The organism is Prevotella sp. P2-180, from assembly GCF_002251435.1.
GTDB lineage: Bacteria > Bacteroidota > Bacteroidia > Bacteroidales > Bacteroidaceae > Prevotella.
Map to the genome: position 1 here is coordinate 1 of NZ_NPJI01000013.1, position 115,343 is coordinate 115,343.

The following is a 115,343-nucleotide window of genomic DNA, read 5'->3' on the forward strand; positions in this document are numbered from 1 at the left end:
TCTTTACGCCCCTTGCCTTGGAAGACGAACAGCTTCTTGCGGTCAAAGCAGATGTCGTCCCATCTGAGGCGGCATGCCTCGCCGACCCTGAGGGCGCAGTCGTAGATGATGGCAAGCAGGGTTTTGTCGTACAGGGAGCAGTTGCGGAGAAGGCGGGCAATCTGCTCTTGGGAGAGCACTCGCGGCAGCCTCTTCGGCTTGCGCACTGGAGGGAGTACGAGTCCTCCAGGTTGCTTAAGCCCCATCACCTTGTAGTAGGCCTGCAGTCCGAAAATCATGTGCTTGAAGAAGGACAGGCTGCAACGGTTTTTGTCCAGGAGTGTCGACAGATAGTAGTCGATGTCCGTCTGTGTGAACTCATCCGGCAACTTTTTGAAAAACAACACTGCCTGAGCAATTTTCAGGCGATAGTCATAGATACTGCCGTCTGCATACTGTGCCAGACGCAGTTTCTTAGTAAAAAGCGAAATGCGGTCCCTGAATTTAGGTACAGCCGCGATCGCCTTGTCCAATGTCGTATTGGGCATGGTAATTTGTGGTGGAGGGGATTAATGACGGGGTGGTTAAGGGAAAAAAGACCCGTCATCTCCCTTCACCTTTTAGAGAAACGTAAAAAAAGTGTGAAATATTGTAGTGGAAGGTTATAAGCCGCAGGACTTTAGCTTTTTTCACCGCAGTGAAAAATTAGTACAACTGGATGTTATTGATATTGATACATTTCAGCACATTCTTTACAGATAATAAAATCCTCCCGAAATCCATGTGACATTTGACACTTGGGGTTATTGGATGGTGTTGAGAGAAGCCACATAATTGTAAATAATCTGAGAAATGTTTGGAGGAATGGAAAATAGTTTGTATATTTGCGGAAAAATAAGAGGGTTATAGGGCCAGGTACATTGGTTCACTCTTTCAGACCGATAATACCTGTCCCTATGTTTTCGAAAAATGTACTCCTTTCAGAGGTTCTATTTCTCAAGTACGCCAAGCACTTGCCCAATATACATAATATCGGTTGCGGGCATGGTGGCAAGTCGTGAGCGTATGAGGGTAGAGGCAGCTTGTTTCGTTGCCTTGTCTGCATCCTTCAGTGCATCGCTCAAACCATAATAAACGTATAAACTGTTATTGCCGCACTTTTCTCCGGCATTCTTCTTTACGGCTTCAAGATAATTGTTGAGGTTTCCGGTGGCGTATGCATCGAGAACATCTATCATACCTTCATATTCCGGATCCTTGGCAAAATCGAAGGTCAAAAACTGTTGGCGGAAGGTGGTGTAGGCTGACTTGTCGAATGGTTTGGAGAACGACACATCGGCGAGCAACTCACCAGTGTAAATTCTCTTCAGGATAGAATCAGCCTCAGCCTTGTCTGAAGAATTCACTTTATCCTTATTCGCAAACAGATACTGTATTTTCAAGTCTGCTGTTTCCTCGCAGCAATCGGAATAGAGGAAAAAATTGTCGCTTGACAGTTTGTCCTTGTCAGAGAGAGAGTTGAAATAATCGTTCACCACAGCGTCGCGCTTCTGTTTCTTTGCCTCGCGGTCTCTGCGTGAGTTGTACATGTCTGCATTGAGCATGGCCATGTAAGCCTTTATGAGGCGTGGCGTTCTTTCACCATTCTCATATCGTGACTTGATTTTCTCTGGCGTGAGGTTGACATCGCTCAAACGGTCCATGTCTGCTATAAAGGCATCAGCCGACGAACCGCCTTCTTTTCTGTTTATCTCGTTGCCGTCGGCATCAAAGATGACGAAAGTGGGGTAGGCCTTGACTTGTGATTTCTTCACGAGTTCGAGCTCTTCCTTCTCAGCATCGTATTTTACGCAAACGAAGCGCTCGTTCATAAAGTCGCCCACTTTCTTTTGCGGGAAGATGTCGCGTGCCATCATTTTGCATGGTCCGCACCAAGAGGTGTAGAAATCTACGAACACGAGTTTTTTCTCAGCCTTAGCTGCCTTCAGCGCGTCGGCGAAGGAGATGTGGCGGAAGTTTGTCTGTGCCATGACGCTCATTGAGAGCAACATCATGGCAATAATTGATAATGTTTTTTTCATTTGTTGAGTTATTAATGTTTATCTATTTTTTCGAGTTTTGATATTTCACCTGCACAAATGTAGATGGGGCGGATGGGAAGTTCCGGGAGTATGGAGCGCAGGAAACGTGATGCTGCATTGCGCTGACTTTCGGTTGCTTCGGCATATTTGTCGGAGAAGTTCTCTAAGAACGACGTTAACTGGTCGTCGGGCAGACGCTTATAGTTTTTCTTACAGAAGGCAAGATACTTGTCAAGGTCGCCCTTGGCATACTCTTCTACGAGGGCGTAGGCCGTGTCGTACTTTTTGTCTGTATTGTATCCACCGTCGGCTATGGCGGTTTTTTGTGCGTTGAATGAGGCGGCGTCATATTTCTTCTCGCCACTTAGGTACATCTTGACGTTGTTGTTATAAACAAGGCCTATTACGCTGTCAGCCTTGTGTTTGAATTCTGGAAGGAATTTAGAGCGGTTTTCAACCATAAATCCGAACTGTCGGCTGTCGATGTTTTTGGCGTAATACTCAAAGATGAAAGAGTTTTCGGCGGCAAGTCGCTTTTCGTCGGAGAGTGAGGAGAAGTAGCTGTCAATCATGGTGTCGCGAAAGTTTTTCAGCGAGTCTCGCTCTGGGCTCTGATACATTGTACGCATGTCGTCGTCGATGATGAAAGCGAGTCCCTTTATGACTTTCGGCGTGCGTTCTCCGTCAGCATAGCGTTTGCGGAGAATGGCTGGAGAATTTTCTGGGTCGACACATTGTTGCAGTTTTTCTACAAATTTTGGCCCTTCATAATAGCCAAGTACGCGATTGAGTTCTTTCTTGTCTGCAGTGGCAACGATGAATGTGGGATATGCCTTCACGTCGAATAGCTTTGCCACATCGAGCCCCTCACCTTTTTCAGCGTCGAACTTCACGCAAACGAATGTCTTGTTCATGTAGTCGCCCACAAGTTTCTGTGGGAATGTCTGGTTTGCCATCATCTTGCATGGTCCGCACCAGGAAGTGTAGACATCGATGAAGATGAGTTTACCTTCAGCCTTGGCAGCCTTTGCCGCTTCGTCAAGACTGATGTGACGGAAGTCGGTCTGTGCGCCAGCCGCCACAACTGCCATCAGCATGATGGCAATAGAAAAAAACTTTTTCATAGTTATTGTTATTATTGAGTTAATTTATATTATACTCTACCAGTCGATGTTTCCTCCGCTCCACGAGTTGCGCGACTTGTATTTACGGAAGGTGTATGTGAAGTTGAGACTCACGAAGCGGCCGTAGTTAGTTTGCATACTGGTGCGGGTGAAGTTCTGTTCGGTGTATACCATACGGCTGTTGAACGAGTTGAGAAGGTCGTAGGCCGTGACGCTCAGTTCGGCTCTCTTCTCCTTAAGGAATCTCACGCCGAAGTAGATGTTCAGTATGTTTTCCTCCTCTGTGGATTCCGACATACGATTGTGCTGCATGGTGTACTGGTATTTCGCCTTCAGAAACAAGTGCCTTGTAATGTCTGTTTCTGCCCGTGCTATCACATTGAGCGTGTTGATGCGGTTTGTCACGTCGCTTTTCTGGTTGCTTGTGTGCGAGGTGTTAAATACCGTGGTAAGGTTCACTCGTGTGCGTGGTATCAGGCTTGTTCCCAATACGATGTTGCCGCCAAAGGCCGTAGTGATCGACTTGTCCAACTGGTCGTTGTAGTAGAACGGGAATGAGGAACGGGAAGCGGTTAGTACCATCGACGCTGATGAGCGTAGTGCCGATAATGGCATTATGATATTGGCGAACAGGTTCTGTCGGTTGCCGTCGTTTACGTTTTCGAAACTGCTTATCGTGCTGCCTTGACGTGCCTTATAGTCGATGTCGGGCAGATAGGTGTCGGCAGTGTAGTATGTTTCCTTGCTCACTATGCTGTTGCGATACCATTCGGCAGTGGCGTTCACCATAACCATTCCTCCATGGCTGTTGAGCGAAATGTTGTTCAGGGTCGTTATCGAGTGTGTGGTCTGTGGGCGCAGCATCGGGTTGCCGATGGTGAGCCAGTAGGGGTTGGTGTCGTCGAGCTGATAGCGCAGCTGTATGATGTCGGGCGTGGTGCCACTTATGTTGTAGGCAATGGAAAACGACGTCATCGGACTGCTTTTCGGCGACCAGGACATGTTCAGGCTTATGTCGGGCATGTTAAACCTGTATGAACTCTTTTCAGTGGCAAGGCGGTTGTCGTCGTCCACTATGGTGTGTCTCATGCCGAGCGTGGCAGAGAGGAATGGTCTGCCAATGGGCGTTTCTATCTGTAGCGCAGGGTTGTGTGTCTGGGTAAGTGCCACATAGTGGTATGTGTTCACATTATCTGCCTCGCCCGTTAGCGTGTTCCATGCCGTTTGGCTGAGGTGCTGTCGGCTGTTGTTGTACTTGTAGCTGAGGAAGCATTTTTGTAACTTTTTGAAGTCGCTGTAACCCACCGATGCCGCCAGTGCTATATTGTGGTTGCGGTCGAATCCGTTTATATCCACCAGTTCGTTAACTGTCATTGTCGTGCCCTGTGTGGATGTGCTGTCGGCGTGTTGTCGGCTTTTGTCGTCGTTGCCTCTTGTAAAGTTTGCCGAAAGGGAGTATTTCAGTTTGCCGATGGTTTGGAATAAGGATATTGCCGCATTAGTATTGTCACCTGTGGCGTTAGATGTGTTCACAGTCGTGCCCCTTACGCTTGCCAGGTTGCTGTTGTCGGTTATGTGTTGTGCCGATGTGTTATTGTTGTCGGCAAACTGCTGTGACACCGATGTGTTAATATGCGCTTTCGCTCCGAGGGCAAACGATGCCGATGTACTGAAGGTGTGTCGGCTGTCGGTGCCGATGGTTTTGTTTGTCTGGTTGTTTGTTCTCCATTTCATGTTGTCAAACGGAGAGTATTCCGTGTCGCTTTGCGTAAGCGCGTCGGTTTCCTTTCTTGTCCACTGGTATCCGATGTTTATTTTCTTCAGACCTTTTTTCCTTTTGTTCCAGTTGCGGTCGAATCCGACTCCGGCGCAAGAGTTTTTGCTGTACGACGGGTTAACGTCTTCTATTTGTAGAAACCTCAGGTCGCTTGTCGAAGCCACGTTTTCGTTGTTGTGCATGAGTTTAGCCGAGTAGTGCAGTTCTTCCGAGAAGAAGTTCATGACCCCCCCGGCAGCATATCTTGTGTTATGCTGTCCCGGTATTTTGTCTCCTAATGTCTTTCCGCCAGCCGCCAGCACTTTAGCGTCCATAGAGTTCACCATTTTATTGGCTGTGATGATGTTCAGGGCCCATGCTCCACGACGTTTTTGCGGTTCGTCTTCCTTTTCTTTTTTGTCCTCAAAAGCCTGTATTCTCACCACGTTGTCTGCCTCCACGTGGTCGAGAGCCGTGGTGGGTTGGTCACCGAATATCTTCTTACCGTCCACGTATGTGTTTTCCACCTTGTTTCCATAGATGGATATTGAGTTTCCGTTTATCTCCACACCAGGCATCTGCATCAGAATTTCCCTTGCCATGTCTCCCTGCAGCTTGTTCACCGCCTCTGGGTTGAATTGTATGGTGTCTCCCTTATACACCACTGCCCTCACCTTTCCTTTCACTTTCAGTGCGGGTAGTGTGTATTCCCTTCGTTCAAGTCTTATGGTCTTTTGGTATATTCTGTCATTGCTCATCATTATGGTGTCGTATACGGTCTCAAAGTTTTTTGCCGTGGCTTCGATGTTGTATACTCCAGAGTAGAGGTAGTTTGAGAATAGCGCCTTGTTGCCTATGATGGTGTCGGGCAGCAATGCCGTATTGCCGAAATACACTGCCACCTTCACGTTCTCCACCTTCACTCCCTTTGGTCCGAGTACGTTCACCGTAAGTTTATAATCTTTTGCTGTCGCCTTTGTCAGCGACAGCAAAAGAATAATTGTCAATGTCAGAACTTGCTTCATCGTTGGTTTTATTGTTTCTTTACGACCACAACGTTTACTTCATTGCTATTGTTTCCTCCTATGGAGCTTATCGCTTCTTTTTTCTTATCCTTTATGTATTCAAACTCCTTTTGTTTGTCGAAAATAGTTTTCTTTCCGCCGTCTTTAAGATAGATGTCCATAAATTTGTCCTCATAATCACCCATTGGTATAATATGTATCACCTGTGTTTCATATTTGTCAGAAGATGTGATTATGAATTGGTTTTCCTTTGGAAGATGAAATGTGTATTTATCTCCTTTTATTGATACAGCTTTTATAGTATCTGAGGAACTCTGTAGCATACTATATATAAAAACTTTCGAAGTATCGTTCTTCGGCCTGTGCAGTTTCACTTCAACATTCCAATACTTGTCAGCAGCCTGCATCATGCAGGTAAAGGCTGCAAGAATTATTGAAAAGATAATTCTTTTGTTCATACTTTATCTTTTTAGTGATTAATTATTGTTGCAAAATTACATTTTTATTGCTAATATTCTTCTATATATTCTGTTAAACTTTGCTATTGGAGGGAGGAGAGGCTGGGGTGCGGAGAGACTCCGCACCCCCTATAAGGGTTGTTTCAGCCTTCAATCATATCTCTACCCTCTTAAATCAACCTTCTTAATCGTCGAGGAGAGGAGTGATGTCGGGATAGGTGATTTCAGGGTCGGCATAGTCTACCTTGCGGAGCTTGCCCTTGCCCGAAATGGTTTTAACGGGCTGGCCTACAGGCTCTCCACCCACCATCTCATACATATAGACCTTGTAGGTATCGCCCGACTGGGTGCCTATGAAGAGATAGTCCCATGTGTCGCCTGCGTTGAACCAGCGGTTGGCGATGTAGGTGATTTGCTCGTTGGCAGGAATGCCTTGCAATGGCAGTTCACGTTCTGGGTTGACTCCTCCGAGGTCGTAGGCATAGAGGCGGTTGTTGTCGATGCAGTACATAATGGTGGCCTGCTGTCCGTTGACTGCAATCAGGTTGGCATTAGCTGCGTGCAAGGCAGGGTCAATGTCTCTCACTTCCGTAAGGATAGCTCCACCATATCCCACCGAGAAGAAGTAGAGTTGTCGGTTGCCGGTGGCTGGGTCTTTCATCAGGAAGCAGCAGGTCTCTCCTCCAGCATAGCTTGCCAATGCCTTGATGCATTCAAGGTTGTAGGAACCGAGCGGCATATAGTTTTCGTCGGTGGTTGGGTAGTAGGAACCGTTGTAGTCGACGAAAGAGAACATTTTTGTTGTCTCGTTCCAGTATACCATGCTGTGCGTAGTGGATGGAGCCGTGGCTATGTGAATGCTTGAGCCGGTGTCGCCGAATGTTCCGAAGGCACCGATGCTTGGCATGATGGAGTAGTTGTATGTACTGTACACTCCGTCGCCTGCGAAGTAGTATATAGACCAGTCGCCATAGACGGTGCGGTATGGCTTGCGGTCGGTCTTGTTGTCGTAGGTGCAGTTGGTCTCGTCCTTGATGGGAGTCATATCAAGAATTCTGTACCATTTCACCTTGTCGCTCTCAGTGGTGATGCTAAGACAAGTTCCGCCTGCGTTTTCTCCGTCGTCAGGGTTGACATAGCATAGATATGGAATGATGTCCAGTGCCCTCGGCTTTCCTTTCAATGCTCCGGTAGAGCGTGTGGCGAGCAAGTCGGCGTATAGAGTGTTTTCAGAAGTGCTGTAGAGGTCGACGTCTGTGTTTCCCTCAGAGTTTTCCTTCAGCACATAGAATCCTTTTGAGAGAATGGAAGCCGATGTCACCTCGAAGATGTCGCTTCTCTGGCTGTAGCCTGTGCTTTTTGAGGCCACCTCGTAGTAGAACGAGTATTTACCGTCGAGAAGTTTCACTTCCATGTCGAGATTGCGGTCTGTGGAAACCACTTCAGCCGTGTCCTTTCCAGCCATGTTGCCCTTGTTGGGGTTATACATATACCAGCGGTATTCGAGGTCGCTTTCTGGGAATGTGGAGTTGACGGTAGGATTGATTTGCAGGTGTTTGCCGGCAAATGATATCACGTCGTATTTGCTGTCTATGCCGTTGATGACGATACTGGTATGGTCGATGCCATAGGTTGACTCGTCGTCGGTACAAGATTGCATGGCCACGAGTGCAGCCATAGCCAGCGCAATAGAATATATTGTCTTTTTCATACGATTCAATTCTTTTTATGATTACTGTTATCTGTTGGAAAAATAACGAAATTATACGCCTATCTGGAAGTAGACGACATCGCCGTTGGCCTCACAGAGCGGACCTTCGCCTCTTGCCTCGCGTTCAGCGTTCTCTTTGTCGAGCTCGCTTTGGAATAAACTGGAGAGGTAGAACATGTAGTTTTGGTCGGCTATAGATGATTTGTCGAAATTGTTTTTGCTTATGTACTCTTCGTCCCACAGCTCGCCGCTTACCTTCATCATAAACTTGTGTTTCTCAGTTCCGTATTGTCCGAACATCCAGTTCATCAACCCTCCCCAGTTGGCAGGCTTGACGAGCATGTCGGTTATGGTCACATACTTGTAGAGGTAGTCGTGGTATCCCACCTTAAACTCGTCGTTGTCCTTGATAGTGAACTTGAGGTTGTAGATTTTGTCGGACTCGGAGTCGTGGCGTAACACCACTACCGGGAAGTATGCACCCACGGAGTCGGCCTTTATTACATAGTACTTTTGCAGGTCGGCATTGTCAAAAGCCACATAGTGCTTTCCGGGCTCGGCATCGTTGTCGCCAGTCATCACCTGTTGCAGTTCAAACTGCCTGTCGTGGTCTGCCAGGAATCCCATTGTAGTGACACGCATCCAGATGGTGTCCTGCGGCACTTCGTTGTGGTAGACGAAACAATAGCTCGTAAGCGTGTCGCCCGTTGACTCATTATAGAAGTTAAGACGGGCAGTCGGGTCATTATATACAGGCAGGTCTTGCTCGCACGATGTACAGAACAATGCTACTGCTGCCATTATGGAATATATGTATTTTTTCATTGTCGTATAGTTTTTTATATATGATGGTGCTATCATTTATGCTATTTTCCTGCGGGGTTGAACTCCGAGCTTGGCAGAGGTATGATATACTGTTCCTCACCCATATTCTCATAAGAGAATAGCATCGACTTGACGGCAAGTCGCTTGTAGCAGTAGAACATCTGTCCTTCGGCATAGAAGTCGAGTCGATACTCGTTTATCACTTTGTCGAGAAGATCCACCTCTGACTCAATGTCGGTAGTGATGTTCACGTTGCGTGCTGCCATAAAGGTCTTGTAGAGGCTGTTGGCCTCAGCCAGGTTGGTTGTTGTCTCCATGGCTATGAGATACATCTCCGACAGTCTCAGCAGCGGCATTGTCGTAACCTTGAAATACTTCTTTATCGTCGGGTATTTCGAGCCTGTCGACGACTTTGTGGTGCGCTCCCAAAGATTAAGGTATCTCACGTCGCTTGTGGTGTTGGCTCCGGCGAAGAGTTTCTTCTCGAAGTTGCTGCTGGTGAGATAGAGATGTTTGTCGGTATTGACGTTTCTTTCGGGATCGCCTCCAATAAGGTCGATGCTGTAGTCGAGGAGGTCAACGTTGTAGAGTTGCATCAGACACTCGCTTGGTGTGGAATATTTTTTATTTTCGTAATCAGACTTGCTTGATAGGCTCACCACGCTCTTTCCCTTGATTTGTGCGTTGATTACTGCCATAGCCTCGTTGTATGCCTTTGCCTTGTCGCCAATGTAGAGATACACTCTTGCCTTCAGCGCACGCACAGCCCAGTAGTTGAAACGGTAGCGGCGGTTAAGCAGGAAGTCATCGTCGGGCAGTTGGTCGGCCAATTTGGAGTCGGCCCCTGCCAGTTCGTCATAAGAGAATTCCATCACAGGGTCGCTCGTCTTCAGTTTTTCCTCTGCAATGTCGAGGTCGGCGAGCACCTTGGCAGCAAACTGCTCAAAGCTGTAGTATGGCGGCTGCGTATTGATGTCGTTGCTCTCAGAGTAGGGTAGTTCGACAGTCTTTGTCGCATTTTGTGGCATCTGTCCGAAAAGTCTGAGCACGTCGAAATGGCAGAAAGCCCTGACAGCCCTTGCCTCGCCCTCAATAATGTTCCGCTGATTTTCCGCAGGTATTGAAGCGGGGTTGGCAGTGATGTGGTTGATAATGCCGTTGGCCTGTACAATGACGTTGTATAAACCTCCGTAGATGGTCTTTATGTCGTTTCTTGCATACTCGTCCTCATAGTCGTGTATGTGGAGGTCGTAGAGTGCTGGGGTATACGACTTTGAAGGCTGGTTCCACAGGTTTGCAAGGCATTCCACGTCAGAAATGGTGAGCTTTTCGCCATAGAGGTCTCTGCTTGTCATGGCTGAGTAGCATCCTGCCAAGGCCTCCTTATAGCCTTTGTATGACGAGAACAGGTCGTCTTCCCTGACCTCTGTCTCTGGTTTTACGTCGAGCCACTCGTTGCATGAAGAGAGTGAGAGCATCGACAGTCCGATGAATATATATGATCTAATCTTGTTCATTGCCATTTTGCTTTATATGTTAATGATGTAGCGTATAGTTAACTTTCTTAGAATGTGAATGTCACGCTTCCTTGAATGTTACGTGCGTATGGATAGTTGGTGCCTCGCTCGTATTTTACCGACGACCAGTAGAAGAGGTCGTTGATGTTCATGGCGAAGAGTATCGACTCCAGTCCGCTGTTTCTTTGTAGCCAGTCGTTGTTCCAGCGATACTGCAGGCTTACCGACTGTAGTGTGAGCACGCGGTCGTCAAACACGTAGCGTGATGTTGCCCTTGTGTCGTTGTATGTGAATCCGCGGAAGAAGGTGTTGTCGCCCGGGTTCATCCATCTGTCGCTGAGCACTCGTTTGTCGACGTTGGTTTTGGCTATGCGTCCTGATGATACTTCCACCCTGTCGCGAAGTGTAGAGTTATACATCTTTCCGCCCCAATGGTATCCGAACGATACGTTGAGTGTGAAATTGTTCCACATCACCATAGTGCGGAAGTTTCCGCGATAAAGTGGCTGGCTGCTGCCGAGGAACACCTTGTCGGCGGCATTCCATGTGCTTGTCACGTTTCCTTCGCGGTCAAGGAATATTTCCTTACCTGTGCTGGGGTCGATGCCAAGGCTCTGCACTGCATAGATGGAGTTGAGCGGATAGCCCTCGTAGAAGAGGTTTGATACTTCCACGTTCTGTTCGAGATATTTATCGTTCTGGGCCTTGATAGCGTCGGAAAGGCGGGTTATCTTGTTTTTGTCGTAAACTATTTGTGCTCCCACCATCCAGTTGAACTTGCGCTTATAGTCGCGTATGATATATGCGTTGACGCTTGCCTCGAAACCGTGGTTGCTCATCTCTCCAATGTTTGCCACATAAGAGGCGAAACCTACAGAGAGAGGAAGGTCCATGGCAGAGAGGAGGTCAGTAGTCTTCTTTGTATAATAGTCGAACTCACCGGTGATGCGGTTGTTGAAGAGGCCGAACTCGATACCGATGTTCAGTTCATTAGTCTTCTGCCATGTGAGGTCTGGGTTTCCGAGTCCCATCATCGAAGCCGAAGTCCATCCGAGGTATCTGCTTCCTGATGCATAATTGTAAGAGGTGTTGATACTTTCCGTGGTGATATCCTGCGAACCGGTGATACCGTAAGAACCGCGAAGGCGCAGAGTGTTGATGGGCTCTATGGCCTTTAGCCATTTCTCGTTGTGCATGTTCCAGCCAAGTCCCACGCTCCAGAAAGGTGCGAAGCGATCGTTGCTACCGAACTTCGAGCTTCCGTCGATACGGTAGCTGAGGTCGACGTAGTAGCGGTTGTCGTAGGTGTAGTTTACGTTGCCTGTAACACCCACGAGACGTGTTACGTCCTTACTTCCAGTAGGTGCAGAAGCGTGCTCATACTGTGTGGCATTGCCCAGGAAGCTCATGTCCTCGTTAGTAAAGCCTTCTGCCACAAAGGTATAGTTTGTATAGTTCTCTTCCGAGAGCGACCAGTCAAGACCGGCATAAATCTGGTGTTTCTTCGCAAAGGTCTTGTTGTAGCTCAATGTAGCGTTGGCGCTGAAGAGGTCGGTGCGGCCAGTGCCGTAAGTGTATCGTCCCTTGCGAAGGAGGCCTTCGGTGGTGTTGTATGAGCTGCTTGCGAATGTGGAATGTTCTGCAGGCAGAAACAGGTCGCTTGTGGAACGTGTAGTCTGATAGCCTATTTTGCCGCGGAAGCGCAGTCCGTCGATTATCATCCACTCTACGGAGAAGTTGTCGAGGAAGTTGATGTATTCGTTCTTGTTGAAGGTGTTGAGCGTCGCGTCATACAGCGGATTACCCACCTCGTCGGTTCCAAAGAAGTTGGAGAAGGTTTTTACGACATTGCCGTTTTCATCATAGGGGTTGTTGTACGGCTGCTGGTCTACATAGTCTTGGAAAGAGCCATATTCGCTTTCCTTCGACTTGTTGGACGTAAAACTGGTATAGTTGCGGAAGATAAGGTTCTTCACTGAGTACATGAGGGTGATGTCGCCGTTCACTGTCTTTCGGCTACTGCCCTTCATGGCACCCTCTATGTCGTTATATCCGAGCGAAGTGGCCCATCGGAACTCGTTGGCACCACCGTCGAGTTGGATGTTGTAGCGCTGGCCTACACCCGTTCGCACCGGCTTGTGTATCCAGTCGATGTCTGTTCCGTCGAGCACAGCTTTCAGTCGTCTACTGTATAGGTTGTTGTATTTCCACTGGTTTATAGGTTCATATTCATCAGTGTAGAGTCCCACTTGTTTTTCAAGTTGCAGTTTCTCGGCAGCGTTGAGCAAGTCGTAAGAGCTGAGGTCGGGCACCTGAAGGTCGATACCAGCCTTAGCAGTCACGCGTAGTTTTCCCTCTTTCGGGGTTTTAGTCACTACCACGATTACACCGTTGGCACCACGTGAACCATAGATGGCAGTGGCTGCAGCGTCTTTCAGGATGTTGATGCTCTCAATCTGCTCGTCGTTGTAGTCCATGAGCTTAGTGAGTGAGATTTCAAATCCGTCCAATATAATAAGAGGTGTATTAACAGTCTGTTGTGCGTTGCTATTGAATTCCTCCACGCTCATAGGCAGCGACGACGAACCGCGGATATTCATGTTAGGCAGAACGTTGGGGTTGCTTCCTGCGAGGTTGTTGACAGGAAAATTGATTGAAGCGTCGATGTTTTTCAGAGTTTGAAGCAAGTTTGAGCCCTTGAAGGTCTGCAACTGCTCACTGTCGATGGTAGTAAGCGCTCCCGTATAGCTGTCCTTTGCCTTTCGGAAGATACCGGTCACCACCACTTCGCCGAGTTTACCAGACTCTTCCTGCATTACGATGCGCATGATTTTTCCGGAGTTTTTGCTGCTGAGTGTCACAGTCTGCGATTCCATACCAATGTAGGAGAACATGAGTTGTGCCGACTGTCCTTTTGAAATCATGATACGGAACTTTCCGTCTACGTCGGTAAGGCAGATGGTCTGTCCGTCGCCAGATTTTACCGACACGCCTGGAAGCGGTTGTCCATCGGTGTCAACCACCACACCCTCGGCATGATACATGTTTTCAGCCATTTTGGCGAGTTCGGCTCTGAACACAGTGATTCGTCCGTTATGGACATTGAATGTCAGAGGCTTTCCGTCGAGTACGGTTTTCACAGCCTCGTTGGCATCAACGTTTTTCAATGCCTTCGTCACGTTGTATTTCTCCACGTCTTCGTAGGCGAATGTAACGTTGACACCTGATTTTTTACTGATTGTCTTCAGGGCTGTGGCAAGCTTTTCGTTTTTGAACGTGACGCTGAACCGTTTGCCCGTTTGTGCTGATACCATTGAAGTTATCAGCAGCAGACCTACCAAGATTATGGCTGTCCGCCTGCATCTTTCTTTTGTCATACGTTTGTTATGTTTAATAAAATTTTATAAAGAATTCCTTTATAGTTCTACGAAGCAACAAAGGAATCGGGTATGGTAAAAGAAAGAAAAATGTGTCTTTTTTGTAATAAATGACGAAAAAATGCTTTATTTGATAATAATTTGATTGTTTTCGAAGCTCAATTTCGCCTTTTTCATCATATTCAGCGACTCTATCAGGTCGCCAATGTCGTCGCTGCGGTCGGCAGTGAGAAACAGGCGGGTTTTTGCTTTTGCGGGGTTGTCGAACACCACGCTGACGTTATACCATTGTCCGAGTTCCTTGGCTATGTCGAGCAGTGTGGAGTTGTCGAAATAGAATTTGTCTTCAGTCCATGCGGTATACATATAGGTGTCTACATCAGTTACTGTGAGCGTCTCGTTGTTTAGTACAGCATGCTGTCCGGGTTTGAGTTTTGTGGGTGTAATGCCACTGCTGGCAGGTCTTACCTCTACGCTTCCCTCGACGAGCGTGACGGCAGGGGAGTTGAACTTGTTAGCCTTCACGTTGAATTCAGTACCAGTCACCTTGGTTGTCATGCCGTTGGCTTCCACTATGAAAGGCATGAGCGCATTGTGGCTTACCTTGAAATAGGCCTCGCCCTTCACTTCCACCTTTCGCTCACCTCCTGTGAAGGTGCTTGGGAAGCGCAGTTGTGAGCATGCGTTGAGCATCACGGTTGTGCCGTCGGGCAGTTCCACTTCGGCTGTGGTCTGTGCAGGAGTCTTTACGGTGTGATATACTACGGTGTTGTTGGCTACGGGTTTAGAGTAATCTATCAGATTGTGGTCGTTTACGGTTGTAGTCTTGCCATTGGTGTCGATGAGTATTTTGCTTGGGATGTTGTCCATGGCCTCATAGGCAGTGATATGTGCAGTATGGTGGTCGGACATCTCAGTTGCACGGCGGTTGCCCACGACAAACAACAGCACCACTGCCGCTGCTGCGGTTAGCAATGCCACGATGATGCCGCGGCTTTCGGTGTTATGTTCCAAGCCGTGTTTTGCCTTGAAGGCAGCGAGTTGTGCCTCCACGTCAGGTTTTGAATAATTCCGGCGGTTGAAATAGTCGGTAAGGAGCACTTCTTCGTGTTCTAAACCTTCCATCTGGTCGGATGAAGTTAAATCATATCTATCGTTGTCAGTCCCTTCCATATATTATGTGTATAAAAAATTATCGGTAGTATTTCAATAGTTATACGTTAGTTCATTCCATTTGGGTATGTTTTTGAGCGTTAAAAACTTCTCTTAACATTTTCAGTGCTCCTGAGATATGTTTTTTAACAGTATTGGGGCTTATATTCATCATTTGCGCCACTTCAGCATATTTTTTCTTTTCAATGTAGCACATGCGTAATATTTCGTCCTTGGGTGGTTTTAGGCTGTTGAGCATTTGTTCTACAAGTCGGTCTTTTTCCAGTTCTACTGAGTAGTCGGAGTAGAATTCCGTGGCATGTCGGATATATTCTTCGCTGTATTGTCTGTGGAGTTTGTCGCGTCGCATGTGGTCGATGGCGCGGTTGTGTACCGCAGACATGAGATATGTTCCAACGCTATTGGTGTCGATTGTGTCAATGTTTTTCCAAACGTTGAGGAATATGTCGTCGATGATGTCGCGGCAGTCGTCTTCGTCTGCCAATAATGAGAGCGCAAAATAATAGAGGCGGCTATAGTGGTCGCCATAAATTTTTTCGAATTTTATCCTGTTAGCTCTCTCTCTAAACATTTGTTTTGCTTAATTTCGCAGAAAAGTACAATATTCACTGCTATTTTTTGTCATTGCTTACCAAGTTCCAGATTATGCCGCCTCGCTGTCCGCAGACATAGTCAGTCACAGGCATTCCCGGATGGTAAAGGTTGTTAAGGTAGAGCTCTTGTTTGTCCACAAACTGACTACATTGGAATGTATCGTTTTTTGAAAGCTTGCTGTTCACAGACTCCACTACCCTGAAAGTCGATTGTCCCTGATATTCCACGGTGACCACTCTGTCAGGTTTCCATACCAGCTTCACCAAGTCTCCAAATACGAGAGCATCACTCATCAGCTTACGGTGAATGATACGAAAGCTCACGTTAGAATCATTCATACCCCCTTTCACGAAATTGTCCCAACTGGCATATCCCACCATTTGTGCCAATGTGTCTAAGGTATACTTGCTCTGTTTGCTTTCCGTGTCCACATATCCCCATACTCTCTTAAGGGTGCTTGCCGATAGCGATTCACCGGTAAAACCCTCCACTTGTTTCGACAAAAAGTTGAAGTCTCGTGGTGTTTTAATACTTTTTCCCGCCACAATTTCCACTTTTTCTTTTAGTCGTTGTATGTCTTCGTCTCGATATTCCATTTATTTTATTTGTTACTTCAGAAAAATCCGCTGCAAAGTTATTAATTTTTTTCCTCTTATTCACGTTTTTCCCAAATTATTTTCACAAAGATATGCTATTTTGGCGTTTTAAGTAGACTTACACCGACTTTGGTATAGAGTCACAACGGAGGCAGAGTGGAGGCAGAGCCTACTTATGGTAGGGTTTTGAGGGCGTTTTTTCACAGTTTTTGTGTTGAAACAAGGGTGTTTTTCCTTCCTTGTCTGATATGAATCCAGTAATAAACCCCGTCTTCCTCCACTATTTCCCTCTATCTTGTCCAGTAGTGGTAAATAAATGATTTTGTCTATAATTTTTACTTATTTTCATTTCCCGCTCTGTGAATCACAGGGAGTGAATCACAGGGACAAGTTCATCGACCCGAAAGAGTGAACCAATGTACCTGACCCTATGCCCCATTTCTATATATTTGAAAAAACAATGCTTTTAAAGCTAAAAATTTGCGTATTTCAGAAAAATCATGTATTTTTGCAGCAAAATTCAATTAAAAACGCAATTCCGGAAGACGGATTCTGCATGGAGTGTGGAGCTAAATTATAATATGGTGGTATGAGTGTTAATTATATTGCAAAATGGTCTTGGAGAGACCGTAATAGATTGTTTTGAATCGATGAAATCAAATGAAATCAGTTTATACAAAGTATCCAGTAAAGGTAAGTATGGCTATATAGACAAGACTGGCCGTTTAGTTATCCTTTGCAAGTATGATCTTGCCTCTAATTTCCACGAAGGTTTGGCTATAGTTGAAAAGTCTCGTAAATGCGGCTATATCGACAAGACTGGTCGTGAGATTGTTCCGTGCAAGTATGATGATGCCTGTGATTTCAGCGAAGGTCTGGCTATGGTTGAGAAGAATGACAAACGAGGCTATATCGACAAAACTGGCCGTGAAGTTATTCCTTGCAAGTATGATGATGCTTTTGATTTCCACGAAGGTCTGGCAATAGTTGAGAAGAATGGCAAACGAGGCTACATAGACAAGACTGGTCGTGAAGTTATTCCTTGCAAGTATGCTGATGCTTGGGATTTCCAAGAAGGTCTGGCTTTAGTTGTAAAGAATGGTAAACGAGTCTATATAGACAAGACTGGTCGTGAAGTGGCACCATTTATATATGACGACAAACTTTGGTAATAGTATCATCACCTTCATCAAAAAGCCATCCTGACCTCAATGGGGTTGGGATGGCTTTTGTTCGTCTTTTCTGGGTAGCTCACTTTGCAACAATAGAAAGATGTTAAAAAACATTATTTTAATACCTTTTCATTGAAATTTTTGTTATTAATGTCTATATTTATATAGTGCCCTAAGCAGTGATTGGGCAATGGCATTATGGCGAAGAAAGTTAGCGAGAAACCTGTTGAATAGATACTATTTAACAAGAGAAAACGCAAAATATTCGTGATATTTAACATTTATGTTATACTTGAATCAATTTGAATCATTTTGCTTTAGAAAAATATTCCTAATTTTGCCGAAGAAATTGTGGATAGTTCCGTTATTGACGGATTTGTCTTACATAAAATGCCTGAAACACTATATAAATAACTATCGAAACGTTAATAAATAATGAATAATAATGCAAAACTCACTATTACAAAATAGCCAACCCTCATCTATGCATGATACCGTCTATGAAGGTCATACTAGTATTGGCTCTTGTAGATGGGAGAATGGCCGGAAGGTGTTTGTAAAAAAGTTGAAAAGCTGTTGTGCCAGTGATAGCCGCTATCAAGATTCCTTACGAAAGGAATTTGAAGTGGGCAGCAGGCTCGATTGTCCATATATTGTGAATTACCTTCGTATGGAAGATAATTGCATCGTTGAAGAGTTTATTGATGGGATGACGCTTGACAAGTTTGTAAAACTCAATCCAGGATATCTTCGTAAAGAAGAAAACTTGCAGAGATTGGTCATGCAATTGCTTGAAGGATTGCAATATCTGCACAAGCGACAGATACTCCACCTCGATCTAAAACCAACCAACTTGATGGTTACCCGCATAGGAAACTATTTGAAAATTATCGACCTAGGCTTTTCTTATTCAGATTCTTATGTATTGTCTCTTGGTGGAACAAAGGGCTTTTCCGCACCTGAGCAGATGATAGAGGGGGGAGGAGAAAAACTGAATGTTACGACTGACATCTATGCTGTAGGTCGTATTTTACAGTTCATAGACTCAGTGATAGGATTGCCCAATAATTATAGACATATAGCAGAGAAGTGTTGCAAGGATAATCCATCAGAACGCTTCTTGTCCACAGACGATGTTATGCGTGCTATTAAAACAAATAATAAAAAAAGAGTATTTCTGATATCAATGATAGCGACCTTGTCGGTAATGGCATTGATGATTCCAGTTTCTTATAAATTATTACAGAAGAATAAATATAAAAGCACTAAAAGTTAATTATTTTTTTAAGATAAACCTAATGCCGCCATTCTGTCCTCCCACATAACTCATAGGAGCATGACCTTCGCGCAATAGGTCTGAGCAGAATAAAGGTTGGCCCTCAACCAACTTTTGGCAGTGGAACGTATCACCTTTTCGAAGCTTACTGTTTTCATTGTTTATAACACGAAAAACATCCGCACCTTCATGAACAACAACAACGCGTCGGTTAGGCATCCATGTTACAATAACCTCTTGTCCACATTCCAAAGCATCTGAATTCACTGTCTTTACATCGAGGAGAAAGTTACTAACGTTTATTTTCATGTCTTCAGGAAGTTGGGAGACTGACTTTTCATATTGATCCCAATCACTATAGCCCAAGAGCATGCATAATACGTCGAGTGTATGCCTCGATACCGACACATCTGCCTCTTGATAGCCCCAGAAACGGCGCAAGGTAGTTGGCGAGAGCATCTGTCTCGTCTGTATAAAAACCGTTTCGGCCAACATGTCGAAATGCCGGCGCATCTTTATCTCCTTGCCTATATATTTCTCGATCTGGCTTCGTAGGCTACGGTAAAGTTCCTCTGTTCTCTCGGATGTCATATATTCTTTCTCTTTGTCGTTTTAATACTCCAAATAGTAGTTTCGCTTGCAAAGATACGCTTTTTTTTGTATTTTTCTATCAAATCCACCACACTTTTTTTGTCACACATCAGCAAAGGAACAAAATGGAACACCATTATATCGTGAGAAAAATGTAACTTTGCCCCGTCGTTGATTATTGTTTGGCATCATTGCCAGAAATGCGATACAACTGCAAGTTTTAACAAGAGAATGCCGAGTCGCTTTAAAGGAAGTAGGCAAAACAAAATATTTGTATTTTTATGAAATTATTTCATGGTGTTTTAGGAATAGCTTTTATTATTTTGGCTACAGTCGTTTCAGGTTGTTCTTCTGAACAATCCTACAATACCGATCAATGTATATATATTACTTTGGCATATGTGGCTGCATCAGATGAAGATTTCAACGATAAAGAAAAAGACTATTTAAACGATTTTGTTGAACGTAGCGGATTGAGTCAAGAGCAAATTGAAGAAGTTATGTCAAATGTCTCAGATTCAGGCATAAACCTCCCACTTCTTGATGAAGACGACCAAGTTGAGCGTTTCGAAAAAGAATTGGATGGCATTGTTAAAGCAGACGGTGTCGTTAATGACAAAGAAAAGGTGTTTTTTGAGTTGAATGCGGAAATGTTTCAAATTGATAAAGAAACGGCTTCTGAAAAATTGAAGTAAAATGAATGCAAGATGATGATTCACACTACTTATTGTTTTTGACAAATCATTATGAAACGAATATTTTATCTACTGGTATTGCTTGTAGTAAGCAATAGAATATATGCGCAGTTTGCAGGTTTTGACGAATCGGTGTACAATGGAATTTTCGGTGAAGTTACATCGAGTATTTCCAAGTATAAACTCAATGCGCGAAAACCTTATATTGTTAAGGCAGGCAATACTTTAATATATTATTCGGAAAAGAAAAGGTCGTGCGGACTGAATTTAAAGAATCAGAACTATTCTGAAAAGCATAAGTGGCTTTTGGATGGACCTCAAGACTATTTCTCATTGCAAATAACCGCAACACAATTGATTGTGCATCACAGACAGGAAGCCCAGGCTGCTTGTAAACGTAATGCAAAGGGCAAACCATTGGCTCCTGAAGGATTTAAGACGTTCATAAATAAAAAAGGTGTTTCAAGAAAGGCTATTCTTCCTTCTTTCCTGGAAAACGCACTCGTATGTAATACTATGACATACAGTAACATACTAGTTTTTCAAACTCCAAGAAAAGAAAAACGAGTAGGAAAGGTTATAGTCACAAGCCCAGACTATCTTGAAAAGAATGCTATTCAGACTGGCAAGACGCTATTTGCACAGTCGGGTAATTCTGCGAGCGGAAACTCCGCAGCAGATACTTTTGCTCCATGGAGAGTGATAAAGGACGACAAAATAGTCATTTCATTGGACGCTATGGCGAAAGCTAACAAAATCTCAAAAAATGAATTACTTTGGATATTGTACTATACTGATTTTACCGATAATCAATCAGACATATTCAAAGGACTTGTATTTTCAAAAGAAGACAATGATGCGCTAAAATATATGCTTAGCCAGACTTTTGGCTTAAAGAAGAAGACAGCGGAAGGCCAGGCTTATGCATCAAGGAAAACAGGTATCATCAAAAAGAACAAAGAAGAAAAGGAAAGAAGGTATAAAGAAAAATGCCAGAAGAAACTGGATGAAATTGATCTTTTGGCTTCAAAACTTGAAAAAGACCCGTATAAAGACTATAAAAACTATGAAGATGCTAAAGCTATTGAGCATTGTATTGACAATTTAAATAAAATAGAAAAGGCATTAGGAAGTAACGACACAACTAATTTATTGAGAAAGCGACTGAATATAGTGGGGTTTACTATTGGTTTCAAGTATAACGAAAAAGAATTATTCAGTTCATCAGTGATTGATTATGCAAAGAATGAAGTTGCACGTTTCAATTACGATTCACTGGAAACGGTTAAAGACTTTATAAGGATACTCAATATTATTGGTAACTATGCATATATGAAAAAAGACAAGGACGCACAATCATATATATTGTCTTATATAGAATATGCATATGAAAACCAAGATCCAACAGAAGAAATAGTTCCAATGTTGGTAAAATACGGCAAATGTATTATGAGTCAGAATAGGTCATCTTCAAAGGATGACATACGGCTTGTGAAAAGCTATGTGGAAGAACTTGAACCTATATCCGAGACAAAGGACAACGTGAGGATGTATAATCTTTTGGTAGATATGTATCGTTGGAACAAAAAAGAAAACCAGGCACAGAAAATCATAAAAACCAAGCTCTCTATCTACGATCCTGACGGAAGTATAAGAAAAGAAATACGACAGGAAGAGGAAATGGAGAAAAAAATGACAATACAAGTACCAAAACAAGTGACGAATAATGTCAAGAATGAAGGCAAGAAAAAGCCATCATTTCATTTTGAATTAATGAAATAACAAATAATAATCAAAAACAAATATTATTATGGACAAATCAATAAGTTGTAACTCCAACCATATTTTAGTGGGAATCGGAGGAACGGGAGGAAAAATACTAAAAGCATTCAAAATGAGGGTTTTTGAAGAGTTTCCAGAAGAAGAGAAACGCTCAAAATTGCCCGTAGCCTTGCTTTACATCGATTCAACAGAAAAAGACTTAATGTCGAAGGACGGTAAGCCCAAAGATGATTTCCGTGTCATGGGACAGGATGCCTCATTTACACGTAATGAGTTTTTCAATATCAAGGCTGTTGATGTAGAGAGTATTCTTGACCATATTGACAATTATCCCCATGTGAAAGGTATTGTTGACAATGTCAAAGCAGTAAGATCCGCAATAGGGTCTTTAGGCGAAGCTGCAGGACAGAAACGCAGGGCAGGACGCTTGTTGTTTGCCGCCAATTCTATTGGATACGTAAATAGCCTTAGAAATGCATTTTCACGATGTGAAGCCATTTCGAGCATGGATGACACAAAGACTTGTATTCATATTTTTGCAGGATTGAGTGGAGGAACTGGCTCAGGTTCAATAGTTGACGCAGTTGTACAGGCAAGGAAAACTTTCCCAAATGCCGATATTTTGGTTTATGCCATGATTCCAGAGATGAATCTTCCGAAGCCAAACATGGACCAAGGAAGATATTATCAAAACGGATATGCTGCATTGAACGAGCTGAATGGTTTGCAGGCTGGACGATGGTTCCCGCAGGATGTGACTGGAGAAGGTGAGGCTCATCTTTACAACGACAGGGTAAAGGGTGTTGCCAATGGATTGACATTGTATAGCAACGTTAATGAAAACGGCATTGTGATAAATTCCCTGGAGGAATTGCCCAAAATTGTAAGCGACTTTATTTATTCACGCATATTTCTCATCAATCAAGATCCAAATACCAACGATATACTTAGAGCTTTTACCTTTGAGAATATTGATGACTTTGCACTTGAACTTGATGAGACTGCCGAACCCGACTCTGATGGTAGCATAAGGGCTGCAAGAACCAAGAAGATTAATTCTTTTGGAATAAAGCGCGTTATGTATCCTGAATTACGTATATTAAAGCACATTACATATACAATAGGCGAAAGCATTCTTTTCCAGTTTAAGTATAATAATTGGCGTGAGAATCAGGGATATGTTGATGAAGAGTGCAACAAAGACTATCGCACATTATATCTTAATCCAGATAATTTGGTTAAATGGAAGTTAGATAATGCCCATCTGACGTTAGAAAAGAAGGTGCTTAAAACAGATTCCGATTATCCAACGTTCAAAGATTATTGGCACGACAAGGCAATTGGTTATTTCGAAGAAGCTAAGAAAAACAAGAATCCACTCAATGAGCTTGACAGCATTATGGGTGAATTTTATGACAAGCACTTTAGGGAGGAAGGTGTAGAAAGTTACTACATGGGTAAGTCAAGAGTCATACCTGATATTTCTCGGGAAATACGCCACAATGTAGAGATTGAGCTTTTTGGAAAATGGAAAAATGGAGAGATTTCCATTGTTGAGCTTCAGAAAGTGTCGAAAGTTATTCTTGAGAAAATAGCAGACATACGTGCTGATCTAGAAACTGTGATTGCAGAAAAGAAAGATGCTTTTGAAAGGACAGACTATGACCGTTCGGCAAATGTTACCGAGTGGAGCAGACTTGGTATCTTCCAAAGAATGGTGGGTGCTGGCGCACGCCGTTATAGTGAACACCAGGAGATATTGACCGACTTTTATGTATTAAAGACAGAGTGTATTGCACTGGATTTCGCAAGGAAATTAGTTGCGAAACTGAATGTCGAATTCGGAAAGATGAATGAGGACATTTCTGCATTCGGACAGAAAATCAACGATGCCATAGAAGAGACAGAACGTCTGATTGCTGGTCAACGCAAAGTGAACAAAGGACTCGAGGATATGCGTGGAGCCATTATTGAAGTATGTGAGGAGGAAAGGATGGTTGAGTTTGAATTTGAATTAAAGACCGACAAAATAGAAATGCCTAATATTGCAAGACAGATTAGGGAGTTAATTTTGCCAGAGAGTGAATTCATCAATTTTGGACGCCTTGCTAACGAAATAGACAATGATAATATTAAAGATGCTTTTGATATCAGATTGTCTGAGATTGTCAAGATAAAACACGACGAAAAGGCTGACAGTGAGAAAAAGGTATTAGGACTGAACATTCTCACCCAACTGCAACAGAAACTCCGTACAGATGAAGATATTAAGGCTTTTGCAAAACAAATAGTCGATCAAAGTGGAGTATATCTAAAACTAAACAATGATCAGATGAGACTCCATCTGAGAAACAATGAGAATGAAAAGAGTCCTACTAATCCAGCTAGTATTAACCAAAAAATATTGTTCGTTTCTATACCGTCGCCTGAAGACAATGAAGGGTTGAAAAGATTTGCAGACAAACTTGTGCGAGCATTCAATGAATCCATAAATCAAAGTATGGCAAGAACAACGATTACGATCAGCCAGAAAAGCCCGTGCAAAAATGAACTGTCAATAACAACAATTACATATTGTTTCCCGATGCGTGCCATAGATTGGCTTCAGACTTATAAAGACAGATATGAACGATTTTTGAAAACCGGAAATGCAGCAACCGATCTTAGTAATGCAATATTGTTGCACTCGGAGAAAGATGGCAGCCAACTGCCTTCATTGTTCCCCGTCTTTGAAAAGAAAGAAGAGAAGCCTGCTGTAAAACCAATATCAACGGCATCGCCAGTAGCTCCACCTCCAGCATCGCCAGTAGCTCCGCCACCGGTATTGCCATCAACACCTCCGTCAGAACCCGAAATAAAGCTTTTCATTGCTGTAAACGGTCAACAATATGGTCCATATAATAATGAAGTGTGCAAGCAGTTGGTTACCAATGGACAGTTAACACCAAGCAGCATGGTATGGATGGAAGGTATGCCACAATGGACTCCTGCAGGACAGGTCAGCACAATACAATTTTTGTTTGCTCCTCCTGCTACGTCATCAATGCCACCAATGCCGCCAATAGGATCAGTACCTCCTCCTGTAATGTAACAATTAATTATTAACAAATAAAACAAATAAAAAATATGGTAAGAAGCAGAGAACATGTAAGGTACAGATATGGTATTTGCCTTAACGAAAAATGTTCAAAGTCAAGAGATAAGGTAGTGCAGAAAGTTTCAGCCAGAGGAGATTTAATCTGCGACGAGTGTCAAAAGCCTCTTCGTGAGTGTCCTCCTCCTTCCTCTGGTCCAAACAAACGATTGATAGGTATCGTATGCGGAGTATTGGTTTTGGCAGCAGTAGTTGTTGGAGGCATATTCTTGTTTGGTGGTAAAACAGAACCCAGTCAAGAATCAACAGCCATGATTGACAGCATCAATGCTCAAAGAGAGCGAGATAGCCTGCAGCGTGTGGCAGACTCTTTGGCTCAACTTGAAAATGAGAAGAACGCAAAGAAGAAAGAGTCTAAGTCAAAGGCAAGAAAAGCGCAACAGTCGGTGTCTAACAGGAAAGACCTCGGATATGCAGTATTCGTAGGAACTGTAAAAAACGGACAACTCGATGATGTCAATGGCCGCCTGACGTTCAAGTCTTCGCACATAATTGACAGCCGCGATCCAAAAGGCCGAGTAGCTGAACCAGGTGACTACGTTATAGGAGAGTTCTCCGAAGGACATCTCGTGCAAGGAATCTGGTACGATAGCAATAATGTTGTAAAGGGTAGTATAATAATAGGAAAGTAAATGAGAAGGTTAACGGCACTCTTTGCATGTCTAATAATGTGGAGTGTAGGAATCAATATTTACGGACAACAAAAATTGTTTAGCAAGCAAGTCCGCATGGAGGCAAACAAACCAATGAACCAGGTTATGGACTTCTTGGAGAATTATTTTGTTGGACTAAAGAATGTCAAAGGGACAACCGTTACGGACAAGATGGCTGACGATAAAGTCCACTTCCGTAAAGGTAGTCTTTCTGACTACTACAACTTGTGCGAAAGAGTGCCGTTTTCCATAAATCTTGTTGATAAGCATTATGAAGTAAGCTGGTACAAGGAAGATGCTCCTTATATTACAGTTGTGTTCCCTGCACAATGCGACCTTATTATGGGCAAATCGCAAAAAGAGATACAAAACGAGTTTCGTTCTGCTATTGTTAGTGCCAACCATAGTGATTTCAGGTTGACGATTAATCCGAAATATCTTGAAATGTATGACGATACAATTTGGATTTCTAAGCGGGAACATTATGAATTGGAGAGTCTTAATGACGCTTCATACTTTATAAGGAGTAACGGAGATACAGGTTTTAGCCCACTATTTGACAACCTCCACAAATCATTATCTGCCGCTAATCTGTTTCAAGGTATGATAGACAAAGTGGACAGAAAGATGTATGTGGAGCAGTCGGTATATGGGATGACGTCAGTGAAATACACAATAAAGCTAAGTCAATGGCTTGACTATTGCAAGGAACAGAATCTGAAAGTGTATTTTGCAGTGGAGGAAGAACGTGAGGACGGATTGATGGTAATGGTGATAGCTCAAAGTAGTGAACTTTGTTACAATCATTTATTGTCTGTAATACTGGCGGATGACTTTATCGGGAATCCCAATTCAGTGATTAAGGTTAAACTTACTCCATATATACCTACTCACAATATTAAAAACTTATTTCAGAAGGAATCACGTAAAAGCAGAAAAAAAATATGGTAAACAAAATGTTATTGACTGCTCTGTTCTCCTTGTCGGGCGAAGGCATTGGTTTGGCTCAGTCCAATAAGACAGTGGAGGACATTAATAAGGTGAAATGCGACACTTGCTATATATATGCAGAAACGACTATGAAAAGTGTCGATGAGGCTTTCGTAGGTGCAAAGTCTATTCTTGAAGTCAAGGTTGCTGATTGGGTAAAAGCTCAAGGCATAAAGGGAGTCGATATCTGCATCGCCAAGGCAAAAGAACATCTTTTTGAGATACAGACGCGACGTGGGGATTACTATAGGGCATTCGTTTATGTTAACAAAAAAGAGATTATGCCTGTTGACAATAAAAATGAAATTGTCATTTTGGATGTAAAAAAGCAGAAAACCTCCAAGAATACGTCAAACGCCATAATATCCGAGGACGATAGAGTAGGGATAAAACCAACTGTTGAATTAACTCCAGATGAAAAGAATATGGTATCAATAAATCGTTTTGCAGATGTCGAACCATACTTGTCGGAACTCAAACAAACTGGTAAACTTGAATCATACGGCAAATACAAGACGATGCCCACTACAGGACTTGTGTATTGTCTTGTATATAACCAGGATGGAAAAGTTGTTGCCCAGTTAAGAAGGGATGGCAATACTTTTTTCAACCTTAAGACTCAGGCAACAGAAATGATTAGTGATTACAAAAACTGCGGTGCGATTTGGCTTCGCTTAAAATGATTAAAAATATGAAGAAGTTATCGTTCATTATTATCTTATTGAGTCTATGGACTCTTTTCTCTAATGCTTCAATAAAAGTCACTATCACTGATGGCATTGATGATGACGCGGTGAAGCAACGGATGGAACAACATTTGTCTACAATGTTAACAGAAATCAATTCTGCCCAATCAGGAAAAAGAAACCTGAATTTTGCAACAATTGATGTTAATACTAATGTGCAAAAATCTATGGCAATGTTGTGGGAAAACTCACCATTCATGTGTACTGACGATATGATAGCTGAACATTGTATTACAACAGGAACAGGTTATCAGATCAGAAATATTCCTCTGATGATGAAACCAACAGGAGATAGGGCGTTTAACGAAGACGAATATCAAGAGGCTGTAGTAAGTTTTGATAGTCAGGGCAATGTTGAGAGTTTCTACCTCTCAATAAGCATGAATCTTTATATGAATGTCATAAAAAGCAATTTGGAATTGACAGACCTACGTCGTCGCCAACTCATTCTTGATTATGTGGAGCAGTTCAGAACTGCTTACAATCAGAAAGACCTTCCTTTCCTCAAGCAAGTGTTCAGCGACGATGCTCTCATCATAACAGGAAAGGTAATAACCCAGAGGCATGCAGAGGGTTTCACTTCACAGAAGATAACCTACAACAAGCAAACCAAGCAGCAATATCTGGATAACCTTCGCCGTGTGTTCAATACCACCCAATATATCAAAGTGACATTTGACGATATTGAAGTGAAACGTCATCCTGTTAATCCTAACTTCTATGGTGTAACTTTGCATCAGGGCTATACGAGTAACCGTTATCACGACGATGGATACTTGTTCCTCTTATGGGACTTTAACGATGAGTCAGCACCTCAAATTCATGTCCGTACATGGCAGCCTGACAAAATTAACGGTAAGGACTTACCTAAGGAGGAAATATTTACTTTGAGTGATTTTGACATTTAATACTATTAATCAATAATAATATAATTATAGTTATGCGTAAGATATTGTTCTTAATAATGTTTTGGTCAACTATCGTAGTGTCAGCTCAAGACATAACGATCAGCCGAATGGAAGCTTTGCAGTCTACAAAAGCTCAAGTAGATGCCAGAAAAGACAAAAACGGAAAGAAATGTGCCATCGTCTTGGTTGATGTCGTGGGCATCGATAAGTTGCAGTTTAAGGAAGCATTTGGCGATGTAAACTATTTGCTTAATGAATATACCGTATATTTAAAGGAAGGTACAAAACAGCTTACCATCATCAATGGTAAAAATAAAGTACTTGCCAACTTCGACGATTTCGATATTGCCATTGAATCCGGTACAACCTATAAACTGATTCTTGAAACATCAAACAAATTACGTTCCGCATGTTTTTACTTAAAGCCAAAGGATGCAGACTTGGTGTTCAATAACAAGAAGGTGACGAAAAATGAGAATGGTATTTATGTCATCAACGACAAAATGGGCAAATACGACTATTCTGTTACAGCTAAAGGATATGAAACCGTAAACGGGCAGGTGGAATTGACAGAAGGAGAACTCGTGGTAACAAAGGATATTGAACTGGAAGAAAAAAAATATCCTATAAGTATTATCTGTTCTCATCCGAAAGCTAACTTATTTATCGACGATATCCCTCTTGGTACAGTTGAAAGCCAAAACAACATTATGCTTACTGAGGGCAAACATGTTATTCGTGTAACAAACAAGGAATGTAAAGACTATGAAAGTAACTATACTGTCAAGGCTTCTGGCAACACTCCCATAAAAGTGACGTTAACAGAATATAAGAAAAAAATAGTTTATCACAAAAATGAACGTACAAAAACTACTGGTAATTTCCGTTCTCACATAGATGTTAATGTGTCAGGAAATTATTTCTTAGATGAAAAAAGCACAATATGGAAGGCCAACCTTGAATATCACCAGTATTTAGGCATTTTTGCATTTAAGGAAGGAATAGGTGCTGGTGTATTGGATCCTTCAGATAAGCAACATAAAGAATTGGACAAGTATGCAGAAGTGACAAATTGTACTCATAAAACCATATTTGCTATGGATCTTCCTTTACAGGCTGGTTTGGCTCTGCCTCTTAGCCGTTATAATACAAGCAGCGTTCTTTTGTTGGCTGGTCTATATGGAGCATACTATAACATTGGACACTCTGCCGATAAGATGGAGGACAACAAGGCGGTAAACTCAGATTCGTTTGATTTCGGATTAAGGGCCAACGTACAATTCTACATTAATAGATTCTCTCTCTCATTTGAGTGGAACAACAGTTTGTCTAAATATAAGTTGGGGACAAACATCGGAGTTTCGTTAGGATACAGGTTTTATTAATTTGACAGATTTATGATGAAATCATTTTTTCCTTTTCTTGCGTGTTTCTTGTCTTTGACTATTTTCTCTTCAAGGGAAATGTTGGCTCAGGAAATCAAGGTGAAAAGTTGTACAATAGTGCAATCTGACAATACGGCAACAGAAAACGCCAGATATGACATTAACAATGATATGTGTGCCTTGATAAAAGTAGTGACCAACGACATAGAAGGTCTTGTATTCAATAATACTAATCAATATATCGGTGACATTGCCTGCCACAAAGGTATATATTACGTTTATGTGTCTCCAGGTATGTACATGTTATCATTCTCTCATCCGGATTTTCAACCAGGCACGATTAACCTTGCCAATTTTGGTTATAAGAAGAAAACTATAGGTGGAAAGACTTATCAAGTGGAACTTGAGGCGCAAAAACCATTGAACAACATGAAAAGTGTTGCTTTTAAGGTGTCACCTGTTGTTGACAATAGTTTTGTAATATTTGAAGGTAACAAGAAAGCAGTAGAAGGCAGCGGTCTGGTGGAATTCTTTTGTAAGGAAGGAACGTATGGATATCGAATTCAAGCAGAGAATTACGAGACTGTATTTGGAAAGGTAACTATATCCGACAAGAATATTGAACCAATCTCCATAGCTTTACAACCACTTAGGGAACCGGTAAAAATATCTTGCAATGTTCCTGACGCAGAAGTGGTGGTTGACAATATTAATTATGGAGTAGTAGGCATCAAGCAGATTCCTAGGGGAAAACACAATATTAGAATAACGGCTAATGGATATTTTGACATCAACGACAATATTGATGTAACAGGCAGTAGTTTGTCTCTTGACTATAAAATGAGAAAGAACAAAAATAGGGTTGTTAATATCCACGCCGTTGATGTGCAAATATTTTGCGAATCAAAATATTTGTATCGAAACAATATGAAGTTACCTGGATGGGAGAACGGCAAAACCATAAAGATGATGCCATATACCGAATGCAAGCTAAGTGACGACAAAGGCAAGAGTGCTCTGCTCAAAGTGGGTGACAAGTCTATTTCCATTAAACTTGCTGATGGAAAAATCACTTATTTAAATAAACAGAATATTTCTAACTAAATAAAAGTGACAATGAAAAGAATAGTATTCTTGCTGATTATTGTCTGCTCTATGTTTTCTTCTTGCGACAAACAAAAGGCTGCAATAGATGATTTAGTGGATTTTTCAGAAGAACTGACAGAAAACTCTTCTGAATACTCTAAGGAGGAATGGGAAAAGGCAATAGCGGAATATCAGAAAATTGTAGATAAGATTGACCAATATGAATATTCAGACGAAGAGTTAAAGAAAATCGGAAAATATAAGACTCGATGTTTGAAATATTTGACAAAAAGTACTATTAAACAAGTATCTGACCATGTTCATAAGGTAACGAAGCAATTGGAAGGAGCATTAGAAGAATTTGGAGTATATGATTCCGATGTTGACTCAGATTAGTTTGACGATGAATAGTTTCATTGATTTTATAATCATGTTTCGCATGTGCTCAACCTTGTGGAGTTAATGGGGTAAAAGACAATAATGTTTATATATACTCATTAAAGAAAGATTAAAGATATGGAAAGAACTCATAGTGACATTAATTAATTCGCCTATGGGTTGTGGATTGACAAAAGGTGATATTATTTCACTATGTAGTGTATTAATGATTACCGGATTAAGGCCATATAGCAGAGGTAACCTTTTTGCCAATTGGACAGCCGACGATGTGGCTGGAACTATTTGCTCAAATCGATGTGGATGTAAGAACTGTTAGAGGCGGCTATAAACGATAGAGTAAAGTTTCTACGAAATATGTAATATATAATGAAGTAAAAAATAAAGCATTTTATTATGCATATTCTATTGTGTTATTCTAAAACCACGGCACTGGATCTGAAGATGTGGATTCACATGATGGCTGGGGAGCATAAGCTTGAAGTGAGGGAAGTGGCGTGCGAGAGTGAGGAGTTTGAAAAGGTGCTGAGTGATGAGGCGGCTGATGAGTCGCTGGCGGCTATCATAGGGATGGACAATGCAGGAAAGGCTGTGTTGGAGGTGCATGATGTGCCGAAATTGCTGATCAATCCTGTGTTGTCGTTCAGCAGTGAAGAGGAAGAGAAGCGGGTGTTGGGCTCTGCCACACGCTTCGATCGAGACAACACGTGGGGCATATTCAACTGCGAAGGCGACAATGAGATGTATTACGAGAAGATGCATTCGTATAGCACTAACCTCACTCTGCAATTCGGCAACCATTTCAATACGGCAAATGCCGAACTGATGGCTGAGGGATTTTTCTCGGATGTGGAGGATTATGGAACAAAGAGATAGCCGAATCGCTTGAAAGGACGTAGGCATTCACTTAAACAACAATATATTATGCCAGCATTTATCATTACAGCCAAGTCTGACCGCTGTGGACGTAAAATCAAAAAAGGACAGACATTCCAGATAGTGACCAACTACGAGAACATCTGCACGGCTGCCATAGCCGACGGACTGGAGGCGCAACTCGGCAAATGGGCTAGGGAAGCTTCGCATATAGATTATTGGATAGTAAGGAAAATGTGATAAAAAATAATGGGAGTGACGGCGGAACCAAATAACTGTTATTTGAAAAGATCGTCTATTGTCAGGCGGCCTTGAATGGAAGACAGATGTTTGCCAAATTTTATTCCCTCAAATCACTGAAGACTTCTTTGAAAAAAAATAATCTTAAAAGAAAATATTTATGAAAGTATTTGATTTGACGCGCGGCAAGTATCCTCAGTTGTATTATGGGAACGATATAATTTCCCAATATGAGGATCAGTTTAAAATGACTATACATGCAAGCTATTCGTTCCAGCGAAAGTTCCCAAAGCGAGGATGCCTGCATGATGTTGAGGCTTTAATAGATACTATTCCAATTTTCCTCGTAGAAACGTCTATGACAAATGAATATGTTGCTGTACCAGGATTGCAATGTTCAATTCTGGTGCCAGAAGACCAGTACTATGTACCTACGGAATATTCGGAATTCGACATTGATGAATGGGTCAATACAAAGGAAAGCGAAAAGGAAGATGACCCGCGTGAGAGACAACCTCAAAGCCTCAGCATTCTCGATTTGCTTGGAGTATATATCTTTACAAATGATGATGATCTCATTCCAAGAAAAATATTTGTCTGGATGGACAAAATTATGGATTATGCCAAAGATCACACAAAAAAAGGAACTAAACAAATTGGTAGTAATGCTGCAACCCTGTTTGATTTCGTCGTTTTCCATGAGATAGGACATGCATTGATGGACGTAGAACTCTATGGAATTCATCCATCTCCCCATTTTTCGTATAGTAGCGACTATGTATACAGATTCATTGAAGAGGCTTATGCCAATGGCATAGCGTTATCCATAGTATACGACAATCTCAAATCTCAAGAACAGGACTTTATCAAGGACTTTGTGTTGAGTCAAGGTGCGGGATATGCTCGTGGATGGGATTTACGAGATTATCACTTAGAAATAGACCAATGGTTAAGCATCAAAGTCCTTTTCAACTATGATATTGCATGCTTAATAATAGATTGTTGGAAGAATAATCATCAAGAGCTCGTTCCTGAATGTGTACAATCTGTAGGTCATAATGATTGGTTAGCGCTTAAAGACCGACATGACAAATGGGGAATAATAGAGTTGCCTAGTCAGAAAGATATTATTGGTTTCAAGAAATATGATTCATTCTGGTCTTTCGATGAAAATGGATTATGTATGGTTCGGCTTGACCAACAAAAGGGTTACCTGTATGGCTGTGTCAACGAGCAAGGAGTGGAACAGATTCCTGTAGAATATGATCATCTTTATTCGTTTGAAAATGGCATTACGATTGCAAAGAAGGATGGTAGATATGGTGCTATAGATTTGAACAATAACACCGTCATCCCATTCAATCTTCCCTATGAAGACATCCGGGGGTTCCGTAATGGACGTGCCAGTGTAAAGGATAAGAATGAAAAATGGGGCGTGATTGACACTAACGGGAAACTCATAGTCCCATGTGAGAATAACAACATCGTTTTGTAAAACCACCCCCAAAAACGAAACAATAATAGGGATGCGACTGTGAAAGCAAAAACGCCGCATGTGACTACAGAAAATAATAATATAGCGCTCGTCAAAATAATTGGCGAGCGCACATATTGGATTCATTATTATATTGTTCTAATCAAAGTTCCATTATCTTTACGGAGTTCAGTTTTTCCTTTGTTTGTATTGCTATGTCATTACCAGCCCAATACGCATTCGTTGCATCGCCATTACCAATGGTGCGGACAAGTGTTCCGTTTTCTTTTCGAATTTCCACTTTTCCATTGACTGTCTTAATAATATTCATATTAATATTAATATATATTATAATCCATGCCTACGTCCTTTCAAGCGATTCGGCTATCCCTTTGTTTCATAATCCTCCACATCGGAGAAAAATCCCTCAGCCATCAGTTCTGTATTTGCCGTATTGAAATGGTTGCCGAATTGCAGAGTATACTACTACCGCTTTTCAGACCAGCGATATTAGTTTCTTAGGCAAAACTTACATGCATTCCGCAGGTAGAACAATAGGCAATGGGGAGCCTGAGTCCCTTTCCTTGGGTTGAAACGAATGGGGCTCGATGCCCCGTTCGTTTCATGGAGCAACAGTGTAGTGTGTCACCATCGTCCATTCCTTGGGTGCTGCAAAGGTAATCATTCTTTTGAAATCTCGACGATAAGGTGTTTTACCTCATCATGGGGCAGACCTGTTGCTATGGCAATAATATCTACAGATGCGCCGGATGCCAACAACCTCTTGATTGTGGCATTCTTTTCTTGAACTTCCCCTTCCACGCGACCTTCCCTCCTCGCCGTGTCAATGGAATTCTTGATGTCGCGGTAGGCCTTTAGGCTGTCCTCGTACTCGCGTAGCTCATCGGGAGTGAACGTGGCTATCTCTGCTTCCTTAAACAGACGGTCGAACACCTTGTCGCGCAACGCCTTGGGTCGGCTCTCCAACTTGTAAAGGTTCTTCAACACGAAGAGCCACTTGTCGTAGAGCGTCTCCAACTCGTCCTCCTCCTTCTTAAACTTGGCAATCTCAACGTATATGAAGTCAAGCTTCTTGTAGAACACCTTGTTGGTCTTGATGTCGCAGAGTTTCACGGTGTGGGTTATCTCCTTCTTGTCGAAAGCCTCCTCCTTCATGTCGAAGTTCAACAGCGCCACGGTATATACGCGGGAGAGTTTGAAGTCCCAGTCGGCGCTTTTCTTGGCTTGCTCGCGGATGGGGAACGTGGAATAAAACAGGGAGCGGTCCTTGAAGAAGTCCTGATAGGCATTCTGCATCTCGACGATGAACTTCTCGCCATCCTCGCCCTCGCAATACACGTCGAAGATGGCCTTGCGCGCCGAGGCGTTGTCGCCGAAATGCTCGGTGTTAAGATACTTCACGTCCTTAATAACCTCTTTGCCGGCGAAGAGACTATTAAGGAAATTTATCAGCAAGTCCTTGTTGGGGGCAGTGCCGAATATGCGCTTGAAGCCGAAGTCGGTAAGCAGGCTGATGTATCTTTCTTCTATTCCATTCATACCACAAATATATTTTTTCTGCAAAAATACAACTTTTATATTAAATCAGCAAATAAATCATCGGAATTTTTGCAGATTAAGATTTATTTATTTCTTTATGCAGATGTCGTTTCCTGCCCTCCATGTTGTTGTGCTTGAAGAATCATAGAGACAGGTTCATCGACCATAAAGAGTCAATGTACCTGGCCCTATGAACCCTGGCGGTCTTACATAAAGTAAGAGCATACAACGGCGGGCGTTCGGCATTTTTCCTTGAGATAGTGGCCAGTGATGCTTTCCTTGCATCCGCTAACCGTTTCCGGTGTCCCCTGTCCCGGTCCTATAATTTTTCTTCTCATAACTCTGTATTTTAGATGGATAGATTGGGATTCATGATAAATCTAAAACGTAACCTTAACTATCGTTTATCGAGAAAGCTCACAACGAATATTGGAACATTGAGCAAAACAAGGTGAAAATAGACAATTTGTAAAATATATTGTTTTCGGTGCCGATTTTGGGCAGATTTTTATGATTTTAGATCCCGATTTTGGGTTTCGATGCCGATTTTGGGCAAATTTCTCTATTTTTCGATACGGATTTTGGGAATTATTTGTATCTTTGTCACCAAAATCAGAGCTTATGGAATATTTCAAGAGACATATTGACGAGAAACTCCGCGAATGGAAAGAAGACCCTCGTCGCAAACCATTGCTGATACGTGGTGCGCGCCAAGTGGGCAAATCCACTGCTGTAAGAGAATTAGGAAAGACTTTCAAGTACTTCCTGGAGATTAATCTGGAGAAACAACCGGATTTCAGAAAGCTGTTTCCTGAGAATATCGACGTGAGAAGAACATGCGAAAACCTCAGTGGAATAACGGGTATTCCGATTGTACCTGGAGAGACATTGTTGTTTATTGATGAGATACAGACATCGAAGGAGGCAATAATGTCACTCAGATATTTCAAGGAGGATTATACTGAACTGCATGTCATAGCAGCCGGTTCCTTGTTGGAATTCGCACTTGAGGAACTGCCCTCCTTCGGTGTGGGCAGAATACGTTCTTTATATATGTATCCCTTCTCGTTTGACGAGTTTATGATGGCGCAAGGGTTAGACATAACCGTTGATTACAAGCGAAAGGCAACTGCGAGCAGTCCATTGGCAGAACTAGCTCATAAAGAGCTTGTCAGCCAGTTGCGCACGTTCTATTTGGTAGGAGGAATGCCTGCCGCCGTAAGTGAGTGGATTGAGACGAGGAGCTATATCGAGGTGTCTCACGTACACAATGACATCATCGATACATACAACGACGATTTCTCGAAATACAAAAAAAGGTTTTCGCCAGTGTTGCTCCGTCAGGTGCTCCGCTCGGTCGCGTTGCAGGCGGGAAACAAGTTCGTGTGCTCAGAGGTGTCAAATGACATCAAGTCAACCGCGATTCGTGAGGCATTGCATCTTCTGACACTTGCCGGACTTGTGGTTCCGGTGGTACATTCCAACGCCAATGGAGTGCCTCTTGGAGCTGAGGAAGACCGGCGTTATACAAAATATCTGTTTTTTGACATCGGAGTGATGCAGACGTTGCTTGGTATGACGGCTGCAGAGGTATTGGCATCGACGGATATGGATTTGGTGAACAAGGGCGGAATGTCGGAAATGTTTGCCGGCTTGGAATTTGTCAAATATCAGGACTGCCATATAAAGCCAGAGATGCATTATTGGCAAAACTCCAGCAAGAGCAGCCAGGCTGAGGTGGATTATGTCATTGCTCATCGTGGCATGGTGCTGCCTGTGGAGATTAAGGCCAGCAGACAGGGTAGCATGCAGAGTCTGTGGATCTTTATGCGCCAACACAATTTGCATGATGCCATCCGCAGTTCGCTTGAGCCTTTCGGCGAATTTGTCTATTACGACCCAAAAGCTGGCGACGCCGAGCGTCATGTGGACATTATCCCGCTATATGCCCTGAGTAATATTGCAGTTCCTTAGCTATTATGTTATTCAACTTTCGTATATAGATTACTGTCTACTTGAACAGGTCTTCTATATATAGGCAGAAAAGCCGAAATATGCAAGCTTTTTGTACTAAATCTCACTTTTTTCATGCGATTTAGTACAAAAAGGTGGCATAAACGGGATTGGCGGTGGAACCAAAAAACTGTTATTTGAAAAGATCGTCTATTGTCAGGCGTCCTTGAATGGAAGACAGATATTTGCCAGGTTTTATTCCGCTGGAGGTAATCAGTGTAAGACGAAGGGTCTTTGTGGTCTTGGTAACATCTCTGAAGAGGTCGCGTCGTTCATTAAGATATTCCACATAGTCCTTTTTGAGTTCATAGTCGCGATCACAATATTTCATTTCACACAAGTCGATGCACTTGTCGCTACGGTCTATTACCAAGTCAATCTGCGCCCTATGGTCTGTCGAGCGATAATACCACGAGCATACATCGGAGGCTATGCCCGATATTCCTAATGCCTGCTTGATTTTGCTTATATGCAATATACAGACCTGCTCGAATGCATATCCCGACCAAGCATTGCGCTGTCCAGAACCAATATTGCTCCATGCATATTCGTCTTGTCCGTTGTGGTTTTTCACAAAACGAAGATAGAACAGGGTGTACATGTCGGTAAGCTGATATATAGGGTCGTTGCACTTTTTTCCAAAAGCCTGATAGCGACGCAGGAAATCACATCTCACAAGATTGTCAAGAGCTTCGCTGAGGTTGCCATTGTCGGCAATCTTTAACGTCTTGACTATATCCTGGCGGCTAAGACCCATGAGCGATGTTGAAAGCAGCTCTACAATACGTCTATAAAGTGTAGCCTCATTAAAAAGGGACTTAAACAGGAATGAATACTCCGACCTCAATACCGCATCGCCACTAAAGAAGAGCTCGTCAACATTCTGAGTAAGAGAGAGTCCGGGACGAAGCAACGACAGATAGAAGGGCGTACCACCAAGTATCATATATGCATCGAGCACTTCATGGCGACTCCAATCAATATTGAGCGACTTGAGGTATTGTTCTGTTTCCAACAGTGTGAAAGGCATAAGGTGCAATGGGCGAGTGACGCGGTTATGAAGGCCGCCCTTGTCGCCAAGCAGTTTGTTGGTCATCCATGTGGTGGCACTTCCGCATACTATGAGTTTTACCTTTGGGCGATTGGATGCCCACCCATTCCAGAAAAGGTCGAGTGCACGTAGGAAGCCAGACTTAGGGGTGTCAAACCATGGCAGTTCGTCGATAAAGATGAGAAACCTGTCTTTCTCCGGTAACGACTCTATAAGGTCCTGCAACAGAGCGAATGCCTCATTCCAATCCTTTGGTTTGTTATGTCTTGTACCGCTGTATTTAGCCAGTTGGTTCTGCCAATGCTTCAGTTGTTCTGAACGACTCTCCTGATATACTCCCGTGGCATAGAAGTCAAATTGCTCGTCAAAATACTGCTTGACAAGATATGTCTTGCCAATTCTTCTCCTGCCATAGACTGCTACAAATTCAGCCTTTGGTGAGTCATAGCACATCTGGAGGATGTCTTGCTCGTGCTTTCTTCCTACTATTGAATCACAATACTTCATATACTCAGGTATTCATTATATAAACTTGGTGCAAAGATACATGTTTTTTTCGAAAAAGTGGCGATTGTATGGCGAAAAGTCGAAAAAAAAGTCACTTCCCGCCATGCTATCTCTGCTTTTGGGCAAATATCTCTGATTTTCGATACGGATTTTGGGAATTATTTGTATCTTTGTCCCCATACTTGCAAAGTATACTCGTATTGCGTTTTCTGCGTAACATCGTGTTACGTTACGCATGAGTATTTTGAAAGCTCATGAAGGAGGTTATTGAAATTATCAAAATGCTTTTGAAGAAACTTTTTTGGTTAATTCCGATAACCTTTGGTGATTGAAAAATTAGGTTTACCTTTGTGTCCGAGATGAAAGAAAAGGTACTGAATCTCAGTCCAGACAATGTCAAGGACATGCAGACTGAGTCTCCTGCAAAGGAGTCGAAAGAGACGGTTGCAGACCGCATTCCAAAACTGCCAAAGAATGTGCATTGGGCGGTGAAGGCTATAGTGGAGCCTTTCCCTGAGGACCGTAAGGAGGTGATGTCGCTCATGGCGCTTCCTTTCCTCGGTATGTTGGGTGGCAACGCCCGATTCCTCTACCGCAACCAGGAGGTGCATCATTTGGGGTTTGAGTGTTGCCTCGTAGGTGAACAGTCTATCGGCAAGAGTGCGCTGACGCGAATGCAGAACGTGCTAATCTCGAAGGTGATAGAGGTGGACAACGAGACACGCCGTAAGAGCGATGAGTATGCCGACGAGTGCATTGCCGCAGGAGATGGCAAAGATAAGCCTAAGGATCCTCATTATGGTACGCGCATAATGATGCCCAGCACTACCAAGGCGCAGTTCTACCAGAACATCAAGAATCTCAATGGAAAACGTGCCATTATCGTGTGTCCGGAGATTGACTCGCTTCACGTGCCTAACAACTGGAGCCGCGACGGAGGGGCCAACGAGCGTCTGATGTTTGATACTGAGGTGGGAGGCCAGGACACGAAGAGTCATGCCGGAACGAGCGCCCGGGTGCCTGTAGCGGTGAACCTTGTCACGAGCGGAACGCCTAAGGCAGTGAAAAACCACTACAGGAATGCTGAGGACGGTCTTGTGACGCGAGTGGGCTTCTGCTCTTTTCCTCAGGATATGAACGAGGAGGCAGAGGAGCGTCCTCGCTCGAAGAAGAACCTGGAGACCATTCTGAGTATACAGGAAATTCTTCTTTCTGAGAAAGAGGGTGATGTCATCAACATTCCGCAGCTTAAGAAGCAACAGCTGGAATGGTGTGCCCGACAGAAGACGGTGAGCGACGCATCGGGCAACCAGAGCATCAGCACCTTCCGCAAGCGTGCTGCCGTGATGGGCTTCCGTGCCGGATGTGTGCTATATTTGCTTGATGGCAGGAAACTGACACGCAAGGCGCTGGAGTTTGCCATTTGGGTGAGCGAGTATGTGCTGTATTTCCAACTGAAGTACTTCGGCGAACAGATGAACGAGAGCATTGAAGAGAATGCAATGATGATGCAAGTGCCTGTATTTGCCCGTAATGCCAATGCGTGGGTGTTCTGTAAGTTGCCCGGGATGTTCTGCTACGGCAACGTGGAGGAAGCCTACACACAGATTGGAATGAAGGCAACAGGCTACCGCATGGTGGTGTCGCGATGGATAAGGAACGGCTGGGTGGAGAAGGTTGACAAGGAACACTTCCGAAAGACGGCGACTGGTATCCAGATCTGCAACAAGATGGGCAGGGAGGCTTCGTAGGTGGAGTGATGTTTTTCCGTAACGTAACGTTATGTTACGCAAAAAATGCAGTTCCTCAGGAGGTGATTTTTGTTCCGTAGTTATGTAGCAAAATTTCCCTAACTGCGTAGCAATTATCGCCTCTTGGGACTCATCTATGAAGACTCGGACTATTAACAATAGATAACAGTGAAATCACATAAATGACCATATATTATGCATTATAAAAACAACAAATCAGACAACTCGGCGTCAGCATGCCAAGACGCTTTGAAGACAAATAACGCTCGCCGCCGCATGAGACAGCAGCTATTGCGCATGGGGTGGACGAAACAAAGATGCCCCTATCCGGTCAACGGCACGTTGAATCTGATGGCAAGGTACCACTCCCCACACATCTACAACAATACTTTTTGGTTTGAAAGCTGCCTGAAGAAACTCAATCCAAAGGGTGAGGTGTATTACGCGCTGGAGATGCGTTGCGCGGATTTAGAGCACCTCACGTGGCGTTGTGATTTGGAAAACCCAAACAACCGTCATCCGCTCGACACCCTCGACGCCTTTTATATACTCCGCGGATATATGCTCGAGGGCTTGCCTTGGGATTATTGTACAGGTAGGGAAGAGGATCGTGGCATCATCAAGATTATCGACTGGGAGCATCCTGAAAACAACACTTTCGAGTTTGTGGAGAATTGGCAAGGAGCTATCAACGATGGCTTTGGCTGGGACTTCATCCTGCTGGTCAATGCCATTCCCCTATGCGGCATAGTTGTTGAAGATACCCTTCAGGCTGCCTACGATATGGCCCAATACCAGCTGGACAACGACTACCAGTTTCCCGTCTATTGCCATCTGCTTGTCATTTCCGACGGAAACAGTATGATGGTTGGAGACCCTTGGATGGAGTTGGACAAGTTTACGGCAATAGGCACACTGAAAGAAGCGCTCCGACCCGTCGACTTCCTCATAAACCGCATCAAGACAATTCCAGAATAACTTTAGCTATGGACGCACAACTTGAAAATATACAAATACTTATAAGCATCAATCGTAAGGCTCTGAGAGAGTTGGCTAAGGTGGCGGAAACCACCTCAGCCGACTATTTGCATATCGACACAGCCATGAAGCTGATAGGCGACCAGTTCCACTTCCTGCTGCAGCAGAAGGAGGAGCTGATGGCTAAAGCTGAGGAGGTGGTGCTGGATGAACAGGAACCGCAAGGCATGGAGCAAGGACCGCAGGCCGCCGCTCCAACCCAGAAGCGTGGACGAGGTGCTGAAAAGAAGTATTACCTTAGGGACGAAACCCTCAAACCGGCTTTTCTCGCCCAACTCAAGCGCATCTTCCAGCGACACTACACCGCGGCTAAGACCTTCACACTCCCTGACGGCACTGAAGCCAAAGCCCCCGACTTCCTTGCATGCCTGTATGACATAGGCATAAAAAACGGCATCGCCTATCCTAAGGCCCCGGTTTACGACATGAGCTGCCTGTTGAAGGAAGCGGCCTGTGATTGTCCCAATGCGAAAAATTTCACTACCGCCTACAACACCTTGCAGACAACTGTAAGAAAGTGGAGACTCTTCACCGGTAATGAAGCCAGCTACTACTGCGTCAACGTCCGCTTCCATCTACTCAAGCCGCAAGATGTGCCATCTGAATATAAGGATGAATACCGCCGCGTGCTTCACATCTACTCTCAGGTAGAGCAGATATACAAAGAAACAAAAAACGTAACGTAACGTAACATCGCAAAAAAAAGTAATTCTTGATACTTTTTCAACCGCTATTCACCCTTTGAATAGGCTGAAATTGACGCTGCCGTAGGAGCGGTGTTCTACGAAATTGGGATGCGAGGTGAAGTCGTAATCCTTGCCGTGCTCGAACACAAAGATGCCTCCGGGGGCTATCATGCCCCGGTTGATGATTAGGTCGGGAAGGGTGGGGAGCTCTTTTAGCGAGTATGGTGGGTCGGCAAAAATGAAATCATACTGCTCGCGACATGTCTTGATGAAACGGAATACGTCGCCGCGAATGGCAATACAATTGTCGACGCCGAGTTTTGACAGACATTGCTTGATGAAGGCATGATGGTCGCGGTCGGCCTCTACGCTCACTACTTGCTGGCATCCTCGCGACAGGAGTTCGAGGGAGATGCTGCCTGTGCCTGAAAAGAGATCAAGGGCTCTTGCTCCATCGAAGTCTATATAGGCGTTAAGCACGTTGAAGATGTTTTCCTTGGCAAAGTCGGTAGTGGGACGTGCCTTGAACGTGCGTGGCACATCGAAATGGCGTCCTTTGTATTGTCCGGTGATTATTCTCATTTTTTTTGGTGTTAAGGGTTTTTCTTTCTACCTTCCCTTGATGAAATATGTCATCATGTCGTAGGGGAGGGAGGGGTTTTGGGCTATGGGGGAGCGGTTGAAGTCTGTGACGGGATTTATGAAATACACGTTTTTTATGTATCCTTTTAGTTCGGTTTCCAACCATTGCTGTTCCGGCACTTCACCTACCAAATGAAATTCGTCCTTCTGCTCGTCCATCGACTGCTGTTTCCATACGTTGAGTATGAAGTAGAGGGCGTCGTGGGAATTGTCGAGGGTGAAGGTGTTGCAGAATTTGAAGCGATTCTGTCCGTAGCCGAATATCTCCATGCTTTGGTCGTGGAAATAGGCGTAGAGCTTCCTTTTGCCGCCAGAGAAACTCCTTTTGAACAAGTAGTGCCACACTGGGGTGGAGGCGTTGAAGAAGGTGGCGGAAGGATAGCGGTCGGAGATGACCGTATGGATGTCTTTGGGTATTGAATAGAGTACTGCCACGTTGATGTCGCCAATGATGTCGTCTTTGACAATAGAGTTGCCGGTGTCTGGATAGCAATGGGTGTAGAGTAGGGTGGAGTCTGACTCCTTGTAGACATCAAGCGGCACTACAAGTTGTGGGGTGTCGACCATGACCATCACCTTCGTATAGTCACGGGAGAAGATTTCGAGGGTCTTCATGGCTTCACGGAGGTTGGCCGTGATGGACATGGTGCCCTTTATGGTGTATGGCGTGTAGGCCAAGGGCACCGACAGGTCGTCGATGTCTTGTACTGCCATTGCCAGCGAGTGGCGGCTGATTCTGATAACGAGACGTTTCCTTGTGGAATTTTCGTGGCTTGTTGTTGTCATGAATTAATTTAATTGATGAGACCTAACTCGAACTGAAACACCCATTTGATGAAGCGTCTTGCACTTTCTTTGTCGTGCTTTATCAGGTTGCTGATTATTGTATCTATTTTTAGCTCGCGTTTGGGGTGAGACTTGGAGAAGTATTTGTCGGCATAGCACACTATTATTTCCTCTATGGTTTCGGGACAATAGTCTGCCTCTGGCATGGGCAGATGTTGCAATCGAATCTGTTCGGCTGTGATGCCGGTGCCTGTATGCCGTTCGCACACCCTTGCCAGCTCCGGCAGCCCTTCATTGCGCAGTATTTGCCCTCCGAGGATGCCGTGGAGGATGTATGGTTCGGTGCCGTGACAGTGGATTTCAGGTGCCGAAGTCATGAAGATGCCAATGTCGTGAAGCATGGCGGCATCATGAACGAACTGTGCGTCTGCACCCAGTTCCGGGTGCCGACGCACTATTTCGAGAGCTTTTTCCGCAACGTCGGAGCTATGCTTTAACAAAAGTCTCCTAAGCGGGTTGTTTTTAGGATAATACTTAAAGATGATTTCTTCTGTATTCATGAAAATAAATGTGGGTTACTGCTTTTCTGAACGTTCTATCCAGGCGAGGGTGTCGCCACGTCTTACCTTGCCGCCTTGTTTTACAGTCACGTCAACCAGTTTGCCTCCTAATGCGGCTGGTATTGGCACTATCTCGCCCCATGGCGCCTGTATATAGCAGAAGGTGTCGCCTTCCTTATACTGCTGGCCTATGAACGGCTCAAGACACTTGTTGACTCCCTCGCCGGCAAACTGGTAATAGACCTGTCCTGCCACTGGCGTGATGAGTGCGTCGGCCTTTGCGTGCTTGAAGGCAGCGAGCTGCTCGGGCGTGAGCTGCGCGCCCAGCTTGGCGTCCTTTGCCTTCTGCAGGTCGGCAAGGAAGTTTTTCTTTGCCTGTCCGCTCTTGTAGTTACGATACTGTTCGGGGTGCATTGCCAGTTCGAAGAGTTCCTCGTCGTCCTTTCCTGTATCCCAACCGTTGTCTGCCATTTCCTTGCGGAAGCTGTCGAGGGCGTTGGGTATGAGGGTGTGAGGGTCGTCGGAGGTGAACTGTCGTCCTTGCTTTTCCGCGAGGGCAACCAGTTCCGGGTCGATGTCGCCAGGCACCTTTCCGCTCTTTCCGAGTATCATGCCCCACATGGAGTCGTCCATCATGACGAAGCGTCCCTTGCCCTGCTCGATGGTGAGAAGGTTCATGAGCGCGATGTTCTTGACATACTGCGAGAAAGGAGTGACGAGTGGTGGATAACCGACGCGAGGCCATACATAAGCCACTTCATCAAATAGTTTCACGAGCATCTCGTCGATGTCGAATTCCTTCAGGCCCTTTGTCTTGCGCAGTTTGTTGATGACAGCATGTATGCCGCCGAGGTCGCTCATCATCGAGCCCATCATGCCGCCGGGGAGTCCGCATCCGAGCAGTAGCGACGACATGTGCTTGTTTTGTGGATTGATGAAGTATCCGAGCCATTCGTCGATAAACTCCTGTGTGAGTGAGCGTGCCTGCATATATGCGTTCATATTGATGTCAGGAACGTCGAATCCCTCGTTTTTGAGCATGCTCTGTACTGAGATGATGTCGGGATGTACCTTACCCCAGCTCAGAGGCTCGATGGCGGTGTCGATGATGTCGGCACCATTGTTGCACACCTCGAGAATGGAAGCCATGGAGAGTCCGGGTCCGGAGTGGCCGTGATACTGTATGATGATGTCGGGATGATTGGCCTTGATCATTCCTGTGAGTTTGCCGAGCATTGCAGGCTGTCCTATACCTGCCATGTCCTTAAGGCATATCTCCTTTGCCCCAGCCTCTATCAGCTTGTCGGCTATTGCGCTATAGTATTCAGCGGTATGAATGGGCGAGGTTGTGATGCAGAGAGTGGCCTGTGGTGTCATACCTGCCTCGGAAGCCCATTTTATGCTAGGGATGATGTTTCTTACATCGTTGAGTCCACAGAAGATACGAGGTATGTCCACACCTTGTGCATGCTTCACCTTGTACATGAGCTGTCGCACATCGTCGGGTACGGGATACATTCTGAGGGCGTTGAGTCCACGGTCGAGCATGTGTGTCTTAATGCCGACCTCGTTGAAAGGCTTACAGAAAGCTCTCACAGCATCGTTAGGGTTTTCACCAGCCAAGAGGTTCACCTGCTCGAAAGCTCCTCCATTAGTCTCCACTCGCGCAAAGCAGCCCATTTCGATAATGACCGGCGCAATACGCTCAAGCTGATCCTTTCGTGGCTGAAACTTTCCTGAAGACTGCCACATGTCTCGATAGACAAGACTAAATTGGATTTTCTTTTTCATCGTAATCTTTCATTAAAGTGTTAATGTTTGCAATCACGCTGCAAAAATAATGAATATTCTTTCATGCGCCAAATAGTTTTGGACTTTTTTTCTTTTGATTCGCTTTTTTTCACAAACGCATGTCTCACATAGTGAGAAAACATCAATAACACATATTATAATAAGGACATGAGGCGCAATTTTTCTTGTCAGACAATGGCTGGAAGGGCTGCTCGGGGTCGAACATGGCGGTGAGCAGCATGTCGAGATTTTTCCTGAAGTCTTGTTCCACAGTCTTCACGTCTGTTATCGGGTGCTTGTCGAGACACAGCACCGGCGACGATGTCTGGTTATGCTGCACAAACTGCAGGGCTGGGGCTACGGGCAGACCGCTGGGATTGAGTGTGGCAGAATGGCGCACTATATTGGAATAGGCTATGGCCTGGAGGTAGTAGTCGGCATGGTTGGCGACGGAGAGGCCTGTAAATATGTCGTCGACGGTTTTGAACTTGCTGCTGTCGACACGGCTTCCGCCTGTCTTGTAGTCTACCACTCGCATAGTCTTGCACCCGTTGGCCTCCACGATGTCTATGCGGTCGACAAAACCGCCCAGGGTGGAAAGGAAATACTCGCCGCTATTGCCCATGCGCACCTTTATGTCCTCCTTGACAGGTTGCTCAAGGCTTACCAGCGTGAATGGTGCCAGACTGAGGTCGCTATTGAGAAGCTGTTTCAGATAGCGGGTGATGACCTTGATGTTGATGAGTTGCAAACCATTGTATTCCGGACGTGAGGAACGGTTTTGCTTGAGATTGTATACCACCTCGTCGAGGTATTTTTCCACCACACCTGTAAGATAGTCATCGGCATGAAGTATGCGCTTGATAGATTCCTTTGTCACGACTGATGTCTTGCTGTCTTTCATGCGCAGGTACACTTCTTCGGCTGACTTGTGGAAGATGTTGCCGAAGGCGATGGAGTCGACGGTGTCGTTGTCTGACTCGTCGTTGTCCATCAGGCCGAGCACGTATTTGTAGTAGAAGCGCAGCTGGCAGCGGAAGAAGGTGTTGATGGATGTAGGGGTAAGCAGGGAATGTTGTGTGTCTCTTCGATATTTACGGTCGAAACGAAGGTGAAGGCGCTGCATGACCTCTGGCGTCTTTTCCACGGCTGAAGGGTAGTGGCGTGATGTTGACACTCCAGAGACAATGGCACGGCGAGAGATGCTGTGCTGGCTTTCTATCATGATCTGAAGCATGAAACGACTCATCTCGCCTGTAGAGGTGCCGTCGGCACTGTTGTTGTATACGAGGGTGACATCCTTGGCGCGTTGCAGCAGGCGGTAGAAGTAGTAGGCGTAGATAGCCACTTTGTGGTCGATGGTGGTGAGGCCGTGGGCTTTCCTTATACTATAAGGGATGAAAGACGTGTCGTTGACACCCTTGGGCATGTTGCCTTCGTTGCATGACAGTACCAGGAGATGGTCGAAGTCGATGTTACGGGTTTCAAGCACTCCCATGAACTGAACACCCTCGGCCGGCTCGCCGTGGAACGGAATGCTTGACGTTTGCAGCACTTGTCGCATGAGGCGTCGCAGGGTGACAATGTCGACTGTAAGGTCGCCAGACTCCACAAGGCCGTAGAGGCGGTTGGCGATGCTGTAGATGCGGAACAGAGACTCCTGGAAAAACTGGTCGTGGGTGTCGGCTGCATTACCGGCGATATGCTTAAGAACTTGAAGCAGCCACTGTATCACGGTGCAGGTGAAAGAACGTTCAGTGGTTTCAAACGGACTGAAGAGCAGTTTCAGTCCATCGTCTTTGGACATGATGTCTGCACTGATGAAGAAAAGGCGGTTGCTGCCGTTAAGTTCTTGGAACAGTTCGTTGGATAATGAAGAGATATAAGTGATGTATGGATGCTTCAGGACCTTGTTGACATAGCGCAGGCGGTAGAGTCCGCGCTGGGTTACGAAACCGTCGGTGCGTAAGTCGAGGAGCATGGACACCAAAGAGCAGAAGGGCGACTGGGCGAGGGGATAGCCAGTGGTGATGTTCACCTTTGACGCTTCCTGTGGTATGTTGTGCACCACAGCCTGCAGAAGGCCTTCGTTGCAAAGCACCACGGCGGTCTTTCTGCCGTCGGCTATGCGACTGCCTTGCCGGAGCCAGTCGGCTGCATAAACGGCCTGTATGTTCTCTGTAGGTGCTGAGATATATGTTATATCCTTAGGCTTGGTGAAATTGCCGTAGATGGAACTGTTGTGGATGTCGAGTTCGTTGGGGAAGTCGCTTAGATATGAGCTGATGTAATAGCCTGCCTCGTTGTATTTTTGATGCTTAGGGTCGGGCATATAATAATGGTCGAAGTCCCAATAGAAGAAAGCCTTCTTTTCGTTTTTGAGACGTTTGAAGAACTTATGTTCCACACGTTGGAGGAGGTTGAAGCCAACGAAGATATATCGGTCGTACTCGAAGGTGAGGTTTTCATCTGATACCACCTTGCGGTAAAGGGCTCCCTCGTAGGCCATGCCCTGAGAGGCGAGACGGCTATTGAAGTCGACGTAGATATCGTGGAAATGATTCCAAAGAGTCAGGAAGCGACGCTTCAGTTCGGTGGACTTGTCGGGATTAAAGTTACTGAAGAAGCGTTTGAGCATTTCGACTTGTTCCTCAGAGAGATATGAAATATCGTCGAGTTCGTGAATGTCGTTCACATTCTTAAATATATTACTTGCGTCGGCAAGATTCTTGTCGATGTCGTCGAAGTCGGAGAGCATAATCTGTCCCCAGGAATAGAAATGGTCGAGCGACTCTTCGGAGCCCGTAAACTTCAGAAAGCTCTTATGGAGGTCGCAGACGAGTTTTATCGGGTCGGCGATGACAAGTTTGGTATGGCTGCGGAAGAGTTCGCTGATGGTGAGATAGGCAGGACTCCACATGGGTCCGTCGACTTTTCGTGCGAGATAGTCGTTGAAAAACAGCCTTGCACGCTTGTTAGGGAAGATGACGGCGGTGTGGGCGAGGTTGTTGCCGAATTTCTCTATTATATGTTCGGCTACTGTTTCGAGAAATGATTTCATAATGTTACCTCCTCTATGATATTATTATATACAAACCAAAGATAGCCTTTCACGTTGGCATGTCCCATGGCGTGAAGTTGTTTCATGTAGTCGCGCACTTGAACGATATACTCCTGTTTCTGCGTACCGAACTTGAAGTCGATGACTGTAATGGTGTCTCCATTTGCCACCACACGGTCGGGTCGGCACTCTGTCACCTTGTTATTCTTCGGGTCGTAAGTGAGTATGGTGCATTCGTTGTACACCTTGTTGGCCGGTGAGAACCATTCTGCCACACGAGGGTCTTGGAGTCGTTTGTGAAAGATTTTTAATATTTCAGACTTAGACTTCTCAATAGTGTCGAGCAGTCCTTCTGTCTCTATTTCGTCCACGGCATTGTTGATGTCGTCAGACGTCTTTATTCGTGAGAAGACATTGTGCATGATGGAGCCAATTTTGATATACCCATGTTCGTCGCCATCGTTGCCCACAAACTCCATACTCTTATTGCTTTGCTTGAACTCGGCGCGACACTGATGCTGTGAATAATAAACATCGAGCGGTTCAGCCTTGGCAAGCAAGACGTTTTGTGACTTCCCTTCAGACAGAGTCTCAGGGATATAGAGTTTTCCGAAAGAGAAACAGATGGCTTCCTTCTCGTCCTCAACGCCATTGAGTGAAGCCCCTGGAAGATCTTTCGTTACGAGAGGAAGACATTTCTCAATGAGTGTGGAGCGGGTGGAGGCAGTCTTGCGTCGACCATAGACGAAGAGGTTGTGGCCGGCTCGCGTGAAAGCCACATACAGAAGGTTGAGATTGTCGACGGTGTTCTGGAGGTTTTCCGTAATATAGTCGTTTTCAAACACCGTGCCCAGCAAGGCGTTGGAGCTATAGTCAACAGGCACCAAGGGCAGTTGGTTGTAGGGTTCTTCCTTTGGCTGGCACCAGATGACATTGGAGCGCTCAAGAACCCAGTCGCAGAAGGGCACGATGACATTGTTGTACTCAAGTCCCTTGCTCTTGTGGATAGACAGTATGCGCACACCGTCGACCTCGTCGCCTCGTATGTTTTTGTTGCAAAGGGAAGTGTTCCATTCGTCTACGAAGGTGTCGATGTCGGTAGTGGTGTCTGTGGTAAACCGGTTTAGTTCGTCAAGGAATGCGCAGATATATCCGGTCTGCCCTTCTATGTCGTTGACGGAAAAGACTTGGAGTAGCTCTTTTGCAAGGTCGTAGAGAGGCATGAGCAAGAGTTTCTCTATGTTGTTCAGAAAGGCTTCCGGCAGTAGCGAGGAGACATTGGCATTGTCGATGAAGATGCTGTTGAGGTCGGCATTGGCCTTCAACACATGCTGCTGGTAAAGTGCGGCAAGTGAATGTGTAGAGAGGACATCGTCGGGATGGGTAAGGAGATACATGGCAAGAACCACAATCCTTATTGCTATGGAAGAACCAAGCCTAAAGGCCTCGTCAGACACAATTCTCACCTCTGGACAATGTTCGGCGAAATAGTCGGCTACAAGGGGAATGGAGGCGTTTACCCTGACGAGGATGGCTATGTCTGACTGTCGTGCTCCGCGGTTGAGTAGAAGTCTGACGTTAGCCGCCACTTCCTCGAGAGTGCGCAACTGGTAGTCGTTGGAGGGGAAGAGTTTTACGGTCACCAGTCCATTTATCTCATTTTTTTTACACTTCTGGCTAACGTCGGAGTAGGCTCTCTGAAGTTGTTGGGCACTGACGGCAGACTTTTCTTCCTTTGCCTTCTTTTCCATTTCAGCAGCAGTGGAAAAGAAATGGTTGTTGAAGTTGATGACATTTGCCTGTGAACGGAAGTTGATGTCGAGGTTTTCGATTTTGACCGTTTCGGAATGGTTGGGAAATTCGTTTTCTATATCGTTGAGCAGTCGCCAGTCGCCAGCCCTCCATCTGTAGATGCTTTGCTTCACGTCGCCAACTATAAGGTTTTTGCTTCCCGCATGGCTCATGCACTCCTGTAGCAACACCTTGAAATTCTTCCACTGTACGACACTGGTGTCTTGGAACTCATCGATCATGATATGTTCCAGTCGAGATCCAATCTTCTCAAACACGAAAGGAGAGTCGTTGTCGCTGATGAGCGAGTGGAGCAGGTGCTGGGTGTCTGAGAGAAGGAATCGTCCCGCCTCCTCGTTCATCAATCTTACACTTTTCTCAATCACGTTCAGCAGTCGGAGTTTGTAAAGATGGCGGAGGGTAAGGGTGGCCGACTGGTAGCGTCTCCATTGTCCATTGTTCTGCGAGAGAGCTTCTTCCAGCATCGTGTTGAGTTTTGATTTCACAAGAGCCATTATCGTGGGTTTCAGAGGGTTTTTGGCAGACACCCATTTATCAGGTTTATCCTTGGCGTCTTTTGCTCTGTTGAACGTTTTGTCAGGACCAGCAGGCCCTTCCTTAATATTCAGGAAGAGTGAGCACACCCCTGCTTTGCCGAAAGAGAAATCGTCGACTGAAACTCCAGCCTCGCCGATAGTGTTGAAAAACTCCTCGGCAATGTCTTGCATTACCTTCTTGGCTTGGTTTCTTTCTTCCTTTAGTGTCTTTACGTAGTGTTCGAAGAAGGTACTGTCTTCCATGGCCTTTACCAAGGCTTTGTCGTTTTCTTTGTAGAAGTCCTTGAAGATGGTGAGACCGAAAGACTTTATCTGTCCTATCACGTTCCAACCCTTGTCTTCTTGCATGTTGTCGTAGATGTAGTCCATGATCCACTGCATCACATCGTCGTTGATGGCGAGGTCTTCTATCATTTTGTCTACGGCGAGGCCTTCCACCTCCCTGTCGTTGAGTTCGATGCGCAGGTTGGCGGTAAGGTCCAGTTCGCGTGCGAGGTTTCTCAACACACTTTGGAAGAAGGAGTCAATGGTTTCGACACGAAAGAAGCTATAGTTGTGTATGAGTAAGTGAAGGGCGGTTTTCACTTGCTTTCTAAGATATTCCACATCACATCCAAGTTCTTCGGTGAGCTTGTCGGTATAGCTCTTCGAATCAGGATACTGGTGCCAAATGCCATAGAGCTGACTGAGTATACGCATCTTCATTTCCTCCGTAGCCTTGTTTGTAAAGGTAACGGCAAGGATATTACGATATTGCATGGGGTTTTCCACGAGCAACTTGATGTAGTGTGTGGCAAGGGTGAAGGTCTTTCCGCTTCCGGCGCTTGCCTTATAAACGGTCAATGTCTTTGACATATATTCTTGAGTTAAAGAAGTTAAAGAAGTTAAAGAAGAGGGGGCTACCACTTCCGGAACAACTCGAATGTAAACTTAGTGCCAAACTTCTGGAACTGGTCGTTGAGGAAACTGGCGAAGAAGCCAAGTGATATAAACCTCGTTGTGAAACCATATCCGAGTTCGAAGTAGGGGCGTGTCTTCTCCAGCTGTACATAGCTGAAATAGAGACGTTCGGCTTCGATTATTCTTCCGGCAAGCGGAAGGCGTGTCATTATCAGAAGGGGTGAGTCGTAGGAGATATTGGTGCGGAAATAGTATTTCGACGCGTTGTACCACTGACTGTTGAGCAGCTGGCATTCGCCTGTCCAGTCGTCGTCCCAACCTCCAGGCAAATAGTCTTCATGGAAGTTGATGAAGTCTACAAAGTAGGTAGTCGACTGATTGGTGTAAAAGCCGCCTCCCACTCTTGCGTTGAATCGTTTCAGCGAACTGTATCTCCTTCTTAGCGATGCGTCTATTTCCCAGCGTTCGTACTCCATGTTTGATGCTAATACTCCAGAGAGACACCTCTCGTAATTGACGGAGAACATGGGCCATGAAATACTGGGTTGGTATTTTAATGTCAGCGATGGTGCAAAACCGTCGTATACCGTAGGTTGTCCCGTTGCCACCATACCCGCCTTGTTCACTGCACTGCGATGGTGGTAAACCAATGCCGGCATGAGTTCGAACTGGTCGGTTGCGGCAATGTTGCATGATATCTGGTAGCGATTGTCGTTGAAATAGTGTAGTTCGAGAGAAGAAAAGTCGATGGTGTCACGATGCTGTTCGTTCAAGACGTCGAGTACTGAAGAGTTGGCTATGCGGTTGCCGTTAGACACTTCAATCTCCAACCATCCGTTGCGTTTCGGATTGAAGTCGAAGTGGAGGTTGTTGTGGAAATAGAATTGTTCTATCTTGAAGTTGTAACCCACACGGGCATTGAACCTTAGTTTTCGTTTCTCATTGAACTTATATTCTGCACCCGCCGCAAGTTTATAGGCAAGACCACGGCTGTTGCTATAGCTGATATATTGCGGATTGATGAGTGGTGAAATGCGGAAATAGCCATTCTCGTTTTCTGCCCTTATGCTACTCAACATATTGTCTTCAAGGAGGTTCCATGCAATTTTTCCAATGTTGTTTTTCTTTTTTTCCGGCTCTTCCACAGCGATGGTGTCTGTTTTTATCCTGTTTGAAAAGAACCTGTCGTAGATGCAAATGTCGGTACTGTCGAGAGGTATGGGCCTTACGGCATTCAGCTCCCGCATATTAGCGCTCGACTTTATAGAGTCGGGCAGTGTATGTTGGCATCCGTAGACATTGGTGAGTGTGGAGCACATAACATTTCCGAGAAACTTGAAAGTCGTGTTTATGACACATTCTTTGGGCATAAGGGCAAGAGGGTCGTTGACTGGACGGTCGAAATTGGTCACGATGTCAAAACGAAGCATGTCGTACTCACCCTTAAAGCGTGTGTAGGTGATGCGGCCTGTGGCATGTTCCACTAGGGCAAAACCTGAAATAAGCTGGGTATTGTTGCTTCTTGGCTTGAAGGTAACCAGCCAAGAATCTTCGCTCACCTCGCTGATGGTGTAGCGGTAATAGATTCGGTTGCTTCTATGGAAAGGGGAGAGGACATGTCCGTGAAACATCGACACACCATAGACATCGGGCACGGAATAGCTTCGCAGTATAGACATGGTAGAGGAGCGATGAGGTACTGTTGAGACATATATCTGCCTTTCCATGTTATACTCCTTTATAGTGTTGAACCTAATCTTTCCATACGATTCCATTATAAACTCCCTTTCTCCGGAGGCAACATGAAAAAGGGTAGGGACACACATCAGCGTAAAATTACGCCGAGGAGTAGTGATGACAAGTTTGTGATAGGTATTTGCAGTGGTGTCGGTAAGTTCCAGCTTGTAAGTGTCTATGTAGTCGAACACCTTTTCAAGAAGTATGTTTTCATCATGTTCGTCACAAATAACAATATTGGGCATGCCAAAGAGCATGCCCAATATTATCAAGACGCTTATGATAAATTTATTTTTCAAGCTCCACTTTACTAACCGAGATACTTCATAAGTATTTTGGCATTGCCGCTGTCACGCAGCTTGGCAATGCTTTTCTCCCTTATTTGGCGTACACGCTCACGAGTCAGTCCGAGACGGTCGCCAATTTCCTCCAGTCCCTTTTCCGGTCCGCCAATGCCGAAGCACTCTCTGATGATGGTGATTTCACGGTCTTTGAGCACCTTGTTGAGCACGTTGTCAAGTTCTTGTGCCATAGACTCGTGGTCTACATAGCGGTCGGTACGGCTGTCGTCGCCGCTTGCCATGACATCGAGCATGCAGTTGTCCTCACCATCTTGGAAAGGAGCGTCGATGGACACATGGTGACCGTCGGCCATGAGGCTTTGTCCGATTTTCTCTTCATCGAGCTTAGTGGCCTCGCTAAGTTCAGCTACGGAAGGATGTCTTTGGTTTTCCTGCTCAAATTTGTTTATCTCATGGTTTATCTTGTTGAGCGAACCAACTTGGTTGAGAGGAAGCCTTACGATGCGGCTTTGTTCGGCAATAGCCTGAAGAATGCTCTGTCTAATCCACCATACAGCGTAAGAAATGAATTTAAATCCTCTTGTCTCGTCAAACTTCTGGGCTGCTTTGATGAGACCGATGTTACCCTCATCAATTAAATCAGTAAGAGTCAGTCCCTGATGCTGGTATTGCTTTGCAACAGATACAACGAAACGAAGATTGGCAGTGACGAGCTTGTCTTTTGCACGCTCACCCTCAGGTCCTCCCTTGCGTATCTTTTGCGCAAGTTCAATTTCCTCATCTATGGTTATTAATGGTGCGCGTCCAATTTCGACAAGGTACTTGTCCAATGCCTCGCTCGAACGGTTTGTAATACTCTTCTGAATCTTTAATTGTCTCATGCTTAATTTCCTCTATTTTTTTTCTAACTATCTGATATTCAATACAATGCGAAAAATGCGCATAAATCGACTGCAAAGTTAGTGAAAATAATTGGATTTTTCATTGTTTTTATATGCTTTTATTATTAAAAAATCATAAAAACTGGACAAAAAAATAGCACAGAGAGAATCTGTGCTATTGGCTGTGGGTGCTGATGGATTCGAACCACCGAAGTCGAAAGACAGCAGATTTACAGTCTGCCCCATTTGGCCACTCTGGAAAACACCCTCCTTGTGGGCGCTGAGGGATTCGAACCCCCGACCCTCTGCTTGTAAGGCAGATGCTCTAAACCAGCTGAGCTAAGCGCCCTTCCTTTCATTTGCGGGTGCAAAGGTACTAACTATTTTTTATTCCACCAAATTTTTTTCCATATTTTTTATAAAACGAGGCAAAAAAACTTATTTTTCGGCCAGCCAAGAGTCGATAAGCTGTCTTGCGATGGATAGTTTTTCGGGAATTGTAGGCAGGTTGTGCTTGTTAAACCATGCCCCTGCCGCAAGCTCTTCGCGCTGGAGCTTTATGGTTCCACTGACATAATCGGCTTCAAAGCCCACCATAAGTCCGCAAGGGTAGGGCCATGGCTGACTGCCGAAGTATCTGATGTTTTCTATCCTAAGTCCCGTCTCTTCCATTACTTCCCTATGCACTGCCTCTTCAAGTGTCTCTCCGGTTTCGACAAACCCTGCCACGAGGCCGAAGAAGTTGCCTCTGAAATTCTTTGCATGTACCAACAGCACTTCCTCTCCCTTGTGGATAAGTACAATGATGGCGGTGGCCAACTGCGGCCAGACTTCCTTGCCGCATTGTGTGCAACGCTTGCTTATGTCGGTATGCATCTTCATGGGCGCTCCACATACTCCGCAGAACTGCGTGTTCTGGTCCCAATAAAGAATCTCATGACATTTGCCGGCTTTCTGGTACAATTCCTTGCTTAGCTTGTACCAACTGGGGCGTAACCCACACATTTCGTATATGGGAGAATCTGTCACGGGAGAGTCGATACGGTAAGTAATCACCTCGTGTCCGTTAAGTGGAGTGATATTCATTAACCGGGTCCACGGCTTGATCTCAGTTGGAGGTTCTTCACAGCATGGTATTGTATATGAACCGTCAGGTAGACGTTGAAGCATTATATCGCTTTTGCAAAATACGAAATAATATTTTTTCATAGTTTAGTTGATTTTTTATCAGTGACTCCCGTTGGCTTTGTTACCATAATCATGATACCACCAATATGTTCCGAAATAGTGATTGTGGACAGCAAGCATTCTGGCTTTGAGGTCTGGAATAGAATCTTCAAAAGACTTGAAATCGTCGAAATCGGTGTCCATCACTTGGTTTTTATATATAAGTAAAGGATTAGAGCGCATGTGGGTATATAGAATAAGTGCCTCACGGTAGTGGACAGGAAGACTGTCGTTGACGGTGTAGTGCTTTGGCAACTCACGCACAAAGGCGTCAATATCCCTGTCTACGAGCATGCCGCAGAGGATGTAGTCTGAGATGGCCTTGTTGTGATAGCCTGATGCGAGCAAAGCCTTTAGGTAGCGAGGAGTGTCCATTCCACGAGAAGGTCGTGCACCCAAAAACCTGTAAAGGCTGTCGGTAGGATATAAGACCATACGGGAGGATTGGTCTAAGGGAAGCAATGTCCTGGAATTGCCTGCCAATGGGTAATGGAACAGCTGGTCGGCCATGCGCGACTCACGTGCCAGTGCATAACAACGTAACATGGTAAGTGAGGTGTCGGTATGCATAGATTTTATTCCCACCGATGAAGCGTCGGAATACCTGCCATCGACCATGAGTGTCTCAATCTTGGCACGATAGTGGAATACATCGTTGCCTGCTGAGATAAAGCCAGCTACCATAAACATCATGCATAACGCAAACATGTTGACCCATGTAAGACGAGAGAGGACACCGCGCGAATTGATGTCTGCCTCATAGTTCTGGATAGACTTCAAGGCAGAGACAGATATAGTCCAGACTATCAATACCAACGGAGCCACCCACAGCCACGATCCGAAGGAGAACCTCTTGTCTATGTCAGGGCTGATGTCGGAAATGATGGTGAGCAAAAGCATTGGGGGCAGATAGGTGAGCCAATGAAAACGCCTGTTAATCTTGAAATAAGAGTTGACAATACGATGTAACAAGAAAAGCGTTAATGTAATCAGCACAGCTCCTGCAGCAGGGGAATAGGCTGTTTGTCCGCCACTTAGCACATGCTGTGCCAAGCACAAAACATCAGCCTGACGGAAATAGAGGAAACAAAACGAGAATATAATGAAGGCGACAGCACACACTGCCCTCATAGCAGCGGTGCTGTCGTTTTCAGACCTGTTGTTATAGTTCATTTCTGATTTAGTTTTTTTTCAGAACCACGGCTGAACGGGCTGGAAGATAGAGCTTTAGCCATTCTTTGTGATCCTTGACATAAAGCGGATCGTAGTTGGTGAGATGCATCACGCTATCGTCGGCAAGACCATTGCCTCCAAACTCCTTGGCGTCTGTGTTCAGAACTACCTCGTAGCTGCCTGTTGGTACCAGGAAGCCATAGTCGGTGAATGAGCGTGAAGGACTGAAATTGAAAACAAAGATTAGGTCGCCTCTGCTGAAAGCTAGCACCTGGTCGCCGTCATTATGCCATATTTCCTGTACTGGTTTTTTCTGGAAATTGCGTACACCCTTGATTACCTTTATCATTGCCTTGTCGAAGTCGCCCAGGTAATGATAGCACAGGTCCTTGTTGTCTACAAGGTTCCATTGGCGGCGTGCGTATTTATAGCTCCATCCATTACCTTCGCGTGGAAAGTCTATCCATTCAGGATGGCCAAACTCGTTGCCCATGAAGTTCAGATAGCCTCCGTTGATGGCAGCTGCAGTGACAAGGCGTATCATCTTGTGAAGGGCAATACCCCTGTGAGCCATAAAGTTCTCGTCGCCCTTCTTGAAGTGCCAATACATGTCGGCGTCAATGAGTCGGAACACTATTGTCTTGTCGCCCACGAGAGCTTGGTCATGGCTTTCGCAGTAGCTGATGGTCTTTTCGTCAGCACGACGGTTTTTCACCTCCCAGAATATTGAGCTTGGCTTCCAGTCTTCGTCTTTCAGCTCTTTGATGGTCTTTATCCAATAGTCTGGTATGTTCATTGCCATACGATAGTCAAAACCATAGCCGCCATCCTCAAATTTTGCAGCCAGTCCTGGCATGCCGCTCACTTCCTCGGCAATGGTGATGGCGTTGGGATTCACCTCGTGGATGAGTTTGTTGGCTAGGGTGAGGTAGCATATGGCATTGTCGTCTTGATGGCCATTGAAATAGTCGCCATAGCCACAGAACGCCTCGCCCAAGCCATGGCTATAGTAAAGCATCGATGTGACGCCGTCGAAACGGAAACCATCGAACTTAAACTCCTCAAGCCAGTACTTGCAGTTTGAGAGAAGGAAATGCAGCACGTCGTCCTTGCCGTAATCAAAACAGAGAGAATCCCATGCCGGATGCTCATGGCGTTCGCCTGGATAGAAGAACTGATTAGGGTCGCCTGCAAGATTTCCCAGTCCTTCAACCTCGTTTTTTACTGCATGCGAGTGTACGATATCCATTATGACGGCGATACCGTTTTTATGTGCAGTGTCGATGAGTTCCTTGAGCTCTTCCGGTGTACCAAACCTGCTTGAAGGTGCAAAGAACGAACTCACGTGATATCCGAAGGAACCATAGTAAGGATGTTCCTGTATGGCCATCACCTGAATGCAGTTGTATCCGTCTTCGATAACTCGAGGCAGTACATTTTCTGTAAACTCCTTGTATGAGCCCACCTTTTCAGCGTCTTGTGCCATTCCCACATGGCACTCATATATGAGCAGTGGGTTTTTATTAGGTTTGAACGACTTTTTCTTCCACTCGTATGGTTTTTCCGGATTCCACACTTGTGCTGAGAAAATCTTTGTTGTGTCGTCCTGAACCACTCGTTGGCACCATGCGGGAATACGTTCGCCTTCGCCACCGTTCCAGCGTACCTTCATTTTGTAGAGATCGCCATGTTTCATGGCTTTAGAAGGCAGTTTGAGTTCCCAGTTTCCAGTGCCTTCAATGCGTTTGCACTTGTATTTCTCGTCGATGGTCCAGTTGTTGAAGTCTCCAATGAGATAAATTTCCGTAGCATTTGGAGCCCACTCTCTGAACACCCATCCTCTTGGTGTCTTATGAAGTCCGAAATACAGATGACCTGTAGCGAAGTCCTTCAGAGGCTTTTTCCCGTTGCGTGTCAGCTGGTTTAGTTTCCATATGGCATGCTCGTGACGTCCTCTGATAGCATCTTCAAAAGGCTCGAGCCATGAGTCGTTTTTTACCAGTCCGATATGTTCGGGCGCTTTAGGTTTAGCAGGAGCCTTAGTTTTGCTCGCGCATGATTTTCTTTTTGTGACAGTTTTTTTCTCTTCCATTTGATTTTGGGATAAAAGGTTGTGGAGAGTCCTCCTTTATTTTACATTTCTCACTTTGAATATCGCCTTGCGTATTCCTTCCTCTTCGCTAATACAAGGCGCATGTCCGTCTTGCGGAAAGAAAATGGCAAACATGCCTGGTCGGCATGTGATGAAATCGTCAGCCACGAGGTTGGGGATTTTTGTAATGTCTTTCTCTGCATTATATTCTGCTTCCGGCAAGAATCGACGAGGGGTGTATCCGTAAGTCTCAGAGGTGGAGAGCGGTATCTGGATGTCAACCATTTCGTCGTGAGTCTCCATCACGGCGGTGTCGGCCTGTTTTGATGTCGCTGTTGTAAGATTTAGGAAGAGGTCGTCTCCCTTTATTGGATATTTTCCTTCTTTCATAGTGCAGAGGTCGTTGTTTTCAAGATATTCAACGACATCTGCAAACAAAGGGTTGAGCGCAGTATATCGGCTCAACATGTCGAGTGTATCTACTATCATAACTATATAAATTAATTATTTATGTTTCGTTTTGCTACTTTTATTACTTCTTGTCTTTATTCCTCCAACCGTTCTGATAGGTACCTGAGGCTGTAATCTGTCCGTTGCGGTCTTTTTCTACAAAGCGTCCGTCTCGTTTGCCGTCGACATATGTACCTTCAAAGCGTTTTCCCTCCTTGTCTTCCTCTATTGCAGCGCCATGGCGTATTCCGTCTTTGAACATACCTTTGAACTTCGAACCGTCGGCAAAGCGAATAATACATTCGCCATTGAGCTTTCCGTTTTTCCAAGTGCCGTCATACACATCGCCACTTTTCAGAGTAAGCACTCCTTTTCCGTTCTGTCGGTCGGTTTTCCACAGCCCTACATATTGGTCACCATTTTTCCATGTCAATGTGCCTTGTCCGTGTTTGTCGCCTTCGTGGAATTGGCCTACATACTTGTCGCCGTTGGCATATTTGAAGATGCCTGAACCTGTGCGCTCTCCCTGTACATAGTCTCCCTCATACACATCGCCGCTCTTGAACTTGTATATTCCGCGACCGTTTTGTATGTCATCAATCCACTGTCCGATATAAATGTCACCGTCGGCATATTTGAATGTACCTTTACCGGAGCGCTGGTTGTCTTTCCATTCACCCTCATAACTGGAGCCGTCTCCCCAGTCGAAATAGCCTTTCCCGTTTTTTCGGTCGTTGGCCCAATATCCCTTGTAATAGGCACCTCCGGCGAATGTGTATACGCCATAGCCATCACGATGGTCGAGCTTCCATTCGCCATCATATTTGTCGCCATTGTAGTAATACATTGTACCCTTGCCTTGCTGGTAGTCACGATACCACAATCCGTCATATTTGTTATTGTTGGCAAAATAATAAGTGCCCTTGCCGTGTTGCTGGTCCTGAAACCACTGGCCTTCGTATTTCTCACCGTCGAAGAATGTGTAAATGCCGTATCCCTGACGTTTCCCTTTCTCGTAGTTGCCTTCATACCAGTTGCCGTTTTTGTATATGGTCTTACCCTTGCCATGAGGTTTTCCGGCAACCATCTCACCACTAAAGTCACCTCCGTCCTTAGTGACACAGGTGCCCATAGTGATTTTTTGTGCTTGTACCGACATCATGGGTGTCAGTACCAGTAATATGGAAATAATAATGTGTTTCAAAATTTTAGTATTTTGTTTGCAATGCCAAAATTAGTCAATAATTTGTAAACTACCAAGCACAACAACCTTCTTATTACATTTTTTAACTCTAAACAACTAATATTTACTCATAATTTTGATAATAGCTAATCAATACCTCCCATTTTTCTCATTATGACAAATATCACAACTGGTGCTCCCAAGACTGGGGTGATAGCGTTGAGTGGGATGAGACCGGCCGACGATGGCAGTGTACTGATAAGGTTGCAGAAGAGCGCTACAACAGAACCCGTGAGCATGGTCACCGGCATGAGAATGCCATGATGGCTTGTACGTATCATCATGCGAGACAGATGGGGTACAGCAAGGCCAATGAAAGAGACAGGGCCGCAGAAGGAAGTGACAACGGCGGTGAGAAGACCGGTAATGACCAGAAGACAATTTCTCACCACATGAGTCCTTATTCCAAGGTTTTCAGCGTAGCTTCGACCAAGCTGAATAATGTTCAAAGGCTTGATAAGAAGCAACGACGACAAGAGAGAGAGGATTGTGACAGTGGTAAACAATGGTAACTGTCTCATGGAAACACCACCAAAGCTGCCCAAGCCCCATACAAGATACGATTTTACACCTTCTTCGGTGGCGAAAAAGTTTAGAAGGCTAATGGCTGACGATGCGATATAACCAATCATGATGCCGACAATGAGTAGCATAGCACTGTTTCTTACAAGCAACGAAAAGGCAAAAACGACTGCCATCACTGCCATAGCGCCTAAAAACGCCCCAAAAAAGACTGCCGCATAACCGGAAAACGACACTTGGCCGGCTGTCATTGTGCCACCAAAGAGTAGCATGACAAAAGCCGCACCAAGACCTGCGCCACTACTGATGCCGAAGATGGAAGGGTCGGCGAGGGGATTTCTGAATGCTGTCTGAAGCATCAAACCGCTGACAGATAGAGCCATGCCTGAGAGCAATGCCGTAATAGCCTGTGGTAAGCGTGACTCAACGACAATATAGTTCCATGATGACTTTTCAGACTCATTGCCCAAAAGGATATTTATAACCGCATCTGCGGGTATGCTAACAGAACCGAACAGGATGTTGGCAAGAAACAATAATGCCGTTGACAGTATAAGGATTGTAACGTATCGCATCGTATTTGAATACTATAGTCAGTTGTATATTTTTTCAAAATATTTCATCTCGCAAGGACACTCCGGATGGAAGATGGCAATAAACTCTTGGAGAAGATTGTCGGGACGGAATGGCGTGGTCTCGTAAAAGGTGGTGCGTTCGGTGGAACATCCCCATACGTTTCCATTCTTAAACGCTTTGATATGTTCAAATGCCTTATTGTCTTCCTTCATCATGGAAATGGTCTTCTTTTCTCCTCCGTAGCGAAACAACCATATATCTGCATCCGCACACTTGTCAAGAACGGTCTCAACGGAGAGCGCCGTGCTGCCGCTTGACGAATCGTCAGCAAAGCAGTAGCTTCCGCCTGCGTCAGCTACCATCTGTCCTATAGTGCTTTTACCTCCAGGTACATACCACACACTACTCGAAGGGATGTCTACAACCACAGAAGGCTTGTCAGTATTATGAGCAACAGAAGAAGCAAGGGTACGATAGTTTTTCTCAACCACAGAAAACAAGCTGTCGGCCACCGACTCATTACCACAAAGCATGCCGTAGAATTTCATCCATTCAGCCCTTGCCAAGGGAGATACCTCCATGTAGTCGGCACACTCAATAATAGGAATATCTATCTCTTCGAGCTTACCATAACCTCCGCTATTTTCAAAAGGAGAAACAAACACACAGTCGGCACCGGCGTCTATGATTTTCTCTATATCAGGAGCCATGCTGTTTCCTACGTCGAGAATACGATGACTGTCGACAAGAGCCTTGATGTCTTTACGCTTCACATATCTCACATCGGCCATGCCCTTAATGACACCACTCGACTGAAGGTCGGCAAGAAGGGCGGCATGGACGGTAGTGAACACCATCGCATTTTTTACGGGCACCTTAATGACAGTACCCTTGGGAAGGTGGGTGACGGAGGGGTCGTTGACGAGTACATAGCGATGCAGAGTACGGCCTTTTTTCCATGGGTCGGCAATGTCTACAGTGCGGTACTTTCCGTAGTCGACAACGGTCAATAGCCTGGAATAGTCAAAATGCAGGGTGTCGCCCCCTGCCGTGATATATGAATTCTTTCCGGAATTGCACGACAAGAGGGCGACAATAGAAAATATTGATATTAGTATTTTGGCTTTCATGGACTACATTACTTGTCAAGAACTACCTTGCATGGATTCTGACCCCATGAGGTGTAAACCTGCTGGCGCTGGAAGTTGTCTGTCTCATGGAACACGCGTCCGTTGCCTGAAGAATAGAACGAGTTGAGGATATAGTACGAACCGTCTTTTCCTGTGCTGAGACCAAATACTGTGCAGCTAAGTAAAGTTTCGTCGTTTGAGCCCACCTTTGAGGTGATATCTTCCTTGCTCTGGGTTGCAGGATCATAGTAGAAATAGGTGTTGTGGGTCTCGTATGTGCTCCAGTCGGTCTTGGCGTAGACACAGAAGAACTTATTGCTGCCTTCCACTTTTGTGACGTATGTACAACACTCTCCGGTATCAATAGCCTTGCCGCTCTTGATATCGTATATCCAGAATGGGGTGTTGGTCCAGTCGTATCCATATCCTTGAACAGCTACATAGTTGTCGTTGGCCACCACAACCTGTGTGTTTGGCATTACGTCCACATACTTCACGGCTGCATCGGTAAAGTTGTTTGTATTGACGATGGCTATTCTGTTGTCGCTTTCCTTACCATCGTAGCTGCTACCTTGAGCCACATAGAGAATGCCGTCGTTCTCATCGATATGTTCCGGAGTGTGTCCCACCTTTACCTTACCCAGTTCCGAGAGATCGTCAGCACTCAGTTTTAAAATGTAACCGCCGATACATGTAACATAAATGGCACCATCTTCAGCCACTGCATAACGAGGCTGTCCGTACTCTGAAGGAATTTGCTTGCGTGTCTGTTCCACACCGGCGCGATTGAGTTTTGCAACATAGCTTGAGCCATAGACTACGACATATAGATTACCATTGTACATGATCATGTCCTGTGCAGTGTCGCCCAGTCTTTTACCATTTTGAAGATAGAATAGGTCATGTTCGGTGTTGGGGTCTACGTTGAGAGTGTCGGCCTTCCAGTCAAAACATACGATGTTAGCATTGTTTTTGCCACTGGAGCCTTGGTTAAGGATATAACCAACGTTTTCAGGAATAGCAACCTTTGAACCTCCGGCAAATGGGTCGTACTCGTCGTCGTCACTACAAGAAGTGAAGGCTGCCGAAACAGCTAATCCGCATATAGCGGAAAGAAATAAGCTTCTGAATTTCATGTTTTTAATTTTATTTATTAAAGTGATTATATATATTATTATTTCTTGTTTTTAAAGAGTTCAACCATCACTGTAGCCAAAAAGCTTCTTCCTGGCATGGGATAGTATTTGATTATCTCATACTGCTTGTTTGTGATATTGTTGACTGTAAGTTGCAATGTCAAGTCGTAAGACTTGCTTATATGTAACAACCTCGAAACACTCAACGAATGCTCCATATAACTCTTCATGAGATATTCGTTGGTGTTTTGTGCCATAGAGTATCGTTTGCCTTGTGCGGTTGAGCTATATCCAATATTTATCCACGGAGTGTAGAATATGGCAGAAAGCGAGCCGCTCACCTTTGGTGTGTATGGCAGTTGTGAATTATATGTAGGGCTGTTTTCCGTTTTGTCTTTTGCCTCCTGTAATGTCATTGCGCCTGAAGCTGTGAGTGAGAATCCCTTAGAAAGGTCAATTTGTGTGCCTAGTGTAAGATCCAGTCCCTTTGCCTTAACCTTTCCGAAGTTGACCATCTTCCAGATGTAAGTAGAGGGGAAGGCGACTATTTTGTCAGTGACGTTGTTGATATATGCATCTACTGTGGCTGTGACATATTTCACGGCACCTATCTTCCGTGAATTCCAAGTCAGTCCGGCCCCATATTCGACTGCGTTTTCCGGTCTCAAAGATGTGTTTCCTATCTGAAGATAGTATAGGTCGTTGAAGGTTGGAAGTCGGAATGTCGATTTCACCATTGTCCTAAAGAAGAGAGCGTCGTCGGGCAGGAGCCTATAGCTTAGAGAGAGCGAAGGCGATATCTTCTTTCTGTCGGCTGGAGTGGTGATAGCATATTTGGTGCTTTCTGTCAGCGATTCACTTGCATAGGTGAATACGATGTTTCCCTCAGCCGTAAGCCTGCCAGTCTTCATCTTGGTCACCAAGGCTGTTAGTGAGGTTATCCTAAATGGGTTTGGGCTTCCGTTCACTGATGTTCTAAGTTTGTTTGCCGCAACATCTTCAGCTATAGCCATTTCAAGCCATGCCACCGGGCTATATCCAAGAGTAGAGGAGATATAATATTCGTCTTGTCTATTAGTTTCATGAAGAATGCCACCACTATATTTCACGTTTTTATCTTCGTATAAGTTCCAAGAGTGGGTATACTTTCCCCTTACAGCCAGTTTACATGATTCACCTATTTTTTTTGTATATAAGGCCTGTGTGAAGAAGTTTTCGTCCCAGAGTCTCTCGTTTGATATATTGTTGTAAAGTATCACTGTACCAGGCAGTCCTCTTTCCGATTTGTAGAAGTACGCCTTTACGGCCAGTTGGCTTTCGTCGTTGAAGGAATGAAACAAATTCCCTTCCACATGCCATTGACATATATCAGAGTTATTTCTCTGTTCCTTAGTCTTTTCATTTCCGTTAACGAGCGTGAAACCATATCTTCCGTCTGCTCTCATGAAGTTGGCGTCGATTGTGGCCATTGTCTTGTCACTTATCTTGTTCCAGAATCTCAATTTTGGGTTCACTTGTCCCCATGAGCCAATAGCTATACCCGATGAAAGTCTGTAGTCGCCAGTGTCAAGAGAAGGTCTTTCCGTTTCTATAGACAATACGGCGGCAGAGGCATAGTGTCTTGCGCTTTGCATTGTCCCACTGCCTTGTCCCACTGCCATGGTAAGCAGTCCGACATTGTCGAGTGAGAATCGTCCGATGTCAATCTGTCCGGCTTGGGTATTGCTGACCGCCACACCATCATAGCTGACGGCAGTGTGTTGCGCCCCGAGGTTTCTCACCGAAACGGTTTTCATTCCCCCGATGCCTCCGTAATCCTTAACGTTTGCCCCGGCAAGTCGTTTTACGGCATCAGCAACCGACTGTACGCCAGTCATCCTGATGTCGTCGCCAGAAACCGATTGTATAGGTACGGTTTCATAGACGTTGGCCCTGCGAGTTCTGTCAGCAGTGACCACCACCTCTTTTATCTTTTGCGTTCTCAAGGAGTCGGCAGGGTATGCCGTTTTAACGCATAACAAGGCAACGCTAATGGTAGCGCATTCTTTAAAATTCATGTTCAAACAATTAATGTTTTTCATGCCTTTTCCTCGAAGGCTATGAAACAACAATTTGGTGACGGCAGGTCTTCTGACTATTGCCGAGGCAGAACGTCTTCCCGAACATTGTCTGTCAGTGACATTTTGTTCTGACTCATAAAGGCAAATCACAGCAGCGGGACTGTCAGAGAATCGCACTCTGTTCCCATTTAATCACCTGTGGTGAACCAATCACACTGCAAAGGTAATGCTTTATTTTGTATTGAACAAATAATGTGGTGTTTTTTTGCAAAAAAAACTTCATCGACGTTTGTTTTATCGTCGATGAAGTCAGTATAAATATTTAGTCTATTTTCGAAAGTTGAGTTACTTAACATAAAAGTCGATGAGTTTTTGCAGAGCTTGTTGACAAACCGGACAGAAATCCTTGTGTTCATTGGTTCGCATACGACAATCAATATTTCCGCGCCAAACGCCTTTTGACTGATATCCACCTCCCTCTATGAGTGATGATTTGCCATTGTCGATAAGGTTCTGCCATTTCTGAGTGAAATCAGCCTTTGTTGTGATGTTTGGCTCCCATGGCTCTGTGTCGGCAAAATACATCGGGTCGGTATCGGCATACTCATACTCGTCGGCCAGTCCGCCGAAGCTGTGTCCGAACTCGTGTACCACTACAGGTCTGAAACTGTTTCCTTTGGTGTACGACAGGTTATAAGAGTTGTAGATGCCGCCGCCACCATATTGTTCCGTATTTACCAAGACAATGATATGCTCATAAGGAGAGCATGCGAGTTCATCGTGTAGTTTTTTCAGATGTAGGGTGGTGAGGTAACGATTGCTGTAGAAAGTGTCGAAATGTGACCCGAGGGTTGTGTTTCTCCAGTCTTTCTTATGTGGAGTGCTTGTTCCTTCATTTTCAGATGGCGATTCGACACACACAATATTGAAATAGCCTCTCATTGAAGTGAAGGGCTCATGTTCGAACAGAGCCTCTGTGGCTATCTTGGCATCGTTGATGAAATTGTCCATTTGCTCTTTCTTATAACCTTCCGCCACGTAAGCTATTCGTATGCAGTTTGTTGTGTCGTCAGCCTGCTGCAAGGTGACAATGGGATTTTTGGGGCGTTGGATTTCTCGTATAAGTATGTCGTTGGGGTCTATTGTATGGGTGAGGGTAGAACTTACCTTACGGTGAAAGTCGAAGAGTTCAACTTTTACGTCAACAGTAGATTTTGGGAATGGCACGAGGAAAACGTTTTCAAACGACTTTGGTGTGGTTTTTGCCTCGTCGCTTGATAACCATTCCTGAAACAGTGTTGAGAAGGAATGTCGATAGATGGTCTTACCGGAGGCTTTGTCTGTAAGTGTTATCTGTCCGTTGCCTTCATATGGTAGTAGTTCCAAACGCTTCCGCCGTCCATACCATCCTTTCACTTTTACCAATTCGTCTACGAAGATGAGTTGGCGTGATGTGTCGCCAGCGAAAATGTAGTCGAGGCGCAAGGTGTTGTCAGTAAAATAATCGTTGAAGCATACATCACCTTGTTGTGCATTAACTTTGATGATGTTTGTAAATATCACTATAAGAAAAAGAAGAAGTCTTGTTTTCATAGTTCTGTCTGTAATTGTGTCAGTAATTGTTTTAAATAGTCTCGTTCCCAGTCTGTGATGTGTAGTTTCTGCTGGTCGTAGAGCATGATATCGATGTCTATGACCACGTTTCCCCTATTGCTGCGGTCTCGTCCCATTTCGTTTTCAATACTTTTGGTGTTGTCCAAGAGTTTTTCGAGTGTGAGAGATGTTGTTCCGGAAAACAACTGGTTGAGATAAGGGTTGTTTGTATGTCCTATGGGTTTTGTCTCTATAACGGGAGAAAGCCTGTTTGTCTGTATGAAGTCCTTACATTTCACCAAGGCTTCTGATAGATTACCTTGTCGGTTGCCAGTGTTTGAACCGAGTGCGATTAATACATTATGCAAAGTCATAGGGCAAGAAATATCGCTTGTGTTCAATTATATGAAGTTAAGGAAAATAAGAGTTTATGACACGAGACTCTACAGTCGACAATAGTGAATATTGTGTGTGTAGAGTCTCGTATTGTTATCAATCGTTCATTGACAGGAGAAATTCTTCGTTGTTTCTTGTTCTTAGCAGTCTCTCCCTAACGGTGTTCATAGCCTCTATAGGGTTCATTTCGCTGAGGAAGTTTCTCATTATCCACAGTCGCTTAAGAGTAGCGGCATCGTGTAGCAGGTCGTCGCGTCTTGTGCTTGATTGTACGAGGTTGACAGCTGGGAAGATGCGCTTGTTGCTGAGCATGCGGTCGAGCTGAAGTTCCATGTTACCGGTACCTTTGAATTCCTCGAATATGACTTCGTCCATTTTTGAGCCGGTATCGATAAGAGCCGTTGCTATGATGGTGAGCGAACCACCATTCTCGATGTTACGGGCCGCACCGAAGAAACGCTTGGGTTTTTGCAAGGCGTTGGCGTCGACACCACCTGTAAGCACTTTTCCGCTTGCAGGACTTACAGTATTGTATGCTCTTGCCAAACGTGTGATAGAGTCGAGGAAAATGACCACGTCATGTCCACATTCAACCATTCTCTTTGCTTTTTCGAGCACGATGCCCGCAATTTTCACATGTCTGTCTGCCGGTTCGTCAAAAGTGGAAGCTATTACCTCTGCATTAACGGTACGGCTCATGTCTGTAACCTCCTCAGGGCGTTCGTCGATGAGCAACATCATCAGGTAAGCCTCAGGGTGGTTTGCAGCAATGGCATTTGCGATATCTTTCATGAGAATAGTCTTACCAGTCTTAGGCTGTGCTACGATAAGGGCACGCTGTCCTTTTCCTATGGGAGAGAAGAGGTCTACTATGCGTGTGCTTGGATTTGTGGTAGCTCGGTCGCCACAGAGGTTGAACTTTTCTTCTGGGAAGAGTGGGGTGAGATGTTCGAACGACACTCTGTCGCGCACTTCCGATGGGTTGCGTCCGTTAATCTTGTTTACGGTGCTAAGGGCGAAATATTTTTCATTTTCGTGTGGAGGACGCACTTGGCAGTCAACGACATCTCCGGTCTTTAGTCCGTATTTCTTTATTTGCTGTGGTGAAACATAGATGTCGTCTGGTGATGACAAGTAGTTATAATCGCTTGATCGTAAAAATCCGTATCCGTCTGTAATGATTTCCAATACTCCGTTACCACTGACGATGTCGGCAAAGTCGAATTGTTCTTCCTCTTGTTGGCAATCGTCTATTGGGTTAATATCCTGAGGTTCCGAATTTATTGTTTCCTGCTGCATGAGTGGTCGGTCGAACATGTCAAGTTGTGGTATTGCCTCATAGTCTTCTATTGGCAGGTCATAAACCACGATAAAGTCAGTGCCGTCAGCAGGGTCGCCTTCCCATACTTCGTCTTCCGTCGGAGCTTCTGTCTCGGGGGTGTTATTGTCGGAATCGTTGTTGTGGTTAAGTTGCTCTTTCAGCAATTCTATGGTAGAGTTGTCCACCTCTTCCGTATTGTTGTTATCAAGGTTAGCCTCAGGCACGCTGACATTGTTGTCTTCAACGTTGTCAACGTTTTCCTCGTTATTGACCGTTGTATCTACGATGTCGTCTTGTGTTTGAGGAGCCGTTTCGTCATTAGTCTGAGTTTCATCCTGAGGTTGAGGATCAATCAGTCCAGCCTCTTCAGCCTGTTTTGCTGCTTCAAGAGCAGCTTTTTCTGCTTTAGATTTTCTTCCTCTTTTCTTAGGAGTTTTTGTCTCTGTAGCTTTTTCCTCAGTCTCAACCGCCGGTTCGTCGTTGAAAAGTTGTTGTTTGACGTCTTTTGTCATTCCTTTTGGGACGTCATAATTTTCACCTTCAATACCGTTCACGGTATATACCTTGTCTTTTTCTTTTTTGGCGATACGTGTTCTTTTTCTTTTTGGTGTCTCGGTGTTGTTAGCCGCCGAGTCTTCCGCAGCTTTGTCGAGTATAGCGTATATGACAGATTCTTTTTCGTCGTTTTGTGACACTTTTACTCCAAGGCTGTTGGCTATGCCCACCAATTGGGCATTGTCCATTGATTCTAATTCTTCTTTTGTATACATATATATTAATATTGTGTATATGTTTTTTTTCTAAATGTCTGTAAAATGGAAATTGGTTGTTGTTATGTAACTATGAAAACAAGTCATAAGACGTTGTTTTTCCCTTCATATCAAAAACCTCTGCAAAGTTAGGTAAAAAAAACGAAACTTGCAAATTTATTCTTCATTTTTTTTCTTTTGAGGCTTATCTTTTTGTTTCTTTGAGTGTGTTTTTTTCTTCCTTGTCATATTTTTATTGCTTTTTTCCTTAGGCTTACCGTTTTTTCTTGGTTTGTGATGCCTTACAGGATTATAATCGGGAGCATCACCGAGTTCTTCGGGTATTTTAAGTTTTTCTATGTTTTTCCCAATAAACTGCTCAATTAGCCCGAATCGATACATGTCGTTTTCGTTTACTATTGTTATAGCCTCGCCGTCGCGGTCGGCACGAGCCGTTCTGCCTATTCTGTGTACGTAGTCTTCGCAATCCCTCGGCACATCATAGTTGATGACCATCTGTATATCGTCAATGTCAATGCCGCGAGCCACGATGTCTGTAGCCACAAGCACGTCTTTTTGTCCTGCTTTAAACTCAAGCATAACATTGTCTCGTTCCTGTTGTGTGAGGTCGCTATGCATTTGGCAGCAGTTGACCCCCATTTTTTGTAGTTGTCTTGTGATTTCCTTTACCTTGTCTTTTTTTCCGGAAAAAAGTATCACCCGTTTCATTTTGTTGTCTTTAAACAGATGTCTTATTATTCCCTCTTTTTGTTGGTCGTGGCAAACGTAAGCCATCTGTCTGATTTTTTCAGCTGGCTTACTTACGGCTATTTTCACCTCTACGGGGTTGTGTAGTATTGATTTTGCCAGTTGTTGTATTTTTTTTGGCATGGTGGCCGAGAACATTATTGTCTGTCTATCTTTGGGAAGCAGTTTTTCTATTTGCATAATGTCGTCGCTAAATCCCATGTCGAGCATTCGGTCTGCTTCGTCAAGCACAAAGAAACTTACTTTACTAAGGTCAACGTTTCCCATTTTGATATGACTGAGCAGTCGCCCTGGTGTAGCAATCACCACATCCGCTCCGAGTCTGAGGCTTTTCATTTCCTGGTCGTATCTTGTTCCGTCGTTACCTCCATAAACAGCCACGCTGCTGGTATCGTTAAGATAGTATCCGAATCCCTGCATGGCTTGGTCTATCTGTTGAGCCAGTTCTCTTGTGGGCGACATGATAATACAGTTGATGGCATCTTTGGGGTAGCCTCCATCGTCAAGCATGCTGAGTATTGGAAGCAAGTAGGCGGCAGTCTTTCCTGTGCCAGTCTGTGCTATGCCTATGAGGTCGTGGTAGTTGAGAATCTCTGGTATGCATCTTTCCTGAATCGGAGTGCATTCTTCGAATCTCATGTCATACAACGCGTCAAGGATGTTGTCGTTAAGATATGTATCTTCAAATTTCATTAGTTTGGTGCTTTCTTGTAACAATAATATGCAATTGCGAAATATAGCAAGTTTGGTATCCATGCTGCCAGTACTGGTGGTGTGTCAGCATTTATGGCGAATGTAGAACTTACGGTCTGTAGCAAGATGTATGAGAAACTCAGTGCCATTCCTATGCCAAGGTAGAGTCCCATTCCACCTTTTCGTTTCCTTGCAGAGAGGCTGGCTCCGATGATGGTAAGTATAAAAGATGCGAAACAAGAAGCTATTCGCTTGTGATATTCCACTTCGTACTGTACGACGTTGCTCGACCCCCTGTCTTTCTGTTTTGATATGTAACGCAGTAGTTCCGGACTGGTGAATGTTTCCTGCTGTCCTTTACTGAACACGAGGTCCATGGGTTCCATCATTATCATCGTATCAATCTCGGCTCCTGTTTTTATTTGCTCTCTCATGCCTTTCAACGTGCGTATTTTGTAGTTTACGGCACGCCACTGATACCTGTTGTCGGATATTGTGTCATATTTTATCACGTTGGCAGTCATGTGGCTTACGAGTTTTTTATTCTCAAACTTGTCGAGCGAGAATCCGTAGCCGGTTTTAGACACGTCGTCGTATTGTTGTATGTATGCTATCACTCCCTTGCCTACCTGCAGTTGTACGTTAGAAGCCGATGTTTTCTTCTTGTTGTTTTTGTAGAGCGACTCGAAATCGTGTCTTATTACGGTGCCCTTTGGTATCACGTAAGCTCCTAAGGTGAAATTTAGTATGGAAATGAGGGCTGCCGAAATCATATATGGTCTGAGAAGTCTTTTAAAACTCATGCCGCAAGCCAGCATTGCTATGATTTCAGAATTGCCGGCTAACTTTGACGTGAAGAATATTACAGCAATGAATACGAATAGCGGACTGAACAGGTTTGCAAAATACGGTACGAAGTTGGCATAATAGTCAAACACTATGGCACGCAGCGGAGCATGATTGGTTGTGAACTTGGCAAGATTCTCATTTACGTCAAACACTATGGAAATAGAGATGATGAGAATAATTGAATAGATGTAAGTACCGATAAACTTGCCAATAATATACCGGTCCATCCTCTTGATGTACCTGAAGGGATTGAAAAAAGCCATCACACTTGCAACTGGGCTAATCACTTTTTTGATGGCCCTTGCAGTCTTCCTAAGCTTCAACCATAATCTCTTGTTTTTTATAACTTTCATGTCATCAAGCTATTATATACGTTTACCTAAATTATCCACCACCGTTTTTTTCCAATGTGTGAAGTCTCCTGCCACGATATGTCTGCGGGCATCTCCCACGAGTCGCAGATAGAATGCGAGATTGTGGATGCTTGCAATCTGCAGAGCCAGCAGTTCCTGTGCCTTGAAAAGGTGATGGAGATAAGCCTTGGTATAGACGAGGTCTACGTCGCATCCGTCGGGGTCGATGGGCGAGAAGTCGTCTTCCCATTTTTTGTTGCGTATGTTGATGGTACCATTGTAGGTGAAAAGCATGGCGTTACGTCCGTTTCTTGTAGGCATGACGCAATCGAACATGTCCACTCCGCGTTCTATGGCTTCGAGAAGGTTTTGTGGAGTACCCACTCCCATGAGGTATCGCGGTTTGTCTTTTGGCAGTATTTCGTTCACCACTTCAATCATCTCGTACATCACCTCCGTAGGTTCACCGACAGCGAGTCCGCCTATGGCATTACCGTCAGCCCCTTTGTCAGCCACATGTTTTGCAGCGTCTTGCCTAAGGTCTTTGAATGTGCATCCCTGTACGATAGGGAAGAGAGTCTGCTCATATCCATAGAGTGGTTTGGTATTGTCAAACTGTTTTATACACCTGTCGAGCCATCTTTGTGTGAGAGCCAGGCTTTTTTTCGCATATTGATAGTCGCTATCGCCCGGCGGACATTCGTCGAATGCCATCATGATGTCAGCCCCTATCACACGTTGAGTGTCGATTACGTTTTCAGGTGTGAAGAAATGTTTCGACCCATCAATATGAGATCTGAATTCACATCCTTCCTCTTTGAGTTTTCTTATTCCGGTGAGAGAGAACACCTGGAATCCTCCAGAGTCGGTAAGTATCGGGCGGTCCCATCCGTTAAACTTATGTAAACCTCCAGCCCTTTTGATTATGTCAAGTCCAGGTCTGAGATATAGGTGATAGGTGTTTCCGAGAATAATCTGGGCTTTCACCTGTTTTTTCAATTCCTCGAAATGCACCCCCTTCACGCTTCCGCAAGTACCAACGGGCATGAATATCGGAGTCTCTATCTGTCCGTGGGCAGTGGTGATAAGTCCAGCCCTTGCGTCAGAATTCGGGTCGGTATGTTGTAATTCAAATTTCATTTGCTTTTTTTCTGTTACTTCAATCATTTATTCTGACTTTTTCTCGTCGTCTGTAGTATCGAAGATTTCAAATTCTTGCGGATTGTCAACTTTCACGTTTGTCAAAGCAAAGTCCCATACGTCCTTCACGTCTTCCACGAAATGGAAAGTCACTCCCTCGAGATATTTCTCAGGTATTTCCTCAACGTCTTTTTTGTTGTCTTGACAGAGCATGATATGTTTTATGCCAGCTCTTTTTGCCGCGAGTATTTTTTCCTTTATTCCCCCTACGGGCAGCACCTTTCCTCTGAGAGTTATCTCTCCAGTCATCGCCACTTTTTCTCTTACCTTTCTTTGTGTCAGTGCTGAGGCTATGGAAGTTGCGATGGTTATACCAGCCGACGGGCCGTCTTTTGGAGTAGCTCCCTCCGGCACATGAATGTGTATGTTATAACAGTCGAAAATGCGGTAGTCAATCTTTAGGCTGTCGGCATGAGCCTTTACATATTCCAGTGCCAGCATAGCCGACTCCTTCATTACGTCTCCGAGATTTCCTGTGAGTGTTAGTTTTGAGCCTTTGCCCTTGCTTAGGCTTGTTTCAATGAAGAGGATTTCCCCGCCGACACTTGTCCAAGCCAATCCAGTCACCACTCCAGCATATGCATTGCCCTGATATATGTCACGGTAGTAAGGAGGCTTGCCGAGCAAGTCTTCAAGTTCTGATGGAGTCACCTTTGCAGGCATCACACCGTCTGTGGCATACTTTAATGCCATTTTTCTCAATGCTTTGTTTATCATTTTGTCGAGCTGTCTCACTCCGCTTTCTCGGGTGTATTGCTCTATTACGCTTTCTATGGCAGGTTTGGTAAATGTGATTTTGCCATTGCGTTTTAGTCCGCATGCCTCAATCTCTTTTGGTATGAGGTGTCGTTTTGCAATTTCATATTTCTCTTCGGTGATATATCCCGACACCTCTATTATCTCCATTCTGTCGAGCAGCGGACGTGGTATGGTGTTGAGGTCATTGGCTGTGGCTATGAACAACACTTTAGAGAGGTCGAAATCCATGTCGAGATAGTTGTCGTGGAAGGTGTTGTTCTGTTCGGGGTCGAGCACTTCAAGCAATGCTGATGCTGGGTCTCCATTGATGGTGTTTTGTGTCACCTTGTCTATTTCGTCAAGAATGATGACGGGGTTGGACGTTTCAGCTTTTTGCAGACTTTTGATTATCCTTCCTGGCATTGCTCCGATATACGTACGTCTGTGTCCTCTTATCTCTGACTCGTCATGAAGTCCACCGAGTGAAATTCTCACATATTTTCTTTTGAGTGAGTCAGCAATGCTTTTGCCGAGACTTGTCTTTCCCACGCCAGGAGGTCCATACAGGCAGAGGATGGGCGATTTCAGGTCGTTGCGCAGACAGAGCACAGCAATGTATTCCAGTATTCGTTCCTTCACCTTTTCCATGCCATAATGCGCCTTGTCAAGCACTTTCTTTGCCCTTGTGAGGTTATGGTCGTCGTTGGTATAAACTCCCCAAGGCAAAGAAGCCACCGTTTCAAGGTAGTTTAGTTGCACGTTGTAGTCAGGCGTTTGCGGACTCATCTGTTCGAGTTTGTCAGCTTCTTTCAAAAAGATGTTTTCAACGTTCTCTGGTAGATTTTTGTTTGAAATCTTTTCCATGAGTGTTATGTAGTCATCAGAATGACTACCTTCGTTCATTTCCGCCTGCAGATTTTTTATCTGTTGTTTTATGAAGTAATTCCTCTGTTGTGCGTCGATGTCATCACGTGTTTTCTGCAGGATGTCACGTTTCAGTTCCTGAAGTTTCAGCTCTTTACCGATAATGCGCATTAGTCCAAACAATCTTTCCTTGAGAGAGTCCTCTCTTAAAAACTCCATTTTGATGTTGAAGTCAAATGGCATGCTGGTGCAGAGGTGGTTGATGAAAATGATATTATTTTTCATGTTGCTGACGGAGAACAATGCCTCGTCAGGAATATCCTCGTTCAGACGTATATATTTTACGGTTCTCTTCCTAAGGTCGTCAACGGCAGCACTAAACTCTTTGTCTTTGGAGTATTCTATTGTTTCGGGAGCATTGTTCACGTTGGCTATAAGGTAAGGGTTCTCGTTAACAATGTCGTTGATACGAAGTCTTCCAAGTCCCTGAATGATAGCGCTAAGATTTCCTCCTGGCAATTCGAACACCTTCACGATTCTCGCATAGACACCGAAGTCGAAAATGTCTTGTCTTGTAGGATTTTCGATATAGGAGTCATATTGTGGAGCCACACCGATGATTTCATGAGTGTGTTCACATTTTTTTATCAGTTTTACACTTTTGGACCTTGCAATGATGATAGACGTCACGATGCCCGGAAACAGCACTAAGTTTCTTGTCACGAGCAAAGGCACCGTTTGTGGCATCTCAGCGTTATTCAAGTCAGAAAAGTCGCCGTCGATGTCTGTTATCATTGAAAAAGAATTGTCGTTATTGTTGTAATCCATTCTTTTATTAATGTATTGATTCTTAATAAAGGTATAAAGGAATTGTGTAAATCCCTAAAAAACGAACAGATGGCTGACATCACCATCGGATGCAGCCATCACATCGTGATTAGTACGCCTGCAGGGGCTCGAACCCTGGACACCCTGATTAAGAGTCAGGTGCTCTACCAACTGAGCTACAAGCGCTCCGTAATGTTTTTGTTTGATGTACGCCTGCAGGGGCTCGAACCCTGGACACCCTGATTAAGAGTCAGGTGCTCTACCAACTGAGCTACAAGCGCATTCGAAAGGATCTTGCTGTTTAATGTACGCCTGCAGGGGCTCGAACCCTGGACACCCTGATTAAGAGTCAGGTGCTCTACCAACTGAGCTACAAGCGCGTCACCTTTCAGTTTTGCGGGTGCAAAGGTACTAACTTTTTTCCTATCCACCAAACTTTTCTCCTATTTTTTTTATTTGTTTCCATTATTTTTGTCATTTTCCATTTATCTTCCCCCTTTCTCCACTCTGCTCACTCCTCAATATGCGACAAAGAATGCGAGAAACTATGAATGAAGCTTGTGGTCACTTCTAATGGGTAGTAACGGAAATAGCGTGCTGCGCGGCTAATATGCCACATCAGTGCTTTTGGATTTCTTGAACTTACAAAGATGTCGGTGCCTTGGGTGAAATACCATTCGTTGGGTGTCTTGCCATTAAAGGTGAGCAGGTCGGTGGTTGGCATGGTGGCGTCTGACGATAGGCGTGGATTGAAGAATGGCAGCTCGTCGTCAGTGAAGTCGAATAGTGTCATTAGCAGCGTTCCCTCCATGGTTGTGATTTTTTGCATGTGAAGCATGTCTATCCAGTTTTGCAACTTCACGAAGTCCACCTTTGCCCCTATGGTTCTGAGCATGACTCCTAAGTCTACGAGCTGTTTCAGTTTCAAGCCGTCGTTCACTATATATCGCGCTATTCTCACCAGTTCCATTAGCAGGCTGAGTGTAGGTGATGGCGTTTCCACTCGAATGTCGCCGATATACACGTAGGTAGAGTCGCAGCATCTTGTCTCCTTATCAATTATATTCTGAAGGCGGCGGTTTAGCCAGATGTTTGTCAGTCTCGACATCTGCCTGTGGTTTTCCACCATCATACCGTCCCAAAGATATGCGAGCGTATAGTTGTCTTTTTGTTCCACTCGCGAAGCGTTTGCCCTGACCCATTCGTCGGCCTTTGCCGCCTGTGGTTCATACAGGAACAGTATGTCGCAGTCGCCTCCGGTGCGATGTTCAGGAGTGGGGTAGAGGGTAGCCATCGAAGCACCCTTGAGTATAATAGGACGCAGTTGGTCTTTCTGAAACTGCCTTATCAGGTTTGCAGTACTTCCTGTAGTATTACGGCTGAATTGTTCAATCTCCTTTACGTTCGTCTTCCATGAGTCCCTGATATCGTCAGGAATGTTCATTCCGAAGTCGCCGTTGTGATTCTCTATTCCGTCGTAAACGAGAGCTGATACACCATGATTTAGCGACATCCGAAACAATCGTTGCCACTTCCAGTAAGACATGGGCTCTATTGTGTCGTCTGAGCCGAATATGCCGCAGCATAGCAGTCGTATGAAGTTTCTTTCTGTCAGTTCCATGGTGTAATAATTATGAATATCTTCGAGGATATCGGAGAAGTATGGCAAGTATTGTTATAATACCTATTGTGAGCGGATAGTATAGATAAGGCATGATGCTGATGGGGTTGATCTCTGCAAGCCCGGCCGCCATGAGCAGCTGTGCTCCATAGGGTATTACCCCTTGCACACAACACGACATTGTGTCGAGTATGCTGGCGCACTTACGGTTGTCAACTCCAAATCTGTCGCCTATTTTCTTCGACAGCTGTCCAACGGTAAGTATTGCCACGGTATTGTTTGCCGTACAGACATTCACCACAGCCACGAGAGTGGCGATGCACAGTTCTGCACCCCGTTTCCCGTTTACGTGTCTTGTAAGCACCTTTATGATGAAGTCTATTCCTCCGCGTTCTTTTATCAGTTCAAGCATGCCTGCGGCCATCATGGTCACAATCACGAGTTCTCCCATACCTATGATGCCGTCGCCCATGGCCTTAAACCATCCGTAAACGTCAAAGCATCCAGAGCACATGCCAATCACTCCTGTCAGAATGATGCCTAATGTAAGTACAGCTGTCACGTTCATACCGAACAATGCTGTCAGCAGCACTATGATATAAGGCATTACCTTTATAATGTCGATGTTTTGTGGGTTGTAGTCGGAGGTTATCCCGCTGCCCATGAAAGCGTAGAGGCAAAGTACTAAAAAGGCTGCGGGGAAAGCAAGAAAGGCGTTCACCCGAAACTTGTCGCTCAACTTGCATCCCTGTGTGCTTGTGGCGGTAATGGTGGTGTCGGGGATGAACGAGAGGTTATCGCCGAAGAACGACCCTCCGACAATCACGGCAGTCATCATTGGCACGCTCATTCCGAGCGATTCTGCCGAGCCTGCCGCTATTGGAGTAAGTGCGACGATAGTTCCGACGCTGGTGCCTATTGACAGCGATATGAAACAAGCCGCAAGAAACAATCCGGCAAGAAGCATGTTTGCCGGGAGCAAGGTGAGTGTAAGGTTTATGGTTGCATCCACACACCCCATGACCTTCGCTGTGTTGGCGAATGCTCCTGCAAGTATGAATATCCATATCATGAGCATCATGTTTGAGGTGCTTGCCCCACGGCTGAAGATGTCTATTCGTCGTGAAAGTGGAATGCCTCCACCTATGACCACTGCATAGATGGAGGCTATCATGAATGCCACTGTTATCGGTACCTTATAAAAGTCTCCTGCCACAATAGAAGTGACAAGATAGAGGAACACAAACACAATGAGCGGGCTTATAGCTATGATTCCCTTCTTTTTCAATTTTCAAAAAATAATGTTTCTAGAGCGTTACTCCGTTTTTGAATATCGATATTTCACGATAGTCGTTGATCTCGTTACGGGCTTTTTCGCCACTTGCCACTGCTATGATCTTGTCGATGAATTCGGGAAGGAGCTGGTCCATGGTCTTTCCCTCCACGAGTTGTCCGGCACTGAAGTCTATCCAGTTTGGCTTTCGTGATGCGAGTGTGGGGTTGGTGGCTATCTTCATTGTTGGAACGAAGGTGCCGAATGGCGTTCCGCGGCCTGTGGTGAAGAGTACGATATGGCATCCTGCCGATGCGAGCGCCGTGGAAGCCACAAGGTCGTTGCCTGGGGCAGAGAGCAGGTTCAGACCGTTGTTCTGGAGTCTCTCGCCATATTTCAGCACACCGCTCACCATTGCCTTGCCGCACTTCTGTGTGCATCCGAGGGCTTTGTCTTCAAGTGTAGATATTCCTCCAGCCTTATTGCCAGGCGACGGGTTCTCGCCTACTGGTTCTCCGTGGCTGAGGAAGTACTCCTTAAAACTGTTTACCATGTCGACAGTCTGTTCAAACAGTTCTGGAGTCTTACAGCGGTTCATGAGTATGGTTTCGGCTCCAAACATCTCAGGCACCTCGGTGAGTATGGTAGTGCCACCCTGTGCCACGAGCCAGTCGCTGAACTCGCCAACGAGCGGATTGGCAGTGATGCCGCTGAATCCATCGCTTCCGCCACATTTCAGGCCAATGCGCAGATTGCTTACCGGCAGAGGTTCACGCCTGTCTTCGCGTGCTATGGAGTAGAGATGGCGAAGTATGTCCATTCCGGCTTCCACCTCGTCGCCTTCTACTTTCTGTGTGACAAGAAATTTTATGCGGTCATGGTCGTAGTCACCGAGCAGTTGTTCAAAGAGTTCTGGCTGGTTGTTTTCACATCCTAGCCCCACTACGAGCACAGCTCCTGCGTTTGGGTGTAATACAATGTCGCGAAGTATGTTTCTTGTATTTTCGTGGTCACCGCTAAGCTGTGAACATCCGTAGTTGTGGTGCCAGGCGTATACAGAGTCTATGCCTTCGCATCCAGTCTCAGTTCTAAGTTGTGCGGCCAGTCTTTCAGCTATGCCGTTGACGCATCCCACGGTGGGCACAATCCATATCTCGTTTCTTGTACCCACATCACCGTTTTTGCGTCTATATCCCATGAAAGTACGTTTCTCGTCTGCAATGTCGAGTTTGTTGTCCACGGGCTGGTAGGTGTATGAAAGAGTTCCAGAGAGGTTAGTCTTCAGATTGTTTTCGTTCACCCATTCTCCAGCTTTTAGGTCTTGCTTTGCATGTCCTATCGGGTATCCATACTTGATGATGTCTTCCCCGGCCTTAACGTCATTCAAGAGAACCTTGTGTCCTGCAGGAGTGTCTTGTAGCAGTGTTACGCTTTTTCCGTCAGTTTCGATTGTCTCGCCTTTTTTCATCGGTTGCAGACAAACCACCACCGAGTCAGCCTTGTTGATTTTTAGATAAGTTTTTTCCATTGTAGTTTTATTTTTACGAGTTAAATATAATCGATTGTATCATAAGTCACAATTGCGTTCTCCTGTAGAATTCCACGTTTTCCCTTGTCAGCAGTTCTATTGGCACATAGTTTACGGGGTTCACCTTTTTTTTCAGCACAATAGCCTCAAAAAGAGTTTCTATACAAGAGTATCCCTGCATATATCCGTGCTGGGCAATCAGAAACGAAATAGAACCCAGCTTCAGGCAGTTTGCGTTTTTCTCCACCATGTCATATCCCATTATCTGCACATCTCTTCTGTTTGTTCTCAACAGGAAATCCCCCACGATGTGTGCCTTTGAGTTAAACGTTATGCAGTTGTATGTGTCCGGGTGTGTAGTGAAGTATTCTTCGAGTATGTCGTCATACTTTTCTCTTTCCACGTCGAGTGGCAAGTTCACCTCTATTATATTTATATCGGGGAAATGGTCGTGCATGTAGTGTCTGAATCCAGTTTCCCTGTTTTCCTGCTGCTTGCTGGCCACGTTTCCGTTTTTCATCTGTTTCATAAGCATTATCTGCTTTTGCCCTTTAGCGATAAGCATAAGCATTCTTCCTGCAAAATATCCGCTGCAGAACGAGTCTTGTCCGAAAAACGACAGTGGGCGCAGGTCTGGCATATATGAGTCAAGCAGTATGAATGGTATAGAGGCGGCATGTAGCCTGTCGGTGAAGATTTGCGTCTCCTGCAGTCTTGCAGGCACCACGACCACCCCGTCAGGCTTGTCCTTTAAACATTGTTCAGTGACCTTTACAAAAGTGTCGATATCGTATCGTCTGTAGTAGTACATCTTCACATTTACGTGAAAATCCCTCCTTTTGTCTCTTGCAGCCATAGCCCCCTCTTCAATTTCCTCCCAGTAAGCTTCCGAGACATGTTTCGGCATGATACAACAGAAAGTGTATTTTTTGTTATAAGCCAAGGCACTGGCATAGACATTCGGGTGATAGTCCATATCCTTCAATGCCTTTTCCACTTTCTTCCTTGCGTCTTCCGAAACGTTTGGGCGATTGTGGAGCACACGATCCACAGTGCCTACCGACACACCAGCAAGCTCTGCAACGTCCTTTATTCTGATTTTTTCTGTAGTCATTATTTTGATTAATGCTTAAAAGATTGTGCAAAATTACCATATTTTCTTGAATTGTGCGAATGCACAGTGCAATATTTTGCAAAAATGTGAAGATTTTGCCGTTTTTTTTTCGTAGTTTCAGAAAATTGTACTATTTTTGCGCTCACAAACAATAATAAAGTAATCTACAACAACAAAATTAGCAAAAAAGAAAAGAAATGGCTAAAGTAGTAACATTAGGAGAAATAATGCTCCGTCTGTCTTCACCAGGACAGAAAAGATTCGTTCAGAGTGAGTACTTTGACGTAGTATATGGAGGCGGTGAAGCTAACGTAGCGGTTAGTTGTGCCAATTATGGCCACGATGCCTATTTCGTGTCTAAACTTCCAAAGCATGAGATTGGCCAGTGTGCAGTCAACGCACTGCGCAAGTTTGGTGTCAACACCGAGTTTATAGCCCGTGGTGGAAACCGCGTAGGTATCTATTATCTTGAGACAGGTGCTTCCATGCGTCCTTCAAAGGTGATTTACGACCGTGCGGGCAGCTCTATCGCCGAGGCCGACGCCAGCGACTTTGATTTCGACAAGATTATGGAAGGTGCCGACTGGTTCCACTGGAGCGGTATCACACCTGCCATCAGCGACAAGGCAGCAGAGCTCACACGTCTGGCTTGCGAGGCTGCCAAGCGTCACGGAGTGACTGTGTCTGTAGACCTGAACTTCCGCAAGAAGCTTTGGACTTCAGAGAAGGCTCAGAGCATCATGAAGCCTCTCATGAAGTATGTTGACGTATGCATTGGCAACGAGGAAGATGCGCAGCTCTGTCTTGGCTTCAAGCCTGAGGCCGACGTTGAGGGCGGAAAGACCGATGCCGAGGGATATTACGGCATCTTCAAAGGCATGATGGAGACATTCGGATTCAAGTATGTCGTTTCCACACTCCGCGAATCGCTCTCTGCCACCCACAACGGTTGGAAGGCTCTCATCTACAACGGCAAGGAGTTCTATCAGAGCAAGCACTACGACATCATGCCTATCATCGACCGTGTAGGCGGTGGCGACTCATTCTCCGGTGGTCTTATCCACGGTCTCCTCACTTATCCCGACAATCAGGGCAAGGCCTTGGAGTTTGCCGTGGCTGCATCAGCACTCAAGCATACCATCCCTGGCGACTTCAACATGGTGAGCCGCGAGGAAGTAGAGGCCCTCGCTGGCGGCGACGCTTCAGGACGAGTTCAGAGATAAGACTCCTCTCCCTACAATATATTAACAGATAAAGAAAAATGGCAAGATTTGACAAGATAGCAGTACTCGCAAAAATGGGCGAGACTGGCATGGTGCCCGTATTCTACCACAAAGATGCCGAAGTGGCAAAGAAGGTGGTAAAGGCATGTTACGACGGCGGTGTCCGTGCGTTTGAGTTCACTAACAGAGGCGACTTCGCCCACGAAGTGTTTGAGGAAGTAGTGAAATTCGCTGCTGTGGAATGTCCGGAAATGGCATTGGGAGTAGGTTCTGTAGTAGACCCCGCCACCGCAGCTCTCTACATTCAGCTCGGAGCCTGCTTCGTGGTAGGACCGCTGTTTAATCCCGAGATTTCAAAAATCTGCAACCGCCGACTCGTTCCTTACACACCTGGCTGCGGCAGTGTGTCTGAAGTAGGGGCAGCACAAGAAACAGGATGCGACCTCTGCAAGATATTCCCAGGCGATGTACTCGGAACAAAACTCGTCAAGGGACTCATGGCTCCTATGCCATGGTCGAAGCTGATGGTCACCGGTGGTGTGTCACCCGACGAAGAAAACCTGACCTCATGGATAAAGGCCGGTGTGTTCTGTGTGGGTATGGGATCTAAGCTCTTCCCGAAAGATGTCGTGGCTGCTGGCAACTGGCAAGCTGTCACCGACAAATGCCGTGAGGCCTTAGGATACATCGCCAAAGCCCGCGCTTAATGGTCGGCATGCATAACAACGTGCATAAGAAAAATATTTCAAGAGGCATTGGCACATTCCTTTTCGGTGTGCTGTGCCTCTTGTCGCTTTCAGCTTGTCGTGACAATAACAATCCACATACGCAATATATCGACAAACTGAATGAGACTGCCTATGCCTTCCGATACAAAAACCTCGACTCAACATTCTTTTACGCCAAAAAGGCTTACGACAATTCACAAAACTATAGCGACGGAAAAGCTGAAGCCTTAAACAATATGGCTTTTGTCTTTATCGCAAATATGGAATACGAAAAAGCCGACAGCTTACTCATGACAGTGGCCACTCATACCACCAACCAGGTGGAACTGCTCGTGGCTGACATACAGATGATGCGACTGTGCCAAAGAATGTCGGCTAACAGACTCTTCTACGACTTTCGCGAAAAGGCCATCTCGCGTCGCAGAAGAATTATGGAAGAACCTTCGGCTCTCACCCCACATCTCACTAAACGCATGGTGTATGCCGAAAGCGAAATGGAAATTGTCGTGTCTACCTATTACTATTATATAGGTCAACATAAACACTCGGCAAATGCCATCGAACGCATCAACAAAAGCATTATCGCCTCAGATACGGCACAATACCTTAACTATATCTACAACATCGGATCAGGCGGTATACTCAGAAAAAAATCTCCCGAAGATATAAGACAACAAGAGTTTGAACTACTTGTAGAATGCTACATAACGGCAAGAAAAACAGGAAATGTATACTTCGAGGCTAACGCCCTCGGTGCCATCTCCGAACATCTGCTCGACACCATCGGCAGAAGACAACTCGTCGGAAACAATCCGGCTGCCATGAAACTGATTAATCCCGAAAACCTCCCCGACAGCATCGTGGCAAGACAACTGGCTATACAAGAACTCGACCTCTTCAAAAAATACGGCGACAAATACCAGATAGCAGGCGCTCACCGTACACTGGCTTCAGCATATATGCAGGCAGGCAACTACCAGTATGCACTCGACCATCTTTATGCCGCACTCGCCGATACCATCGTAAACAAGGCTCCAGCACTAGTGGCAAGCGTAAGGGAACAGATGAGCGTAGCTTTCTCTGCCATCGACGACAAAGTGTCGAGCGACTATAGCCGAAACATCTATCTCGACATACAGGACGACACCCGACAAGACCGGATGTTTGAGTCACGAGCCGATATGCTCAGAAAGTCCGAACACCAACTTAACTTGCTGCTCGCCATCGTCGTGGCCACCATCATCCTGATTATCACCATGCTGTGGTGGTTTAACCGTCTATACCAAAAACGAAACAAAACCGAAGAAAACCGCCGCCTGCTTGATCCCCTGCAACAATGGAGCAAGAGAAACAAAGACAAGAACAAAGAGACTGAAGAACGTTACGAAGAGATAACGGAAAAAATGGCTGTGGTGAATTCTACACTCGAAAAAAACTCTGAACGAAATATTGAACAAAGAGCACGCATATCACTTGCCATAAGCCTCTTACCACTTATCGACAGAATAATCAACGAAGTCAGGATGCTTCACTCCAGAAAAGAGGATGACAGCGTCGTGGAGTTCAGAAAAGAATACATAGCCGAACTCATCAACAAGATAAACCAGACTAACGACACGCTGACCCGATGGATAAAACTCACCGAAGGACAACTCTCGCTCAAGCCCGTAAGCTTCCGACTTCAAGAACTCTTCGACATCATCTCCAAAAACAAGAACACCTTTGCCGCCAAGGGTGTAGACCTGGTGGTCAGACCCACATCGGCCACACTCAAAGCCGACCGCATACTCACGCTTTTCATGATAAACACATTGGCTGACAACGCACGTAAGTTCACACCTGAAGGCGGAAGGGTAGAGGTGAGCGCTAAAGAAGATAACGGATGCGTAGAGGTGTCGGTAAGCGACACCGGATGCGGACTGACCGAGAGCGAAATGGCTTCCGTGTTTGATAGGAAAGTAAGCAATGGCCATGGCTTCGGACTGATGAACTGCCGAGGCATAATAGAAAAATACCGCAAGACCAGTAGCCGCTTTGCTTGTGCCACAATAGGCGTAGAGAGCCAAAAGGGTAGGGGCTCGCGCTTCTTCTTCCGCCTGCCCAAAGGTGTGGCAAAAACCCTTGCGGCTCTCTTTGCCCTTGCCCTGCCAAGTATGCTTATATATGCTACGGCTGACCGTGCAGACATGTCGACCAACATGCAAGTCGACCACTCCCGGCTTGCAGCCAGCTTTGCTGACAGTGCCTACTACGCAAATATCGACGGACAATACCGTAAGACACTCGAATATGCCGACTCATGTCTATATCATCTCAACCAGCGCTATCTCCAACTGCGACCCAACGGCAAAGACCTGCTAAAGAAAATCTCCGACAACACCCTCGACATTGCCGACACACGCTGGCTATCTGACACACTCTCCATCGACTTCACCGTGATAGTTGACATACGAAACGAGACAGCAGTAGCCGCGCTTGCACTGCACGAATGGGAGCTCTACCGCTACAACAACACCGCCTTCACCAAGCTCTACAACCTGCTCTCAGCCGACAACACCATAGCCGACTATTGCGCCAAGATGAGAACATCGCAGACCAACAAAACCGTGGCTATAATATTCCTCGTGATGTTGTTGCTCGCCATACCACCCGCCTACTATATGCTCTACTATCGCCACCGGCTCTACTTCCGCTATTGCGAAGAACTCATATCAGGCCTGTATGCAGAGCTTAACTCGCCGTCGTCGTTGGAAGCAAAGCTTAAACAGGCTGAAAAACTGGCAGGCAGCGACTTGCCGCAGCAGCTTGCTGAAGTAGTCGACATCATACGCCGCACACTCGCAGAAGCATTGGAAGTGAGAAAAGACAAGGAAGAACTCATAGAGCAAGCCACCGACCGGCTGAACAAGACAGAATACGAGAGCAACAACCTCTACGTCAGCAACTCCATACTCGACAACTGTCTCTCTACACTCAAACACGAAACGATGTATTATCCAGGTCGCATAAAACAAATGATGGAGCGAGAGACTTGTGCCTGTCAGATGGGCGACACGCTCGAAGTAGTTGAATATTACAAGAATGTCTACTCCATGCTCTGCAGTCAGGCAGCAAGTCAGATTCGCACCACATCGTTTGCCATGCGTCACACTCCAGTGTCGCAGCTGCTGCAAGACTACCAAGTCACAGGCGATACCACCGCCGTTGTAATCTGCAACGAGTATCTCATTCTCCGCCTGCTACATGTGGTAGAGAGTCTCTCAGCTGGCGGCATCAAACAAGTAGAAGTGAACGTCACGAATTCAGGCTATGCACTTTTCATCATCCGATTGCAATCCCTGTCTCATCCAGTAGACCTCAACAAAGTGTTCACCGATATTACCGAGCTAAGCATCCCCTATCTGCTTTGTCGTCAAATCATGAGAGAACACTCAGAAGCCACCAGTCGCCGCGCCTGTGGAATAGAGGCTCTCAATAATAATGACGAATCGGCCGAAATAAGGTTTATGCTTCCGAGGGTCATAGGGGCGGGTATGTACCACGAGGCGCATATTTACAAGGGTTAGCTTAATAGGAGGGCGGGATGAACTCTCCCATGCATGAGGTCACGCCGAGCGTGGTCGCTATAGCAGACAGTGCCGCTACAATCAGCTGAAGTATCAGCTTCCAAGTGTTCGATTTATTAGTTGTACTCATAGTTGTAAATGTTTTAAAGTTAATAATTTTTTTTGGATGGAAGAGGGTGGAAGGTAGAGGGTGGAGAAATGAACTGCCTCACCTCTACCTCACCCCCCCGCCTCTGTAGCGGATAGTTGTGGCGCAGCTTTTTTAATTTTTTAATTTTTTAATTCCCCTGTAGGGTTACTGCCCGAGGTCATCGCCGCCGCCGCTGGCGTCCTCACCGCCGCTACCAGGGTTCTCAGGGTCCTCAATCTCTCCCGAGTCGCCGGAGTTCACACGCTTCACCACGTTTCCGTTGCGGTCGTAGCAGGTGATGCTGATGGCAGCCTCCTTGAGCGCCTTCTTCACGTCTACCGACGGGGTGAAGATAATCTTTCGGGTGGTGATGAGGCTCGAAGCCACCAAGTTCACGTCCTCCACGGCCTTTGAGTTCACCGCGAATCGCATCGTACCGAGTCCCGGCACCACAACCGAGTGTCCCTCCGTTCCCCATGCCTTGATGGTATGTCCGATGGCGTCGTAAGCCGCCTTGAGTGCACCCTTTTGGATGCCCGATCGAAGAGAAGCCTCCTCAATCACTTTCTCTTCCGTGAGAGTGGAGTAAGTCTCCGGAGTCATTTGATACATGTAGGTACCCGCCTTTGGTCCTACCATGAGCTTTCGCTCTTGCGCTTTGATTTTAATCATAGAATTGAATTTTTTAGTTAAACATTATGTTTTTTATTCTCTCAATTTTTCTTACACGTTGCAAAGGTACAAATAAAATTTGTAACTTGCAAGAAATACTCGAAAAAAGTTTATTCTGTTAACATTACTTAACTTTCGCGGCCTTTTTTTAGTCATATTTCGGTCGTTTAACTTTATGTTTGTCTTCATGTGTTTATTGCTCTGAAGGGAGTAATGTATTGGGAAAATTATGTGCGGTAATTGACTCGCAAAAAACAGCCAAGATTTCATGCCATTATGCCAGCTATTATGCCATTAAGAAAAAGTTGAAGTGTAGAGAGAATTCTTAATAATACTTATCTTATATTATATATATTATATTATATATATATAATATAATATATATAATATAAGATAAAAATAATTTACACAAACAATGTGCATATCAAAAAATCCTTAATGGCATAATAGCTGGCATAAATGGCATAAAAATGGCATAAACCCATTGCTCCCTTCCATGCCTTAATCGTAGTGAAAACACCATGTTGAAACAAAAAAACACATTTCTTCCTTAAAAGTTTGGTGGTAACAATTTTTTTTCCTACTTTTGCAGAGTAGATAACTGAAACATTATATGGCAAACACTATAAAGCTATACAAACCTCTATCCGAGTTGTCGGTCTATCCTCTCGTTAAAAATACACAAAATACACAAGGTTGTGTTACACAAGGTTGGGTATTTTGTGTATTTTCACTATATTTGCAGCGGTTTTTCATACAATATGATGAACTCCTCACAATAAAAAAGAACGTTGAACAATGAAAAGAAATTTACTTGTCATGCTGCTGTTGGCAATCGTGTCGATGGCTAATTCTCAGACCAAAATTATTAATGTCATCGGCGACTCATACGTGCGGAACCATAAACGGCCGGTGGAGGAGACGTGGCACTATAAGATGGCGCAACGGCTGGGATTTGCCTACAACAACTACGGACGCAACGGAGGCTGTGTGGCTTTCGACCGCACCCACGACGGAAAATATAACTTTGGGCCCGCGATGTATGCCAGGGCGGGACTGATGGATTCTGCCGCAGACTATGTAGTCATAATTGGCGGTCACAACGATGCCTTCAAGGTGAAGGACAACAAGGATTCGCTGCTGATGTTCAGAGACTCGCTCCAACTGCTGATAACGAATGTGAAGAAACAATGTCCTCGTGCAAAAATAGGATATGTCACCCCTTGGTATTGCGACCATCCCGGGTTTGGACAAGTGTGCAAGACCATCAGGCAAGTGTGTCGCAAAAACAAGATCCCGGTGCTTGACAACTATTCCAAGAGCTCTGTAATAAAAGTGCGCGACGAGGACTTCCGCAAGAAATATTTCCAAGGTCCGAAAGACACTGCCCATCTTAACGACGAGGGACACAACCTCTTCCTGCCCGTAGGAATGGAATGGTTCACCAAGGAAATGCTATCACAATAGGAATTATTGTTTTATCTACAGAAGTAGTCGGCAATGAGTGCAAGATTGGTGATATAGAATGAGATGGTGAGGAAGAGTGTGGCTGCCCTTACCGCCATGAGCCAACGGCCCTCCAGCTTGCGCATGAGACAGGCGATGGAGATGGGAATGATGAATATCCAGTGGCCTGTCATGATGTATGCCTCGTTTAAGCCGAAGCCCAAGACTACATGAATGAATGCGTCGAAGGCAACGCCGGTGGCTACCATAAGGAAAAACCGCGAGCGTAGGCCGCTAATGAATCCGGCAACAAACAGAAGTACCACGAGGACTTCCAAGGCGTAGGGAACCCAATGGTCGTAGGTGACTATTATCGGGCGATTGCGCAGGGTGTCGTGAAGCAGGTAGCGCGTGTGGAGCTGTATGGACTCGCCGAAGATGTTTTCTACTGCCGATTCCCATCGCGGGGTGCTGATGTCGGTCCAGCGCAGGAATCCCTCCTTGTCCATAGGCTCTCCCTTGTTGGCATTTCCGGGCTTCTTCTGGTTTTCGAGCCATTTCTCGTGTCTCATTATTCGCATCTTGCGGTCGAAGGCCTTCATCATCAGCACGCTGTCCTTAATGTGTGTCGTATCGCGGAAGGTGGCGAGCATTTTCGCACTTTCCTTTTCTCCCTTTGCAATCATCTTTGCCTTGGCCTTTGCCTCACGTGGAACGGTGAATGTGGCATGCTCCCACGAGGCGAAACCCCAGATTAAGGCACAAGGGAGAACGATGGCAAGAAGTATGTACTTGACACGAAACAGGCGACGACCGTTGACAAACAGTGCGTCTATATAAACCTTAATGCCATTGCTTAGCGTAGTGCCCGCCGTGAAAAGAAACAAAAGCCATGTTTGGCGGATGTTAAGCCGACGGCCTCGCTGCATGCACTTGCCGCTCACGTAGATGGTCATCAGGAGCATGAACATCGAGGGACCGAAATGGTCGGGAACGACGAATGTGAGCAGGACGTAGGCGAAGGAAAACAGCATATAGGCTAACAGTGTGGCGTCGGCACGGCTAACACCCACTACCTCGCGACAAATGCGGTAAATGAATATGAAACTATAGTAGGCGAAAAACACGAGCGGAATCATCACCACCACTTGTACAAGGTTCATGCCCGTTATGGCAGTCAGTCCTTCGTTCAGCAGATGGAATGGATAAAGGAAGAACGCCAAGAGAGGATGGCGGTATGGGTCGTATGAGGCGTCCCAAATGGTCAGAACGGTATAGGTGATAGGGTCGAAGCCTGAAACCTGGAAGTTCCATACGAATTGTTTCCATACGGCTTTGCCTGTAAGGCTGAACACGTGGAAGTACTTGCTCACCGCCATTATGTTGATGGTGACAAACAGGGCGAGTGCCACGAGCGATGGAACAACTTCCTCGCGTTTTATGCGGAATGTCTTTAGAAATTCTTTAATCATTAGTCTGATGCTTGTTGAGAGTTGATAGCTTTGCCTTTATAGTATGCTACATTGGCGATGGATAGGAGTTCGCGGTCGCCACGACTGTCTCCATAAGCCACTATATGATAGCGGTCCAAGTCTGGACGGATGTCGATCAGACGCCTTACTTTCTCATGCCCGTAGCAGTTTGGCGTGGAGAAACGTCCTGTGAGACATCCTTCATTCACCTCTGCCTCTGTGCCTATGACACAAACGTTTTCGGTGTTGAAGAATGGCTGAACCCAGTTTACTATGCTTGCACTGACCACAATAATGTCAGCACGCTCTTCTGTCAGCTTGTATATCAAGTCGTTCATCTCGCTGCGTATGATGCCTTTATGGCTCTCCGCAAACCTTTTGCAATGGCTGTTGAACTCGTCTGTAGTCATGCCTTTGAAGAAATGGGAGAACACCCTTTGCTTTGTCTTGCCGTTGTCGTAGAGGCCAAGTTTCATAAGCACCAGCCACGGCAGGTTCAGAAGAAAGCCAAGGGTCATGCGCGGTTTGCCAAACACGAAACCGATGAACCCTAAAAGAGTGTCGCTCTTGGTTATGGTGCCGTCGAAATCGAATGCGTATATTGTTTTCATTGAGTTACGTGTAAATGATTATGGCAAACGATATAATCCACCCTGCTATTATTAGTTGTATCAGGCGGTCGGAGAGCACCAGTCGGGTGGGTTCGCCGCTACGCTCGTCTACCACCGTCAGCTGTATGTAGCGCAGAAGACCGAGGATGACGAAGAAGCTTGTCATATAGAGGTTTGGCGAATTAAAACGTTCTATCACTTCAGGCGACACTGTATACATTATGTAGCATACAAGCATCACACCGCCGGTGATGGTTATGGCTTGGTTGATGAACGTAAGGTTGTAGCGTGAGGTGTTTTTCCTTGGAGCCATGCCGGTCTCGTTCATGATCAGCACGTCGTCGCGTCGTTTTGCAAACGAGAGAAACAGTGTGAGAAGGAATGTCATCATCACTATCCACCGGCTCAGCACGATGTCGGTGGCAACGCCTCCAGCCACTATGCGCATCACAAACCCCAATGCCACTATGCAGACGTCTATGATGGCGTAATGCTTCAGTCGGATACAGTAGCACAGGTTCATGGCCAGATATACTGCTATGACGACAGACAGCATCCAGTTGTTTAACAGAAAAGGTAAGGCCAATGCCGCTATGGCCAGGATAATGGCCAGAAGGCTTGCCTGTCGCTTGCTTACAAGACCTGCGGCAATGGGGCGCTTGCATTTCTTAGGATGCTTTTTGTCGGCCTCTACGTCAACAATGTCGTTGATGGAGTATATGGCTGAAGCCGCAAAAGAGAATGCGACAAAAGCCACAAGGGAGGAGGTCCAGTCTGCCATGTCAAACAAGCTGCCTCCGAAAAACAGCGGGATGAAGATGAATGTGTTCTTCACCCATTGGTGTGGACGTAATATCTTAAGTATATTCATATCTTTGAATTTTTTTCATTTATCGCTCTTTTCACGAGTTTGCTCCTATCTCCTCACTCCCTTCTCCAGCACCTTGTGAAGAAGCCAAGCCAGTGGGAGTGTAATGAGAAGGGTGAGCAGGGCGGTGAGCCAATAGCCGAGTGAAAATGGCTTCAGCTGCTTCATGACAAACTCCACGTGGATGAGATAAAACTCCAGGCTGATTGTGCCGATGAAGGCAAGGCTACGAAGTAGTAATTGGGGAAAGTATGCGAACATTCGGCAAGCCAATAGCGAAAGACTTATCGAGAGGGGAATGTATGCCATGCGTTCAAGAAACAGGGGGAAGCGACCTCGCAGGCCTCCTTCAAACAAGAGACATACATAAGCGCTCAGAGCCAACGACAAGGCCGCCACAACCCATGCGTCGCGACTCGCCTCGCGTCTTTCCCTTACCCATTGCCCGACGTTGATGCCTATGAGGAAAATGGGTATGCGGCTGATGAATATCTCTATGTGGCGGAGGCTTGTCCATAAGGTCTGGTCGTAGCGCATGGCTATACAAAACAGCATGAACACTACAGGCAGCCAGCACCATGACCTCGAACGGCTGAGAAGTGTCATATAGGCTGGAGCTACGGTATAGAGTGTCATTATCGCTGGTATATACCAGAAGTGCAGCTCGTTATATATTGTCCAAAAGCCGTGGTAGTATATGATGTTAAGGATAGTGTCTGTCAAGTCTGCCTTGTCGTTTATATATAAAGGTATAAAGTAAAGGCAGGCTATGACCAGCCATGCTGGATATACCCTTATATAGCGACGCCAGTAGAACTGCTTCAGTGTAGTGCCTTTCGACCATGCGAACCACAGTCCGATACCGCTGACGAAAAGGAAGATGTCGACCCCAACGTTTCCGCAGCGGCTGAGGCAGTAGGCAAGTGTCTCGTTATGACGTCCGCCTACGTGAAACAGAAGGATGAAGAGCATGGCAAGTCCCATCAGCTCACTTCTGTACCTGCTGAGCGATGTCCACTGCAGTGCTCCTGTCGTATGTTTGTTGTTGTCAGCCTTCATTTTCTTCAGTTTTTGTTTTCATCATTGTTGTTCATTCTGGGCTCTGCTATTTTGTCCATCACCTGTTTGGTAAGCCAAGAGAAGGCCAATGTGGCTATGAAATAGAGCAGCAGCCCGTCGTATACTTCGCCATGGCGTGATATGGGAATGAAGATTTTACGGAAAACAGGATGTATGACAAACATGGCAGCCGAGATTGTGCCAAACCATCCGAACAGGCTTATTGCCCTTGAGGGTAAAGTCTTTATCAGGCATACAGCGGCTGCACAGATGGCAAAGGGCACCCAAAGCCAAGAGTGGAAAGAGAAGCAGCCTGCAATGATGGCTACGGAGAGAAGGAAAAGGCGCAACGACCAATGGAACCGGGACACTTCGACATGTTCCGGACGAAGATAGCGTGCGGCAAGCAGTCCTGCGCCAAATGGCAGTATGCCGCCAATGAAATTATAGCGTAGCCAGTTCAATTCAGAACTTTCAGGTCCACATGCCACTTGCGCCAACCAGCATAACACGACGAGACCCACGGTGAAACCCCAATGCCTGCGGAAGAGCAACAGGCGATATACGATATAGAGTTGCATCATAAGTCCGAAAAACCAGTATGGGCCAGGCCAAATGGCCTCGTTTGGCTCAGGAAGCAGGTTTGCCATCATGCCGAAAAGAGCCAGCACATTTTCTGCCGCATAACCACGAGGACCGCGCGTAAGGTAGTCAACCACTATGAAAGCGGCAAAGCCCGGAACCATCATGCGCAGGAGCTTTAAGTAGTGGAAACGCGAGAATTGCCATACGGAGTGGGACGAAGTGACTGACTTGCGCTCGTATTTCAATGTAAGGCCATAGCCACTGAGGAAGAGGAAGATGGGTACACCGTAATGGCCAAAATATGAAAGCAGCTGGACGGGCAACATCTCGTCGGTGCCCGCTGCAAAATAGTCGGCAAGCTGTTGGCTGCGGCTCATGTAAAACTTGTATTCGTTTTCCCTGATGGCAAACCAAAGCCAGTGGCAGTAATTATGAAGCATTATACCGAGAATGGCGATGCCACGCAGTGCGTCGCATTCGGCTTTGGATAACAAAGAGTTGTTCTTCAATTTCTTTACCTCCGATTTTCTTTATTAATACACATATTAACTCCTTATCTCCTTTCCCCCTTGAGCAGGTTATAGTCCACCTGTCCTTTCAGCACCCTTGGCCTGTCGGCATTATAGTCGTCTTCCAAAGGGTTGTAGTCGCTTCGGTATTCCTTGCAGTGGATGCCTGCAAGATAGAGCAGAAGGTGGGGCATGTTGTCGGTCATGAACGGCAGATGCCTTGCCGCCTTTATTCGTCTTACGATGTCGGGATGATTCCTGCGGTATTTCTTTGAACACCAAATCCAGAAAGGCACTTCAAACTCCTCATGTGCCAGGCGATAGTCTATCTCTGCCGAGTGTAAGCGTCCGAACACTGGCTTGCCGTCGCCGAAAGCTTCCTCGCCATGGTCTGAGGTGTGTACGACAATCACGTCTTCGTCTTCCCAACGTTTAAGAAGTTCGTTTACCACGTGGTCGTTGTAAAGTGTGGCATTGTCGTAGTCGGCCAGTATCATCTTGTTCTTGTGGCTCAGGGAGTCGTAGGAGTAGTCTTTGGCATAAAAGCGCTTGTATTCTCTCGGATACCGGTAGCCGTAGGTCGTGTGTTGTCCCATGAAGTGGATGATGGTCAGGCGGTTGTCGCCTGTGATTTGCCTGTGGGGAATTGAATCCTTTAGATGGTCGTATTCAATTATCATGCCGCTGTCCAAACGGTGGAGCTTGTCGTTGCGAACGTCAAACTGGGCTTCGCTGAGCTTGGGGTTGTTGAGGAAGAATCCTCCGCTGAAGTCATATACCGCCTCTTTGGCCTGTGGGAGAAATTGGTTGGTGATGAACGTCACATTATAGCCTGCCTTGCGAAACAGTTCCGGAAACAGAGGATAGTCACACCATTCCCCACTGTCGCCAACGGCATGAAGTGAAAAAATGTTCTTGAACACAAAACTCGTGAGGTTCCAGCATGATACCACATCGTCAAACAAAATCAGTTCGCCGTCGTTGAGGCGTTTCATCTGGTTGGGAGTGGTTGGCTTGTCGTAGCCATAGAGTTGGGAGTGGTGCTTGTTGTAGCTCTCGCCAAGCAGGAATACGATGTGAGGGCTGCGGAATGAGCAGGAGTCCACCTTCACCTTTGCTATTCCGTCTATGAGGCGGTCGAGCTGGCGTGAGGCAAGCTCATTGGCATAGATGCTGAAAGCAAGGCGGTGGATGGGAAGGTATAAGGTGGCGCGGTCCTTTCGGGTCAGCTCGTGTTCCACCTCGCCAATGTTGTCGTAAGAAAGAAGGCGTGCCGTCGCCTGCTTGTTGTCTGATGTCTCTATCCAGCCTTCGATGAGCAGCCAGAGCGACATGGCTCCGAGTATACCGCCTGCGGCAGCACCGATGTTCACACGAACTTTGTCGGATGGTGTCAGCTTTTTGTACATACGGCCCCAGCGCCCCGTAAGCTTGTGGCGTATTGCGGGGTGAGCATTGTGGCGTGAGGAGTAAATCGCAATGGCAATGTGGATGACGAGAATGCCAAGAAGGATGCCTACTGGCGAGGCAAGCACATCCCAGTCGAGATATGAACTTAAGAAGTTTCTGGCTTCGCTGCTGTTGGTCTCGCCTACAAGAAGGAGCATGGTGGGCGTGAGTGTCGACTTGAACTTCACAAAACAGTACATGTCAACTATCGACACAGAATAGAGTATCACATAGATGGCAGAACGTATCCAGTTGCGCACCTTGTGTGGCACAAACGAGAGAATGAGGCAAACGGCATAGAGGTCGAAAAACAGCTCTATGGATGTAAGAGGGTAGGGCTTGGCTCCTTTCATGTCGGGTACTTCAAGCATGCAGCATGTGTATCCAACGAGAAACATGAACACGAAGAACGTAAAGTTCAGGCGTATCGGGAGGAACACTCTCGACAGTGTCGCGGTGAGTTTCTCCCAAGCAAGTCTTAATTTGCTGTTTCCTTTATCCACAAGAGCCTTGGTTACGCATGGCGGCACAAGCCTGCTGATGTCCTCGCCACGTTCCAGCCGTTTGCGCACTTCAGTGCTGCTCACGTCAAACAAGGGCGTGTCGATCACCCTTACCCTTGGCGGAAGCGAAGAGGGGTCGACAGTAGAGCCTCGCCGCGGATATATCACCATGTCGAAGTCGCGCACTATGTCATCGTGATTGCGCCATTGGTCAAAGTGTTCCCAGTTGTCGGCTCCTATGAGTAGAGTGAAGCGGTAGTCGGGGTAGGATGACTGAAGACTCAGCAAAGTGTCGTAGGTGAATGAAGGCTTAGGCATGTTGAACTCGAAGTCGGATGCCTTGATGTGGTGTTCGCCACTGAGGGCTTCACGTACAAGCTTGAGCCTTAGGTGCTCGTCCATCAGCCCCTGCTGTTGTTTCAGCGGGTTTTGTGGCGACACCACCAGCCACACCTCGTCCAGTCCGGTTTCCTTGAGCAGATGTCGGGCAAGGGCGATATGTCCGTTATGTATAGGGTTGAACGACCCTCCGAGTATGCCAATATTCATCACTCTACTTATTGTTGTCATTCTTTGCAGAATTCACGTATTATCTCCAGGGTCTCCGCCTTTGCCTTCTCAAGGTCGTCGTTAACGACAATGCGGTCAAACTGTGGCGCAAAGCCAAGTTCGTATTCCGCCCTGGCTATTCGTTGCTCAATCACTTCTGGCGCATCAGTGGCGCGGGAGTTCAGGCGTCGGCGAAGCTCGTCTACCGATGGCGGCTGTATGAAGATGCTCAATGCCTTGTCGCCGTAATATCGCTTGATATTGCAACCACCTTTCACGTCGACATCGAACACCACGTTTTGTCCGTCGGCCCTTTGGCTTTCCACCTGCGACTTCAGTGTTCCATAGAATCTGTCGGTGTATACCTCTTCGTATTCAAGGAATTCGTCGTTGGCAATTTTTTCCTTGAAGTCCTCAGGCGAGAGGAAGAAGTATTCCACTCCATTCTGTTCGGTGCCTCGTGGAGCGCGGCTTGTGCATGATATGGAGAATGCGAGACAAAGCTCCTTGTGTTCGCTCATCAGCCAGTTGATGATAGTGCTTTTGCCTGACCCCGATGGGGCGGAAAAGATAATCAGTTTGCCGTTCATATTACAAAGCGTTCAGTACTTGTTCTTTTATTTGTTCCAGTTCGTCCTTCATTTTTACCACTATGTTCTGCATTTCCGCATGGTTGCTTTTTGAGCCGGTGGTGTTTATCTCTCGTCCCATTTCCTGTGCGATGAATCCGAGTTTCTTTCCCACTCCGCGACCATCTTCGTACATAGTCTCGCGGAAATACTTCAGGTGGTTTGTCAGTCGTTGCTTCTCCTCGCTGATGTCGAGCTTTTCGATATAATATATAAGTTCCTGCTCGAGGCGGTTTTTGTCGTAGTCCACCTCTGGGATGGTAGAAAGGCCATCAATGATTCTTTGACGTATTTTCTCCACCCTAATCTTTTCGTAAGGCTCTATGGCTTGCAACAGCGCTTGTATGTTGTCTATTTTTTCTTCAAACTTCTTCTGTAGCGCTGCGCCCTCTTGTAGTCTGAACTCAATGAGTTGTGTCAGTGCCTTGTCGACACCCTGTCTTACGATATCCCACTCTTCGTCTGAGAGTTCCTCAATATCGATTTTCGACATCACGTCTGGCATTCTCAGTAATGTGGCGAAGATGTCTTCTGGCTGTGGAATGCCCGTTGAGTTCACAACATCAATGACTTGTTTGTAGTAAGCCTTCATTAGTTCCTTGTTGATAGGTGTAGCCTCGGAGGCGGCGTTTTTCTCCGTCCACAATGCAAAGTCCACTTTGCCTCTTTCAAGTTTTTGGGCAATAGTCTGCCTAATCTCTATTTCTTTCTCTCTATAGAGTGGACAGATGCGTGTGGAAAGGTCAAGTGCCTTGCTGTTGAGCGACTTTACCTCAATGTTGATTTTCTTGTCTCCGTAGGTCACGACAGCCTTGCCGTAACCTGTCATAGATTGTATCATATATAGAAGATTTTATTATTTTCGGCTGCAAAGTTACTAAATTAATATCCAAAAAGCACATTCTGCCTCTTTTTTTTTATAATAATGTGCATTGTTTGAAAAAAAATGATTAAGTTTGCACACAAAAACAATAGAAAAGTCATTATTATGCTGAGAAAAATAAGATTGACGCTCGCCTCATTGTTCTTCGTTGGCGTATCATTGCTCTTCCTCGACTTCACAGGAGTGGCTCATGCCTGGTTGGCTTGGATGGCGCAAATACAGTTCTTGCCTGCATTGTTGGCTGCCAACGGCTTGGTGATTATAGCACTTGTGATTCTTACCCTGCTCTTGGGGCGTGTGTACTGTTCGGTGATTTGTCCCTTGGGCATTCTCCAGGATATATTGGCCTGGATAGGAAGAAGGGGAAAACGGAAGAAGGCTCCTTATAAATATTCACGTGAGCTGAGATGGCTTCGGTGGGGTGTGCTCATCGCATTTGTCGGGCTCTTTGCCTTCGGGCTGCAAGCGGTGGCTTGGCTTGTAGCGCCTTATAGCGCATTCGGGCGCATAGCATCAAGCCTGTTTGCACCGGTTTATCGTTTGGGAAACAACTTGCTTGCCACTGTCGCTGAGCGTTACGACAGTTATGCCTTTTATTCCGCAGACGTATGGATGAAGTCGTTGCCGACTTTTTTTGTGGCTCTCGTCACGTTTGTCCTACTTTTCATACTTGCATGGCGTGGAGGACGCACTTGGTGTAACACCATCTGCCCCGTGGGAACAATCCTTGGCTACCTCTCACGTTTCTCATTATTGAAAATCAGAATAGACGAGAGCAAGTGCAACCGTTGTGGTCGATGTTCTAAAAAATGCAAGGCTTCTTGTATCGACAGCAAACACCATAATGTGGACTACAGCCGTTGCGTGGCATGTATGAACTGCTTGGACACTTGCAAGCATGGGGCGATAAGTCTTGGTTATGGCCCTGTGAAAAAGCATAAGACAGACAAAACGGTGGAGGACAATTCACGACGCACGTTTATCACAACGACTGCTGTAATGGCAGTGTCGGCGGCAGTTGAGGCTCAGGAAAAGAAAGTCGATGGTGGCCTAGCCGTGGTGGAAGACAAGGTAGCGCCCAATCGTGCCACTCCCGTGTTGCCTCCAGGCTCGTTAAGCGCTCATCATCTGGCGCGACATTGCACATCATGCCAGCTCTGTATCTCGGCATGTCCAAACGGAGTGCTTCGTCCCTCGGCTTCCTTAGATACTTTTATGCAGCCGGAAATGTCATTCGAACGTGGTTACTGTCGTACAGAATGCACTCGTTGTGCCGATGTGTGTCCTACAGATGCCATAAAGCCTATAACGGTTGAGGAAAAGTCGTCGACAAGGATTGGACATGCCGTCTGGGTGAAGAAAAACTGCATACCGCTGACCGATGGTATGAGCTGCGGCAATTGTGCACGACACTGCCCTACAGGGGCCATACAAATGGTGCCTATGGACAACAATGACGAAGAGTCGCTAAAGATACCTGTTGTAAACACCGAGCGGTGTATAGGTTGTGGAGCATGCGAACATCTATGTCCTGCCCGACCATATAGCGCAATATATGTTGAGGGACACGAGAGGCATAGCAATTATTAATATGGATATTTGAACAATGAAAACAGATATTTCGAGACGTGATTTCATAAAGACCCTAGGAATGGCAGGACTTGCCACGGCAGGCATGGCTTCATGTAAGGGGAAAAACGATAATGCAAGCGTTACTAAGTCGGAGGCTGACGGAGAAGTGCCTGCCGACAAGATGGAAATGCGCACTTGTCCTACAACTGGAGACAAAGTGTCGCTGCTCGGTTATGGTATGATGAGACTGCCTCACCGACCAAAACCGGGAGCCGACAATGAGGACGAGGAAGAAATTGACCAGGAAGAGGTGAACAGGCTTGTGGACTATGCCATTGCACATGGAGTGAACTATTTCGACACGTCGCCTGCCTACTGCCGCGGATTTTCAGAACGCTCCACTGGCATTGCCCTGAAACGATATCCCAGGGAAAAAGTGTATATTGCAACAAAACTATCAAACTTCAATCCTGCGACATGGAGCCGTGAGGGGGCAATGGAAATCTACCGAAACTCTTTTAAGGAACTACAGGTAGACTATATCGACTATATGCTGCTGCATGCAGTCGGTGGAGGACAAGACTGCATGGAGGAACTGAACAACCGATATATGAATAATGGCATGCTCGACTTCCTCGTGGATGAGAGAAAGGCGGGACGTATACGCAATCTGGGCTTCTCTTTCCATGGAGACGTAAAGGTGTTCGACTACCTGCTTCAGCAACATGACAAATACCATTGGGACTTTGTGCAGATACAACTCAATTATGTCGATTGGGAACATGCTACAGCCACCAATCCGGGAAACATAGATGCTGTGTATCTATATGGAGAACTACAGAAGCGTGGCATCCCTGCCATAGTCATGGAACCTCTGCTCGGCGGACGACTGGCACGAGTGCCTGACTTTATTGTGGCACGCCTTAAACAACGCGACCCGGAACGAAGTGTAGCCTCGTGGGCATTTCGCTTCGCAGGCACCTTCCCCGGCGTGCTTACAGTCTTAAGCGGCATGACACTGATGGAACATCTGCAAGACAACCTTCGCTCTTACTGTCCACTGGTCCCTCTCAACGACGACGACATGACTTTCCTGAAAGACATCGCCAACCATATTGCTGGCTTGAACAGCATACCGTGCAATGAATGTGACTATTGCATGCCATGTCCATACGGCATCAACATCCCGGCAATATTCCATCACTACAACAAGTGTCTTAACGAAGGAAACATTCCCAACGACGTGCAAGACGAAAATTATCGTCGCGCTCGTAGGGCATATCTCGTAAGCTACGACCGCGCAATACCCAAAGTGCGTCAAGCTGACCATTGCATAGGCTGCGGCCAGTGTGTATCCCATTGTCCACAACGTATAAATATACCGAGGGAACTACACAAAATCAGTGATTTCGTGGATAAACTGAAAAGAGAATCAACAATATTATAATATCGATACAACAATGAACAATATTCTTTTTATCGGAGGTATAGGATTTCAGGAGGTACTCCTTATCGCCTTGGTCGTACTTCTTTTCTTCGGCGGCAAAAAGATACCGGAGCTTATGAAAGGACTGGGTAAAGGTGTACGCTCGTTCAAGGAAGGACTTAACGACAAGGACAATACTTCAAAAGACGGGGAATGACATTTTGGGACCATCTTGACGAGCTGCGTGCTGCCATCATCCGGATTCTTCTCGTGACTGTGGCTTTCGGTGTAGTGGCTTTCTTTTTCAAGGAAGAATTGTTTGACGTTGTACTCGCACCGAAAGAGCCGCAGTTTGTCACATATAAAGTGCTTTATGCATTGGCTGCACTTACTGGAAATGACGGGGAAGGCTTCTTCCATGTGCAACTTGTAAGCACTGGATTGGCACAGCAGTTTGTCATACATATGAAGACCGCCATGTGTGCAGGAGTCATATTGTCTTCGCCATACGCACTGTACCAGCTCTTCCGTTTTGTATCACCCGCCCTTTATGCTCATGAGCGTCGGTATGTGGTAAGGGTTGTGGGATATGGATATCTGCTCTTTCTCGTAGGTGTGGCTGTAAGCTACTTCGTTGTCTTCCCGCTTACGTTCCGCTTTCTGGGCACCTATCAAGTCAGTGGTGAAGTGGCAAACATGATAACACTCGACTCCTATATCAGTACCCTTATGACCTTGACCCTGTCAATGGGTATAGTTTTTGAGATACCGGTTCTTTCGTGGATGTTTGCCAAACTCGGTTTCCTTTCCGCCACGTTCATGAGACGATATAGAAAGCATTCAGTAGTACTCATTCTGTCAGTGGCAGCCGTGATTACTCCAACCTCGGATGTTTTTACGCTACTTGCCGTTTCGACCCCTATGTACCTGCTTTTTGAACTGAGCATACTTATAGTTCAGTCTACATCGTCTGTAAAGCATAATTCTCTATTATAGATAATTATACGTGATGTTATTCAAGTTTAAATTATTCTTCCTATATATATATAATAAGGTGTAAGGAAAAAATATAGTGTAAAATATACTATAAAATAGAATATTTTTCTCTTTTTCTAAAAAAAAACACAGAAAAACTTTGTTGGTAAAATAAAAAAGATTAATTTTGTAGCGGATTATTAGCTAGAGTCAACTTGTGCGTTATGAAAAATTCCTATGAGAATATATCTTTTCGTGCTCGTTTACGATGAAATAATTAAGTATAAACAATAATATTAGGTACAATGAAACAGAAATTTATCAATGGTTTCCTCGTGGTGACATTGTTCTTTGTCGCCATGGGTTCGTTTGTTTCCTGTAAGGATACAGACGAGGATGCAATTGCCGATCTCAGAGGTGAATTGCAGAATCAGAATGCTACTCTGAAGCAGCTCCTTGAGGCCCAGGTGAAGGGACTTCAGGACCAAATCAACAGCCTCGAGTCTGCTAAGCAGGCTTGCCAGACTGAGTGCAACGCCATCAAGGACCGCCTCACAGCTGTTGAGAACAAACTCAAGGGTCAGAACTATCTGACTAAGGAAGAGGCCGACAAGTACTATGTACAGATTGAGGCTTACACAACAAAGATCTCTGAGCTTGAGACAGCTATCACTACTCTTACGGGTACTGTGAACACTTTGAAGACTACCACAGAGAATGCCATCTCTAATCTTCAGGCTGAGGACATACGTCTTGCAGGTCTTATCAACGACCTTGATAACGTTGCAACACAAGCTGCAGCTGACGCATCTGTTGCACTTGCACTCGCACAGGCTAATAAGGTAGAAATTACCAATATTCAGAATACTATTACTGAATTTAATAATTTAATCGTTGCTTGGACTCCACAGCTCCAGCAGTTGATTGCTGATGCTGCTCAGGCTAAGGCTGACGCTGCAGCTGCACTGTTAAAGGCTAACACCCTTGAACAGCTCCTTAACCAGCATATCGCAAACTGCTCTGGCAGCACTGTGGATCTCACAGAGCTTAACAATAAGATTACTGCACTTCGCACTGATGTTTCAAGTCTTCAGAGTAAAGTAGCTGCACTTGAGGCTAAGTCTTCTCTCACCGAAGACCAAGTTAAGGCCTTGGCTCAGACTGTAGCAGATAACGCTATTGCTGCTCTCCGTGGTGGTTACACAGGTACACTGAAAGACCTCGAGGATGCTTACAAGGCTGCCGTTAAGACAGTTCAGGACGAGCTCGACGCTCTTGAGTTGGTGGTTGCTGACAATCAAGCAGCTATCGCATCTCTGAACAAGAGCCTCCAGGCACTCGTTACCGGTATCATCGTACAGGGTACTGTTAACCCAATGATCGGTTACATGAACCTCCCACTCGACATGCGCTCAACTATGCTCGCTGCTTATTGTGGTGAGGCTGGTAGTTATAAAGTTACTTTCCCAAGTAACGATCCCGCTAATTATATGAGCGCTGCTCAGGCTCTTACAAAGAAAGAAGCTGAGCTTGTGTTCGGTTCTGTTGCTAATGCCAATGCTAAGCGTCTCGAGATTGCACAGCCAAACGGTCGCATCTATGACTTCGAACCAGGCAACAAGGAGCAGGGTGCATACGCTGGTACTCTCTATGTTACCATCAATCCTAACACAGTAAACTTTGAGAATCAGGTTCTTACTCTTGAGAACAGCATTGCAGAGCAGTCTGCCATGTACCTCACTCCTCTGAAGCCATCTGACTACAAACTGACCTTCGGTTGGACACGTGCCGCTGACAATGGTTTCTATGAGGCAAAGGCTTACGTTAAGGAAGCTGATATCAATAAGGTGGCTGCTCGCATCGACCTTGGCGCTCTGAAGGATGTTGCAAAGGATGTACTTGACTACAAGAATGGTGTAGACCTCACTCAGATGGCTACAACTATCTACTCTACATTCTCTAACGTACTCGATGCAAATGCTGTAAAGGCTTCTTACGAGTCTTATGTTTACGATGCTGAAGGCAATGTTGAGAGCAAAAAGACGAACTCCATCTACTCTAATTACAACCTCGCCCTGACAACCATCAAACCTCTTTCTTATAAGTTTAGCACCGATGGTCTGCCACTTAGCATTCTCTCACGCCGTTTCGCAACTATCGGCGACCTGACAGTTGAATTCGATACCGACTGTAATGTAAACATTGACGTTTCTGGTGATACCAAGGTAACTGTTAAGGGTACTGTTCATATTCCAGCGCAGACAACAACCGATGGGTTAGGCAACACTATAACTATAGATGCTCAGGATGTTCCGTTCGAGTCAGAGGCTGATCTTAAGAACATTCTTCAGGACTATGCTGATGACATCGCAGGTTCTATGGAGGCTGAGGTTGAAAGACTGGTTAGCAAAATGCAGGATCAGGTTAACGGAAAGATTAACGACTATGTGTCTAAGGGCAACAACGTAATCAAGAAGGTCAACAAGGTGCTCGACCGCGTTGAGAACTTCGTTAAGAACATCGACTCTAAGCTCCAGCCTGTGATGATGTTTGTCGACGGAAGCTCTAACTATCATCGTCTCAACGACGCATATCTCGTACCTACCAAACTGAAACTTTCTGGTTCTGGTCAGAGCGTTGCTACTCTCGTTGCTACTTCATACACTGCTGAGCTCATCGCTCCTGCATGTAAGAAGATGGTTGTAGTGACTAACGTTCTGCGCTATGAAGGTGGTGTATTGAAGAGCGCCAGCGCTGGTGACGACAAGTGTAAGGAAGCATTGAACTATGCTAACTCTAATGGCGGTGAACTGATCGGTAACGTGGTTTCTGGTTCTGTTCGTGACTTCCCATTCGTTACCAAGGCTGACTATGCTGACTACATCTTCGAGGTTTCTTACTTCGCCCTCGACTTCTCTGGTATGCAGAGCCGTACAAAGTACTACATCCAGCCAGTACGCTAATAAGATTTTTTGAATTTGTAAACTACGAAAGTAATGAAAATCAAACAGACGATAATGGCTTGTCTCCTGTCTGCGGTATGCCTCTCGGCATCCGCACAGGAGCCTCAGGCTAAGACGGAATATGTCTTCAATCCTCACTGGTATGTGCAGGTGCAGCCTCTTGGCATTCAGCACACCCTCGGTGAGTTGGATTTTGGAAAACTGAATAGCTATAATGCTCAGATTGGTGTAGGTTATAACTTCAGCCCGGTACTTGGAGCTCGCCTGGCCGTCAACGCATGGCAGAGTAAAGCCGGCTCGGAGTTTGACACCAGAACTTTCGAATGGAAGTGGAAGTATGTGGCTCCTATGGTTGACGTTACTGTTAACCTGTCGAACCTCATTTGTGGTTACAATCCTACACGAGTGTTCAACCTTGGCATCTTTGCCGGAGTAGGCGCTAACATCGCCTTCTCTAACGACGAGGCTCAGGAAGCTAACGACGCTATTGCTAAATATCAGGAGTATACCGACGGCTATCAGCCACTTCGTTACCTTTGGCATGGCTCTAAGGCTCGCATCGCTGGTCAGGCTGGTGTCACAGCTGATTTCCGCGTGAGCGACGCTGTTAGTATTGGTGTTGAGTTCAATGCCAATACACTGAGCGACCACTTTAACTCCAAGAAAGCCGGTAACTCTGACTGGTATTTCAATGCCCTCGCAGGAGTGAAGGTAAACCTTGGCAAGACCTACACAACTCGTACAGTTGTTGCTGAGCAGGCACCTGTTGTTGAGCCACAGGTAGTTGAAAAGGTTGTAGAGAAAGTTGTAGAGAAGGAAGTTCCCGCAGTGGTTCAGCCAATTCGCCGTGATGTGTTCTTCACCATCCGCAGCACCTCTATAACCAATGCAGAGAAGCAAAAGGTTCGTGAGATTGCCGAATACATGAAGGCTAATCCTAACTCAAAGGTTGTTGTTACTGGTTATGCCGACAAGGGCACAGGTAACGCACGCATCAACCGCGAACTCTCTGAGCACCGCGCTAAGGTTGTAGCAGGAATGCTTGTTAAGGACTACAACATCTCAGCTTCACGTATTGATATCGATTTCAAGGGTGACACCGAACAGCCATACGCAGAGAATGATCTCAACCGTGTGACTATCTGTATCGCTCAGTAATCTAATTTAAAAGATATTTTAGCTGCACTGCTTTACCTGTAATAAGATAAGGTGGTGCAGTTTTAATTTGAAAAATACAATGAATTCATATTTAAAAAAGTTTCTTTCCTTTGCTTTTGCCGTTGCATTCTCTTGTAATGCCTTGGCTCAAACTGTTTCTACAGGCTATTATCGTGTAGAAAGTGTTCTTCTAAATCAATGTTTGTATTTCAAGAGTAAAGTAGCTCAGGATGTTGATTATACTAAGGCTGGTGTAGATTTGCCAAATATTCGTGGTAGTTTGGACAAAAATGCTGTTTATAGTATGCCTGAAACCGTTCTTTATCTTGAAACATTGAAAACTGAGACTGACGGTGCAATTCGTGTTGACTTAGCTTCTCAGGGTGTAACAGCAAGCTCCATAGCAGGAAATGCTGTGCTAAGAATTAAAAATGAACCTTCTAAGAATGCTTATTATGCTTTTGCTGAAGCAAAAAGAGTCATAAAATATCTTGTTGCTAGTCCAAGTTTAGATGAGGATACTTGGGAGGATACTGATTGTAAAGTATTAACCGGTAATAAATCATCTGATAATAGTGTTTTCTGGAAACTTAAGAAGTTGGATGAGTCATCAGAATATTTCGGAATCTCACCACGAGTGGAGTATAATGGAGCATATTATGACCCATTCTATGTCTTTTTCCCATATAGCTTCTCTTCATCAGGTATGAAGGCTTACTGCATTACCAGTACGCCAAAGACTGCTGATGGTAAGGCTTTCGCTGTATATCAGGAAGTAACGGATGCTGTGCCTGTAGGAACACCTTTAATTGTGAAATGTTCATCAAAAGACCCGAAGAATAACAAACTGAAGATAAATGGCGTTACTCCTCAGTCTCTTCCTTTTACTAATTGTATGCGCGGTGCCTATCGCTCATGCCCCGAGCTAGCTTTAAGAGATGTAGTCGACTATGACTCCAAGACAATGCGCATTCTTGGTAAGACTTCTGAGGGCAAGTTGGGCTTTGTTACTGCTACCTATTCATATTTCCCAAAGAACACCGCTTATTTGGTAGTTCCTTCAGCTTATCCAAAGGAGTTGACGCTCGTTAGCAAAGAAGAGTATGACAAGATCATTGCCGGCATTGATGACGTTACCGTGGATGACCAGCAGAATGTGCCTGCACGTGCGAAGGGCGTATATAATCTTTCTGGCGTGAAGGTTTGTGAAACTTCTGAGTTTAATTCTCTGCCTTCTGGCGTTTACATTGTAGATGGTAAACAGAAGATTAAATAATAACATTATATGGTCGCATTCTGTACAAGGAATGCGGCCATATATTTAGTCTACTATTATGAAACAATTACTATTATTCTTTTTTTCGTTCGTGTTGATGTCGTCTTGTGGAAGTGACGATAACGACCTACGACCTGCGGATATTATTGTAGGCAACTGGACTATCGAGAAATACAAATTGGAACCGGAGGACGATGAATTGGAAATTACTCTTAGCAATATGGTTTGTGACGCTGCAAGTCATTTTACAGTGTATACCCGTTATGATGATGTAGCTTACGAAGGAACCTATGAGATAGGCGATGACTACATTCGTTTGGAGTATGTCGACGAAGATGGAAAGGCTCAAAAGATATTGGCTCAAATATTGGATTATTCAGAAAATACGTTGGTTATAACCTATAAATATGAAGACTCCAAACAAGATATAAAACTTACCATCTGGCTCAAAAAGTAATTTTCTCCTTTCTTTCTTGCATATTTAAAATTAATTGATTACTTTTGTAGCGTTTTATAAAACTATTAGTAATAATTATAATCAGATAATAATATATCTCTCAGTTATGATAAAGACTGTACGAACACTTTGTGTTGCTGCACTACTTCTTATTGTCAATACCTCTTCCGCACAAGTTGACAGCGTAGCAAAGGTAAAAAGTTTCGGTCATCTTGACCTAAGTCTCACTGCCGGTACCACGGGTCTCGGGCTTGAATTGTCTATGCCTCTCTCTAACGTGTTCTCGGTTAGAACGGGTTATGAGTTTATGCCCAAATTTAATTATAATATGGACTTCTTGATACAGGTGGGTGATACACCGGAAAGCAAGTACGACGAGAACGGAAACAGGGTAGAGACAAAGTTTGACCGCCTTGCCGCTAAACTTACTGAGTTTACGGGTCAGGAAGTGGACGACAACGTGAGAATGATAGGTGAACCAACGTTTCATAACTGGCATCTGCTTGTTGACGTAAAGCCTTTCCGCAATAAGCATTGGCATTTCACCACAGGCTTTTTCCTTGGTCCGTCAAACATAGCCAAGGCGTATAACGCAACGGAAGAAATGCAGTCGTTGCTTGCCATGAATATGTATAATAATATTCATTATAAATTAGTGAATGATGAACCTATATTCGGAGATACCTATCTAAGCCCGTATAGTTATCCAGGTTCTGCAATCCTTGAATACGGTCGCATGGGCATCTATGTAGGCGACTTGAAGAATGAGTTTAAGACAGACGATGAGGGTAATATCCTAAAGGACGATAACGGAAATCCGATACATAAACCGTATTATATGGAACCTGATGGCGATGGTATGGTAAAGGCCACAATGAAGGTGAACAGTTTTAAGCCTTATCTCGGCTTTGGATATGGTGGCAGACTGTCGAAGAAGAGCGATGAGTACTACGTGTCGTTCGACTGTGGTGTGATGTTTTGGGGTGGCAAACCAAAGGTTTATACCCATGACGGCACTGAGATAATAAGCGACGTTATCAACCATATTGGCTCAGTGAAGGACTATGTTGACATCATAGACAAGTTCTCCGTATTCCCTGTACTCAATATTAAGCTCACTAAACGCTTATTCTGATTATTGCAACTCCCTGACAAAATGCGGCCATGCAGGCTCGCCAAGTTGTGGAGCGAATTTAAATCCTTCGTATGAAAAGTCGCAAAGTCCGTTGGGCGAGACGAGTCGGTTGGTGAGGATGAATCTCAACATGGCGCCACGGCATGATTTAGCCCATACTGCCTGCATCTTGAGGCTTCCGTTCTTCTGGCGCACGTAAAACAGTGGATGCACTACAGTGACTTCGTTGCAGACACGCTTCCAGTCGAAGAGATGCTCGTACTCCTCTGTGGAGAGATGAAGAAGTATGCCGTCGTCTCTCTTTACGCTTTCTATGAGGACATCGGTGAGTGTGTCGCGCCAAAACTTGTTTACAGGCGTGTTTTCTGCAGAAGGCAGATGTACGCAATGTTCCATACGATAAGGTACCACGCCGTCCATCGGACGGAGCAATCCATACAGGAAACAGGTTATCCACAGGTGGTCTTGTGCGAAATGCAAGGCATTGTCGTCGAGAGTAGATGCCTTGAGATGTTTGTATGCCTGTCCGTTATATGCCATTATTGCCGGTATTTTTTCAGCCGTGAAGAAATCCTGGTATCGCTGCCAGTTTTCGGCTGCCAAAGTTCGGCTACAGTCGAGTTCATTTTCAAGTTTATCTATGTCCATACCAGCCATGTCCAAAGCAATCCGGTTGGCAATGCTTTGAAATCGTGGCTCTGTCCAAGGCAGTCTTTCCGTCCTTCCGTTCATTATCTTAGCGTTAGCAAGAAGTATCTGCATAGTACTTTTTTGTGGGTTGTATTTTTTAAGGTAAAATAAAGCCCAGAGATTAAAATCCTCTGGGCTTATGTCTAAACGTGAATGTCTATATTAAAGTTTAAATGTAACCACGTATTCCTTTTCAGCTCTTACAGTTCCGTTTGGTGAAAGGATTGTGATCTTAATCTTGTGTGGCTGACCATCGAAAAGACTCTCCACGTTGGTGAATTTGATAATATAAGAATTCTGCAATGCACCTGTTATAGGAAGTGTAGAGAGAGACACACCACTGAAAGAAGAGTTTGTCTTAATTTCTGTACCACCAGTGTATGCTGAAAGATTCCATGGATACTCCTCCCAAAGAGGTCTTTCTGTCCAGTTTACATAAGTGCTACTGTATATCGTGTGAATTGTTCCTTTGGTTGTTGGCCAGTTGTTAGGATCTTTTACCCATTGCGTACTCATTGGTTCGTGGCCCTGTGGATAGTTAGGCTCGTCGGTGAAGTTTACATATACGCGGTTGGTATTCTTTCTGAAGTTGAACAAGTCGTCGGCGTAACGGAGTGAGGAAACACCACATTCATCCGCAGACCAAGTTCCTGTACTGTATCTGGCATATTCTTTGGCGAGCACGTCTTTATCTGGTCCTTCAAATCCCATTGTACGATCTATGCCATATTTACCTGAACGATTCAGGAATGCGTCAATTTCATTAATACCACACATGTTGATAGCTCCATTAACTTCTCCGCCATAGTCATAGCCTACACAGCCAAAGCGCATGTCCAAAGTCTTTGACAGCATCTTCGACCAGTCAAGAATTTCTTTTGCAACAGCGTCAGCTTCTTCACCCATACTTCCTGAGTTGTCAACAAGGAACACGAGGTCTACTGCTGAAACTTGTTCCTCAGAGTCGATGGTGTTTTCGATGGTGAAGCCCTTTGGCAGGTCGTCGATGGAAATCCAGATGTTCTGCTCGGAAGTGTTTGTGCCATAAAGACGCAACCATTCTGTAGGATTTTCTGGAGACTGAATACCGGTGAGGTCGAAACGAATCACCTTGTTGCCGTTTGATGCAGTCTCTACTACATAGTTGATGTTGGCTACGTTGGTATTTGGAGCATCAGGCAACGTAGGATTGGGATCTGCCTCAGTATCGGCAGGTATGCCAGGTACTGTGATAACTCCAGTAGAACCATTGTCTTCTACTGTACATGAAGCTAAGCTGAAAAGACCAGCTGCAATCATTAGGCTAAATAATTGTTTTTTCATAAATACTATATTTTTTCCTGTCCCAATAATTATTTTCCTAATCCTTAAGTCGCTGGGACTTTAACAACCATCGGATTTTCTATTTCCTATTTAGATGTTGGTAGAGGTACATTAAATAACAATATTATATCATGTAACCAAACATTTCTTACGACTGCAAAGTTAATGTATTTTTTGAAGAACAATAAAAATTTTGCGTTGTTTTTATTATAAATTAACAAAAAATATCTATATGGGTATTTATCACAGTGAAACTATACCGATTTTGGGTTCGTTATGAGTTATTTATTAGGAAAATGATGGATTTATTTGCGTATTTCAGCAGAAAAGTGTATTTTTGCAAAGAAATAGTGATTTAGGAAAGTTACGATAACTAATGTATACATTTTTATTAATATTGTCAACGGCTTACAGTGGAGAAAATGTAGCTGACACAGTTGTCATGCGCAACGATACCATACGGGAAGTGGTGGTGACCGCACAGTCGCCACGACAGCGTGTGGAAGCGGTGCAGGTGGGGGCTGAACAATTGCAACTGAAGGAGCTGACCACTACACCGGCTATGTTTGGCGAGAACGACATCATGAGGTCTATACAACTGCTGGCAGGAGTCAAAAGCGAAAGCGAGGCGTCGAGCAGTTTCCAGGTGCGTGGTGGGACATCAGCACAAAATGCTGTGCTATACGACGATGCTCCAGTGTATAACGTAGGGCATCTGGCAGGTCTGTTCTCGGCTTTTAACGATGCATCGCTTGCTGCTGCCACTCTGTACAAAGGTATGATTCCCGCCACTTTTGGAGGAGCCTCGTCGGCAGTGCTTGACATCACGGCTAAAACGGGAAGGCGAGACGCTTGGCATGGAGGCGGAACTATAGGACTACTCTCGGCAAAGGCTGACATTGAAGGGCCGATAGCTGGAGGAAAGGGCTCGCTGTTTCTGGCTGCACGAAGGTCGTATATTGACTTATTTATGAAACTTATTCCAGATTTCAAAGACAATACACTGAACTTTTACGATGTCAACGCCAAGCTCGACTATTCGCTCTCAAAGCGCGACAGACTAAGTCTCTCTTTCTTTACAGGAAGAGATAATATGGCGCTTGATGATATGGTGGGCATGAAGTGGAAAAACATAACATCCACATTGCGCTGGCATCATCGTATTAGCGACATCGTCCACTGGCAGACATCGCTCTTCTATTCTGGATATGATACCGACAATGGCATTGATCTTCTGGACATGACGCACTCTTTTGGTGGACACATTCGCCAAATGGCTCTTAGGCAGAATTTTCATTTCCAGTGGGGCAATAACATATTCGAGGCTGGATTCCAGTCGGCGCTACTTGACGTGAAGTCGGCTGAGTGGCAGATGATGAACGACCATGAGAAGGAGAAACGACGCGGTTGGGACAACAACGTATGGGTGAACGCCACTCTAGACCTTTCACGAAAGTTGAAAGTTTCAATCGGCACACGTTTTGATATCTATTCCGCATTGGGTGGCTCTATGTATTATGACATTGACGAGCAGGGAGAGATAATACGCCTGTTCAACAAAAAGAGTGGAGAGATAATGAAGACTTACCTGAATGTAGAACCTCGACTGAGTGCATCATACTTGATAAGTCCATCGCTGAGTTTTAAGGCTGGTTATTCACGCACTTCACAAGTCATACACGCACTTCGCAACCAAAGCCTCTCTACACCATTCGACCGCTATGCCCTTTCAAGCAACATATTAAAACCAGAGGTGGCAGACCAACTGAGCGCCGGTCTGTTTGCAGTGACCGCTAACGAGATGTACGACGTATCGCTGGAGGGCTATTGGCGAATAATAGACAATGTGGCAGACTACCGCGACGGCAAGAGTTTCAACTCTGAGATAGAAATCGAGAGGCTTATACTGAGCGGTAAGGGCAAGGGATATGGCGTTGAGGCTTCTATAAGAAAAAACAAGGGAAGACTCACAGGCTGGTTGGCTTACACGCTTTCGTGGGCGAAGACAAAGATTGAAGGCATAAACCAAGGCAGATGGTATGATGCGGGTAACGACCGCCGTCATGACATAAACATTGTCGGCATTTACGATACAGGAAAACGCTGGAAACTGTCTGCTGCCTGGACATACTATTCCGGTCAGGCCTTCACCGCTCCTTATGCCAAATACGAGATTATTGACAACTGGATATATTATTATGCCGAGCGAAACAGCTATCGTGCTCCTGCTTATCACAGACTTGACCTAAGCGCCACATGGAGCAAACGCACTCCTAAGACTGGTACTCTGCGACAGTGGACATTCAGCATATATAATGCCTATAACCACTATAACCCCTTCCTCATCAGTTTTGAGGATAGCAGCGACGGAGCACGTACGAAGGCAAAGCAATATAGCCTGTTTGGCATACTTCCTTCTGTGGCTTATTCCATTCATTTTTAGATCATATTATATATGAAAACAAATATATTCAATATTGTAAACCTCCTTTTGGTGCTAACGACGACCGTCTCATGTGAAAAAGAGCTTGAGATGGATTATAAAACCGTTGACCAACTCTATGTGGTTGAAGCTGAACTGAGCAACCAGCGAACGAGGGTTGCAGTAAGTAAAACCCGGCAAATTGAAAATGATGGTAATAAATATGGCGTTGACGGAGCGGTGATAAGAATTATGGGTGATGATGGCTCTGAACAGACATTGACAACAAGCACCAGTGGCATATACACTTCAA

Annotated in this window: 90 protein-coding genes, 5 tRNA genes, 1 pseudogene and 1 riboswitch (1 of these 97 running past the window's edge); of the genes and pseudogenes, 34 read left to right on the forward strand and 62 right to left on the reverse strand. The window is 45.3% G+C overall.

Translation table 11 applies throughout. The features are described 5' to 3' along the window. The 12 genes from CIK98_RS17515 to CIK98_RS01215 form a co-directional block, all read right to left on the reverse strand. The coding region (locus CIK98_RS17515; RefSeq protein WP_172409768.1) for a tyrosine-type recombinase/integrase at window positions 1-527 on the reverse strand (527 nt) is incomplete at its 3' end. A 441-nt stretch (window positions 528-968) separates the two neighbouring features. After that, window positions 969-2,060: a thioredoxin family protein gene (locus CIK98_RS01165; protein WP_094382464.1), complete on the reverse strand. Its 1,092-nt coding sequence runs from the start codon at window positions 2,058-2,060 to the stop codon at window positions 969-971. 11 nt (window positions 2,061-2,071) lie between these two features. Further along, entirely contained in the window at window positions 2,072-3,184 is a 1,113-nt protein-coding gene (locus tag CIK98_RS01170) for a thioredoxin family protein (RefSeq protein ID WP_094382465.1), read from the reverse strand. Between the two features lie 36 nt (window positions 3,185-3,220). Further along, the gene (locus CIK98_RS01175) at window positions 3,221-5,965 is read right to left on the reverse strand and encodes an outer membrane beta-barrel protein (protein WP_094382466.1); all 2,745 of its coding nucleotides are present in this window, start codon (window positions 5,963-5,965) and stop codon (window positions 3,221-3,223) included. Window positions 5,966-5,973: 8 nt separating this feature from the next. Next, window positions 5,974-6,423: a hypothetical protein gene (locus tag CIK98_RS01180; protein ID WP_094382467.1), complete on the reverse strand. Its 450-nt coding sequence runs from the start codon at window positions 6,421-6,423 to the stop codon at window positions 5,974-5,976. 184 nt (window positions 6,424-6,607) lie between these two features. After that, the gene (locus CIK98_RS01185) at window positions 6,608-8,134 is read right to left on the reverse strand and encodes a PKD-like family lipoprotein (RefSeq protein WP_094382468.1); all 1,527 of its coding nucleotides are present in this window, start codon (window positions 8,132-8,134) and stop codon (window positions 6,608-6,610) included. A gap of 51 nt (window positions 8,135-8,185) precedes the next feature. Beyond that, entirely contained in the window at window positions 8,186-8,959 is a 774-nt protein-coding gene (locus tag CIK98_RS01190; protein WP_172409769.1) for a DUF4843 domain-containing protein, read from the reverse strand. A 41-nt stretch (window positions 8,960-9,000) separates the two neighbouring features. After that, window positions 9,001-10,476, reverse strand: a complete 1,476-nt coding sequence (locus tag CIK98_RS01195) for a RagB/SusD family nutrient uptake outer membrane protein (RefSeq protein WP_172409770.1) — start codon at window positions 10,474-10,476, stop codon at window positions 9,001-9,003. 47 nt (window positions 10,477-10,523) lie between these two features. Beyond that, entirely contained in the window at window positions 10,524-13,853 is a 3,330-nt protein-coding gene (locus tag CIK98_RS01200; RefSeq protein WP_094382471.1) for a SusC/RagA family TonB-linked outer membrane protein, read from the reverse strand. A 126-nt stretch (window positions 13,854-13,979) separates the two neighbouring features. After that, complete coding sequence (locus CIK98_RS01205; RefSeq protein WP_094382472.1) at window positions 13,980-15,026, reverse strand: FecR family protein; 1,047 nt, start codon at window positions 15,024-15,026, stop codon at window positions 13,980-13,982. A gap of 52 nt (window positions 15,027-15,078) precedes the next feature. Next, a complete protein-coding gene (locus tag CIK98_RS01210) occupies window positions 15,079-15,597 on the reverse strand; it encodes an RNA polymerase sigma factor (protein WP_094382473.1) in 519 nt (172 codons plus the stop codon). 40 nt (window positions 15,598-15,637) lie between these two features. Beyond that, window positions 15,638-16,216, reverse strand: coding sequence for a hypothetical protein (locus CIK98_RS01215; protein ID WP_094382474.1), 579 nt, complete (start codon window positions 16,214-16,216; stop codon window positions 15,638-15,640). Window positions 16,217-16,866: 650 nt separating this feature from the next. Here CIK98_RS01215 and CIK98_RS01220 point away from each other — a divergent pair. Next, window positions 16,867-17,388 carry a WG repeat-containing protein gene (locus CIK98_RS01220; protein ID WP_094382475.1) on the forward strand — a complete coding sequence of 174 codons (522 nt, stop codon included), beginning with the start codon at window positions 16,867-16,869 and terminating at the stop codon, window positions 17,386-17,388. A 445-nt stretch (window positions 17,389-17,833) separates the two neighbouring features. Continuing rightward, window positions 17,834-18,664: a protein kinase gene (locus CIK98_RS01225; RefSeq protein ID WP_094382476.1), complete on the forward strand. Its 831-nt coding sequence runs from the start codon at window positions 17,834-17,836 to the stop codon at window positions 18,662-18,664. Here the strand turns inward: CIK98_RS01225 and CIK98_RS01230 are convergent, their stop codons facing one another. Next, window positions 18,665-19,255 (reverse strand): hypothetical protein, encoded by a 591-nt coding sequence (locus CIK98_RS01230; RefSeq protein WP_094382477.1) that lies wholly within the window; start codon window positions 19,253-19,255, stop codon window positions 18,665-18,667. A gap of 281 nt (window positions 19,256-19,536) precedes the next feature. Between CIK98_RS01230 and CIK98_RS01235 the strand changes: the two genes are divergently transcribed. From CIK98_RS01235 to CIK98_RS01295, 13 genes are all read left to right on the forward strand, one after another. Continuing rightward, window positions 19,537-19,950, forward strand: a complete 414-nt coding sequence (locus CIK98_RS01235) for a hypothetical protein (protein ID WP_094382478.1) — start codon at window positions 19,537-19,539, stop codon at window positions 19,948-19,950. A 51-nt stretch (window positions 19,951-20,001) separates the two neighbouring features. Next, the gene (locus CIK98_RS01240; protein WP_094382479.1) at window positions 20,002-21,732 is read left to right on the forward strand and encodes a hypothetical protein; all 1,731 of its coding nucleotides are present in this window, start codon (window positions 20,002-20,004) and stop codon (window positions 21,730-21,732) included. A 28-nt stretch (window positions 21,733-21,760) separates the two neighbouring features. Next, the gene (locus CIK98_RS01245; RefSeq protein WP_094382480.1) at window positions 21,761-24,823 is read left to right on the forward strand and encodes a tubulin-like doman-containing protein; all 3,063 of its coding nucleotides are present in this window, start codon (window positions 21,761-21,763) and stop codon (window positions 24,821-24,823) included. Between the two features lie 35 nt (window positions 24,824-24,858). Then, window positions 24,859-25,518 (forward strand): hypothetical protein, encoded by a 660-nt coding sequence (locus CIK98_RS01250; protein WP_094382481.1) that lies wholly within the window; start codon window positions 24,859-24,861, stop codon window positions 25,516-25,518. Then, window positions 25,519-26,490: a hypothetical protein gene (locus CIK98_RS01255; RefSeq protein ID WP_141210355.1), complete on the forward strand. Its 972-nt coding sequence runs from the start codon at window positions 25,519-25,521 to the stop codon at window positions 26,488-26,490. It begins immediately after the preceding gene. Further along, on the forward strand, window positions 26,484-27,212 hold the full coding sequence (locus CIK98_RS01260; protein WP_094382483.1) for a hypothetical protein: 729 nt from the start codon (window positions 26,484-26,486) through the stop codon (window positions 27,210-27,212). Before CIK98_RS01255 ends, CIK98_RS01260 begins: the two co-directional genes overlap by 7 nt. 8 nt (window positions 27,213-27,220) lie before the next feature. Then, on the forward strand, window positions 27,221-28,183 hold the full coding sequence (locus tag CIK98_RS01265) for a hypothetical protein (protein ID WP_094382669.1): 963 nt from the start codon (window positions 27,221-27,223) through the stop codon (window positions 28,181-28,183). Window positions 28,184-28,215: 32 nt separating this feature from the next. Then, the gene (locus CIK98_RS01270; RefSeq protein ID WP_141210356.1) at window positions 28,216-29,568 is read left to right on the forward strand and encodes a porin family protein; all 1,353 of its coding nucleotides are present in this window, start codon (window positions 28,216-28,218) and stop codon (window positions 29,566-29,568) included. A gap of 12 nt (window positions 29,569-29,580) precedes the next feature. Next, window positions 29,581-30,672, forward strand: coding sequence for a PEGA domain-containing protein (locus CIK98_RS01275; protein WP_094382485.1), 1,092 nt, complete (start codon window positions 29,581-29,583; stop codon window positions 30,670-30,672). Between the two features lie 12 nt (window positions 30,673-30,684). Next, window positions 30,685-31,050: a hypothetical protein gene (locus tag CIK98_RS01280; protein ID WP_094382486.1), complete on the forward strand. Its 366-nt coding sequence runs from the start codon at window positions 30,685-30,687 to the stop codon at window positions 31,048-31,050. Between the two features lie 396 nt (window positions 31,051-31,446). After that, window positions 31,447-31,926, forward strand: coding sequence for a hypothetical protein (locus CIK98_RS01285; RefSeq protein WP_141210357.1), 480 nt, complete (start codon window positions 31,447-31,449; stop codon window positions 31,924-31,926). A gap of 48 nt (window positions 31,927-31,974) precedes the next feature. After that, a complete protein-coding gene (locus CIK98_RS01290; protein WP_094381356.1) occupies window positions 31,975-32,166 on the forward strand; it encodes a hypothetical protein in 192 nt (63 codons plus the stop codon). Window positions 32,167-32,326: 160 nt separating this feature from the next. Further along, window positions 32,327-33,661: a WG repeat-containing protein gene (locus CIK98_RS01295; protein ID WP_094382488.1), complete on the forward strand. Its 1,335-nt coding sequence runs from the start codon at window positions 32,327-32,329 to the stop codon at window positions 33,659-33,661. A 142-nt stretch (window positions 33,662-33,803) separates the two neighbouring features. Here the strand turns inward: CIK98_RS01295 and CIK98_RS17860 are convergent, their stop codons facing one another. The 3 genes from CIK98_RS17860 to CIK98_RS18860 all read right to left on the reverse strand — a co-directional run bounded on the left by CIK98_RS17860 (window position 33,804) and on the right by CIK98_RS18860 (window position 35,538). Beyond that, a complete protein-coding gene (locus tag CIK98_RS17860) occupies window positions 33,804-33,971 on the reverse strand; it encodes a hypothetical protein (protein WP_172409771.1) in 168 nt (55 codons plus the stop codon). A 350-nt stretch (window positions 33,972-34,321) separates the two neighbouring features. Then, window positions 34,322-35,200: an Rpn family recombination-promoting nuclease/putative transposase gene (locus CIK98_RS01300; protein ID WP_094382489.1), complete on the reverse strand. Its 879-nt coding sequence runs from the start codon at window positions 35,198-35,200 to the stop codon at window positions 34,322-34,324. 206 nt (window positions 35,201-35,406) lie between these two features. After that, window positions 35,407-35,538, reverse strand: coding sequence for a hypothetical protein (locus tag CIK98_RS18860; protein WP_256387747.1), 132 nt, complete (start codon window positions 35,536-35,538; stop codon window positions 35,407-35,409). A 283-nt stretch (window positions 35,539-35,821) separates the two neighbouring features. On the opposite strand from CIK98_RS18860, the gene CIK98_RS01305 reads away from it, so the two are divergent. Continuing rightward, complete coding sequence (locus CIK98_RS01305; RefSeq protein WP_094382490.1) at window positions 35,822-37,174, forward strand: ATP-binding protein; 1,353 nt, start codon at window positions 35,822-35,824, stop codon at window positions 37,172-37,174. 172 nt (window positions 37,175-37,346) lie between these two features. Here the strand turns inward: CIK98_RS01305 and CIK98_RS01310 are convergent, their stop codons facing one another. Then, window positions 37,347-38,771 (reverse strand): ATP-binding protein, encoded by a 1,425-nt coding sequence (locus tag CIK98_RS01310; protein WP_094382491.1) that lies wholly within the window; start codon window positions 38,769-38,771, stop codon window positions 37,347-37,349. 359 nt (window positions 38,772-39,130) lie between these two features. On the opposite strand from CIK98_RS01310, the gene CIK98_RS01315 reads away from it, so the two are divergent. The 3 genes from CIK98_RS01315 (at window position 39,131) to CIK98_RS01325 (ending at window position 42,246) form a co-directional block, all read left to right on the forward strand. Beyond that, window positions 39,131-40,522 carry a hypothetical protein gene (locus CIK98_RS01315; protein WP_094382492.1) on the forward strand — a complete coding sequence of 464 codons (1,392 nt, stop codon included), beginning with the start codon at window positions 39,131-39,133 and terminating at the stop codon, window positions 40,520-40,522. A 195-nt stretch (window positions 40,523-40,717) separates the two neighbouring features. Continuing rightward, complete coding sequence (locus tag CIK98_RS01320) at window positions 40,718-41,500, forward strand: type I restriction endonuclease (protein ID WP_094382493.1); 783 nt, start codon at window positions 40,718-40,720, stop codon at window positions 41,498-41,500. A gap of 8 nt (window positions 41,501-41,508) precedes the next feature. Continuing rightward, window positions 41,509-42,246, forward strand: coding sequence for a hypothetical protein (locus CIK98_RS01325; protein WP_094382494.1), 738 nt, complete (start codon window positions 41,509-41,511; stop codon window positions 42,244-42,246). Between the two features lie 48 nt (window positions 42,247-42,294). Here the strand turns inward: CIK98_RS01325 and CIK98_RS01330 are convergent, their stop codons facing one another. The 33 genes and pseudogenes from CIK98_RS01330 to CIK98_RS01490 all read right to left on the reverse strand — a co-directional run bounded on the left by CIK98_RS01330 (window position 42,295) and on the right by CIK98_RS01490 (window position 82,751). Further along, window positions 42,295-42,828, reverse strand: coding sequence for an RsmD family RNA methyltransferase (locus tag CIK98_RS01330; protein ID WP_094382495.1), 534 nt, complete (start codon window positions 42,826-42,828; stop codon window positions 42,295-42,297). A 27-nt stretch (window positions 42,829-42,855) separates the two neighbouring features. After that, a complete protein-coding gene (locus CIK98_RS01335; protein ID WP_094382496.1) occupies window positions 42,856-43,674 on the reverse strand; it encodes a DUF3822 family protein in 819 nt (272 codons plus the stop codon). A gap of 8 nt (window positions 43,675-43,682) precedes the next feature. Continuing rightward, the gene (locus tag CIK98_RS01340) at window positions 43,683-44,234 is read right to left on the reverse strand and encodes an HDIG domain-containing metalloprotein (protein ID WP_094382497.1); all 552 of its coding nucleotides are present in this window, start codon (window positions 44,232-44,234) and stop codon (window positions 43,683-43,685) included. 15 nt (window positions 44,235-44,249) lie between these two features. Next, a complete protein-coding gene (locus CIK98_RS01345) occupies window positions 44,250-46,025 on the reverse strand; it encodes an oxaloacetate decarboxylase (protein ID WP_094382498.1) in 1,776 nt (591 codons plus the stop codon). A 142-nt stretch (window positions 46,026-46,167) separates the two neighbouring features. Then, window positions 46,168-49,086 carry a PD-(D/E)XK nuclease family protein gene (locus tag CIK98_RS01350; protein WP_094382499.1) on the reverse strand — a complete coding sequence of 973 codons (2,919 nt, stop codon included), beginning with the start codon at window positions 49,084-49,086 and terminating at the stop codon, window positions 46,168-46,170. Next, the gene (locus tag CIK98_RS01355; protein WP_094382500.1) at window positions 49,083-52,289 is read right to left on the reverse strand and encodes an exodeoxyribonuclease V subunit beta; all 3,207 of its coding nucleotides are present in this window, start codon (window positions 52,287-52,289) and stop codon (window positions 49,083-49,085) included. Before CIK98_RS01355 ends, CIK98_RS01350 begins: the two co-directional genes overlap by 4 nt. 44 nt (window positions 52,290-52,333) lie before the next feature. Further along, window positions 52,334-54,370, reverse strand: a complete 2,037-nt coding sequence (locus CIK98_RS01360) for a DUF5686 family protein (protein ID WP_141210358.1) — start codon at window positions 54,368-54,370, stop codon at window positions 52,334-52,336. An 11-nt stretch (window positions 54,371-54,381) separates the two neighbouring features. Next, on the reverse strand, window positions 54,382-55,254 hold the full coding sequence (locus CIK98_RS01365) for an RNA polymerase sigma factor RpoD/SigA (RefSeq protein ID WP_094382502.1): 873 nt from the start codon (window positions 55,252-55,254) through the stop codon (window positions 54,382-54,384). Between the two features lie 185 nt (window positions 55,255-55,439). Further along, window positions 55,440-55,522 (reverse strand) — tRNA-Tyr (locus CIK98_RS01370). A gap of 6 nt (window positions 55,523-55,528) precedes the next feature. Further along, window positions 55,529-55,603 (reverse strand) — tRNA-Val (locus CIK98_RS01375). 89 nt (window positions 55,604-55,692) lie between these two features. After that, window positions 55,693-56,463 carry an NAD(+) diphosphatase gene (gene nudC / locus CIK98_RS01380; RefSeq protein ID WP_094382503.1) on the reverse strand — a complete coding sequence of 257 codons (771 nt, stop codon included), beginning with the start codon at window positions 56,461-56,463 and terminating at the stop codon, window positions 55,693-55,695. An 18-nt stretch (window positions 56,464-56,481) separates the two neighbouring features. Continuing rightward, a complete protein-coding gene (locus tag CIK98_RS01385; RefSeq protein WP_094382504.1) occupies window positions 56,482-57,654 on the reverse strand; it encodes a DUF6057 family protein in 1,173 nt (390 codons plus the stop codon). 7 nt (window positions 57,655-57,661) lie between these two features. Beyond that, window positions 57,662-59,746, reverse strand: a complete 2,085-nt coding sequence (locus tag CIK98_RS01390) for an alpha amylase C-terminal domain-containing protein (RefSeq protein WP_094382505.1) — start codon at window positions 59,744-59,746, stop codon at window positions 57,662-57,664. A gap of 36 nt (window positions 59,747-59,782) precedes the next feature. Next, on the reverse strand, window positions 59,783-60,235 hold the full coding sequence (locus tag CIK98_RS01395; RefSeq protein WP_094382506.1) for a YhcH/YjgK/YiaL family protein: 453 nt from the start codon (window positions 60,233-60,235) through the stop codon (window positions 59,783-59,785). Window positions 60,236-60,278: 43 nt separating this feature from the next. Then, a complete protein-coding gene (locus CIK98_RS01400; RefSeq protein ID WP_253249604.1) occupies window positions 60,279-61,400 on the reverse strand; it encodes a phosphatidylinositol-4-phosphate 5-kinase in 1,122 nt (373 codons plus the stop codon). A gap of 125 nt (window positions 61,401-61,525) precedes the next feature. Then, on the reverse strand, window positions 61,526-62,536 hold the full coding sequence (locus tag CIK98_RS01405) for an iron ABC transporter permease (protein ID WP_094382508.1): 1,011 nt from the start codon (window positions 62,534-62,536) through the stop codon (window positions 61,526-61,528). Window positions 62,537-62,554: 18 nt separating this feature from the next. After that, window positions 62,555-63,667: an ABC transporter substrate-binding protein gene (locus CIK98_RS01410; RefSeq protein WP_094382509.1), complete on the reverse strand. Its 1,113-nt coding sequence runs from the start codon at window positions 63,665-63,667 to the stop codon at window positions 62,555-62,557. 8 nt (window positions 63,668-63,675) lie between these two features. Continuing rightward, on the reverse strand, window positions 63,676-64,803 hold the full coding sequence (locus CIK98_RS01415; protein WP_094382510.1) for a hypothetical protein: 1,128 nt from the start codon (window positions 64,801-64,803) through the stop codon (window positions 63,676-63,678). Window positions 64,804-64,841: 38 nt separating this feature from the next. After that, a complete protein-coding gene (locus CIK98_RS01420) occupies window positions 64,842-66,860 on the reverse strand; it encodes a TonB-dependent receptor (protein WP_172409772.1) in 2,019 nt (672 codons plus the stop codon). Window positions 66,861-66,905: 45 nt separating this feature from the next. Continuing rightward, window positions 66,906-67,089, reverse strand: a riboswitch (cobalamin riboswitch). Window positions 67,090-67,208: 119 nt separating this feature from the next. After that, complete coding sequence (locus tag CIK98_RS01425) at window positions 67,209-68,456, reverse strand: M64 family metallopeptidase (protein WP_094382512.1); 1,248 nt, start codon at window positions 68,454-68,456, stop codon at window positions 67,209-67,211. Then, on the reverse strand, window positions 68,453-68,824 hold the full coding sequence (gene folK / locus CIK98_RS01430) for a 2-amino-4-hydroxy-6-hydroxymethyldihydropteridine diphosphokinase (protein ID WP_172409773.1): 372 nt from the start codon (window positions 68,822-68,824) through the stop codon (window positions 68,453-68,455). Before folK ends, CIK98_RS01425 begins: the two co-directional genes overlap by 4 nt. A gap of 124 nt (window positions 68,825-68,948) precedes the next feature. After that, a complete protein-coding gene (gene rho / locus CIK98_RS01435; RefSeq protein WP_094382514.1) occupies window positions 68,949-70,943 on the reverse strand; it encodes a transcription termination factor Rho in 1,995 nt (664 codons plus the stop codon). Between the two features lie 165 nt (window positions 70,944-71,108). Next, window positions 71,109-72,383: pseudogene (locus tag CIK98_RS01440) on the reverse strand (DEAD/DEAH box helicase); the annotation flags it as partial. Continuing rightward, window positions 72,383-73,585, reverse strand: coding sequence for an LptF/LptG family permease (locus CIK98_RS01445; RefSeq protein WP_094382516.1), 1,203 nt, complete (start codon window positions 73,583-73,585; stop codon window positions 72,383-72,385). The pseudogene CIK98_RS01440 and the gene CIK98_RS01445, both read right to left, overlap by 1 nt. 12 nt (window positions 73,586-73,597) lie before the next feature. Further along, the gene (gene tgt / locus CIK98_RS01450; protein ID WP_094382670.1) at window positions 73,598-74,725 is read right to left on the reverse strand and encodes a tRNA guanosine(34) transglycosylase Tgt; all 1,128 of its coding nucleotides are present in this window, start codon (window positions 74,723-74,725) and stop codon (window positions 73,598-73,600) included. A 27-nt stretch (window positions 74,726-74,752) separates the two neighbouring features. Beyond that, entirely contained in the window at window positions 74,753-77,215 is a 2,463-nt protein-coding gene (lon, locus tag CIK98_RS01455; protein ID WP_094382517.1) for an endopeptidase La, read from the reverse strand. A gap of 113 nt (window positions 77,216-77,328) precedes the next feature. Then, window positions 77,329-77,401 (reverse strand) — tRNA-Lys (locus tag CIK98_RS01460). Between the two features lie 22 nt (window positions 77,402-77,423). Then, window positions 77,424-77,496 (reverse strand) — tRNA-Lys (locus tag CIK98_RS01465). 26 nt (window positions 77,497-77,522) lie between these two features. Continuing rightward, window positions 77,523-77,595, reverse strand: a tRNA-Lys gene (locus tag CIK98_RS01470). Window positions 77,596-77,726: 131 nt separating this feature from the next. Then, entirely contained in the window at window positions 77,727-78,836 is a 1,110-nt protein-coding gene (locus CIK98_RS01475; RefSeq protein WP_094382518.1) for a nucleotidyltransferase family protein, read from the reverse strand. 10 nt (window positions 78,837-78,846) lie between these two features. Beyond that, window positions 78,847-80,124 carry a Na+/H+ antiporter NhaC family protein gene (locus tag CIK98_RS01480; protein WP_094382519.1) on the reverse strand — a complete coding sequence of 426 codons (1,278 nt, stop codon included), beginning with the start codon at window positions 80,122-80,124 and terminating at the stop codon, window positions 78,847-78,849. Between the two features lie 19 nt (window positions 80,125-80,143). After that, on the reverse strand, window positions 80,144-81,637 hold the full coding sequence (locus CIK98_RS01485; RefSeq protein WP_094382520.1) for a UxaA family hydrolase: 1,494 nt from the start codon (window positions 81,635-81,637) through the stop codon (window positions 80,144-80,146). 46 nt (window positions 81,638-81,683) lie between these two features. Beyond that, a complete protein-coding gene (locus CIK98_RS01490; RefSeq protein ID WP_094382521.1) occupies window positions 81,684-82,751 on the reverse strand; it encodes a substrate-binding domain-containing protein in 1,068 nt (355 codons plus the stop codon). A 197-nt stretch (window positions 82,752-82,948) separates the two neighbouring features. On the opposite strand from CIK98_RS01490, the gene CIK98_RS01495 reads away from it, so the two are divergent. Genes CIK98_RS01495 through CIK98_RS01505 form a run of 3 tightly spaced genes read left to right on the forward strand, consistent with a single transcriptional unit; the run spans window position 82,949 to window position 88,268 of the window. Next, window positions 82,949-83,974 carry a sugar kinase gene (locus CIK98_RS01495; RefSeq protein ID WP_094382522.1) on the forward strand — a complete coding sequence of 342 codons (1,026 nt, stop codon included), beginning with the start codon at window positions 82,949-82,951 and terminating at the stop codon, window positions 83,972-83,974. 38 nt (window positions 83,975-84,012) lie between these two features. After that, the gene (locus CIK98_RS01500) at window positions 84,013-84,681 is read left to right on the forward strand and encodes a bifunctional 4-hydroxy-2-oxoglutarate aldolase/2-dehydro-3-deoxy-phosphogluconate aldolase (protein ID WP_094382523.1); all 669 of its coding nucleotides are present in this window, start codon (window positions 84,013-84,015) and stop codon (window positions 84,679-84,681) included. Between the two features lie 20 nt (window positions 84,682-84,701). Further along, complete coding sequence (locus tag CIK98_RS01505) at window positions 84,702-88,268, forward strand: DUF5112 domain-containing protein (RefSeq protein ID WP_172409774.1); 3,567 nt, start codon at window positions 84,702-84,704, stop codon at window positions 88,266-88,268. A 1-nt stretch (window position 88,269) separates the two neighbouring features. Here CIK98_RS01505 and CIK98_RS17865 read toward each other — a convergent pair whose 3' ends face one another. Next, entirely contained in the window at window positions 88,270-88,398 is a 129-nt protein-coding gene (locus CIK98_RS17865; RefSeq protein WP_172409775.1) for a smalltalk protein, read from the reverse strand. A gap of 165 nt (window positions 88,399-88,563) precedes the next feature. After that, window positions 88,564-89,070, reverse strand: coding sequence for an HU family DNA-binding protein (locus CIK98_RS01510; protein WP_094382525.1), 507 nt, complete (start codon window positions 89,068-89,070; stop codon window positions 88,564-88,566). A gap of 798 nt (window positions 89,071-89,868) precedes the next feature. Between CIK98_RS01510 and CIK98_RS01520 the strand changes: the two genes are divergently transcribed. Next, window positions 89,869-90,537, forward strand: a complete 669-nt coding sequence (locus CIK98_RS01520; protein WP_094382527.1) for an SGNH/GDSL hydrolase family protein — start codon at window positions 89,869-89,871, stop codon at window positions 90,535-90,537. 11 nt (window positions 90,538-90,548) lie between these two features. On the opposite strand, the gene CIK98_RS01525 is transcribed toward CIK98_RS01520, so the two are convergent. Genes CIK98_RS01525 through CIK98_RS01565 form a run of 8 tightly spaced genes read right to left on the reverse strand, consistent with a single transcriptional unit; the run spans window position 90,549 to window position 99,591 of the window. After that, window positions 90,549-91,988, reverse strand: a complete 1,440-nt coding sequence (locus CIK98_RS01525) for a DUF6080 domain-containing protein (RefSeq protein WP_094382528.1) — start codon at window positions 91,986-91,988, stop codon at window positions 90,549-90,551. After that, window positions 91,988-92,599 carry an HAD family hydrolase gene (locus CIK98_RS01530; RefSeq protein WP_094382529.1) on the reverse strand — a complete coding sequence of 204 codons (612 nt, stop codon included), beginning with the start codon at window positions 92,597-92,599 and terminating at the stop codon, window positions 91,988-91,990. Before CIK98_RS01530 ends, CIK98_RS01525 begins: the two co-directional genes overlap by 1 nt. 4 nt (window positions 92,600-92,603) lie before the next feature. Further along, window positions 92,604-93,470, reverse strand: a complete 867-nt coding sequence (locus tag CIK98_RS01535) for a decaprenyl-phosphate phosphoribosyltransferase (protein ID WP_094382530.1) — start codon at window positions 93,468-93,470, stop codon at window positions 92,604-92,606. 45 nt (window positions 93,471-93,515) lie between these two features. Then, window positions 93,516-94,526, reverse strand: coding sequence for an acyltransferase (locus CIK98_RS01540; RefSeq protein WP_253249605.1), 1,011 nt, complete (start codon window positions 94,524-94,526; stop codon window positions 93,516-93,518). Between the two features lie 5 nt (window positions 94,527-94,531). Next, complete coding sequence (locus tag CIK98_RS01545) at window positions 94,532-95,620, reverse strand: acyltransferase (RefSeq protein WP_094382531.1); 1,089 nt, start codon at window positions 95,618-95,620, stop codon at window positions 94,532-94,534. A gap of 44 nt (window positions 95,621-95,664) precedes the next feature. Continuing rightward, window positions 95,665-98,142, reverse strand: coding sequence for a nicotinate (nicotinamide) nucleotide adenylyltransferase (nadD, locus tag CIK98_RS01550; protein ID WP_371683232.1), 2,478 nt, complete (start codon window positions 98,140-98,142; stop codon window positions 95,665-95,667). Continuing rightward, entirely contained in the window at window positions 98,139-98,711 is a 573-nt protein-coding gene (gmk, locus tag CIK98_RS01560; RefSeq protein WP_094382532.1) for a guanylate kinase, read from the reverse strand. Before gmk ends, nadD begins: the two co-directional genes overlap by 4 nt. Window position 98,712: 1 nt before the next feature. Next, window positions 98,713-99,591, reverse strand: coding sequence for a YicC/YloC family endoribonuclease (locus tag CIK98_RS01565; protein ID WP_094382533.1), 879 nt, complete (start codon window positions 99,589-99,591; stop codon window positions 98,713-98,715). Between the two features lie 147 nt (window positions 99,592-99,738). On the opposite strand from CIK98_RS01565, the gene CIK98_RS01570 reads away from it, so the two are divergent. From CIK98_RS01570 to CIK98_RS01610, 9 genes are all read left to right on the forward strand, one after another. After that, window positions 99,739-101,223 carry a 4Fe-4S binding protein gene (locus tag CIK98_RS01570; RefSeq protein WP_094382673.1) on the forward strand — a complete coding sequence of 495 codons (1,485 nt, stop codon included), beginning with the start codon at window positions 99,739-99,741 and terminating at the stop codon, window positions 101,221-101,223. A gap of 16 nt (window positions 101,224-101,239) precedes the next feature. Continuing rightward, window positions 101,240-102,652 carry an aldo/keto reductase gene (locus CIK98_RS01575; protein WP_094382534.1) on the forward strand — a complete coding sequence of 471 codons (1,413 nt, stop codon included), beginning with the start codon at window positions 101,240-101,242 and terminating at the stop codon, window positions 102,650-102,652. Window positions 102,653-102,665: 13 nt separating this feature from the next. Next, a complete protein-coding gene (tatA, locus tag CIK98_RS01580; protein WP_094382535.1) occupies window positions 102,666-102,848 on the forward strand; it encodes a twin-arginine translocase TatA/TatE family subunit in 183 nt (60 codons plus the stop codon). Continuing rightward, entirely contained in the window at window positions 102,845-103,627 is a 783-nt protein-coding gene (gene tatC, locus CIK98_RS01585) for a twin-arginine translocase subunit TatC (RefSeq protein WP_094382536.1), read from the forward strand. The genes tatA and tatC overlap by 4 nt, the downstream gene beginning before the upstream one ends. Window positions 103,628-103,911: 284 nt before the next feature. Next, window positions 103,912-106,569 (forward strand): hypothetical protein, encoded by a 2,658-nt coding sequence (locus tag CIK98_RS01590; protein WP_094382537.1) that lies wholly within the window; start codon window positions 103,912-103,914, stop codon window positions 106,567-106,569. A gap of 33 nt (window positions 106,570-106,602) precedes the next feature. After that, window positions 106,603-107,727, forward strand: coding sequence for an OmpA family protein (locus tag CIK98_RS01595; protein ID WP_094382538.1), 1,125 nt, complete (start codon window positions 106,603-106,605; stop codon window positions 107,725-107,727). Window positions 107,728-107,806: 79 nt separating this feature from the next. Beyond that, window positions 107,807-109,003: a hypothetical protein gene (locus CIK98_RS01600; RefSeq protein WP_094382539.1), complete on the forward strand. Its 1,197-nt coding sequence runs from the start codon at window positions 107,807-107,809 to the stop codon at window positions 109,001-109,003. A gap of 58 nt (window positions 109,004-109,061) precedes the next feature. Beyond that, entirely contained in the window at window positions 109,062-109,460 is a 399-nt protein-coding gene (locus CIK98_RS01605; protein ID WP_141210359.1) for a hypothetical protein, read from the forward strand. Between the two features lie 106 nt (window positions 109,461-109,566). Further along, window positions 109,567-110,595, forward strand: coding sequence for a hypothetical protein (locus CIK98_RS01610; protein ID WP_141210360.1), 1,029 nt, complete (start codon window positions 109,567-109,569; stop codon window positions 110,593-110,595). On the opposite strand, the gene CIK98_RS01615 is transcribed toward CIK98_RS01610, so the two are convergent. Beyond that, the gene (locus tag CIK98_RS01615) at window positions 110,596-111,357 is read right to left on the reverse strand and encodes a YaaA family protein (RefSeq protein ID WP_094382542.1); all 762 of its coding nucleotides are present in this window, start codon (window positions 111,355-111,357) and stop codon (window positions 110,596-110,598) included. It lies immediately after the preceding gene. Between the two features lie 90 nt (window positions 111,358-111,447). Next, window positions 111,448-112,608, reverse strand: coding sequence for a vWA domain-containing protein (locus tag CIK98_RS01620; protein ID WP_141210361.1), 1,161 nt, complete (start codon window positions 112,606-112,608; stop codon window positions 111,448-111,450). A gap of 376 nt (window positions 112,609-112,984) precedes the next feature. On the opposite strand from CIK98_RS01620, the gene CIK98_RS01625 reads away from it, so the two are divergent. Together CIK98_RS01625 and CIK98_RS01630 are read left to right on the forward strand one after the other, a co-directional pair. Next, window positions 112,985-115,051, forward strand: a complete 2,067-nt coding sequence (locus CIK98_RS01625) for a TonB-dependent siderophore receptor (protein ID WP_094382544.1) — start codon at window positions 112,985-112,987, stop codon at window positions 115,049-115,051. 12 nt (window positions 115,052-115,063) lie between these two features. After that, window positions 115,064-115,343, forward strand: the 5' portion of a protein-coding gene (locus CIK98_RS01630) for a DUF4249 family protein (protein ID WP_094382545.1). 527 nt of this gene lie beyond the right edge of the window; only the first 280 of its 807 coding nucleotides appear in the window; its start codon is at window positions 115,064-115,066; the stop codon falls past the right edge of the window.

Bases quoted from the DNA above. Each gene is read 5' to 3' on its own strand.
- CIK98_RS01575 (WP_094382534.1), top strand. From the start codon at position 101,240: ATGAAAACAGATATTTCGAGACGTGATTTCATAAAGACCCTAGGAATG.
- CIK98_RS01405 (WP_094382508.1), bottom strand. From the start codon at position 62,536: ATGCGATACGTTACAATCCTTATACTGTCAACGGCATTATTGTTTCTT.
- CIK98_RS01175 (WP_094382466.1), bottom strand. From the start codon at position 5,965: ATGAAGCAAGTTCTGACATTGACAATTATTCTTTTGCTGTCGCTGACA.
- CIK98_RS01615 (WP_094382542.1), bottom strand. From the start codon at position 111,357: ATGCAGATACTTCTTGCTAACGCTAAGATAATGAACGGAAGGACGGAA.
- CIK98_RS01495 (WP_094382522.1), top strand. From the start codon at position 82,949: ATGGCTAAAGTAGTAACATTAGGAGAAATAATGCTCCGTCTGTCTTCA.
- CIK98_RS01610 (WP_141210360.1), top strand. From the start codon at position 109,567: ATGATAAAGACTGTACGAACACTTTGTGTTGCTGCACTACTTCTTATT.
- CIK98_RS01415 (WP_094382510.1), bottom strand. From the start codon at position 64,803: ATGAAATTCAGAAGCTTATTTCTTTCCGCTATATGCGGATTAGCTGTT.
- CIK98_RS01225 (WP_094382476.1), top strand. From the start codon at position 17,834: ATGCAAAACTCACTATTACAAAATAGCCAACCCTCATCTATGCATGAT.
- CIK98_RS01420 (WP_172409772.1), bottom strand. From the start codon at position 66,860: ATGAATTTTAAAGAATGCGCTACCATTAGCGTTGCCTTGTTATGCGTT.
- CIK98_RS01345 (WP_094382498.1), bottom strand. From the start codon at position 46,025: ATGAAAAAGAAAATCCAATTTAGTCTTGTCTATCGAGACATGTGGCAG.
- CIK98_RS01320 (WP_094382493.1), top strand. From the start codon at position 40,718: ATGCATTATAAAAACAACAAATCAGACAACTCGGCGTCAGCATGCCAA.
- CIK98_RS01385 (WP_094382504.1), bottom strand. From the start codon at position 57,654: ATGAACTATAACAACAGGTCTGAAAACGACAGCACCGCTGCTATGAGG.
- CIK98_RS01200 (WP_094382471.1), bottom strand. From the start codon at position 13,853: ATGACAAAAGAAAGATGCAGGCGGACAGCCATAATCTTGGTAGGTCTG.
- CIK98_RS01315 (WP_094382492.1), top strand. From the start codon at position 39,131: ATGAAAGAAAAGGTACTGAATCTCAGTCCAGACAATGTCAAGGACATG.
- gmk (WP_094382532.1), bottom strand. From the start codon at position 98,711: ATGAACGGCAAACTGATTATCTTTTCCGCCCCATCGGGGTCAGGCAAA.
- CIK98_RS01540 (WP_253249605.1), bottom strand. From the start codon at position 94,526: ATGAAGGCTGACAACAACAAACATACGACAGGAGCACTGCAGTGGACA.
- CIK98_RS01220 (WP_094382475.1), top strand. From the start codon at position 16,867: ATGAAATCAAATGAAATCAGTTTATACAAAGTATCCAGTAAAGGTAAG.
- CIK98_RS01255 (WP_141210355.1), top strand. From the start codon at position 25,519: ATGAGAAGGTTAACGGCACTCTTTGCATGTCTAATAATGTGGAGTGTA.
- CIK98_RS01520 (WP_094382527.1), top strand. From the start codon at position 89,869: ATGAAAAGAAATTTACTTGTCATGCTGCTGTTGGCAATCGTGTCGATG.
- CIK98_RS01445 (WP_094382516.1), bottom strand. From the start codon at position 73,585: ATGAAAGTTATAAAAAACAAGAGATTATGGTTGAAGCTTAGGAAGACT.
- CIK98_RS01195 (WP_172409770.1), bottom strand. From the start codon at position 10,476: ATGAACAAGATTAGATCATATATATTCATCGGACTGTCGATGCTCTCA.
- CIK98_RS01210 (WP_094382473.1), bottom strand. From the start codon at position 15,597: ATGTTTAGAGAGAGAGCTAACAGGATAAAATTCGAAAAAATTTATGGC.
- CIK98_RS01300 (WP_094382489.1), bottom strand. From the start codon at position 35,200: ATGAATGGAATAGAAGAAAGATACATCAGCCTGCTTACCGACTTCGGC.
- CIK98_RS01350 (WP_094382499.1), bottom strand. From the start codon at position 49,086: ATGAAATCATTTCTCGAAACAGTAGCCGAACATATAATAGAGAAATTC.
- CIK98_RS01600 (WP_094382539.1), top strand. From the start codon at position 107,807: ATGAATTCATATTTAAAAAAGTTTCTTTCCTTTGCTTTTGCCGTTGCA.
- CIK98_RS01280 (WP_094382486.1), top strand. From the start codon at position 30,685: ATGAAAAGAATAGTATTCTTGCTGATTATTGTCTGCTCTATGTTTTCT.
- CIK98_RS01425 (WP_094382512.1), bottom strand. From the start codon at position 68,456: ATGAAAACAAGACTTCTTCTTTTTCTTATAGTGATATTTACAAACATC.
- CIK98_RS01390 (WP_094382505.1), bottom strand. From the start codon at position 59,746: ATGGAAGAGAAAAAAACTGTCACAAAAAGAAAATCATGCGCGAGCAAA.
- CIK98_RS01310 (WP_094382491.1), bottom strand. From the start codon at position 38,771: ATGAAGTATTGTGATTCAATAGTAGGAAGAAAGCACGAGCAAGACATC.
- CIK98_RS01365 (WP_094382502.1), bottom strand. From the start codon at position 55,254: ATGAGACAATTAAAGATTCAGAAGAGTATTACAAACCGTTCGAGCGAG.
- CIK98_RS01590 (WP_094382537.1), top strand. From the start codon at position 103,912: ATGAAACAGAAATTTATCAATGGTTTCCTCGTGGTGACATTGTTCTTT.
- rho (WP_094382514.1), bottom strand. From the start codon at position 70,943: ATGTATACAAAAGAAGAATTAGAATCAATGGACAATGCCCAATTGGTG.
- CIK98_RS01245 (WP_094382480.1), top strand. From the start codon at position 21,761: ATGGACAAATCAATAAGTTGTAACTCCAACCATATTTTAGTGGGAATC.
- CIK98_RS01565 (WP_094382533.1), bottom strand. From the start codon at position 99,591: ATGATACAATCTATGACAGGTTACGGCAAGGCTGTCGTGACCTACGGA.
- CIK98_RS01330 (WP_094382495.1), bottom strand. From the start codon at position 42,828: ATGAGAATAATCACCGGACAATACAAAGGACGCCATTTCGATGTGCCA.
- CIK98_RS01290 (WP_094381356.1), top strand. From the start codon at position 31,975: ATGCCAGCATTTATCATTACAGCCAAGTCTGACCGCTGTGGACGTAAA.
- CIK98_RS01410 (WP_094382509.1), bottom strand. From the start codon at position 63,667: ATGAAAGCCAAAATACTAATATCAATATTTTCTATTGTCGCCCTCTTG.
- CIK98_RS01250 (WP_094382481.1), top strand. From the start codon at position 24,859: ATGGTAAGAAGCAGAGAACATGTAAGGTACAGATATGGTATTTGCCTT.
- CIK98_RS01625 (WP_094382544.1), top strand. From the start codon at position 112,985: ATGTATACATTTTTATTAATATTGTCAACGGCTTACAGTGGAGAAAAT.
- CIK98_RS01325 (WP_094382494.1), top strand. From the start codon at position 41,509: ATGGACGCACAACTTGAAAATATACAAATACTTATAAGCATCAATCGT.
- CIK98_RS17860 (WP_172409771.1), bottom strand. From the start codon at position 33,971: ATGAATATTATTAAGACAGTCAATGGAAAAGTGGAAATTCGAAAAGAA.
- CIK98_RS01335 (WP_094382496.1), bottom strand. From the start codon at position 43,674: ATGACAACAACAAGCCACGAAAATTCCACAAGGAAACGTCTCGTTATC.
- CIK98_RS01355 (WP_094382500.1), bottom strand. From the start codon at position 52,289: ATGTCAAAGACATTGACCGTTTATAAGGCAAGCGCCGGAAGCGGAAAG.
- CIK98_RS01530 (WP_094382529.1), bottom strand. From the start codon at position 92,599: ATGAAAACAATATACGCATTCGATTTCGACGGCACCATAACCAAGAGC.
- CIK98_RS01185 (WP_094382468.1), bottom strand. From the start codon at position 8,134: ATGAAAAAGACAATATATTCTATTGCGCTGGCTATGGCTGCACTCGTG.
- lon (WP_094382517.1), bottom strand. From the start codon at position 77,215: ATGGATTACAACAATAACGACAATTCTTTTTCAATGATAACAGACATC.
- CIK98_RS01170 (WP_094382465.1), bottom strand. From the start codon at position 3,184: ATGAAAAAGTTTTTTTCTATTGCCATCATGCTGATGGCAGTTGTGGCG.
- CIK98_RS01475 (WP_094382518.1), bottom strand. From the start codon at position 78,836: ATGGAACTGACAGAAAGAAACTTCATACGACTGCTATGCTGCGGCATA.
- CIK98_RS01595 (WP_094382538.1), top strand. From the start codon at position 106,603: ATGAAAATCAAACAGACGATAATGGCTTGTCTCCTGTCTGCGGTATGC.
- CIK98_RS01485 (WP_094382520.1), bottom strand. From the start codon at position 81,637: ATGGAAAAAACTTATCTAAAAATCAACAAGGCTGACTCGGTGGTGGTT.
- CIK98_RS18860 (WP_256387747.1), bottom strand. From the start codon at position 35,538: ATGAGAAGAAAAATTATAGGACCGGGACAGGGGACACCGGAAACGGTT.
- nudC (WP_094382503.1), bottom strand. From the start codon at position 56,463: ATGAAAAAATATTATTTCGTATTTTGCAAAAGCGATATAATGCTTCAA.
- CIK98_RS01620 (WP_141210361.1), bottom strand. From the start codon at position 112,608: ATGAAAAAACAATTATTTAGCCTAATGATTGCAGCTGGTCTTTTCAGC.
- CIK98_RS01605 (WP_141210359.1), top strand. From the start codon at position 109,062: ATGAAACAATTACTATTATTCTTTTTTTCGTTCGTGTTGATGTCGTCT.
- CIK98_RS01305 (WP_094382490.1), top strand. From the start codon at position 35,822: ATGGAATATTTCAAGAGACATATTGACGAGAAACTCCGCGAATGGAAA.
- CIK98_RS01275 (WP_094382485.1), top strand. From the start codon at position 29,581: ATGATGAAATCATTTTTTCCTTTTCTTGCGTGTTTCTTGTCTTTGACT.
- CIK98_RS01265 (WP_094382669.1), top strand. From the start codon at position 27,221: ATGAAGAAGTTATCGTTCATTATTATCTTATTGAGTCTATGGACTCTT.
- CIK98_RS01240 (WP_094382479.1), top strand. From the start codon at position 20,002: ATGAAACGAATATTTTATCTACTGGTATTGCTTGTAGTAAGCAATAGA.
- CIK98_RS01285 (WP_141210357.1), top strand. From the start codon at position 31,447: ATGCATATTCTATTGTGTTATTCTAAAACCACGGCACTGGATCTGAAG.
- CIK98_RS01500 (WP_094382523.1), top strand. From the start codon at position 84,013: ATGGCAAGATTTGACAAGATAGCAGTACTCGCAAAAATGGGCGAGACT.
- CIK98_RS01395 (WP_094382506.1), bottom strand. From the start codon at position 60,235: ATGATAGTAGATACACTCGACATGTTGAGCCGATATACTGCGCTCAAC.
- CIK98_RS01205 (WP_094382472.1), bottom strand. From the start codon at position 15,026: ATGGAAGGGACTGACAACGATAGATATGATTTAACTTCATCCGACCAG.
- CIK98_RS17865 (WP_172409775.1), bottom strand. From the start codon at position 88,398: ATGAGTACAACTAATAAATCGAACACTTGGAAGCTGATACTTCAGCTG.
- nadD (WP_371683232.1), bottom strand. From the start codon at position 98,142: ATGACAACAATAAGTAGAGTGATGAATATTGGCATACTCGGAGGGTCG.
- CIK98_RS01510 (WP_094382525.1), bottom strand. From the start codon at position 89,070: ATGATTAAAATCAAAGCGCAAGAGCGAAAGCTCATGGTAGGACCAAAG.
- tgt (WP_094382670.1), bottom strand. From the start codon at position 74,725: ATGAAATTTGAATTACAACATACCGACCCGAATTCTGACGCAAGGGCT.
- CIK98_RS01295 (WP_094382488.1), top strand. From the start codon at position 32,327: ATGAAAGTATTTGATTTGACGCGCGGCAAGTATCCTCAGTTGTATTAT.
- CIK98_RS01260 (WP_094382483.1), top strand. From the start codon at position 26,484: ATGGTAAACAAAATGTTATTGACTGCTCTGTTCTCCTTGTCGGGCGAA.
- CIK98_RS01570 (WP_094382673.1), top strand. From the start codon at position 99,739: ATGCTGAGAAAAATAAGATTGACGCTCGCCTCATTGTTCTTCGTTGGC.
- CIK98_RS01525 (WP_094382528.1), bottom strand. From the start codon at position 91,988: ATGATTAAAGAATTTCTAAAGACATTCCGCATAAAACGCGAGGAAGTT.
- CIK98_RS01235 (WP_094382478.1), top strand. From the start codon at position 19,537: ATGAAATTATTTCATGGTGTTTTAGGAATAGCTTTTATTATTTTGGCT.
- CIK98_RS01190 (WP_172409769.1), bottom strand. From the start codon at position 8,959: ATGAAAAAATACATATATTCCATAATGGCAGCAGTAGCATTGTTCTGT.
- CIK98_RS01230 (WP_094382477.1), bottom strand. From the start codon at position 19,255: ATGACATCCGAGAGAACAGAGGAACTTTACCGTAGCCTACGAAGCCAG.
- CIK98_RS01535 (WP_094382530.1), bottom strand. From the start codon at position 93,470: ATGAATATACTTAAGATATTACGTCCACACCAATGGGTGAAGAACACA.
- CIK98_RS01215 (WP_094382474.1), bottom strand. From the start codon at position 16,216: ATGGAATATCGAGACGAAGACATACAACGACTAAAAGAAAAAGTGGAA.
- tatA (WP_094382535.1), top strand. From the start codon at position 102,666: ATGAACAATATTCTTTTTATCGGAGGTATAGGATTTCAGGAGGTACTC.
- CIK98_RS01165 (WP_094382464.1), bottom strand. From the start codon at position 2,060: ATGAAAAAAACATTATCAATTATTGCCATGATGTTGCTCTCAATGAGC.
- CIK98_RS01180 (WP_094382467.1), bottom strand. From the start codon at position 6,423: ATGAACAAAAGAATTATCTTTTCAATAATTCTTGCAGCCTTTACCTGC.
- CIK98_RS01490 (WP_094382521.1), bottom strand. From the start codon at position 82,751: ATGACTACAGAAAAAATCAGAATAAAGGACGTTGCAGAGCTTGCTGGT.
- CIK98_RS01340 (WP_094382497.1), bottom strand. From the start codon at position 44,234: ATGAATACAGAAGAAATCATCTTTAAGTATTATCCTAAAAACAACCCG.
- tatC (WP_094382536.1), top strand. From the start codon at position 102,845: ATGACATTTTGGGACCATCTTGACGAGCTGCGTGCTGCCATCATCCGG.
- CIK98_RS01270 (WP_141210356.1), top strand. From the start codon at position 28,216: ATGCGTAAGATATTGTTCTTAATAATGTTTTGGTCAACTATCGTAGTG.